This window comes from Streptomyces diastaticus subsp. diastaticus (genome assembly GCF_011170125.1).
Taxonomy (GTDB): domain Bacteria; phylum Actinomycetota; class Actinomycetes; order Streptomycetales; family Streptomycetaceae; genus Streptomyces; species Streptomyces diastaticus.
The window spans coordinates 467,501-582,843 of record NZ_BLLN01000002.1 but is presented as its reverse complement, the minus strand read 5'-3'; the positions used below and the strand labels follow the sequence as shown (position 1 = coordinate 582,843).

Below are 115,343 nucleotides of genomic sequence, written 5' to 3'. Positions count from 1 at the left end.
GCGTCCTCCGGAACTGGAACGCCTCCGACTACCGAGGGGTCGGGGTCTACTTCGGCGGCCGCGGCCGGGCCTGCCCCAACCAGCCGAACCTGACGCGGGAGTGGCTCACCGAGGCCGACGGTATGGGCTGGAGCGTCCTGCCGATCTACGTCGGCTCGCAGTCTCCTTGCGTCGGCGCGTCGAACAAGCAGCACGTGCGGATCACCGGCGACCCCGTCGAGCGGGGCACAGAGGAGGGCACGGACGCCGTGGCCCGCGCCGCCGCCCTCGGCATGAGCAAGGGCAGCGCGCTCTACCTCGACATGGAGGCGTACGACCACCGCAAGACGGGGTGCGCCGCGACCACCCTCGCCTTCGTCCGCGCGTGGAACCGGGCCGTCACCGACCGCGGCTATCTGCCGGGCTTCTACTCCAGCGCCTCCTCCGGCATCACCCATCTGGAGAGCGAGCGGCGGGCCGGTACGAGCGACCTGCCGGCGGCCATCTGGTTCGCGCGCTGGCAGCAGAAGCCCGACCTGTGGGGTGAGCCCGTCCTCGCCCGGGACGCCTGGGCGCCGGACGGCCGCGTGCACCAGTACACCGGGAACGTCAAGGAGACGCACGGCGGCAGTACCCTGACGATCGACCGCAACCAGGTCAGCGCCCCGGTGGCCCGTATCGGCTGAACGACGGGCGGGCGCGGGGCCGTCCGGTCTCCGGGGCGGCCCTGAACCGGCCCCCGGGCCGGCCTCCACCTCCAGGAGTGCCCGGCGGCCTCGTCCTACACCCACAGGGGGACGGGGCTTCGGGACCTGTGGGCGATCCGTGGGCAGGGCCCCGCTCCTAGCGTGGAGCCATGACAGTGACCCAGGTGTCCGTCCGCACCGGCACGTCGAGGGCAGGTGGTGCCCCCTCGGCGCGCTACCCGTCCTTCGCCTCCTACGTCGAGGCCCGCCAGCCCGTGCTGTTGCGGACCGCCCGCTCGCTGACGCCCAATCCGAACGACGCGGAGGACCTCCTCCAGACCGCGCTGGCCAAGACGTACGTGGCCTGGCCGCGCATCGAGGACCACCGGGCGCTCGACGGATACGTGCGCCGTGCTCTGGTCAACACGCGGACCTCCCAGTGGCGCAAGCGCAAGGTCGACGAGTTCGCCTGCGAGGAGCTGCCCGAGCCGGAGGTGCTCCCGGCGGTCGACCCGGCGGTGGCGCAGAGCCTGCGTGACGCCATGTGGCGGGCGATCATGAAACTTCCCAACCGCCAGCGCGCCATGGTCGTCCTGCGGTACTACGAGGACCTCAGCGAGGCGCAGACGGCCGCGATCCTGGGCGTCTCGGTGGGCACCGTGAAGAGCGCCGTCTCGCGCGCGCTCGGCAAGCTGCGCGCCGACCCGGAGCTGACGGCGGCCCGCTGACGCCCGTCGGCCAGGCGGTCCCCGGCGTCCCCGCCCGAGGGCTGGACCCGAACCCGGAACGGGGCGACACGTCGCCCTCGTCCTCACCTGCCCCTTTACCGCACCCTTCGCTCTGTTTCAAGACCTGCGGGCTAGTGACATACCGAGCGGTATGGGCTGAGAATCAGGCCAAACCTACTGCCGCGTAGCGCCCCCGGGAGGACGCCGTGCTGAGCACCATGCAGGACGTACCGCTGACCGTGACCAGGATTCTCATGCACGGCATGACGATCCACGGAACCTCGCTGGTCACGACATGGACGGGAGAGGCCGAGCCGCAGCGCCGCTCCTACCGTGAGATCGGCGAGCGGTCCGCTCAGCTCGCCCACGCTCTCAAGGACGAACTGGGTGTCCGCCCGGACGACCGTGTGGCGACCCTCATGTGGAACAACGCGGAACACGTGGAGGCGTACTTCGCCATCCCGTGCATGGGATCGATCCTGCACACCCTGAACCTGCGGCTGCCCGCCGAGCAGCTGGCCTGGATCGTCGGCCACGCGGCGGACAAGGTGGTCATCGTCAACGGCTCCCTGCTGCCGCTGCTCGCCCCGCTGCTGCCGCACCTGTCCTCGGTCGAGCACGTGGTCGTCTCCGGCCCCGGCGACCGCTCCCTCCTCGATGGGGCGACGCCCCGCGTCCACGAGTACGAGGAACTGCTCACCGGCCGTCCCACGCGGTACGACTGGCCGGAACTGGACGAACGCGCCGCCGCCGCGATGTGTTACACCTCCGGCACGACCGGTGACCCCAAGGGCGTCGTCTACTCGCACCGCTCCATCTACCTGCACTCCATGCAGGTCAACATGAGCCAGTCGATGGGCCTGACCGACGCCGACACCAGCCTCGTGGTCGTCCCGCAGTTCCACGTGAACGCCTGGGGGCTGCCGCACGCCACGCTGATGACCGGCGTCAACATGCTGATGCCCGACCGCTTCCTCCAGCCCGGCCCGCTCGCCGAGATGATCGAGGCCGAGCGGCCCACGCACGCCGCCGCCGTCCCCACCATCTGGCAGGGGCTCGCCGCCGAGCTGGCCGCCAAGCCCCGCGACGTCTCCTCGCTGACCCAGGTGACCATCGGCGGCTCGGCCTGCCCGCCCTCGCTGATGGCGGAGTTCGACCGGCTCGGCATGCGCGTCTGCCACGCCTGGGGCATGACGGAGACCTCGCCGCTCGGCACCATCGCCCGGCCGCCCGCGCACGCGGTCGGCACGGACGAGGAGATGGCCTACCGGCTCACGCAGGGCCGCTTCCCCTCGGGGGTCGAGGCCCGGCTGGCCGGGCCCGGCGGCGAGTACCTGCCCTGGGACGGCACCTCCGCCGGTGAGCTGGAGGTCCGCGGGCCCTGGATCGCCGGTGCCTACTACGGCGGCGCCGACGGCGAACCGGTCCGGCCCGACGACAAGTTCAGCGCGGACGGCTGGCTGAAGACCGGGGACGTCGGAGTCATCACCCCCGACGGTTTCCTCACCCTCACCGACCGTGCCAAGGACGTCATCAAGTCCGGCGGCGAGTGGATCTCCAGCGTCGAACTGGAGAACGCGCTGATGTCGCACCCGGACGTCGCCGAGGCCGCCGTGGTCGCCGTCCCGGACGACAAGTGGGCCGAGCGTCCGCTGGCCGCGGTCGTGCTCAAGGAGGGCGCCACCGCCGGCTTCGGCGCACTGCGGGAGTTCCTCGCCGGTTCCGTCGCCAAGTGGCAGCTCCCCGAGCGCTGGGCGCTCATCGAGTCGGTCCCGAAGACCAGCGTCGGCAAGTTCGACAAGAAGGTCCTGCGCCGCCAGTACGCCGAGGGCGGGCTGGACGTGACGACGCTGTAGCCGGGCCGGGCCGGGGCGGGCCGGGAGCCGGAGGCGGCCGGGACGGAGGAGGGGCGGTGCCCGCGTGGCACCGCCCCTTTCCGCTGTCCGTCCGTGCCCGTCGGTTCAGTTGGTGCCGATCTTCGCCAGCAGGTCCACGATCCGGGCCTGTACGTCCTCGCTGGTCGACCGCTCGGCCAGGAACAGGACGGTCTCCCCGGAGGCGAGCCTCGGCAGCTCCGCCGGGTCGATCCCGGCGGCCGTGTAGACGACCAGCGGCGTGTGGTTGAGCCGCCCGTTGGCCCGCAGCCAGTCCACGACCCCGGCCCGGCGGCGACGGACCTGCATCAGGTCCATGACCACGAGGTTGGGGTGCATCTGGGTGGCCAGGGTGACCGCGTCGGTGTCGGTGGTGGCCCGGGCGACCTGCATACCCCGGCGTTCCAGCGCCGCCGTCAGCGCCACCGCGATCTCCTCGCGCTCCTCGATGAGCAGGACGCGCGAGGGATGCTGCTCGCTGTCCCGCGCGGCGAGTGCCTTGAGAAGGACGGCGGGGTCGGCACCGTACGCCGCCTCGCGCGTCGCCTGTCCGAGGCCGGCGGTCACCAGGACCGGGACCTCGGCGGCGACCGCGGCCTGGCGCAGCGACTGGAGAGCGGTCCGGGTGATCGGGCCGGTCAGCGGGTCCACGAAGAGCGCGGCCGGGAAGGCGGCGATCTGCGCGTCGACCTCCTCCCGGGAGTGCACGATCACCGGGCGGTATCCGCGGTCGCTGAGCGCCTGCTGCGTGGAGACGTCGGGGGCCGGCCAGACCAGCAGACGCCGGGGGTTGTCGAGCGGCTCGGGCGGCAGCTCGGCGTCCTGCGGCTGGGGCTGCGGCTGGTTGGCCACCTCCACGGCCCCGTTGGGCCCGTCCAGGGGTTCCGGCCCCTCGGCGCCCTCGTCGGGCGCGCCGATCGCGTACGACCGGCCCTCGGCGGGGTAGCCGTCCGCCTCGGGCGCCGGTGCGGGCGCCGGTGCCGGTGCCGGTACGGGCGCACCGGGAGCGGGAGCGGGAGCGGCCTGCGGGACCGGTGCCTGAGGAGTGGCCTGCTGCGGCACGGGCGGCGTCGCGCCCTCCTCCGGAGCGGGGGGTGTGCCGAGCTTCCGGCGGCGGCCCGGCGCGGGTGCGGCCGGGGGCGGCGGGTTCTGCGGAGGCTGGGCCGGGTTGTTCAGCGGGCGGCGCTGCGGCTCGGCCGGACGGACGGGGGCCGCGAACGGCACCCCCTGGCCGAGGGTGCGCACACTGAACGCCCGGCTCTGCGCGGAGGCGGCCTGTTGCTCGGCGGACTCCGCAGGAAGCGGCTGTGCCAGACGCTGGGGCTGAGCCACCGGCGCCGCCGCGGATGTTTCACGTGAAACGGGTGTCTCCGGGCCCACCGACTCGGCAGGCGATGTTTCACGTGAAACAGGGCCAACCGAAGCCTCGGTGGGTGTTTCCCGTGAAACGGGCGTCTCGGTGCTCACCGGTTCGGCAGGTGATGTTTCACGTGAAACCGTCTCAGCTCCTGCCTGGAGACCGAGAACGGTGCCGGTCTGCGGTCCGGTGGTCGACTCCGGCACCTCGGCGGGTGGAGTCGCCTCAGGCAGGGGCAGGGAGCCCGTCGCCGTCGGGGGCACGGCCCAGCCGTCCGTGGCGGGCGGGGCCACCGGCGTGCCTCCGGCCGGAGTCGCCTCGGGCAGCGGAGCCGAGACGGACGGCAGCGGGTGCGGCTGCGGCGGGGTGTGGTCCAGCGCGGGGTGGCCGGCCTGCCCGTGGGCGGCCTCCGCCGGAGGGTGCTCCTCGCCCTGCGCCTGGCCGGGGCCGTCGGCGAGGGCCCGGCGGGCACGCCGGGGCGCGGGCGCCTGCTGACCCGGCAGCGCCTGCCCGGGCTGCGGCTGCTGAGGCGTGGGAACGCCGGGGTAGGCCGCACCGGGCGGAACCTGTACCGGCGGAACCGCGGGGTGCTGGACGGCACCCTCCTGCTGCGCCTCGGGCAGGCCGGGGGCGGCGGGCTGCTGGGCCGGAAGCCCGGCGGGCGGGGTGCCCTGGCCCAGGGGCTGGTTCGGTGTGCCCGGCGTCGGACTGGCCTGTGCCGCCCCGGGAACCGCGGGAGAGTCGGCCACAGGCGGGAGCGGCATCGAGGAGCCGGGAGCCGGGGCGGGGAGGGCACCGGGGGCCGGTGCCGTCTGCCCGGCCGCGGGTGCGGGCGGCGGGACCTGCGCGCCGGGCGCCGGAGGCCGGCCGACGGCGAACGGCGGCGTCAGTGGGGCCGCGGCCGGAGGCTGCGGAGCGGGCTGCCCGGGCTGGGCCGAGTCCGCCGGGAAGCCGGGCGGAACCGGAGCCCGCGGCGGGACGGCGTCCGGGAACCCCGGTACCGGAGGCATACCGTGCACGGCTGAACCGGGCGCGGTGCCGGCGGGGTGAGCCCGGGTCCCGGTGTCCGTGGCCGGGGCCTCGGCGGGGGAGGCGGCGGGCGCGGACACGGCGGGCGGAACCACGGGCGTCGGAGCCGGTGTCGCCGCACTCGGGGACGCCGCACTCGGGGAAGGAGTGGGGGCCGCCGGAGCGGGCGGCGGCACCGGGACACCCGGGGCGGCCGTGACCGGCGGGACGAGCTCCGTCGCCGGGGGACGGCCGGACGGCTGCGGGGGGACGGCGACACCGGTGGACGCGGCGGTCGGGCCGGCCGGCAGGGCCACCGGGGCGGACGGCGTCTGAGGGCCTGCCTGACCGGGGGAGACCACGGTGGGCCCTCCGGCGGCCGGCGCGACGGGGAACGCCTCGCCCGGGGCGCCCGTCGCGGCGGTGGGTGCGGTGGGTGCGGTGGGTGCGGTGGGTGCGGTGGGTGCGGTGGGTGCGCTCGGGGCGCCTGGGTGCGTGGCCTGAGCCGGAGCGACGGCGCCGGCCGGCGGTACGGGGACACCGGTCGCGGGCGGCTGGGCCCCGGCGGCGGGGGCCTGCGTACCGGCCGGCGGGAGGGCGGGGACGCCGGAGGCAGCCGGGGCCGGCCGCTGTGCGGTGGGTTCCCGCTGGTCGTCCGGAGCCTGTGCGGGGCGTGGCACGGCCGCGGTGAGTCCGGGGCGGACCCCGGGCGCGATGACGACGGCGCCCCCCGGCTCGGCGGCACCCGCGGGCGGCAGCGCCGGCTGGGCGGCACGGCGTCCGGACGCGGGCACCCCTTGCGGAGGCACGGTCCCGCCGAGCGCGTTGCCCGAGGCCGCCGTACCGGCGGCGTGCTCGGCGGCGGTGGTCACCGACCCCTCGGAGGTCGGGGCGGGCTCCTGGGGCGCGGCGGCCCGGCGGCGCCTGCGCCCGGTACCGCCTTCGGCGGCGCCGGTGGGCGCCGGCAGCGCGACCGCGCTGCCGGCCGCCGGGGTCTCGCCACCGTCCTGCCCGGCCTGGACGCCGTCCACCGGCGTCTCGTCGGCCGCCCGGCGCCCGCGGCGGCGGCCCGTGGGCGCGGCAGCCGGGGCCTGGCCGAGTTCGGCGGCCCCCTCGGCGGGGGTGCCGTCGGGGGAGGCGCCGAGGAAGGAGTCGACCGAGGAGCGCGGTGCGGCCCGTCGGCGGCGCCGCCCGTGCGGCCGGTCGGCCCCGGCCGACTCGGTGCCCGGACCGTCGCCGTCGGGTGCCTGAGCGGGCATGTCACCGGCGGGCAGGGCCTCCTGCTGCCGGGCCGGCACCGCCCCCGCTCCGTCGCCGAGGGGGATGTCGAGGACGTAGGCGCTGCCGCTCATGCCGGGCATGGCGTGGGTCTGCAGGACGCCGCCGTGGGCCCGGACGATGCCGCGCACGATCGGCTCGTGGACCGGGTCGCCACCCGCGAACGGGCCGCGCACCTCGATGCGTACCGCGTTGCCGCGCAGGGCCGCCGCGACGACCACCGTGGAGTCGATGTAGCCCCCGGCCATCGCCTGCGGGGTCTGCCGGGCGTTGCCGGTGGCGTCGATGCCGGCGACGTCGGCGATCAGGTGGGCCAGCGCGGTGGCGAAGCGGCGCGGGTCGATCTCCGCCTCGATGGACGGGGCGTGCACGGCGAACTGGGCCCGGCCGGGACCGATCAGCTCGACGGCGCCCTCGACACCGGCCGCGATGACCTCGTCCAGCAGCACCTTCTTGCGGTCCAGGCCGTCCTGCCCGGCGTCGAGGCGCTGGTAGCCGAGGACGTTGTCGACGAGGGTCGTCATCCGCGCGTACCCGGCGGAGAGGTGGTGCAGGATCTGGTTGGCCTCGGGCCAGAGCTGGCCGGCCGGGTCCGCGGCGAGCGAACCCAGCTCGCTGCGCAGGTGGTCCAGAGGGCCCCGCAGCGAGTCGGAGAGCACCGCGACCAGTTGCTCGTGGCGGGCGGAGAGCGCCTCGTAACGGTCCTTCTCCCGCTCGCCGAGTGCCGCGTACCGCTCCTTCTCACGCTCCGCCAGCGCCTCGTACCGCTCGGTGGATTCGCGTTCCAGCGCCTCGTACCGCCCGGCCGACTCGCGTTCCAGCGCCTCGTACCGCTCGCGGGAGCTCCGCTCCAGCTCCTCGTAGCGCTCGCGCGAGGAGCGCTCCAGCTCCTGGTACTTCTCGGTGGAGGAGCTCTCCAGCTCCTCGTAGCGCCGCTGTTCGCGCTCGGCCAGCTCCTGGTGACGCTTCTCGGCGGCCGCCCTCTCCTCGGCGTGCTCGGCGACCAGCGCCTCGTGCGCGCGGCGGTCGGTGAAGGTGACGACGGCGCCGACGAGCTGGTCCCCGTCGCGGACCGGGGCGGTGGTGAGGTCGACGGGCACCGGCGAGCCGTCCTTGGCCCACAGCACCTGCCCCCGCACCCGGTGCTTGCGCCCGGAGCGCAGCGTGTCGGCGAGCGGCGACTCGGCGTACGGGAACGGCTCACCGTCGGCCCGCGAGTGCAGGACCAGTGTGTGGAACTCCCGGCCACCCAGGTCCCCGGCGCGGAAGCCGAGGATCTGGGCCGCCGCCGGGTTGACCAGGACGACCCGGCCGTCGGTGTCGGTGCCGACGACGCCCTCGGCCGCCGCCCGCAGGATCATCTCGGTCTGCCGCTGCGAGCGCGCCAGTTCGGCCTCGGTGTCGACCGTCCCGGACAGGTCCCGGACCACGATCATCAGCAGTTCGTCGCCGGTGTACCGCTGGTCCCCGGGCCCCGCGCCCAGCTGCGAGGGAGCACCCCAGCCGGACTCCCGCCCCTCGGCGAGACTCGCGCTGGTCACCTCGACAGGGAACTCGGTGCCGTCCGTACGCCGGGCCCTCATCCGTGTCGGCCTGGTGCGGCCCTGCTCGTCGATGGTGTCCGGGCGGCGCATCGATCCGGGGATCAGCCGCGAGTCGAACTCCGGCAGCAGATCGAGCAGTCCGCGCCCGACCAACGCCGTGCCGGGTGCCTCGAGACGCTCCAGCGCGATGGTGTTGGCGTTGACGACCGTGCCGTTGCAGTTGACGAGCACCAGGGCGTCGGGGAGCGCGTCGAGTATTGCTGCGAGGCGAGCAGCGCCTCGTGATGGCCTGCTGCTCACGACGACGGTTCCTCCCTGATCACTGCGGTTTGCCGACCTCTCGGGTCATCCTGTCCCCGGGTCCGCAGCCTGTCACGGGAGGGAGTCTACGGGCAGACCGGTCCCCGGGTGCCGGATGAGTGGGAGGTCGCACGGAGGAGGTGTGTGCCTTGTGCGGCGGCCGCGTCATGATCCGGTCGAGGGCAGGACGGGGACGAGCCGGTCCCACTGCGAGATCCGGCAGCCGTCGGTACGCGTGAACGACGCGTCCACGGACCGCCCCCGCCACGTCCCCTCGATCCGCGCGGTCGCGTCACCGCCGTACTGCATGGTGCACATCGCGTCCCGCGGCACCGGCGCGAACGGGTCCTGGCCCTCCACCGCCAGCTCCGCCAGCCGCCCGCACGCCCCCCGTACGTCCGGGTGGTCACCGCCGGAGGGCCGGCACCGCAGCTCGTACGTCCCGTCCCCCGCGCCCGCCTCGCGCACGGTCACCGTCAGCCGGTCCTGCGCCCCGCCGAGCCCCGGCCCCGCGCCGAGCCCCGGCCCCGCGCCGAGCCCCGGCACCCCGATGGGCGGCGGCACGGGGCCGGCGGGTCCGGACTGCGCCTGCGCGGCGAGCGGTACGGCACCCAGCAGGGCGGCTGTGGCGGCGAGGGCGAGGGCGGTACGGCGCAGCAAGGCGGGCTCCAGATCGTCCGGTGCAGATCGCCGGGCATTCCGGCCCCCTGCCTAACGCCTCACCGCCGCCGACGTTCCGCCCCGGAACCACGCGAAGAACGCTTTGCCTAGCAGGCGTCGCGCCTAGTACCTTGGGTGGCGATTGGTGACGGGCCACCTGGCTGTGTCATCATCTGGACGCACCTTCGCCGCGCGAGGGTGTGCTGGAGGCGTCGCCTAGTCCGGTCTATGGCGCCGCACTGCTAATGCGGTTTGGGGTTTACCCCCCATCGAGGGTTCAAATCCCTCCGCCTCCGCCTCACCGAAGCCCCGATCGCCCAGCGGTCGGGGCTTCGTCGTGCCCCGATAGGGATCGTGCGGGTCTCAGGGCTTGCGCTCCGGCCGCGGGCGGAAGCGGAATCCCCGGCCGTCACCTCCCCCACGGGCCCCGTCGAGCCGCGTCCCGCACTCCGGCCACCCCGGCGCCCAGCCCTCGCCCGTCTGAACGTCTCCGCAGGTCAGCGTGGGTGGGCTAATCGGATTTCGCCTCACGCCGCAGGTCATGTAATGTTGTCCACGCAACGCCGACCGGGGCGAAAAAAACCCGGGAGGCACAAGCACTCGTAGCTTAACGGATAGAGCATCTGACTACGGATCAGAAGGTTGCAGGTTCGAATCCTGCCGAGTGCACAGCAGGCGAGAGGCCCCCAGGAGAGATCCTGGGGGCCTCTGGCGTTGTCGGTGGGGTGGTGGACCATGTCGGTATGGCTGTGACGATCCGAGTCGATGACCGGCAGGTGCGGTGTCGCGGGGCGGGTTTCGGGCCGGGGGACGCCGTGTCGTGGTGGCTGACGGAGGCCGAGGCTGGTGAGCATCCGGAAGTCGTCGGGGCGGTGCGGGCGGCGGAGGTCGAGATTCACGAGGAGCACCACGGTGGGGCCGGGGAGGGCGTGGTGACCTGGGTGAAGCGGTCGAAGGCCGGGGAGAGGGCCTGTCGGCACGAGGTTCTGGGGGTGGCGTGCGGTGGCGGGGACTGCCGGGTTCGTCCCGGTCGTTCGGGCCGACGGGCGGGGTGGGAAGCGGGCGGGAGCGGGGCCTCGGTGGTGTCTGGTTACGGCTGAGCCGGTGGTGGGGTGAGAGTGGGAGCCGTGTGGTGGTGCAAGGGGATGGCGTGGCGGGGTGAGTCGCCCGTGCTCGGGTGGTGGGCCGAGGGGCGTGGTGAGCGGGGGAGCGTTCTGCGGGTCGGGGAGGTGCTGGCCTTTCGGGTGACGGGCGGGCGGCGGTGTCTCGGCGTGTGGCGCGGCGGGCGGCGTACGGCCTGTCCGGACCAGGCGGAGATGGCGGCCGCAGGTACGCGCGCGCAGTGTGAGGGGTGCGCGCGGTTGGACCGGGCGCGGTCGGTGGCGGCGGACACGATGGCGGATGATCCGCGGCCGTACGCGGTGTATCTGGCGTGGTTCGGGCCGGGAACGGTGAAGGTCGGGATCACGCGCGAGGACCGGGGAGCCGCGCGGCTGCTGGAGCAGGGGGCGGTGGCGTTCGCCTGGCTGGGGCGGGGGCCGTTGATGGCGGCGCGGCGGGCGGAGCAGCTGCTGCGGGCGGCGTCGGGCGTGCCGGACCGGGTGTCGTACGCGCGGAAGCGGTCGGTACGCGGGGAGTTGCCGTCCGCCGAGGCGCGGGCGGGGGAACTGGCCGAGCTGCACGGGCGCGCCGTCGGGCTGGCCGGGTGGCCGGAGGCGCTGGAGCGCGCGGAGTTCGCCGTGGTGGACCACGGCGGGGTGTTCCGGCTGGCGGAGACGGAGTGGAGCGGGGCCGAGGTGGTGGCCGGAGGCTTGCGGGACGGGGCTGTCGTGGCGGGGCGGCTGGTGGGCGCGGCCGGGCCCGATCTGCATCTGGCGCGGGGCGGGGGGCGTGGCCCGGTGCTGGTCGTGGACACGCGGTTGATGGCCGGGTGGCGGCTGGCGGCGGCCGGGGCGGACGCGGCGACGTCGGGGGTGGAGGTACGGCCGCTGGGGCCTTCGCATCGGCAGGGCGGGTTGTTCTGACGGGCGGGTCACGTTCCGGTCGGGCGGAGTCAAGCGCGGTCGGGCGGTCGGGGCCGGCCGAGCCGGGGCCGGGGGGGTGCGTGGGCGGTCGTTCTGGAGGGCGGGCGTCCCCGGCCGCGCCGCGCCGGTGCCGGGATCAAGCCGGCGTCCGCCGGGCGACGGGCGTTCCGTGCCCCGAGCTGTGATCGGGATTCCGGGGCGTGCGCGCTGTCGGGCGCCCGCGCCCCCGCCTGCCCCGGCACCCGGCCGGGATTCTCAGCGGATTCATAGGTTCCGCTCAGTGGGTTCTCAGGGCGGGCGGCCACGCTCGGCGGCATGAGCCTGACGATGGGTGTGGAGCGGAGTGCCGCGGCGCGGCGGGAGGCGTCGTCGGTGGAGGCTGTCCGGGTGTTGCTGGTCGCCGGGGGCGGCGGGGCCGCGCTCGGGGCGGCGTTGCGGGCCGAGGGGTGGTGCGTGGTCCGGGCCGGGTCGGAGTTCGTGCCGGTGGCACGGGAGTTCCGGCCGGACGTGGTCGTGCTGGACGGAGTGCCGGCGGATGTGCGCGAACGGCTGGCGCGGCTCGCGGAGGTGCTGCCCGAGGTGCCGGTGCTCTTCGTGAGCGGGGACGGGGCGCGTGCGGTGGCCCGGGTACGGGCGCTGGTCGAGGCGGCCGGCGGCCGCACGCCGCGCCTGGTCGTGGGGGACCTGGTGATGGACGAGGACGCACGTGAGGTGACGCGTGCCGGAGTCGCGGTCCGGCTCACCACGACCGAGTTCGAGCTGCTCCGCTACTTCATGCGCAATCCGCGTCGTGTGCTGAGCAAGGCACAGATCCTGGAGCGGGTCTGGGGCGCGGGCACCGAGGCGCGCGGGAACCTGGTGGAGCTCTACGTGTCGTACCTGCGGCGGAAGCTCGACGTGGGCGGGGCGGGGGCCGGGCCGGTGATCCACACGAGGCGGGGCGCCGGGTACGTGCTGAGGGCGGCGGACGCGGGCTGAGCCGGGCCGCCGCCCTTCGGGGGCGTCGCGGAGTTCGCGGGGGTGGCCACGGCGGGCCGGTCCTGAGCCGGACACGGTGCCCGCGGACCTCAGAGCCTGGTGGGCACCGACGCTCGCCGCCTCAGCAGGCGGCCTGCGCCTCAGCAGGCGGCCTGCGCCTCAGCAGGCGGTCTACGCCTCAGGGGGCGGTCTACGCCTCGGGGGGCGGCCGCCGCTTCAGCAGACGGCCTGCGCCTCAGGGGGGCGCTCGTCGCCTCAGCCTGCGTCCGCCGCCTGCGCCCCGCTCCCCCGACACCCGGTCAGCGTCGGCCCAGTCGCAGCTCGGCGACGACCGGCAGGTGGTCCGAGGCGGAGCCGGTCGGGGCGGTGCGGGCGGAGCGGATCTCCACGCCGGCCGAGACGGCCACGTAGTCGATGCGGCTTTCCGGGGCGGTGGCCGGGAAGGTGGGCGCGCCCGGGTCGGCGTCGCGCAAGGTGGCCCAGAGCGGGGCGAGTTCGGGGGCGTCGGGCTGGGCGTTGAAGTCACCGAGGAGGAGGTGGGCGGGGCAGCGGCGGGGGCAGGGGCGGTTCATCACCTGGAGCATGTCGGCGACCTGGGCGGTGCGGACGGCGGGGTCGGGGCGGTAGTCGAGGTGGGTGGCGTAGACGTCGAGAGGGACGCCCCGGACGGCGACGGTGGCCTGGAGGAAGCCGGGGGCGGGCTCGGGCCGCGGGTTCTCGCCCTGGGTGGAGAGCCGGGTGATCTCGTGGTTGCGGACGCGGAGGACCGGGTGGCGGGAGAGGACGGCGACGCCGAACTCACGGCGCGGAGCCGTGGGACGGGAGGCGGCGGACTCCGGGGCGAGGCTGTAGATCGGCCCGAAAGCGACGTGCATTCCCAGCCGGTGGCCGAGTTCCCGGGCGAGATCGCGCCATTCGCTGCGCGCGCCCCAGTGCACGTCCACCTCCTGGAGGCCGATGACGTCGGCGTCGAGCGAGCGCAGGGCGCGCACCTGCCGGTCGAGGTCGAAGGCCTCGTCCGCGCCCGCCCCCGCGTGGACGTTGTAGGTGGCGACCCGGAGCGGGACGGAGCGCCCGGTGGCCGGATGGGCGGTGGCGGAGGCGGTCAGGACGAGCCCGATGGCCAGAAGCAGAGGTACGACATGGCGTCTCAAAGCCAGGTGGATCCGCATGATTGCCTCTTTCCCGGTGGATGGTGAGCCCGGGCACGCTACCGGCGGAGGCGGGGTTTTACACCGTAGAAGGCGAGCCTTACGGTGTATAAGTGCGTGCCGGCGGGACTGGGTCCCGTCGCGCGCTCACCGGACCGCAGTGAACGCGCCGCCCGCGCCCAGGACCCCGAGGAGCCCCCGGATGACGGCAGCCGCCGAGAGCCCGGCCCCCGCGCCAGCCCCGGACGCCGCGGACCCCGCGGCCCAGGGGCAGGGACACCCGCAGCGCTGGCTCATCCTCGGGGTGATCTGCCTGGCCGAACTGGTGGTGCTGCTCGACAACACCGTGCTGACCGTGGCCATCCCCTCGCTCACCCGCGAGCTGGCCGCCTCCACCGCCGACATCCAGTGGATGATCAACGCGTACGCGCTGGTGCAGTCCGGGCTGCTGCTCACGGCGGGCAACGCCGCCGACCGGTACGGGCGCCGCAAGATGCTGCTGACCGGGCTGGTGCTGTTCGGGATCGGGTCGGTGGTGGCCGGGCTCGCCACCACCTCGGCGCAGCTCATCGCGGCCCGCGCCGGAATGGGGGTGGGCGGCGCGCTGCTGCTGACCACCACGCTCGCGGTCGCCATGCAGATCTTCGCGCCGCGGGAGCAGGCGCGGGCCATCGGTATCTGGGCGGCGGTCAACGCGCTGGGCTTCGCGGCCGGTCCGCTGATCGGCGGGGTGCTGCTCAACCACTTCTGGTGGGGCTCGATCTTCCTCATCAACGTGCCGGTCGTGCTGATCGGCCTGGTCGCCGTGGTGGCACTGGTGCCGGAGTCGAAGAACCCGCGCGGCGACCGGCCGGACCTGCTCGGCGCGCTGCTCTCCACCGTCGGCATGACCTCGCTCGTCTACGCGATCATCTCCGGCCCCGGGCACGGTTGGAGCTCGCCGACCGTGGTGGCCGGTGCCGGACTCGGCCTCGCCGTGCTGACCGGGTTCGTCCTGTGGGAGCTGCGCATTCCGCATCCGATGCTCGACATGCAGTTCTTCCGCGACAAACGGTTCACCGGCGCGGTCGCGGGCGCGGTGCTCATCACCTTCGGCATGGGCGGCTCGCTCTTCCTCCTCACCCAGCACCTGCAGTTCGTCCTCGGCTACGGTCCGTTGGAGGCGGGCCTGCGGACCGCGCCGCTCGCCCTGACCGTGGTGGTGCTCAACTTCTCCGGCGTCTCGGCCCGGTGGACCCAACGGCTCGGCACCCCCGCCGCGGTCGGCGTCGGCATGTCGATGCTGGCCGTCGGCGTCACCGCGATCGCGCTGTTCGCCTCGGACGGGTACACCGGTGTGCTGGCCGGCCTGCTCTTCATCGGCGTGGGCTGCGCGATCGCCAACCCGGCGATGGCGCTGGCCGTCATGAGCGCGATCCCCAGGGAGAAGGCCGGGGTCGGTGCGGGGATCAACGGCACCCTCGCCGAGTTCGGCAACGGGCTCGGGGTCGCCGTCCTCGGCGCGGTGCTCAACTCCCGGTTCGCGGCGCTGCTCGGGGTCGGGGCGGCCGGGTCGTTCCCGGCCGCGATGGCGGCGGCCGGCTCCGAGGAGAGCCGGGAGCGGGTCACCGACGCGTTCGCGACCGGCCTGTCCACCAGCCAGTTCGTCGGCGCCGCCGCCGTCCTCACCGGCGGCCTGCTCGCCGCGTACCTGCTGAGCCGCGCGGAGCGCGCCGCCGCGCCGGATCCCGCCCCCGCCGAGGAGGGTGGCCCCCGTGCCGCGTGAGCCGCGCCGCCCCGCCGCCCCTCCCGAGGCCGCGCGGGAGGCGCCCCCCGGTGCCATCGGCGAACCCGCCGCGGGCCCCGGCGTACCCGCGCAACCGCTCCCGCCCCGGCCCAGCATCTGGCTGGCGGCCGCCGACACCGAGCGGTCGCGACCGGCCAGGCCCGCCACGCGGCACGGGCTCGACCGCGAGCGGATCACCGGGGCCGCGGTGCGGCTGCTGGACGCCGAGGGACTGGCCCGGTTCTCGATGCGGCGGCTGGCGGGCGAGATGGGCGTCACCGCGATGTCCCTGTACTGGTACGTCGACACCAAGGACGACCTGCTGGAACTCGCCCTCGACGCGGCCTTCGCCGAGCTGGCCGGGGCGGAAGGACAGGCCGGCTCCGGTGACTGGCCCACCGGGCTGCGGGAGCTGGCCGCGGGGTACCGCGCCCTGCTGGTCCGCCATCCCTGGGCGCCGGTGCTGGCGGGCACGTACCTCAACATCGGCCCGCACTCGATGGCCTTCTCCCGGCGCCTGCGGTCGGTCCTGGCGCGGACCGGGCTGGTGCCGGAGGACCGGGCGGGCGCGCTGGCGGCCGTCACGCAGTTCGTGCACGGCTTCGGCACCGTCGAGGGGCACTACGCCGAGCGGTCCCGGCAGGCGGGGATGACCGAGGACGCGTACTTCCGGCACGTCATGGGTGCCATCCGGGAACACCCGGAACTGGAGGGGGACTTCGCGGAGCCGGGGCGGCTGGAGGCGGAGCGCGGCGGGCGCACCGTGGAGGAGATGCGGGAGCGGGACTTCGCCGTCGCCCTCGACCTGCTCGTCGCCGGGATCGAGGCGATGGCCGCCCGGGCGGCCTGAGCGGCCCCGCCCGCCCGGTTCCGCGGCCCGCCGGGCCGGGACCCGCCGGTGGCGACCGGGCCCACCACTCGGGGGTCCGGATGAGCGACTCGCCCTGCTTCAGCGTGGCGGCGCGGGACTCGTCCCAGTCCGGGTGTTCCCCGGAGATGACGCGGAAGCACTCGACGAGCGGCTCGACGGAGGCGGGGGCGTCGATCACCTCGGCGGTGCCGTCGATCTGCACCCAGGGGCCGTTCCAGTCGTCGCTCAGCACGACGACGGCGACCTTCGGGTTCCGTGGGCGTTCCCGGGTCTTGGCGCGCGCGGGACAGGGGGAGACGACGATCCGGCCCTGCCCGTCGACGCCGCGGGTCAGCGGGGACGCCTGCGGAGAGCCGCCGGCGCGGGCCGTGAGCAGCAGGGCCCCGTGCCGGGGCCGGACGAGGTCCGGCAACTCGGCGCGGTCGCGCCGGGTTTCGGTGGCGAGGGAGGGAGACATTCCCGCACCCTGCGCGGGGTCCTGCCGCGAGCGGGTGCGACGCCCGGTGCGGCTCCCGGGCGGTCCCGACCGCCCGCCGGGCCGGGCCCTCCGGCCCGACCGGCGAGCGAGGCCATCCTTGACCGGCACGCGGCACGCGGCACGCGGCACGCGGCACGCAGCACCCGGCACCCCGGCACGTGGCACCCGGCACTCCGGCACCCGGTTGTCGGCCGGGCTCATGGCGTTCAGCCCGGCAGGGCGTTCCCCTGCACCGCCTGGATGTCCATCTCGACCCTGAGCTTCGTGCCGATCGCCGAGATCCCCGCCTGGATGACCTGGTTGTAGTGCATCGCGAAGTCGTCGCGGCGCAGTTCGGCCGTGGCGCTGAAGGCGGCGCGGGTGCCGCCCCAGGGGTCGGAGCCGGTGCCGAGGTAGCGCAGGTCGAGGTCGACGGGGCGGGAGACGCCGTGCATCCGCAGGTCGCCGTGGACGGTCCAGCGGTCCTCGCCCGCGAGGGAGATGCCGGAGCTGAGGTAGGTGAGCTGCGGGTAGTTGACCACGTCGAGGAAGTCGGGGGACTTCAGATGACCGTCGCGCATCTGGTTGCCGGTGTCGATCGAGGCGGCCTGGATGACGGCTTCCACACGGGACGTGGACCAGCCGTCGTCCCCGCCGATCTCGATGCGGGCGGTGAAGTCGGTGAACCGGCCTCGCACGCTGGAGATCCCCAGGTGCTGGGCGACCGCGCCGACCGTCGAGTGCGCCGGGTCGACCGTCCAGGTACCGGGCGCGGGCAGTTCCGTACCGCCCTGCCGGGTCAGCACCACCGTGCCCGCGTCGGCCCGGCCGCCCGCGCCGACCAGCGCGGTGGAGGCCGACGGGCCGTAGCCGACCGCCGTGACGATGACCGTGTACGGGCCGGGCGCCAGCTCGGCCGCCTCCTCGACCACGCCGTCGGCGTCGGCGTCGGCGCGGATGACCTGCCGGCCGGTCATGTCGGTGACGGTGACCACGGCGTGGGGCACTCCCCATCCGTCGCGGGTCCGAATCCGTGCGGTGAGTCCCATGCCGTCTCTCTCCTTGCGCAGTTCCGCTGTTCCGGTGCGGGGAGCCGGTCCGGGCGCCGCCCGTCCCGCCTCCCCCGGCCGCCGCGCTCGGCGACAGCCGTCCGATGCCTGTGTCCGCCCCCGGCCGCCCGGGCCCGTGCCCGGCGGTCGGAGGGCGGGAAGTCCCTGTGTGCGGACGGCCGAGCCGCCCGTGTCCCCGTCCGCGCCCCGCCCCGGCCCCCGGCCCCCGCGGCGCCATTCTCCCGCCGCCCGGGGCCCTCGCCGGCCGGAGCCCGCACGGGTGCCGCCCCGGCCCGCGCACGACTCCTCCGTACCGAAACGGTTCGCCCCGGACACCCCTTTCGCCCCGAGGCGACCCGTACGGGTGGACCCGCGCCGCGTCGCCGGGGCCGGCAGAGCGACGGGCCCCGGACGCGGTGGGCCGGCCGTCCCCTGCCGGTCCACCGCCTGTCCGGGGCCCTTCCACGGGGCCGCCGTCCGGCGCCTCCGCTGGGTGCGCCGGCCGGGCCCGTGGCCTGTGGCCGCGCCCGGCGCCGCTCGCGGGGGAGGGCGCCGGGCGCGGAGCGTCACTCGCCGGGGTGGGCGAGCTCGATGTCGTGCCCGTCGGTGCCGGGCCCGTTGAGGACGACCGCGGTGGCCACCGGCGGGTAGCCGGTCGCGATCACGGTGTACTCGCCGCCGTCCAGGTCGGCGAAGCCGTAGGCCCCGTCCTCGGCGGTGGTGCGGGTGGCGACCACGTTCCCCGCGGCGTCGACCAGGGTGACCCGCACCCCGGCCAGCGGGCCGTCCGCGGCCCGGACGACGCCCTGGACGCGGGCGCCGGTGTGCAGGGCGACCTCGACGTGGGTGACGCCGGTGGCGCCGATCTCGACCGGGAGCGCCGCCGGGCGGTGGCCCTCGGCGTTGACCGCGACCGTCACGGGACCGGGCACCAGCTCGGTGAAGGCGAAGGCGCCCGTCTCGTCACTGGCTCCGGTGGCCAGCACGTCGCCGCGCACGTCGGTGACGATGACCATCGCCCCGGCGACCGGGGCACCGGCCTCGGTACGCACCGCTCCGGTCAGGCCGCTCGTCCCGCTGAGCAGGATGTCGTAGCCGAGCGACTGCTCGCCGACGACCACGGTGGACGCCTGCGGCTGGAAGCCGTCGGCCGAGGCGATCAGCACGTAGCTGCCGGGCTCGGGCGCGTCCAGCGCGTAGGAGCCGTCGCCCTGGGCGACCGCGCGGCCGAGCTGGCGGCCGCCGAGCGAGATCAGCGTGACGGTGGCGTGCGCCACCGGCGTGTTCTCCGCGCCCCGGACCGAGCCGTGGACGGTGGTCCCCCCGCCGTTCGCGGCGGCCGGGACCGCGCCGAACTGCTGGGTGGCGGCGGTCGCCGCCGGGGTGGCGGCACCGACGGCGGCCGGGACGCGCGCCTCGGCGGCGGCCGGGACCGGAGCGGTCTTCTCGCTCTCCGCCTGGGCGAGCGCGCCCTGGGTCCGCAGCGGGACCTCCTTGATGAAGAGGGCGGCGATCAGGGCGAGGGCCGCGATCGGGGCGCCGATCAGGAAGACGTCCGCGACACCGTGGCCGTAGGCCGACTCGAAGACGGTCCGGATCGGGGCCGGCATGGCGTCCAGGTCGGGGAAGCCGCCGCTGGAGCCGCCGCCCTGCTGGGCCGCCGCGGCGGCCTTCGGGCCCAGTCCGGTGAGGCCGTCCTTGACGTAGTCGCTGATCCTGGTCGCCATGACCGCGCCGAGCGCCGAGACGCCGACCGCGCCGCCGAGGGAGCGGAAGAAGGTGACGACGGAGCTGGCGGAACCGAGGTCCGAGGGGGCCACCTGGTTCTGGGTGCAGAGCACGAGGTTCTGCATCATCATGCCGACGCCCAGACCCATCAGCGCCATGAAGAGCGCGATGTGCCAGTACGGGGTGTCGTAGCGGATCGAGCCCAGCAGGCCGAGGCCCGCGGTGAGCAGCACCGCGCCGGAGACCAGCCACGCCTTCCAGCGGCCGTTCTTGGTGATGATGATGCCGGAGGCGGTGGAGGAGACGAAGATGCCCGCGATCATCGGGATCGTCATGACGCCCGACATCGTCGGCGACTCGCCGCGCGCCAGCTGGAAGTACTGGCTGAAGAAGACGGTGCCGGAGAACATCGCGATACCGACGAAGAGCGAGGCCAGCGAGGCCAGGGTGATCGTGCGGTTGCGGAAGAGGCGCAGCGGCATGATCGGCTCGGCGGCCTTCGACTCCACCAGGACGAAGATCAGGGCCAGCACGACGGAGCCGCCGACCATGACACCGGTCTGCCACGACATCCAGTCGTACTTGTCCCCGGCGAAGGTCACCCAGATCAGCAGCAGGCAGACCGAGGCGACCACGAAGAACGCGCCCAGCCAGTCGACCTTCACCTCCCGCTTGACCACGGGCAGCTTCAGGGTCTTCTGGAGCACGACCAGGGCTATCAGGGCGAAGGGCACGCCCACGTAGAAGCACCAGCGCCAGCCGAGCCACGAGGTGTCGGTGATGACGCCGCCGAGCAGCGGGCCGCCGACGGTGGCCACGGCGAAGGTGGCGCCGAGGTAGCCGCTGTACCGGCCGCGCTCACGCGGCGCGATCATGGCGGCCATGATGATCTGGGCCAGCGCGGCCAGACCGCCCGCGCCGATGCCCTGCACGGCCCGGCAGGCGATGAGCATGGCCGGGTCCTGCGACAGCCCCGCGACGATCGAGCCGATCGCGAAGATGACCAGGGCTATCTGGACCAGGGCCTTCTTGTTGTAGAGGTCCGCGAGCTTGCCCCACAGCGGCGTGGAGGCCGTCATGGTCAGCAGCGAGGCGGTGACGACCCAGGTGTACGCGCTCTGCCCGCCGCCCAGGTCTCCGATGATCCTGGGCAGGGCGTTGGAGACGATCGTCGACGAGATGATCGCGGCGAACATGCCGAGCAGCAGCCCGGAGAGCGCCTCCATGATCTGCCGGTGCGACATGGGCGCCCCGGCCGACGCCGCGGCGGCGCCGCCGTGCTTGGCGGCATGGCTGCCCCGCACACCTTCCGGCGTGGTTGTTGCCATGAAAATCCTTCTCTTACATCGTGCGCGGATGTACGTCCCCCGTCCGGACGGACACGGACGGCGGGCCGGTCCCCACCGCCGTGGCGGCCGGACCGGCCCGACGCCCGCGCGTCCTAGAGCGAGGAGGTACGGGCGGTCGGCTGGTCGCTCGGCGCCGGCGCGGGATCGTCGGTGAGCCGGCTCGGGATCGAGCGGCAGTCGCCGAAGTCCTGGCGCAGGCGGCCGAGGAGCGAGATGAGCTGGTCGACTTCCTCGTCCGACCAGTTCTCCATGTAGTGGCCGAGCGCTCTGACGTAACGCTCGGACAGCTCGGTCAGCAGGAGCTTGCCCTCGGGCGTGAGACGGAGGATCCGGGACCGGCGGTCCGACGGGTCCGGGGACCGGTCGAGCCAGCCGCGGTCCGCGACGTGCGCCACATGGCGGCTGGTGACCGACATGTCGACGGCCAGCAGCTCGGCCATCCGGCTCATCCGCATCTCACCGTGCAGGTCGAGCAGATTGAGTACCGCGATGGAACCGGGCGGGCAGTCGTAGGGCAGAACGCGGGCGAGTCCTCGTTTCACCGCTCCGATGGCGCTGAGCTGACGGGCCAGTTGCTCGTACTGGGACTGAGCAGCCATCGGCCTCTCCTGTTTGTTGCTTAGGGCAACGATAGAACTGGATGGTTGCCGCAGGCAAACGAAACTGGGGCAATCGCGCTAAAGAGTCGGCAAAGCTCTGGGGGTGCGGGCGTAAAGCACGAAGGTGTTCGGTAAAGCCCCCGGCCGGCCGCCGCGCGCCCCTGCGCCGCCCCTCCCGCCCGTGGGCACGCGGGAAGCGCGGAGGTGGTCAACCCACCCCTCCGCGTGTGCGCCGCCGGCGGCGCGGACCCCGCGAGCGGGTGCGACGGACCGGGCGAACCGGCCCGCATCCCCCGAGGGTTGGGCGGGCGGGCCGCATTCGCTAGTGTCCTGGCCCATGGCACACAACCCCCAGTCGCCGCAGGGTCCCCAAGGTCACGACCCGGCCGGCAGTACGCAGATGTTCCGCGCTTTCGTCGACGAGCCCGGCCCCGCCGGACAGCAGACGCAGGCCGCCCAGTCCTCCGGCCCCCGGGTCGGCCTGATCGTCGGGGTGATCGCCGTGGTGGCGGTCCTCGCCGCCGTGGGCTGGCTCGCCTTCGCCTGATTCTCCGGTGCCCCGCTCACCACCGGGGCGCCGCACACCGCTCTGCCGGAGCCCGGCTCACCGCCGGGGCGTCACTCGTCGCTGTCGGGCAACCGACGTGCTCACCCGCCGCGCGCCCGCGCGCGCCGGGTGTCGACGGCGAGCCGCCCCTCGGCACGCGGAGCCGGCTCGTCCCGGCGGGCCGGTGACGGACGCGCGTCCCTCTTCGCGAGGGGCGCGCTTCTTCGTGTCCGGGCGGGGCCGTACACGCGGCGGCGGCCGGCCGCACGCCTGGACGGGCGTGCGGCCGGCCGCCGGGAGCGGGGCGCCCTGCACGGGGGGCGCCGGCGCGGTCAGTCCGCGATCAGGCCCTCGCGGAGCTGGGCCAGGGTGCGGGTGAGGAGGCGGGAGACGTGCATCTGGGAGATGCCGACCTCCTCGCCGATCTGCGACTGGGTCATGTTGGCGAAGAAGCGGAGCATGATGATCCGGCGCTCGCGCGGGGGGAGCTTGGCCAGCAGCGGCTTCAGCGACTCGCGGTACTCCACGCCCTCCAGCGCCGTGTCCTCGTAGCCGAGGCGGTCCGCGAGGGAGCCCTCGCCGCCGTCGTCCTCGGGGGCCGGGGAGTCGAGCGAGGAGGCGGTGTAGGCGTTGCCCACGGCCAGGCCGTCGACCACGTCCTCCTCCGAGACGCCGAGTGCCTGCGCCAGCTCGGGCACGGTCGGGGAGCGGTCGAGCTTCTGCGCCAGCTCGTCGCTGGTCTTGGTGAGCGCGAGCCGGAGCTCCTGGAGGCGGCGCGGTACCCGCACCGACCAGCTGGTGTCCCGGAAGAACCGCTTGATCTCGCCGATCACCGTCGGCATCGCGAAGGTCGGGAACTCCACCCCGCGCTCGCAGTCGAACCGGTCGATCGCCTTGATCAGGCCGATGGTGCCGACCTGGACGATGTCCTCCATCGGCTCGTTCCGGCTGCGGAAGCGGGCCGCCGCGTACCGGACGAGGGGGAGGTTCAGCTCGATGAGGGTGTCGCGGACGTACGCCCGCTCGGGGCTCTCCTTGCCGGAGCCCTCCGCCGACAGCTCGCGCAGGCGCAGGAAGAGGGAGCGGGAGAGGGTGCGGGTGTCGAGCGCCCCCGAGGGCTCGGGGAGGTCGGCCGCGGCCACCTCGCCTGCCTCCGGGAGCGGCGTGACGGTGTCCGCGGCGCCGGGGGGTCCGGCCGGGTGGGCGGCCCGCGGCGGGGCCGTGGGCCGGAGCGCGTCTTCCTGACGGGTCGTCTCCGGCGGCAGGACATGCGGGAATTCCGCACGGTCGAGCACACCGGGGGCACTCTTGCTGAGCGTGAGCACCTTCGAGCTGCCCTGTTCTGCGGACATGCCACCCCCTTGAGGTCGCGGACGGTCGCGGCGACGCCCTCGTCCGAGGAACGCAGCCTCCACCTGAATACCGGCGGTGAGCCTGCGGCAAACGCCGTTCCCGCAGAATGTCACATGTCGGCAACACGCTGTAGCGGTAAGTCGACAAAAAACGGGGGAGTTGGCCCCGGAAACAGGGGGTGTGAGGGGTTTTCGCGCAGTCGGGGCCGTGAATCGAGTCGACCCGTTCCGGTTAGGGCTCGATTCTGTTTGCGGATCTCAGCCGCGCGAAGCTCCGGGCCAGCAAACGGGAGACGTGCATCTGCGAGACACCGAGTTCGGCGCTGATCTGGGACTGTGTCAGGTTGCTGTAGTAGCGCAGCAGCAGGATGCGCTGCTCGCGTTCGGGCAGCTGGACCAGCAGGTGGCGGACGAGGTCGCGGTGTTCCACGCCGTCGAGCGCGGGGTCCTCGTAGCCGAGGCGGTCGAGCAGGCCGGGCAGCCCGTCGCCCTCCTGGGCCGCCTCCAGCGAGGTCGCGTGGTACGAGCGGCCCGCCTCGATGCAGGCGAGCACCTCGTCCTCGCTGATCCGCAGCCGCTCGGCGATCTCGGCGGTGGTCGGGGAGCGGCCGTGGGCCGTGGTGAGGTCCTCGGTGGCGCTGGTGACCTGTACCCACAACTCGTGCAGCCGGCGCGGTACGTGCACGGTGCGGACGTTGTCCCGGAAGTACCGCTTGATCTCGCCGACCACCGTCGGCATCGCGAAGGTCGGGAACTGCACGCCCCGGTCCGGGTCGAACCGGTCGATGGCGTTGATCAGGCCGATGGTGCCGACCTGGACCACGTCCTCCATCGGCTCGTTCCGGCTGCGGAAGCGGGCCGCGGCGTACCGGACCAGGGGCAGGTTGGCCTCGATGAGGGCGCTGCGGACCCTGCCGTGCTCGGCGGTGCCCGGCTCCAGCTCCTTGAGCTGCGAGAAGAGGAGCTGGGTCAGCGCGCGGGTGTCCGCGCCCCGTTTGCGGGCGGCCGGGTCGGAGGCCCGCCCCGGCCGGAACGGCGCGCTGCGCGGCGCCCGCCCCGGCCCCGGCCCGGAGCCGGGCACGGTTTCGGCACCCGGGGCGGCTCCGGCGCCGGGCACGGTGTTCGCGCCGCCGGGGCCGGGACCGTCCTGGGGCGGTGCGTGAGGCGCGGTTCTGGCCGGCACGGGCAACGCCACCCCTTGATCGTCAACTATCCGTCAAAAGCGGTCATAGCATCACAAGACGGACGCACTGTGTGCAAGCACCGTATAAAGCCGTGTTGAGGGGCAAGTTGGCACAACCGTGACAAACGTGCTGAGGCGTGCCGGGCGTGTGCGGAGTGTACGAGCCCGGGGTGCGCGCCGGGGCGCGCAGCGCGCGCGACGCGGCGTCCGGGGGGCAGGGGAGGCGTACAGCCTCCGGATGGCCGCCGCCACTCGGGGGTGATGCCGCGCGGGCGGCGTCCGGGAAGGGGCCGGATCAGGAATTTCCGCCGTTGGCGACCCAGGTCATGAAGTCGCCGACCGCCGACGCGGCGTTGGAGACACCCTCGAAACCGAGCTCGACGTATCCGCCCGCCGTCTCGGGGTCGGTGATGATCACGTACAGCACGAAGACCACCACCACGTACAGCGCGACCTTCTTGGCCTGCACCACCCCTGCCGCCTCCCCTGGCGTCCGGCTCCCGTTGCGGGGACGGCCCTGACGGCTGTCCCGGTTCCGCCACCCGACTGGTCGTCGGTGCGGCGGGTCGCGGAAGTTTAACGCGATGATCCGACCGGTGGCCGGTGAGTCGTCCGAGGTTCGTGGGACCAATGGCCCCCCGAGTGGGGTCGTTCGCCGCTGTCCGGCCGGCGGCGGGGGCGCGCAGCATGGGTGCGAGCCCGGCGGCCGGCAGGAGTCCGCCGGGCCGGGACGGGCCCGGACTGCGGGGTCCACGACGCGGGCACCGCCCGTACGCGTGGACAACCGGGCCCGTTCCCGCCGGAGGGGGCGGCCTCCTCCCCCGTCGCCGCTCCCTCCGACCCTCACTCGGCGGGGGCGGCGGCGACCGCTGCCCGGGAAGCAGAACGTCCCCCACCCGTTCTCACGGGTGGGGGACGTCGTCAGCGGTAGCGGTGGGATTTGAACCCACGGTGACTTGCGCCACACTCGCTTTCGAGGCGAGCTCCTTCGGCCGCTCGGACACGCTACCGAGAGAGAGCTTAGACCATCGGGGGCCGTGGGCCGAAATCCGTGCCCCGGACGCGGAGGGCGGAAGGTCAGCGGGCGCGGAAGAACTCGGTGAGGAGGGCGGCGCAGTCGGCGGCCAGGACGCCCTCGATCACCTCGGGGCGGTGGTTGAGGCGGCGGTCGCGGACCACGTCCCAGAGGGAGCCCGCGGCTCCGGCCTTCTCGTCCCGGGCGCCGTAGACGACGCGGTCCACGCGGGCGTGGACGGCGGCGCCCGCGCACATGGTGCACGGCTCCAGGGTGACGACCAGGGTGCAGTCGGTCAGCCGCCACTGGCCCGCGCGGGCGGCGGCCCGGCGCAGCGCGAGGATCTCGGCGTGCGCCGTCGGGTCCCCGCCCGCCTCGCGTTCGTTGTGGGCGGCGGCGAGCAGGTGGCCCGCCGGGTCGAGGACGACGGCGCCCACGGGGACGTCGCCGCCGCGTCCCGCCCGCTGGGCCTCGGCGAGTGCCTGCCGCATGGCGGGCTCCCAGGGGGTGCGGACGGGGTCGGGGGCGGGTCCGGCCGGACCGGCGGGCCCCGGGCGCGTGTTGTTCACACTCGGAACCTACCGGCCCGGCCGCGTACCCGCCCGGGGCAGGTCGGCCGCGGCGGGCCGGGGCGCTCAGCGGACCGCTTCCAGCACTTCGGCGGCGCCGAGCACGTCGGCGATCTCGTTCAGGGCGTCGCCGGGGCGCAGGGCGTGCAGCGCGCGTTCGCCGACGCCGAGGTCGGCGAGGAGCGCGCTGTCGCCGAGGGGCCCGGCGACGCCCTGGTCGGCGCCGGAGTCGTAGGTGTCGTCGTCCTGGTCCTCGCGGTAGGGCTCGCCCTCCTCCGTGCCGTCGAGGTCGAGGCCGGCGAGGACGTCGTCGTCCTCGGGGGTGCGGCCGAGCAGTTCGTCGGTGAGCAGCATCTCCCCGTACGAGCTGCGGGCGGCCGCGGCGGCGTCGGAGACGTAGATCCGCGGGTCGTCCTCACCGTCCACCCGGACGATGCCGAACCACGTGTCCTCCTGCTCGATGTAGGCCAAGACCGTGTCGTCGTCCGTCGTGGCCTCGCGGGCCAGATCGGTGAGGTCCGACAGGGTTTCCACGTCGTCGAGGTCTGTGTCGCTCGCTTCCCACCCGACTTCGGTGCGCGCGAGCAGTGCGGCGAAGTACACCGTGACTCTCCCACTGTCCTAGGTGTGCCGGTCGGCGGTTCCTCCGGCGGAGGCAGGCGGGGTGGCCCGCCCATCGAATCGTGGCAGAAAGGAACCGCTCAGGTGAGGTCTTCCGCGCGCCGCGTGCGCGTCGCGCCTCCGGCGGGGTGGATCGGGGGCGTCCGAGGGGCGCGCGGGGCCACCCGAGAGGGTGCGGCGCGGCGTGTGCCGGGCCGGTGGGGTGCTCGGGGCGGGCGGGGCGCGGGTGGCCGGTGCGGGCGCCGTCACCAGCGGAACGTACGCATCCGCATCTGCTGGCGCATCCGGGCGGCGCGGGCGCGGCGCGGCTGGACCCGGGCGCGCAGTTCCTTGGCCTCGGTCAGCTCGCGGAGGAACTGGGCCCGCCGCCGGCGCCGCTCGGCGTCGGTCTCGGCCTCGGACCCGCCGGAGGCCTCGGGCGCCCCGGGGGCGGCGTCCGCGTCCGGAGCGCCCGTGGCCCGTCCGCGGCGGCCCGTCGGGCCGGTCTCGGTCTCGCGGGCGGTGCCGGGGGCGTGCTCCCGGGCGCGTTCGAGGGCGCGCTCACGCAGCCGGGCGCGGGCGCGGCGCCGGGGCAGCCCCTCCTCCCGGGCGGCTCCCTCCTCCTCGACGCCGTCGGCGAAGTCGGCGGGTCCAGGGGTGGCGTCAGGCACACCGCCCCGGTCACGGGCGTTCCCGCTCTCCGTGCGACGACCGGCCGGTTCCGGCATCAGGCCACCATCCTCGGGCTGTTCACGCCTCCGCGCGGTCCGCGGAGCTTTCCTCCACTTTCCCCCGGCGTGCCGTGTCGATGCCATCGCGGGGAGGCCCGCTCCGACCTGCCCGTTACTGTGGACGGCATGCGGATACACGTCGTCGACCACCCTCTGGTGGCGCACAAGCTCACCACGCTGCGCGACAAGCGCACCGATTCCCCCACTTTCCGTCGTCTGGCGGATGAGCTGGTCACCCTGCTCGCGTACGAGGCGACGCGGGACGTGCGCACCGAGCAGGTGGACATCGACACCCCGGTCGCGCGGACGACCGGCGTGAAGCTCTCGCATCCGCGTCCGCTGGTGGTGCCGATCCTGCGGGCCGGGCTCGGCATGCTCGACGGCATGGTGCGGCTGCTGCCCACCGCCGAGGTCGGCTTCCTCGGCATGATCCGCGACGAGTCGACCCTCCAGGCGTCGACGTACGCCGCGCGGATGCCGGAGGACCTCACCGGCCGGCAGGTCTACGTCCTCGACCCGATGCTGGCCACCGGCGGCACCCTGGTCGCCGCCATCAAGGAGATGATCCGGCGCGGCGCCGACGACATCACCGCCGTGGTGCTGCTGGCCGCGCCCGAGGGCGTCGAGATCATGGAGCGCGAGCTGGAGGGGACCCCGGTCACCGTGGTCACCGCCTCCGTCGACGAGCGGCTCAACGAGGACGGCTACATCATCCCGGGCCTCGGCGACGCCGGGGACCGCATGTACGGCCAGGCCGACTGACGCATCCGCATACCGGTACGACCGCGCCCCCGGGTCCGTGAGGACGGTCCGGGGGTGCGGTCGTGTGCCGGAGGCGGCGGGTCAGCAGCGGCCGCCCGGCGAGGGTGACGGGGAGGGCTTCGGGGCGTTGAGGGCCTTGAGGGCGCCGGTGGCGGCGGCCTCGGGGGCCAGCTTCTCGAAGCCGTCGCCGATGATCAGGTCCACTTCGTTCGGCTTGCGGGGGCCCTTGGGGCCGGCCGGCTGGTCGCCGTCGGCCTCGGCGGCGTCCGCCTTCGCGGGCGTGCTCCCGGCCGGGGTCTCGACCTTGTGCCTCGCCCCGCCGACCTGGGTGGCGAGAACCGGGAAGGCGCCGTCGAGGGCGTCGGCCGCGCCGAGCAGCAGGGCGCTGCCCTTGACCTTCTTGTCGTACTCCTCGGTGGCGTTGCCGACCTCGCCGATGGCGAAGCCGCGCTTCTTGAGGGCGTCGGCGGTCTTCTTGGCGAGGCCGCCGCGCTCGGTGGCGTTGAGGACGTTGACCTTGATCTCGCCCGGGGCGGGGAGGGGCTCGACCGTGGCGGGGGACGCGCTGGGGGCGGGCCGGGGGCAGTCGGTGGCCCCCGCCGCCGTGGCGGTGGAGCCGCCGCCGGAGAAGACGTCGACGAGCTGGAACGTCCCCCAGCCGACGAGTCCGAGGGCCAGCACGCCGCCGGTGGCCGCCAGGACCAGCTTGCGGCGGCCGCCCGTACGGCGCATGCGGGGATACTTGTCCCCCGTGATGCGGTACTTGCCGCCCATGCCGGGGGGAGTGAGCATGCTCATGAGGCGCAGCGTAGTGCGGCCCTGGGGCAATGCCTACTAAAGGATCTACCGCTTGGTCCCGACCGGTGGGAAAAGGGCCCATTCGGTCGTGAGTGGATGCGGAACGGTCGCCTCCGTGGTCGGGCCGGAGGCGGGACGGCACTCCGCGCGACGCTCCGCCGGGAGCGGGCGCGGGGCGCCGGTCACGCCGGTCCGCTCAGTCCAGTTCGAGGACGCGGGCGTGGAGGACCTGGCGCTGCTGGAGCGCGGCGCGCACGGCGCGGTGCAGGCCGTCCTCCAGGTAGAGGTCGCCCCGCCACTTCACCACGTGGGCGAAGAGGTCGCCGTAGAAGGTCGAGTCCTCGGCGAGGAGGGTCTCCAGGTCGAGCTGGCCCTTGGTCGTCACGAGCTGATCGAGGCGGACCGGGCGCGGGGCCACGTCCGCCCACTGGCGGGTGGATTCCCGGCCGTGGTCGGGGTACGGCCGGCCGTTTCCGATGCGCTTGAAGATCACACGGAAAGCCTACCGGGCCGGGGTGGGGGCCCGCAGCCTCGCGGTGCGGGCCCCGTCGCAATTGGGCGTGACTGTCCTGATCGGTGCCCCCGTGCCGTCCCGGTGGGAGGCAGCGGCGGCGGCGGAGCTACTCCGTCAGGCCGTGGTGGTGGCCGTGCCCGCCGCCCTCGGCGCGGTGCCGCTCGGCCTGGGGAGCCGCCTTGGAGCCGGCCGGCCGGGAGAGGGACGAGAGATCGTGGGCGTAGGTGCCGACGGCGTGCGCGATGACGTCGATGTTGGTGTCGAACGCCTTCATCGAGATGTTCTTCAGGTCGTCGCAGGCAGAGTGGTAGCAGGGGTCGTACGCCTCGCCGGCCGTGCCGCCGTACCGCTTGGCCTGCTCCTCGGTCTTGAGGCCCTCGGCGCCGGTGAAGGTGCCGCCCGACGGGATGCCGGCCTCGACGAAGGGACCGTAGTCGGAGCGGCCGTCGAAGTCGGTGCCCTCGTGCGGCTCGCCCCGGCGGTCGAGGAAGGCGGTGATGTCCCGCTCGATCTGGGCGGAGCCCTCCGGGCCCGGTCCCTCGCCCTCCCCGTCGGAGTCGTCGCCGTCGAAGACGAACTGGGCGGCGTTGGGCGAGGCGATCATGTCGAAGTTGAGGTAGGCGGGGATCTGCCCGCGCTGCTTCTCGGAGAGTCCGGCGACGTAGTGCTCCGAGCCGAGCAGGCCGTTCTCCTCCGCCGACCACCAGGCGAACCGGACCTTGTTGCGCGGCTGTGGGGCCTTGTGGTGCTTGCCGGGACGGTCCTGGCCGATCTCGTCGGCGAGGTTGAGGGCGACCTCGACCAGCCCGGCCGAGCCGGAGCCGTTGTCGTTGATGCCGGCGCCCTCGGTGACCGAGTCGAGGTGGGCGCCGAGCATGACGGCCCGGTCGGCGGAGCCGCTCCGGGTCTCGGCGAGGAGGTTGTCGGTCTCGCGCTCCTCCTGGAGCTGGCGGATCTCCAGGGAGACCTTCACCTCGCCCTTGCCGGCCTCGGCGGCCAGCGCCCTGCCCTCGGCCTGGGTGACCCCGCCGGTCGGGATGCGGCCCGCCCCGGCCTCGCCGAGCGTGCCGGAGAGGGCGCCCTCGGTGTTGTTGTAGATGATCGCGCCGACCGCGCCCGCCTCGGCGGCGGCCGCCTGCTTCTCGGCGAAGGAGCAGCCGCCCCGCTCGATCAGCGCCACGGCGTCCCTGACCTCGGCGGCGTAGTCCGAGGCGGCGCAGCCGGGGGCGCCGCCGGCGTCGGCCGGGGTGTCGACCAGGGGCGCCTCCAGGCCGCCCTCGGGGGTGGAGGCGGTGTACGTCATCGCGTGCACGGCGACGTCCCGCTCGGTGGGCGAGACGACGGAGAGCTGCTGGGCGAGGGTCTCGGTGTAGGTGAAGGAGAAGGTCTGCCGGCTGACCTCGTAGCCGGCCTTGCGCATCAGCTTCTCGATGTACGCGGCGGACGCCTCGTGGCCGGGCGAGCCCGCCGCGCGGTGGCCGTCGTTGCGGTCGGCGATCGACTGGAGCTTGCGCAGGTGACGGTGGGCGTCGCGCGCGGAGGAGTCCTTGACCAGCTCACGGGCGAGCGCGGCGCCGTCCTCGGCCGGGGCCGAGGGCTTGTGGCCGTGGCCCGGCCCGTGGCCGTGGCCGTGGCCGGGTGCCGCGCCGAGCAGCAGCGGTGTGGCGAGCGCGGTGGCCGCGAGCGTGGCCATGGTTCTGCGAGACACTGCCTTCACAGGGTTCCCTCCCCAGTTTCCGGTGTGAACATCCCCGCCTGAGGCGGGAGTTGGCAGAGTTGAACGAGAAGCGAGCGGGTGTTCAACGCGGCTGGTGGGGAACCTAGCGATTCACGCCACCCGGCGGAAGGGGACCTCGTCGGGATGGGCGGGTTTCGCCGGGTCGGTCCGCCGGCCGCCGGACAGCGCGGGGCGGGCTCAGGACCCGTCGTCCCCGGCGGCCTTCGCCGCCCGCTTCATCTCCTGCTTGTGGGCCCGCACCCGGGCCAGCGACTCGGGCCCCGTGATGTCGGCGACCGAGCGGTAGGCGTGCTCCTCGCCGTAGACCCCGGCGGCCTCCCGCCAGCCGGGCGGGCGCACGTCCAGTTGCTTGCCGAGCAGGGCGAGGAAGATCTGCGCCTTCTGGGGGCCGAAGCCGGGCAGTGCCTTGAGCCGGCCGAGCAGTTCGCCGCCGTCGGCGACGTCGCGCCACAGCGCCTCGGCGTCGCCGTCGTAGTGGTCGACGAGGTACTGGCAGAGCTGCTGGACCCGGCGGGCCATCGACCCCGGATACCGGTGCACGGCCGGTTTGGCGGAGAGCAGCGCGGCGAACTCGTCCGGGTCGTGGGCGGCGATCTCGTGCGCGTCGAGATCGTCCGTACCCAGCCGCCGGGCGATGGTGTGCGGCCCGCTGAACGCCCATTCCATCGGCACCTGCTGGTCCAGCAGCATCCCGATCAGGTCCGCCAGCGGACTCCTGCTGAGCAGCGCGTCGGCCCCGGGCTCCTGCGCGAGCCGCAGTGTCTTCTCCATGCGGACCATGGTCACCCCGGCCGCGCGGACCCGCATGTGGTGGAGCCGCAGGTGGGGGCCGCGTTCAGGCGAGCCCGTGCTTGCGGGCCACCATCCGCAGCACGGCCGCGCGCGGCAGCAGCCGGCGCAGGACGAGGACGAGCGGGGCGTTGCTGCCGACGGCGTAGAGCGGGCGGGGGCGCTCGGCCTCGATCGCGCGCAGCACGGTCGCGGCCACCTTCCCGGCGGAGATCCCGGCGGCCTCGTTGGCGTCGAGGTGGCGCAGCATCGTCGCGTACTCGTCGCGGTACGGCGAGTGGTCGGCGAGGTACTCGGTGCGCCGTTCGCTGATCCCGGTGGCGATCGATCCGGGCTCCACGGTGCTCATGCCGATGCCGTACGGGGCGACCTCGCGCCGGGCGGCGTCGGCGAAGCCCTTCAGGGCCGCCTTGGAGGCGACGTAGGAGGAGCGGTAGGCCAGCGGGAAACTGGCCAGCATGGAGCCGACCATGACGATGCGGCCAGCGCGGCGCTCGCGCATGGCGGGCAGCAGGAGCTGGGTGAGGCGGACGGCGCCGAGGACGTTGACCCGGAAGAGGCGCTCCAGCGCCTCGGGCGGCAGTTCCTCCAGCGGGCCGCTCTGGCTCTCGCCGGCGTTGTTGACCAGCACGTCCACCGGCCCGGCGGCGGTGGCGCAGGCCAGGACGGAGGCGTCGTCGGCGAGGTCGAGCGCCAGGTAGGTGACGCCGGGGACCGGTTCCGTGATCCGTCCGGGGTCCCGGCTGGTGCCCAGTACCCGGTACCCGCGCTCCACCAGCAGGGCGGCGACCGCCGCCCCGATGCCCGAGGAGGCCCCTGTCACCAGTGCCGTACGCCGTCCCGCCGCCTGCTCCATCGCCCCGCCTCTTCCCGCTCGTCCGCCCGGCCGGGGGAAGGTACCGGACGGTAGGCGGGGCGACAAGGGAGTGAGAGGCGGCGAAGCGTGCGGTTGCGGGCCGCTGTGCGCCCAACCCACCGGATCTGCCGCGGTGTCGCGTCGATCGGCCGGCATCTGCGAATGGCGGGGGAGGGGCGCGGGCATCCCCCTCCACGAGACCTGCGAGACCTGCGAGACCTGCGAGACCGGCGAGGCGGAGGCGGGAGGCGCGCCGTGAGAGCAGCTTCGGGCGGGACGGGGGCCGGGTGGTGCGTCGAGCGGCCGGCCGGGCAGCGGGCGGAGGCGGTCTCGACTGCGCCACCAGCGGCTCGCGTCACCACCGCTACGGGGGCCGGGTGGTGCGTCGAGGCGGGCGGGGAGACGGGGGAGGCGCCCGGCTGACCGTGGCGGAGCCGGCGGGCGGCCGGCCGGGCAGCGGGCGGAGGCGGTCTTCGACTGCGCCACCAGTGGCCCGCGCCCCCACCGCTACGGGGCCCGTTCCTGGGCGAGGTGCTGCTGGGCACCTGCCCGGGCGCCGGCCCCGGCCGCCGCAGGCCGGGCACCTGCTGGTGGCCGCCGGGGCCGACGGGCACCGCGCCGTCCTCGCCCGGGCCGAGGCGGCCGAGGAGTTCAGGTACGCGCCCGTCCTGCCGGTGGTCCGGCTCGACGGCGCACCGCACCTGGCCGGCCCGGTCGACCGCGCGGTACGTCAGCGCGGTGACCGCGGCGCGGCTGGTGCGGCCCGGTGAGCGGGAGCCGGGGACGCTCCCGGCTCACCGGGCCGGCCCTCGTCTGAGGCGGGCCGAACGGGCCGCCGCCACGGTTCGCCGGCCGCCGAAACGACCCGGGCGTACCGTCGCCCCATGTCCCGACAGCCCCACCCCACCGGCCGGTTCCGCTGCCCGGCGCCCCCCATGTCCGGCGGACCCGGTCCGGTTCGGGCCGGCGAGGTGGCCCGGTGACGCTCTGGGAGGCGCTCGCCGTGCTCGTGGCCGGGTTCGCGGGCGGTGCGCTCAACACGGCGGTCGGCTCCGGCACCCTCGTCACCTTCCCCGTCCTGCTCGCCACCGGGCTGCCCCCGGTCACCGCCACCGTCTCCAACGCGCTCGGCCTCATCCCCGGCTCCGTCAGCGGCGCCTTCGCCTACCGCCGTGAACTGACCGGACAGCGCCCCCTGCTCGTCCCGCTCTGCGTCAGCGCCGCCCTCGGCGGACTCTGCGGGGCCGCCCTGCTGATGGTGCTGCCGCCCGGGGTCTTCGCCGCCGTGGTACCCGTCCTGGTGGGACTCGCCCTGCTGCTGATCGCGGCGCAGCCGCTGCTGACCCGTGCCCTGCGCGGCCGCCTCGTCCGCCCCGGCGGCGGCCTCCCGCTCCGCGCCGGCCTCGCGCTGGCCAGCGTCTACGGGGGCTACTTCTCCGCCGGGCAGGGCATCCTCTACGTCGCCCTGTCCGGCGCCCTGCTCGACGCGTCGCTCCAGCGCGTCAACGCGCTCAAGAACGTACTGGTCGCCCAGGTCAACGCGGTCGCCGCCGCCTTCTTCCTGGTCACCGCCGACATCGACTGGCGGGCCGCCCTGCTGATCGCGGCCGGGGCCACCGCCGGCGCCCCCCTCGGCGCCCGCGCGGCCCAGCGCCTGCGGCCGGTCGCCCTGCGTGTCCTCATCCTCACCGTCGGCACCGCCGGGCTGCTCCACATGACGCTGGGCTGACCGCCGGTGCCGACGCGTGCCCGAGGGTGCCCGATTCCGGAATTCGCCCTGGTCAGAGCCGCCACAGGGCCTCTTCGCGCAGTACGGTGGAAGGAGCGGCACGCCCTGTGCGGCGGCCGCGCGACACGCCCCCCGGGGCGCGCCGGCCCCGGCCTCGTGGAAGGTACGCACGCCATGGCACACGCGGACTTCGACATCGGCACCCAGCGGGACACCGGGGCCCACCCGGCCACCGGGGCGGGCCGGTTCGCCGCCGGGCCGACCCTGCGCGTGGAGGTCACCCCGCACCGGGAGGGCCTCTTCGACGGCGCCTGGTGGCCGCACTCGCACCGGGCCACCGTCGAGCTCCCCCGCCTCGTCAGCGGGCTGGCCGGACACTGGGGCCCGGTGACGCGGATCGGGGTGGACCTGGAGACGTGGGGGGCGCTGCCGACGCGGCTGATCGTGGACGAGCGGCTGGTACGGGTCGACGGCTACCCGGTGGCGGACGACACCGCCCTCGTCACCCGCGACGACCACGAGCTCTTCTCGCTCCTCGTCGTCCCGCCCGAGGCCCCCGCCGAGGCGGCCATCGCCGCGATGGCGCGGGCCCTGAGCCCCCACAACACGGCCACGGCGGAGACGATCCTGTACGAGACCGGCGTCCGCCCGCCCCGCCGCCGCGGCTGATGTCCCGGGCGGGGGCGTGTGCTCGGGCCCGGCCCCACGGGGCCCGCCGCTCATCCGCGACTTCCGCCCGGCCCCGGACCGCGCCGCCCCCCTCGTAGCAGGCGTCTGCCACCTCCAGGTCGAGGCGTCGGGCGCGTGGGAACCGACGGACACGGCGCCGTAGGACGGGCCGGCCCCGTCCCGGCTCAGGCGGGGACGGCGCGGCGGGCCGGACGGCCGTCGGGGGCCGGGAGACGGGCGACGACCTGGGCGTGGAAGTGGTCGACCGCCTCGTCGACGCTGCGGATGAAGCCGGACGCCGCGCCGCCGCGCGTGGTGCCCATGCCCTTGAAGAGGGAGAGGCGGAAGCCGAGCATCGGCTCGCCGTTGCGCGGCAGCAGGTCGGCCGGTTCGGGGCGCAGCCGCTCCAGGGTGGAGCGCGGCCCGGCGCCCTCCCCGACCAGGGTCTCCACATGCAGGTCCGCCGGGGCCTCGGTGAGCATCCGCAGCAGGCGCTTGGCGGAGGACAGCGGATAGCCGCCCTCCGGCACCGGCACCTCCACCGAGGTCCGCAGCTTGCCCGTCCGCAGGTCGGCGACGAGGGTGAGCAGTCCCGGGGAGCCGTCGACCCGCACCTCGGCGGTGAGCCGCCCCTCCTCGCAGAGCCGGTCGGCGAGCGCGGCCCGGCGCGCGGCCGGGTCGGTGCCGCGCCGCCCGCGCTGGACCGGCATCGCCTTGCGGCCCAGTTCCCCGCCGATCCGCAGGCAGACCTGGCGGACCAGCCGCTCCCAGCTCTCGATGACGTCGACGGCTCGCGCGTCCCCCGGGCAGAGGGTCTCGGCGTCGATGCCGTTGCGTACCTGTACCCACGAGGGGCCCATGTTCTGGAAGCCCTGGCAGCCGGAGTTGTCGTGCTGGAGGTAGTGCAGCAACTCCTGGAGCAGCCAGGCGTGCGCCGCGTTGCCGACGCCCTCGTGCCGGATCAGCAACTGCGCCTGGTGCGCCACCTCGGCCCAGGAGAGGTGCCAGAGCGTCACCTTGTGCTTGCGGCGGCGGTCCGTCTTCACCTCGACCAGCGGCCGGCCTTCGAGGGCCACGTCGTTGGAGAGGGTGATCACCGCCTCGTAACCGCGCCGGGCGGCGATGTCCATGTAGTTCTGCACCTGTTCGGCGCGGAGCGGGTTGCCGTTGGTCTTGGTCTCCACCAGCGCCGTCCACAGCTTCCCGGCCCGTTCGACGCGGATGACGCCGTCCGGGCGGCGCGGGGTCTCGCCGTGCGGCAGCGACACCTCGGTGAAGGTCTCCATCCGCCCGGCGGGCGCCCCGAACGCGGCGGTCAGCCGCCGCCCGAACTCCGGCACCTGCGCCATCGCCGACAGCAGCACCGAGGTGGCCCGCGTCTCGCGCTCCCGGTCGCTCTTGAGCGAGGAGGCCGGGAAGAGCCGGGCGGTGCGCCAGGCGTCGTTCTCCGCGAGGGTCCGCTGCCGGGCGGCGGGCAGGGTGACCTTCTTCTTGGCCGTACGAGGGCGGCGGCGGGTGGGTCCGGCCGCCGCGGGGGCCGCCGGTGCGGGCCGCTGGGCGGGGAGTTCGGCCGGCGGTGCGGCGGGCGCGGGCGGGGCGGGGGCCGGAGCCGGAGCCGGGTCTGGCCGCGGAGCCGGCGGGCTCTGCCGGACAGCCGTGCCGGACCCCTCCTGGCCGCCTTCGGGAGCGCCGCCGCCGTCCTCGCCCTCCCCCTCGTCGTCCACGTCGATGCCGAAGTCGGTGGCGAGCCCCGCCAGCCCGGAGGCGTAACCCTGGCCGATGGCACGGAACTTCCAGGCGCCCTCCCGGAGGTACAACTCTCCGAAGAGGAAGGCCCGTTCGTCGGTGGCGTCCTCGATGGCGTAGCCGAGGAGCAGCTCGCCGGAACGGTCGGCGAGGGTCAGCCGCAGCTCCTCCAGATCGCCGAAGCGCCCGCTGCCGTACTGGCTGGCGGCGATGACGATGCGCTCCACGCCGGGCGGGACCGCGCCGAGGTCGAGGCTGACGCGGTCCTCGCTGCCGTTGCCCGCCGGTGTCTTGCCGAGGAGCTGGACGCTGCCGTCGGGCGAGGCGGGGTGGTTGTAGAAGTAGAAGTCCCCGTCGTCGCGGACCTTGCCGTCCGGCCCCAGCAGGAGCACCGAGACATCGGCGTCGCCCTCTCCGGCCGCGCTGCTCCAGCTCAGGTGGACGACCACCGAGGCGGCGTCCTCACTCAGCGCGGCCAGTGCGACGTTGGCCCCCTTGGACATCTCGCGCACGCGGTCCCCCAGACACTCCGCCGCCACCGGGCATCCCCGGGCGGCCCCCACCCCGTCGATCGTGTGACCACCGCCACAGCGGCGGCCATGAGCTGCAAGGTACCCCGTGATGGAGGAGTTGGTCAGGAGGTGTGGAGAAAAGGTGGGGCGCTCCGCTACGCCCCGTGCGCCGCCCGGACCGCCGGAAGGCACGCCGTGACCCCGAGGGCGTACGCGGCGAGGCGGGCGGTCAGCTCGTCGGCCAGGCGGTCCAGGGCCTCGTGTTCGGCGATCTGCTCCGGGTCCCACGGGCCCGAGGTCTCCTCCAGCTCGTCCACCCGGCAGGCGGCGGCGAGCGCCTCGGCCACGTCGTGCGCGACGGTGAGCAGCCGCTCCCGGGCTGTCTCCGGCAGGCCCTCGGTCAGGCGTGCCACCTCCCCGGCGTCCGGCAGCAGCGGTACGCGGTGCGTCAGCCAGGCGTCCCCCCAGAGCCGGCGGCGCCGGTCCTCGGGCCAGCCCCCGTCGACCACCTTGACCTCGGTGACCGCGCCGGGGCGCGCCGCCGGCCCGTGGCGGGCGGCGAGCCGGGCGGCGGCGACCGGGACGCCGTCCGGGCCCCGCCCGCCGGGGCCGGCCGTCCCGAGCCGGGCGGAGAGCCCCACCGGGTGCCGGGCCGCCGCGCCGACGGCCGGCAGCGAGGCCAACTCCTCGTCGACCAGGAGGCATTCGGGCGCCGCCCCGATCAGCCGGACCCGTCGGGGGCGCTCCCCGGAGCGGGCGGCCCGCCAGGCCGTCACCGTCGCGTCCGCCCACCAGGCGACGTACTCGCAGGTGGCGGCCTCGTGTTCGCGGGCGGCGCGGTGGGCGAGGCGCTGGTCGAGGCCGAGCCGGACGGTGGCCGGGTCGTAGAGCGCGCCGAGGGCCAGGTCGCTGGTGGCGCCGATGAGCGCTTCGCGCCGCTCGTCGAGGGCGTCCGCCCGGCGGCGCCGTTCCTGGCACCCGGCCAGCAGCGCGCCGCCCGCCTCCGCCATGGCGGCGAGGACCTGGTCCGTCTCCGCGCCCGAGAGGTGCTCGGGTCCGGCGTCGGGGGCGCGGTGGGGCCTGCGGGGGCCCGGGGGCGTGGCGTCCATGCGTACTCCTTGCGCGAGTCGGGGCGGGGGAGCGGCCGTCAGCGGACGGTAGGGCCGGGGCGCCCCCGGGCGGGCCGGAAGAACGCGACCCCACCCGTCCGGGTGGCTTCCGGGGGCAATGCCGACGGACCGGCCCGGACGGGAGGTAGAGGGGCCGTGGTGTTTGGATGCTCCGGTGATCATCCACCTGTTCCTGTTCGCGACCGGCGGGCTGACGGTCTGGCTGCTGGGCCGGAGAGTGCGGCAGCGCGCGGCGCGTGCCGCGCGAGGCGCGGTGATCGAGGTCCCCTGCCTGCTGCGGCATCCCGCGCGCGCGGGCCGGTGGCTCCGCGGACGGCTCGTGACGGGCCCCGGCACGGCGGCCTGGGCGCCTCGCACCAGGGCAGGGGCCGGACTCGGCCTCCCGGCGGGGATCCGGCCCCTCGACGTGCGGTCCCCGTCGACGCGCGAGGCCATGCGGATCAACGCGGGCTGCCGGATCGTCGAGTGCGCCTCCGACGAAGGCACCGTGCTCCTCGCCGTGATGCCGCACGAGCTGGGCCACGTCCTCGCGGCCCTCGCACGGACGTGAGCCGCCTGGTCCAGCCGCCCGGTCCGGGGTGCCGCCCGGCGGGGTGCCGCCCGGTCGGGGGTGCCGTCCGGCCCGGTGAGCCGTCCGGTCCGGCGGGTGGTGCCTGTCCCGCGACGAGCGGGGCCAGGCCCTCGCGGCCCTCGCGCGGACGTGAACCGCCTGGTCCAGCCGACCGGCCCGGGGACCCGTCCGGTCGGGGGAGCCGTCCGGCCCGGGGAGCCGTCCGGTCCGGGGTGCCGTCCGGTCCGGGGTGCCGTCCGGTCCGGCGGGTGGTGCCTGTCCCGCGACGAGCTGGGCCAGGCCCTCGCGCGGGGCCGCTCCGCCCGGCGGCCGTCCGTGCCGCCGGGCCGTCACGCCGGGCGGCGTCCGTTTCGCGCCACCCGGGCCATAAGGCGCCCTTTCCCGTGGGTGCCCGTCGCCGCAGACTGACCGGCGGCCGGGCGCGCCGTGCGGCCGGGGAGGCGGGGGTACGGGTGCCGACGAAGCGCGGGGGACGGCGGCCGGGTCCGCGGAGGACGCCGGTCCGGCGGCGGACGGCCAGGCGCCGCACCACCCGCCGTCGCCGGCAGCGGGCCACCGCGCGCCTCGGCGCGGGCGCGGCCGCCCTGCTGCTCGCGGCCTCCTGGCCGACGGTGCGGCCCCATCTCCTCGCCGTGGCCGCGGCGGGCGTGGCCGGGGCCCTGCTGTGGTGGCTCCGGCGCACCGACCGCCTCCACCGAAGCGGCGAGCGGCGGAGGCGTGAGGCCGAGGCGGTCCGCGCCGGACAGCTCTCGCTCGCCGAGGTCGACGCCCTGAGCTGGCAGGAGTTCGAGCGGTACGTCGCCGGGCTCTGCCGCCGCGACGGCTGCCGCGACGTCGTCGTCACCGGCGGCTCGGGCGACCTGGGCGCCGACGTGACCGCGACCCTCCCCGACGGACGGCGCCTGGTGATCCAGTGCAAGCACTACGCCCCGCACCGGTACGTCCCCAGCGGCGACATGCAGAAGTTCCTCGGCACGGCCTGGCTCCACCACCGGGCCGACGTCGCCGTCTTCGCCGCCACCTGCCCGTTCGGCGAGGCGGCCCTCGCGCTCGCCGCCGAGCACCGCATCGTCGCCGTCCACCGCGACCTGCTCGGCCTGTGGAACACCGGCACCCCGCTGACCGCCCTGCTCGGCCTCGGCGGCGCGGGCCAGGGCGGCGCCGCCCACCGGCGCCGGTGGCGTGAGACGTACGGCCGCGGGTGAGGACACCGCCCCACCCGCCGCCGGCGCGCCTGTCCCCTCCTCTTCGGCCGCCGCCGCTGCCGGGGCGTCCAGGTGCCCCGGTGCGACTGGCACCGGGAGTACCCGACCATCGCCGGGTTCCCGCACGGTCTGCCCGACTCCGTCTGCGTCGAACCGCACTTCATCTGCTTGCCCACGCGTTCCCTCCTCCCTGTGCCGTACCGGGTCGGCGGTGCCCGTCCAGCCTGGTGCCCGGACCCCGGCCGGCGTGTCCGAACCCCCGGGCCCGGCCGCTTCCCGACGGCACCGGGCCGATACGCGACCTCGCCCGGTCCCGCCCCGCCCACGCACCCCGCCCGGCGCCGCGCGTCCCGCGGCGAACCGGAGTCTCCCGGTCCCCCCGCGCCCCCGCCCCCGGCGTGGCATCATCCGGGACATGAGCAGCAGCCGCGGCCCGGCGCCCCACCTGGGCGACCTCGCGCTCCTGCGCCGCGTCCGCGACCGGATCGACCGGGAGTACGCGCGGCCGCTGGACGTGGAGGCGCTGGCCAGGGGCGTGAACATGTCGGCCGGCCACCTCAGCCGCCAGTTCCGGCTGGCCTACGGCGAGCCGCCGTACACGTACCTCATGACCCGGCGCATCGAGCGGGCCATGGCCCTGCTGCGCCGCGGCGACCTCAGCGTCACCGAGGTCTGCTTCGCGGTCGGCTGCTCCTCGCTCGGCACCTTCAGCACCCGCTTCACCGAGCTGGTCGGCGTCCCGCCCAGCGTCTTCCGCGACCGGCAGGACCTGGCCGGGCAGAACATCGAGGGAATGCCCGCCTGCGTCGCGAAGCAGGTGACCAGGCCGGTCAGGAAGGGGAAGCGGGCCCGGACGGCCGGGCCGGGCCAGGAGGCGGGGAGCGGCGGCGCCGAACCGGTCAGGAATCGAGAAGCGCGCCCCGGACGGCCCGCCTAGCGTGAGGGACATGAGCGCCGAACCCGACACCCGCCTCACCGTCCACGCCGGCTTCCTCCCGCACGACGACCCGGACGCCGCCCTCGCCTTCTACCGCGACCTGCTCGGCTTCGAGGTCCGCGACGACGTCGGCTACGGCGGTATGCGCTGGATCACCGTCGGACCGCCCGGCGGTGCCGGCACCGCCCTCGTCCTGCTGCCGCCCGGCGCCGACCCGGGCGTCACCGAGGAGGAACGCCGCACCATCGAGGCGATGATGGCCAAGGGCACCTACGCGGGCGTCCTCCTCGCCACCCCCGATCTCACCGCCACCTTCGACCGGCTCGTCGCCGGCGACGCGGAGGTCGTCCAGGAGCCCACCGACCAGCCGTACGGCGTCCGCGACTGCGCCGTACGCGACCCCGCGGGCAACCTCGTCCGCATCCAGGAACGCCGCTGACCCACCAGGCCGCCCACGGCCGACCAGGTGCCGCGCCCCGTACACCGCCGGGCGCGGCACCTCGACCCCGCCCCCGCCCGGAGCCGGGCGACCCGCGGCGGTCCCGCACCGCGGGGACCGCGCGTGACCACAGGGAGAGACCAGACGATGAGCAGGGCCACGAGGCAGGACGCGCCGTCGGCCGCGCCGCACGCCGCCGACCACCACGACCTGATCCGCGTGCACGGCGCACGGGAGAACAACCTCAAGGACGTCACCATCGAGATCCCCAAGCGCCGCCTGACGGTGTTCACGGGCGTCTCCGGCTCCGGCAAGAGCTCCCTGGTCTTCGACACCATCGCCGCCGAGTCCCAGCGGCTGATCAACGAGACGTACAGCACCTTCGTCCAGGGCTTCATGCCGACGCCGGCCCGGCCCGAGGTCGACGTGCTGGAGGGGCTGACCACCGCGATCATCGTCGACCAGCAGCGGCTCGGCGCCGATCCGCGCTCCACCGTCGGCACCGCCACCGACGCCAACGCCATGCTGCGCATCCTCTTCAGCCGCCTCGGCGACCCGCACATCGGCTCGCCCAACGCGTACTCCTTCAACGTCCCCTCGGTCCGCGCCCACGGCGCCATCACCGTGGAGCGCGGCAACAGCAAGACCGTCCGGCAGAGCTTCACCCGCGCCGGCGGCATGTGCCCGCACTGCGAGGGCCGCGGCACCGTCTCCGACATCGACCTCGGCCAGCTCTACGACGACGCCAAGTCGATCTCCGAGGGTGCCTTCACCATCCCCGGCTGGAAGTCCGACAGCTGGTGGACGGTCCGCCTCTACGCCGACTCCGGCTTCCTCGACCCGGACAAGCCCATCCGCGACTTCTCCGAGCAGGAGATGCGGGACTTCCTGTACCGCGAGCCGACCAAGGTGAAGGTCGGGGGCACCAACCTCACCTACGAGGGCCTGGTCCCCAAGATCCAGAAGTCGTTCCTCGCCAAGGACCGGGAGGCGATGCAGCCGCACATCCGCGAATTCGTCGACCGGGCCGTCACCTTCACCGCCTGCCCCGAGTGCGCCGGCACCCGGCTCAGCGAGGCCGCCCGCTCCTCGCGGATCGACGGGGTCAACATCGCCGACGCATGCGCCATGCAGATCACCGATCTGGCCGCCTGGGTGAGCGGCCTGGACGAGCCCTCGGTGACGCCGCTGCTGGCCGCCCTGCGCCACACCCTCGACTCCTTCGTGGAGATCGGCCTCGGCTACCTCTCGCTCGACCGGCCCTCGGGCACCCTCTCGGGCGGTGAGGCGCAGCGCGTCAAGATGATCCGCCACCTCGGCTCCTCCCTCACCGACGTCACCTATGTCTTCGACGAGCCCACCATCGGCCTGCACCCGCACGACATCGAGCGCATGAACGGCCTGCTGCTGCGCCTGCGCGACAAGGGCAACACGGTGCTCGTCGTCGAGCACAAGCCGGAGACGATCGCCATCGCCGACCACGTGATCGACCTCGGCCCGGGCGCGGGCACGGACGGCGGCACCGTCTCCTTCGAGGGCACCGTGGCCGGACTGCGCGCCTCCGGCACCCTGACCGGCCGTCACCTCGACGACCGCGCCACCCTGAAGAAGGCGGTCCGCGAGCCCGCCGGCGCGCTGGAGATCCGCGGCGCCGACCGCCACAACCTCCGGGATGTCGACGTCGACATCCCGCTCGGCGTACTGACCGTGGTCACCGGCGTCGCCGGCTCCGGCAAGAGCAGCCTCATCCACGGCTCGATCCCCGGGAGCGGCGAGGTCGTCTCCGTGGACCAGAGCCCCATCCGGGGCTCCCGCCGATCCAACCCGGCGACCTACACCGGCCTGCTCGACCCCATCCGGAAGGCCTTCGCCAAGGCCAACGGCGTCAAGCCCGCCCTCTTCAGCGCCAACTCCGAGGGCGCCTGCCCCAACTGCAAGGGCGCCGGCGTCGTCTACACCGACCTCGGCATGATGGCCGGCGTCTCCACCACCTGCGAGGAGTGCGACGGCAAGCGGTTCGAGGCGTCCGTCCTGGAGCACCACCTCGGCGGCAAGGACATCAGCGAGGTCCTCGCCATGCCCGTCACCGAGGCCGAGGCGTTCTTCCGCGAGGGCGGGGCCCGCACCCCCGCCGCCCACCGCGTCCTCACCCGCCTCGCCGACGTCGGCCTCGGCTACCTCACCCTCGGCCAGCCGCTGACCACCCTCTCCGGCGGCGAGCGCCAGCGCCTCAAGCTCGCCACCCACATGGGCGACAAGGGCGGCACCTACGTCCTGGACGAGCCCACCACCGGCCTCCACCTCGCCGACGTCGACCAGCTCCTCGCCCTCCTCGACCGTCTGGTCGACTCCGGCAAGACCGTCATCGTCATCGAGCACCACCAGGCCGTCATGGCCCACGCCGACTGGATCATCGACCTGGGCCCCGGCGCCGGCCACGACGGCGGCCGCGTGGTCTTCCAGGGGACCCCGGGCGACCTGGTGGAACAGCGCGACACGCTCACGGGGCGGCACCTGGCGCAGTACGTGGGGCGGTGAGCCGGCACCACCCCACGTACGGCGGCGGTGACCGGCACCGCCGCGGGGTCACGCCGGCGGCGGGCCCGAGCCGGGTGTCCGGTGCCGACGGGGACACGTCGGAGCGGGCCGGGTCGCCGGCGTGACGTTCTCCCGCCCGCCCCGCCACTCCCCGGCCGTCGTGGGCGACGACTGCGCCGACGCGGCCGGTCGGCGCGAGGACACGCGCCCGGGCTACGGGTTCGGGGCCCGGCGCACGGCCGTGCCGGCTCCCGGCCGGCGAAGGCGTACGGAGCGCGGTGCCCCGGTCCCCCCAGACCCGCAGCCAGGTCGCGGCCGGCCGGGCCGGCCCGCCCACGGTCCGGGGGCCGCCCAGGGGCGGCACGTTCTCCGCGACCGGGCATCGCACGGGACTCCGCGCTCGCGGCGTGAGGCGCGGGCCCGGCCGGTTCCCGTCCTCGGAGACCCGGTCACGACCGCACGGCCCCGCCCTGACGAATCAACGAATTGCGAAATTAAGCAATTCGTTACATGCTGGAGGTGCTGTGCCGGCAGGCAGCCGCGCGGATTCGGCGCCGAGCCGGGCGCCGGGCTGCCAGGTGAGAAAGGGTCTTCGTGACGGGTTCTGAAGCTGCGGCACGCCGGGGTCCCGTCGCGGTGAGCGCACTGCCCGGCCGGGCATGGGGCCGCCTGCGCTCCCTGCTGCCCGCCCGCGCCGACTTCACCGCCATGACCCGCGCCCCGCGCCGCGACCTGCTGGCCGGCCTCACCGTGGCGATCGTGGCGCTGCCCCTCGCGCTCGGCTTCGGGGTCTCCTCCGGCCTGGGCGCCGAAGCCGGCCTGGCCACCGCCGTGGTCGCGGGCGCGCTCGCCGCGCTCTTCGGCGGCTCCAACCTCCAGGTGAGCGGACCGACCGGCGCGATGACGGTGGTGCTGGTGCCGATCGTCGCCCAGTACGGACCGGGCGGCGTACTGACCGTCGGCCTGCTGGCCGGCCTCCTGCTGCTCGCGCTGGCCCTGCTGCGGGCCGGCCGGTATATGCGGTACGTCCCGGCGCCGGTGGTCGAGGGCTTCACCCTGGGCATCGCCTGCGTCATCGGCCTGCAACAGGTCCCGAACGCCCTCGGAGCCGACGCGCCCGAGGGTGACACGGTCCTGGTGGCGGCCTGGGGGGCGGCCCGGCAGTTCGTGGCCGCCCCGGACTGGACGGCGGCCGCCCTGGCCCTCGCCGTGGCCGCCGTGATGCTGCTCGGAGCGCGGTGGCGGCCGGCCGTCCCGTTCTCCATCGTGGGGGTCGCCGCCGCGACGGCGGCCACCCAGCTCCTTGACCTGGACGCCACCCCGATCGGCGACCTGCCCGCCGGGCTCCCGGCTCCGTCCCTGGCCTTCCTCGACCTGTCCGCGCTGGGCTCGCTGCTGGCACCGGCCGTGGCGGTCGCCGCGCTCGCCGCGCTGGAGTCGCTGCTGTCGGCCACGGTCGCGGACAGCATGACCACCGGCCAACGGCACGACCCGGACCGGGAGCTCTTCGGGCAGGGCGTCGCCAACCTCGCCGCCCCGCTGTTCGGCGGAGTGCCCGCCACGGCGGCGATCGCCCGCACCGCCGTCAACGTCCGCAGCGGCGCCCGCTCCCGCCTGGCCGCCCTGACCCATGCCGCCGTCCTCGCGGTGATCGTGTTCGCCGCCGCCCCGCTGGTCTCCGCCATCCCGCTGGCGGCGCTCGCCGGGGTGCTGCTGGCCACCGCCATCCGCATGGTCGAGGCGGGGGCGCTGCGGGCGATGGTCCGGGCCACCCGCTCGGACGCGGTCGTCCTGGTGCTGACCGCCACCGCCACCCTCGTCCTGGACCTCGTCCTCGCGGTGGTCATCGGCCTGGCCGTCGCGGGCGCCCTGGCGCTGCGGGCCGTCGCCGGCCAGGCCCGCATGGACCGGACCGACCTGCCGGCCGGACTCCTCGACGCGTACGACGCGGAGGAACGCGCACCGCTGACCGAGCACGTCGCCGCCTACCGCATCGACGGGCCGGTCTTCTTCGCCGGCGCCCACCGCTTCCTCCACGACCTCTCCGCCGTGACCGGCGTCCACGTGGTGATCCTGCGGCTGTCGCGGGTCACGACGATGGACGCCACCGGAGCCCTGGCCCTCAAGGACGCCGTGGAGGAACTCCACCGGCGGGAGATCACCGTCCTGGCCGGCGGGATCCGCCCCGGCCAGCGACCGGCCCTGGCCTCGGTCGGCGCGCTGGACCTGCTGGCGGGGGAGTACGCGACGACGGCGGAGGCCGTCGCCGGGGCGCGCGCCCACCTGCGCCGGGCCGGTCTCCTCCCCGCCGCCCCGGCCACCGCGTCCCTGGGCGAGGAGGCTGCCCGGTGACCGCCGCCCGCCCGGACCTCCCGCTGCGGCACGTCCTGACCCTGCCCACGACCGGCTCCGCCGTGCGGATCGCACGGGAGACCGCCGAAGAGGTCCTCGCCGAGTGGGGCATCGGCCACCGCCACCAGGCCGTCGGCCCCGCCCTGCTGATCCTCTCCGAACTGGTCGCCAACAGCGTCCGGCACGCCGCCGCGCTCTCCCCGAACGTCACCGTGTTCTACGCGGCCGGCCCCGGCGCGTTCGCCTTCGCCGTCCACGACCGCCACCCCCACCGGCCCCCGCTCCCCGTACCGCCCGGCGGAACAACCGGCGGTGGACTGGAGACCGTCGCGGAACTCACCGCCGCTCTCGGCGGCACCGCCGTCGTCCGGTCCGACCCGGACGGCCACGGCAAAAGCATCCGGATCACCCTCCCCCTATGACCCGGCGACCGGCCCACGCCCCGGCGACCGGCCACGACCCGGCCACCGACCGAACGAGGAACACCGTGAACGAAGAGCCCGATCCCCTGGCGCCGTGCCCGCACTGCGCCGGCGCGTACACCTACGAGATGGGCGCGCTCCTGGTCTGCCCCGAGTGCGGCCACGAGTGGGCCCCCTCGTCGGTGGCGCCCGCGGACGAAGACGGCGACGGCCGGGTGGTCAAGGACGCGGTCGGCAACGTGCTCGCCGACGGGGACACGGTGACGGTGACCAGGACCCTGAAGGTCAAGGGCAGCCCGAGCGGCATCAAGGCCGGCACCAAGGTGCGCGGCATCCGCCTGGTGGACGGCGCCGACGGCCACGACATCGACTGCCGGATCGACGGCTTCGGCGCCATGCAGCTCAAATCGAGTGTGGTGAAGAAAGCCTGACCGCCCCTGACGGGCCCCTGCCCCCGACCGGGCTCCGACCGGTGTCCCGGCCCCCGACCCGCCCCTCCCCGCATTGCTAATCTGGCGCTCTCCGGGGGCGGGCCCCATGGCACGGCGAAGAGTTCCGAGGTGGATGCGATGCACGGCACTCGCACGAGAACGACGGCGGCCTGGCCCCGAGTGAGGACCGGCCGGTGAGCACGCCGCTGTACCAACTGAAGGCGGAGTTCTTCAAAACCCTCGGCCACCCGGTCCGCGTCCGCGTCCTGGAACTCCTCAGCGTCCGCGAACACGCCGTCTCCGAACTCCTCTCCGAGATCGGCATCGAACCGGCCCACCTCTCCCAGCAACTGGCCGTCCTGCGCCGCGCCAACCTCGTCGCCCCCCGCCGCGAGGGCTCCGCCGTCCACTACTCGCTGACCAACCCCGACGTGGCCGAACTCCTCCGCGTCGCCCGCACCATCCTCTCCGGCGTCCTGACGGACCAGGCGGAACTGCTGGCGGGGCTGCGGGCGTCGGAGCCCGACGTGGGGCCACAGCGGCGGGGGGCCGGGGAACGGTAGAGCCGGGAGGCCCGTCGTCCACCGGGCCACTCGCCCCCAAGGCCGACCGCGGGCCCCGTCCCGTCTGCTCGGATCCACGCCGCGTTCCAGCCCTTCGCCGTGCCGTCCGGTGGCCACCGGGCCGGCAGGGCACCTCGCGGCGGTACTCGTCGGCGCGCCACGAGCGCGAGCGAGTGCCGAGCGGCTCAGCGGTCGGTGCGCCGGCGCAGAGGCGCCGCCCGTCCCCCTCGCGCTTCCCGTCCTCGGCCGCGGACGCCCCGCCGATCCCGTCGGCGAGTTCGTGGGCGGAACGGACCCGCACGTCGGCGGTGAGGGCCGGTTCGCACGGTGTCTCGGCCGTCTCCCCTGTTCCGTCCTCGTCCCCCGGCGCCCTCACCGCCGACGCCGTGAGCCAGTCGGAGGCCAGGACCGCCCGGTGGAGCGCCGGCAAGTACGCAGAGGGAGTCGTGGACCGGGAACCGGCCGCCCCTGGCGGAACCGTCCGGCCCCCGCCGAGGCGGACAACGTCGAAGGGCCCCACCGCAAGCGGTGGGGCCCTTCGACGTATTGCCCGGTGAGAGCAATGGCGGAGGATACGAGATTCGAACTCGTGAGGGGTTGCCCCCAACACGCTTTCCAAGCGTGCGCCCTAGGCCTCTAGGCGAATCCTCCGCGTCAAACATTACATGACCGCGAGGAGTGGTTGCGAACTCGTATCCGCGGGCGCGATCGGGTACCTTGTGCGGAGCCCCTCACGTGGCGCTATCTGACTGAACTCCCCCAGGGCCGGAAGGCAGCAAGGGTAGGTCGGCTCTGGCGGGTGCGTGGGGGGCGCTTGCGTTTCGGGGTGTGTGGGTGGTCGCCAGTACGCTCGTAGGCGTGTCGTCTCTCGCGCTGTACCGCCGTTATCGCCCGGAGTCGTTCGCCGAGGTCATCGGGCAGGAACATGTCACCGACCCGCTGCAGCAGGCGCTGCGGAACAACCGGGTCAATCACGCGTACCTGTTCAGCGGACCGCGCGGCTGCGGCAAGACCACCAGTGCCCGGATCCTCGCGCGCTGCCTGAACTGTGAGCAGGGTCCCACCCCGGACCCCTGCGGGACCTGCCAGTCCTGCCGGGACCTGGCGCGGAACGGACCAGGCTCGATCGACGTGATCGAGATCGACGCCGCCTCGCACGGTGGCGTGGACGACGCGCGTGACCTGCGGGAGAAGGCGTTCTTCGGTCCTGCCTCCAGCCGGTACAAGATCTACATCATCGACGAGGCGCACATGGTGACCTCGGCGGGGTTCAACGCCCTGCTGAAGGTGGTCGAGGAGCCGCCGGAGCACCTCAAGTTCATCTTCGCGACGACCGAGCCCGAGAAGGTCATCGGGACGATCCGCTCGCGCACCCACCACTACCCGTTCCGGCTGGTGCCGCCGGGGACGCTCCGCGAGTACCTGGCGGAGGTCTGCGGCAAGGAGGACAGCCGGGTCGAGGACGGCGTGCTGCCGCTCGTGGTGCGGGCCGGCGCCGGGTCCGTGCGTGACTCGATGTCGGTGATGGACCAGCTCCTCGCCGGCGCCGGCGAGGACGGTGTGACGTACACCATGGCCACCGCGCTGCTCGGCTACACCGACGGGTCGCTGCTCGACTCCGTGGTGGACGCCTTCGCGGCCGGGGACGGCGCCGCCGCCTTCGAGGTGGTGGACCGCGTGGTCGAGGGCGGGAACGACCCGCGCCGCTTCGTCGCCGACCTGCTGGAGCGGCTGCGCGACCTGGTGATCCTCGCCGCTGTTCCGGACGCCGCAGAGAAGGGCCTCATCGACGCCCCCGCCGACGTGGTCGAGCGGATGCAGGCCCAGGCCTCGGTCTTCGGCGCCGCCGAACTGAGCCGCGCCGCCGACCTGGTCAACGAGGGTCTCACCGAGATGCGCGGCGCCACCTCGCCGCGTCTCCAACTGGAGCTGATCTGCGCGCGGGTCCTGCTCCCCGCCGCCTACGACGACGAGCGCTCCACCCTCGCCCGCCTGGAGCGGCTGGAGCGCAGCGGGCCCCCGGCCGTGGCCGCTCCCCTCGCTGCCGCGCCCCCCGCCCCGCAGGCGTACGCCCCCGCGCAGCCGCAGGCCCCGCAGACACCACCCGCCCCCGCGCCCCAGCCGAGCGCCCCGCCCGCCCCGGCGCCCGAGGCACCCCCCGCCGACGCGGCACCGGCCCGTCCGGGCGCGTGGCCCGGGTCGGCACCGCCCGGTTCCGGCGCGCCCGCGCCCGCCGCGCGCAGGCCCGGTGGCTGGCCCACGGCCGGTGCGGGCGGGCCCGGTCCGCGGCAGCCCGAGCCGCAGGGCCGCCCGCAGGGGCCGGCCCAGCCGCAGGCGGCTCCCGCCGCGCCCCCGCCGGGCGCGGTCGACGCCCGCGCCCTGTGGCCGAACGTCCTGGAGGCGGTCAAGAACCGCCGCCGCTTCACCTGGATCCTGCTCAGCCAGAACGCCCACGTGGCCGGGTTCGACGGCACCACGCTCCAGCTCGGCTTCCTCAACGCCGGCGCGCGGGACAACTTCGCGAGCAGCGGCAGCGAGGACGTCCTGAAACAGGCGCTCAGCGAGGAGTTCCAGGTCACCTGGAAGATCGAGACGGTCATCGACGCCTCGGGCGGCCAGAACCCGCCCGGCCCGTCCGGCGGAGGGGGCGGTGGCTGGGGCCAGGCACCGCCGCAGTCCCGGCCCTCGGCGCCCGCGCCGCCACCCGCGCCCGGTCCGCCGCAGCCGGGCCCGTCGGTCCCTCCGGTCCCGGCGCCCGAACCGCAGCGCCCGCCGGTGCCGCAGCGCGAGCAGCGGCCCCCGGCGCCCGAAGCGCCGAGACGCCCGACCTCCATCGAGGACGACATCCCGGAGGAGGACGACCCGGACCTCGACGAGTCCGCACTCTCCGGCCACGACCTGATCGTGCGCGAGCTGGGGGCCACGGTGGTGGATGAATATACGAACGAGTAGCGGGCTGTTTCTCGGCAGCCCGTACAGGGGCGGCCCCGGGGCCGGGCTAGGCTGAATCCCGTGAAGGTCCTCGTCATTGGCTCCGGCGCCCGCGAACACGCCCTGTGCCGCTCCCTGTCCCTCGACCCCGACGTCACCGCCCTGCACTGCGCGCCCGGCAACGCAGGCATCGCCGAGGTGGCCGAGCTGCACGCCGTCGACGCGCTCGACGGCGCCGCCGTCGCCCGCCTCGCCGGCGGCCTCGGCGCCGACCTGGTCGTGGTCGGCCCGGAGGCACCGCTCGTCGCGGGCGTCGCCGACGCGGTCCGGGTGGCCGGGATCGACTGCTTCGGCCCGTCCGCCGAGGCGGCCCGGCTGGAGGGGTCCAAGGCGTTCGCCAAGGACGTCATGGCCGGCGCCGGGGTGCCGACGGCCCGCAGCTACGTCTGCGCCACCCCGGCCGAGATCGACGCCGCCCTCGACGCCTTCGGCGCGCCCTACGTCGTCAAGGACGACGGGCTCGCGGCCGGCAAGGGCGTCGTCGTCACCGAGGACGTGGACGCGGCCCGCGAGCACGCGCTGAACTGCGTCACCGCCGGGGGCGGCCGGGTCGTCGTCGAGGAGTTCCTCGACGGTCCGGAGGTCTCGCTGTTCGCCGTCACCGACGGTCGCACCGTCGTCCCGCTCCAGCCCGCGCAGGACTTCAAGCGCGCACTCGACGGCGACCAGGGCCCCAACACCGGTGGCATGGGCGCCTACTCGCCCCTGCCGTGGGCCGACCCGAAGCTGGTCGACGAGGTGCTGGAGACGGTCCTCCAGCCGACCGTGGACGAGCTGCGCCGCCGCGGCACCCCCTTCTCCGGACTCCTCTACGCCGGGCTCGCGATCACCTCGCGCGGCATCCGCGTCATCGAGTTCAACGCCCGCTTCGGCGACCCCGAGACCCAGGTGGTCCTCGCCCGTCTGCGCACCCCGCTCGCCGGGGTGCTGCGCGCCGCCGCGAACGGCACCCTCGCCGGGCTGGAGCCGCTGAGCTGGAGCGAGGAGTCCGCGGTCACCGTGGTCGTCGCCTCGCACAACTACCCGGGCGCGCCGCGTACCGGCGACCCGGTCGAAGGGCTCGCGGAGGTCGCGGAACTGGACGCTCCCGCGGCGTACGTCCTGCACGCCGGGACGCGCCGGGAGGGGGGCGCGGTCCTCAGTGCGGGCGGCCGGGTCCTGTCGGTGACCGCCACCGGGGCCGACCTGACCGAGGCGCGCGACCGCGCGTACACGGCCGTGGCGCGCGTCCGGCTGGACGGCTCCCAGCACCGCTCCGACATCGCGGCCCGCGTCGCCGTGGAGCAGCGCGGCTGACGCACCCCGCGTACGCCCCGCGCTTCGCGTACGCCGCTGTTCGCCTCCCCCGTCCACCGGCCTTGGGCCGTGGGCGGGGGAGGCGGCGTTTCCGGGGCGTGCGGGGGCGCCGGTGGGGGGCGCGTGAGGATCGCAGAAGCGCGCGCTCCGCGTGCAAGCTCTGCCCAAAGGCATTCCATCGAGTGACCGATCCGCCATCCGGCTGACGCTCCGCCCACCCCCAACTAGGGTGCCGCGCAAGCGCTCTGCGGCCCGTGGACCGGGGTGTGCGGCACTTGGCCCACCGGCATTGCGATGTCGGTGCCGGGTGCCACAGTGGGGGAATGAGCAACGCCGTCGAAGCGCGTCGGCACCGGCTGGGACAGCGGGCGCCGGGCGGGCGATAAAGGGGTGTGACCGGTCGTGTCAGGTGTGAGTGCGCAGACGGACGCGGAGGCAGCGCGCGCCGGGGCCGTCGCCGTGCTGCGGACCCGCGGCCGGGCCGCGGCCCTCGCCCTGCTCCCGGCGGCCCTCGCCGTCGTCCTGCTCGCCGGCGGCCCGACCGGGGTCCTCACCGGGACGGGCTGGGACACGGCCCGCGCACTGGTCTGTGCCGTCGCCGTCCTCGTCCTCCTCGCCGCGGCGGCGGTGGCCCTCGCCGTGGCCCGGGCCCGGCCCGCGGTCAGCCCCACCGTCCCCGTCACCGAGAGTTCCGCGCCCGACCTGCACCGCCTGGTGCGCGATCTCGCCGACCGGCTGGAGGTCCCCGCGCCCTCGGCGATAGCGCTCACCCCCGACTGCGACAGCTGGCTCGAGGACCGCAGCCACCCCGCGCTCGGCGCCGAGGCGGTCCGCCCCGCACACGACCAGGCGCCGCCCGCGCCGGTGCTGGTGATCGGCTCGCCCTTCCTGTGGTGGATGCGCGTCGCCGAGTTGCGCGCCGTGCTGGCCCCGGTCGTCGCGGGCACGGGGCCGTCGGCGCAGCCCGACATCCTCGCCGCCCGCCGCTTCGTCCGCGGCCTCGATGCCGCCGCCGCCCTCGGCACCGAGCCGGACCGGGGCCCGCTGGCCCGGCTGGTGCTCGGCGGGACGGGCCGCGCCGCCCGGCTGCTGCTGCGCGCCTGCCGCGAGGAGGCCGCCGAGATGGAGCGGGCGGTCGCCGCCACCTCCTCCGAACGCGCCAAGACGGTCGACTACGGCCTGCGCATCGCCGCCCAGGAGCAGATCGGCCTCGCCTACGCGGGCTGGGACCGGCTGCTCAACAGGGTCGCGCTCCCCGCCTGGCGGACCGGGCGCTGGCCGTCCCGGCTGGACGCCGGAGTGGTCGCCGCCCTCACGGAGCTCTCCCGCCGCGACCGCCTCGCCGACGACTTCACCACCCGGCTCGGCGAACGCCCCGCCTGCGACCTGCTGGAGGAGCCGGGAACCGTCGACGAGGCGACCTCCCTCCTCGCCGCCCGCCTCTTCCACGGCGAGCCGGCGGGACGCGGACCGGAATGGCTCCCCGTCGACTGGGAGGAGTACGCCGACGAGGTCGTCGACCGCACCTGGCGCACCGAGGCGGCACGCCTCCACCGGATCCTGGACGAACTGGGCGTGCCCGACGGCGGCCGCCCGGACGGCGCCGAGCCCGGCGGAGCCACCCTCGACCGGGTGCTGGAACACCTCGCGGTCCCGGCCGGCACGGCTCCCGCCGGTCCGGGGCACCTCCCGGAGCTGACCGAGGAGGAGCTGGCGACCGCCTCCGACGACGAGCTGGCGCTGCGGACGGGCGTGGACATAGGGGGCGGAGCCCAGGCCGCCCGCTCCGCGAGACCCCGGCCGGCCGGGGTGCCCCAGCCCGGGGGCGAGGTGCGGCGGCAGGTGGCCGAGCGGGCCGAGCAGCTGGCCTCGGCGCTCGCGGCGGAGGTGGCCCGTGAGGAGGCCGGGGTTCCGGCGGTGGCACCGGCACCCGTGGGACAGGGGGCCGACGAGACCCTGTGGGCCGGGGGGCGGCTGCCGCTCTGTCCGCTCCAGCCGCCCCGTACGGGGCGGGAGTTGCTCGCCGAGCACGTGGTGGCCATGGTGTGCTGCTCCGCGATGGACACGGCCGGGGCCCAGCCCGGGCTGGACTGGCTCGACGGGCCGGTGCTGCTCGTGCGGGGCAGGCGCGTGGCGGACCTGGGAGGGCGTGTCGCCGGGCTGGTCGAGCACGGGGATGGCGCGGCCCTGCGCGCCTGGGTCCAGGGGAACGGGGTCCGCTCCGACAAGCCGGTCCGCCTCGTCTGACTCCGGGCCACCCGCCACGGCCGGGGCCCGCCCCGGCCGCGCTGTCGTTCGGCCGCCCGACCGTGCCGGTCCAGGACGGCCTCAGGCGTCGGTCGGGCTGGGGTGTGGCCGGGTTCTGCCGCGACCGCCGATGCCGCCCGTCTCCGTCGCTGAGGGCCTTGAGCGCCGGCCGGGCTGGGGTTTCGGCTGGGCCCGGTCGACATCCGGAGGCTCGGGGGCCCGGGCCCGACCGCAGCCCGGCCGGCGTTCGGGCCGTCCTGGGCCGGTGCGGACAAGGCGGGGCCCGGCCACACCCCAGGTCTGGCCGTAGGCGAACCCCTTGCCGAAGGCAGAGCCCAGTCAAGAGCGGGGCAGGGATTGTCCGAAACCCGGCCCTGCGTCACCCGACTGCCCGGCGGGGGCGCCAGGGCGCCGGGAGATCCCGGATCACCCCCGGCACCGCAGGCGGAACGTCCCTGCGGCACCACGCCCGCACCCGGGCAAGTAGCCCCATAGCCGGACCGAAACGACGCGACCAACGGGAGCGATGCGCTCCGTTCCCGTCAATTGGAGACGAACGGTGACGGAGCGCGTGCGTTATGTGATGTGCTGGGCGCGGTCGCCGGATGCGGAGTGGACGCGGCAGCGCGGACTCCGGTGAGCGAGGGAGGGGAGCCGCATGGGGTCGGGGCACATCCGCCGGTGGGAATCGGGTGCGTACGCGCACGCCGTGTCGGACCCTTTCGGCCAGGGTCCGGTCCCCTGGCTGCGTGGCAGTGAGAACTACTTCGACGACACCGGTCAGGTGGTCCCCTGGTACGTCGAGCACGCACCCGCGCCCGGCGCCTCCGGCCCCCGCATCCCGCCGCCGAGAGCGGGCGGCGGACCGCGTACGGCCGACGACGTGGACCAGCAGATCAAGGGGTACGCCTCGGCGGGAGCCGTCGCCCCGGGGGAGTCGATCGACTTCCACATCACGGTCAACCCGCCCCAGCAGTTCTTCGTGGACGTCTACCGCATCGGCCACTACGGCGGCGACGGCGCCTCCAAGATCACCACCAGCCCGCGCCTGTCGGGCATCGTGCAGCCGCCGCCGCTCACCGCCGACCGCACGGTCTCCTGCCACCACTGGTGGCTCTCCTGGCGGCTCCAGGTCCCCAGCCTGTGGAGCATCGGGGCGTACGTCGCCGTGCTGACCACGGCGGACGGCCGGTACCGCTCGCACGTGCCGTTCACCGTCCGCGACGGCCACCCCGCGGACCTGCTGCTGGTGCTGCCCGACGTGACCTGGCAGGCGTACAACCTCTACCCGGAGGACGGGCGGACGGGCGCCAGCCTGTACCACGCGTGGGACGAGTCGGGGAAGCTGCTCGGCGAGGAGGACGCCGCCGTCACCCTCTCCTTCGACCGGCCGTACGCGGGCGCCGGCCTGCCCCTGCACGTCGGCCACGCCTACGACTTCGTCCGCTGGGCCGAGCGGTACGGCTACGACCTCGCCTACGCCGACACCCGCGACCTGCACTCCGGCCGCATCGACCCGACCCGCTACCGGGGCCTGGTCTTCCCGGGCCACGACGAGTACTGGTCGGTGCCGATGCGCAACACCGTGGAGCTGGCCCGGGACCACGGCACCTCACTGGTCTTCCTCTCCGCCAACACCATGTACTGGAAGGTCGAGTTGTCGCCCTCGGCCTCCGGCGTCCCGGACCGGATGCTGACCTGCCGCAAGCGACGCGGCCCGGGCCGCCCCGCGCTCTGGCGCGAGGTGGAGCGCCCCGAGCAGCAACTCCTCGGCATCCAGTACGCGGGCCGGGTCCCCGAACCGCATCCGATGGTCGTCCGCAACGCCTCGCACTGGCTCTGGGAGGCGACCGGCGCCCACGAGGGCGACGAACTGCCCGGCCTGGTCGCGGGCGAGGCCGACCGGTACTTCCCGCGCACCCGGCTGCCGGAGCACGACAGCCGCATCCTGCTGGCCCACTCGCCCTACCGCGACCACGAGGGCGCCAAGCGCCACCAGGAGACCTCCCTCTACCGTGCCCCGAGCGGCGCCCTCGTCTTCGCCTCCGGCACCTTCGCCTGGTCCCCGGCGCTGGACCGCCCCGGCCACGTCGACGAACGGATCCAGCGCGCCACGGCCAACCTCCTCGACCGCATCTGCAAACGCGACTGACCCGCGTCCGCGCCCGCCCCGGGCCGCGCCGTTTCCCCGGCCGCCACCCTGACCGGGCCGGACCTCGGCCGATACGGAAGAATCGGGGGCATTGGCCAGAACCACGGGGAGGAACCGTGTCCGGATTCGTCGAAAAGCCCGAGCCCGTCGAAGTACCGGGCCTGGTGCATCTGCACACCGGCAAGGTGCGCGACCTCTACCAGAACACGGCCGGCGACCTCGTCATGGTCGCCAGCGACCGCATCTCGGCGTACGACTGGGTACTGCCGACCGAGATCCCCGACAAGGGGCGGGTCCTCACCCAGCTCTCCCTGTGGTGGTTCGAGCAGCTCGCCGACCTGGTTCCCCACCACGTCCTGTCCACCACTCTCCCCGAGGGCGCGCCCGCCGACTGGCAGGGGCGCACGCTGGTGTGCAAGTCGCTGGAGATGGCGCCCGTCGAGTGCGTCGCGCGCGGCTATCTGACCGGCTCCGGCCTGGTCGAGTACGAGGAGAGCCAGACCGTCTGCGGCCTCGCCCTCCCGCCCGGCCTCGTCGACGGCTCGGAGCTGCCCGGGGCGATCTTCACCCCCGCCACCAAGGCGGCCGTCGGAGACCACGACGAGAACGTCTCCTACGAGGAGGTCGCCCGGCTGGTCGGCCCCGAGACCGCCGCCGAGCTGCGCCAGACCACCCTCGCGGTGTACGGCCGGGCGCTGGAGGTGGCCCGCGAGCGGGGGCTGATCCTCGCCGACACCAAGTTCGAGTTCGGCCACGACGCCGAGGGCGCCCTGGTCCTCGCCGACGAGGTCCTCACCCCGGACTCCTCGCGGTACTGGCCCGCCGACCAGTGGGAGCCGGGCCGCCCCCAGCCCTCCTTCGACAAGCAGTTCGTCCGTGACTGGCTGACCTCCGCCGAGTCCGGCTGGGACCGCCGCTCGGAGCAGCCGCCGCCGGCCCTGCCCGAGGAGGTCGTGGACCGCACCCGCGCCAAGTACGTGGAGGCGTACGAGCGGCTGACCGGCGTCAGCTGGGGCTGACGGGACGAGGCCGGCCCGCCGCGCCCCGGCACCAGGGGCGCGGGCGGGCCGGCCCGCCGGGCACCGGCGCGCGAAACGAGGAAGCCCCGGTCCGATGGACCGGGGCTTCCTCCGTGGAGCGAACGACGAGGTTCGAACTCGCGACCTCAACCTTGGCAAGGTTGCGCTCTACCAACTGAGCTACGTTCGCCTGCTGCGCCGTGGCGCGAGCACCACTATACCCAACCGCGCTCGCGCGCGAGACGGACCGCCGCGTGCCGGTTCTCGGCACCGAGCTTGGTGACGGCCGAGGAGAGGTAGTTGCGGACGGTGCCGGGGGAGAGGGCGGCGCGCGCCGCGATCTCCGCCACGGGCGCCCCGTCCGCCGCCAGCTCCAGCACCTCGGCCTCGCGGGCGGTCAGCGGCGAGTCACCGGCCGCGATGGCGTCGGCGGCCAACTCCGGGTCGACGTAGCGGTTCCCGGCGTGGACCGAGCGGACCAGTTCGGCCAGCCGCTGTGCGCTCACCGTCTTCGGGACGAAGCCCCGCACCCCGGCGGCCAGCGCCTGCTTGAGGTTGCCGGGCCGGCCGTGGCCGGTGACGATCATGACACGGCAGCCGGGCAGCTCCTCCCGCAGCGACGTGGCCACCGCCACACCGTCCGCGCCGGGCATCTGAAGATCGAGGACGGCCACGTCGGGACGGTGGGCGCGGGCCATCGCCAGCGCCTCCGGACCGGTCGCCGCCTCGGCGACCACCACCAGGTCCTCCTCCAGCGCCAGCAGCGCGGCCAGCGCGCCCCGGATCAGGTGCTCGTCGTCGGCGAGCAGGACGCGGACGGGCGCCTCGCCGGGGGCGGCGGGCGCGGCGGCGGGCAACTCGGGGGTGTGGTCCGGCATGGCCTCTTCCTACTCCTGCTCCTGGCGGCCCGGCTCCGCGGGGCGCGGCACACCGGCCGGCCCCGGCGCGTCCTGGGCCGGTACGGGTACCCGCGCCACCACGCGGAACGCGCTGGCGCCGGCGGGCCCGGCCTCCAGCGTCCCCCGCTCGGCGGCGAGCCTCTCCCGCAGCCCGGCCAGGCCGTGGCCGCCGGTGGCGCCGTCGGGGGAGGCCGAGGGCGACGGTACGCCGTCGTTCTCGACGGTCAGTTCGGCGACGGCCGGCCGGTCCCCGGGACGGTTCTCCGGAGGGACGGTCAGCGCGATGCGGCAGTGCGCGGCGTTGCCGTGCCGCAGCACGTTGGTGACGGCCTCCCGGACCACCCAGGCCAGCGCCGCCTGGACCCGGCGGGGCAGCCCGGTCGGCGTACCGGTCACCGTGCAGGTGATCCCGGCGGCGCTCAGGACGCCCTGCGCGCCGAGGAGTTCGGTGAACAGATCGGCCTCCCGGTACCCCCGGACCACCTCGCGGACCTCGCGCTGCGACTCCTGGGCGATCCGCTGCACCTCCGCCATCTGCTCGACCGCCTCCGGCCGTTCACGCCGGGCGAGCTGGACCGCCAGCTCGCTCTTGAGCGCGATGACGGAGAGGTTGCGGCCCAGCACGTCGTGCAGGTCCCGCCCGAACCGCAGCCGCTCCTCGGCCACGGCCAGACGCGCCCGGGTGTGACGGGCCTCGTCGAGTTCGTAGACGGCGTGCAGGAGCCAGACGGAGAAGCGGGAGGCGAGGGTGAGGCCGCCGGAGCTGAACAGGGTGGAGAGGGCGAGGGCCGCCGCGGCGGGCGCGGGCAGCAGGAGCGAGCCCAGCGCCCAGCCGCCGAAGGTGGCCACCAGCACCGCCACCAGGCTCTGCCGGTTCCTCGGCAGCACCAGGACGCAGAGGCCGCAGCCGAAGGCGAGGAAGAGGACGAAGGTGCCCGCGCAAGCCGTGTAGTACGTGTCCGGAGGTTCGGACGGCAGCTTGACGAGGACGAGTGCGGAGAGGGCGGCGCCGACGAAGCTCCACGTCGCGTACGCGCCCAGCAGCCGCCGGGGCTGCGCCCGGCGCCCGGCGGCCCAGTCGAGCGCCTGCCCGGTCAGCCGGAACCCGGCGACGGTGTGCACCAGCACCGCCCCCGCCACCGGCAGCGCGGAGCGGGCCGGTACGGGGGCGAGAGAGAAGAGGGCCGTCAGCAACTGGATCACCGGGAAGAACTGGAAGGAGATCCGGGTGTACGCCTCGACCTTGGCGGCGGTGCCCTTCCGGCCCCACCACGACCGGGGCCGCCTGATCGCGGCCTGGGCGGTGGCGCCGTACGAGCCCTCGTCCTCGGTCCCGGCCATGGTGACGCGTCCCTCCGTGCCGGGCAGCGGTGCTGCCGGTCCCTGTCAGCGGCGGGGCTCCCAGCGGAACCACCGGCGTACAGCAAACAGGCTCAGCGCGATCCAGGCCAGCGACGTCACGGCGGCCGTGAGGACGTCGCCGCCCGACAGCTCGCCGGTCCAGCCGCCCCGGAGCAGTGTCATCGTGCCGGTCAGCGGCAGCCGCTCGCAGAAGGAGGCGAGGGAGTCGGGGAAGACCTCCAGCGGCACCACCATGCCGGAGCCGAGCATCAACACCAGCAGCACCGGCATCGCCATGACCTGAGCGGACTCGGCGGTACGGCTCACGGCGCTGGTCAGCGCGGCGAGCACCACCATCAGCACGAGACCGAGCAGGATGCCGAGGAGGGCCAGGTGCGGCGCCTCGGGCGCGCCGATGTCGAGCAGCACGGTGCAGGCGGCGACCAGTACGGCCGACTGGACCAGCCCGATGACGACCGAGGGCAGCGCGGTGCCGGCGAGGATCTCGTTGTCCCGCAGCTCACCGGTGCGCAGCCGCTTGAGGACCAGCTCCTCGCGGCGGGTCGCGTAGATGGCGACCAGCGAGCTGTACACGGCGAAGAGCAGGGAGAAGCCGATGGCCCCGGGCAGCAGCACCAGCCCGAGGGTGAGCCCGGCGTTCTTCAGCGTCTCCTCGTCCACGGTCTGGGCGACGCTGAGCGGCAGCGCGAACGGCACGACCAGCGCCGCGAACATCACGCCCTTGCTGCGGACCAGCAGCGCCAGCTCGGCGCGGGCCAGGGCGGCGAGCCGTCCCAGTGGACGCGTACGCTCCGGCTGCCCGGCGGGAGCGGGGGAGGTGGTGGCGGCGCTCATGCGGCCGTCTCCTTCCGGGTGTCGAGGGATACGGCGGGAGCCGTCGAGGGCTCGCCCCGGCCGTCGGCCTCGCGGGCGATGTCCAGGAACGCCTCCTCCAGAGAGGCGGCCCGGACGTCCAGCGAGCCGAGGGCGACGCCCGCGTCCCGCGCCCAGACCAGCAGGGCGGTGGCGGCCTGCTGGAGGTTCTGCGTCATCAGCCGCACGGTGCGGCCGTCGTGGGAGTGGCCCGTGACGCCGAGCTGGTCCAGCGGCGGCAGGTCGCCGGGGAACCAGCCGTCGGGCAGATCGAAGGTGATCCGCGACGGCTGCGCGCTCACCACCTCCTCGACGGTGCCCTCGCTGGCGATGCGGCCCTCGTGGAGGATGGCCAGCCGGTCGGCGAGCGCCTCGGCCTCCTCCAGGTAGTGCGTGGTCAGCAGCACCGTGGTGCCCTGCGCCCGCAGCTCGCGGACGAGTGCCCAGGTGTCCTGGCGCCCCTCGGCGTCCAGCCCGGTCGTCGGCTCGTCCAGGAACAGCACCTCGGGGCGACCGAGCAGCGCCAGCGCCAGGTCCAGGCGCCGCTTCTCACCGCCGGACAGCACCTTGACGCGTACGTCGGCCCGCTTGCCGAGGCCGACCATCTCCAGCGCCTCCCCGACCGGGCGGGCGCCGCTGGTGCAGCCGGCCCACATCCGCAGGGTCTCGCGGACGGTCAGTTCGGAGGGGAACCCGCCGTCCTGGAGCATGACGCCGATCCGCGGCCGCACCGCGTCACGCTCGGCGTACGGGTCGTGCCCCAGGACGCGCACCCGGCCCGCCGCGGGGCGGGCCAGCCCCTCGAGGATCTCCAGGGTCGAGGTCTTGCCCGCGCCGTTGGTGCCGAGCAGGGCGAACAGCTCCCCGCGGCCGACGCTGAGGGAGACGCCGCGTACCGCTTCGAAACCGCCCCCGTACACCCGCCGCAGATCGGTCACATCGATCACGTGGTCTTCGGTCTTCATGCCTCAACCCTCCCCGCCGCCCCGTGCCGACGGCAGTGCGCGCTGTCATCGGTCGCCATGACAAATGTCAGCCCGGCCCCGCGCCCGGTCGGCGTCGAGGCGACGCCACGCACAGCGAAAGGCCCCAGTCATCGACTGGGGCCTTTCAACGGAGCGGACGACCAGGTTCGAACTGGCGACCTCAACCTTGGCAAGGTTGCGCTCTACCAACTGAGCTACGTCCGCATCGCATCCGACCGGCTCTCACCGATCGGCGCTTCCCTCACTCTACCCGAACTTCCGAGTGGTCCGAGGACTCCCGGAGGATCAGGCGGTGCTGAAGAGCGGGTGACAGGAATTGCACACTGCGCCTCCCTCTTGGAAAGAGGGTGTTCTACTACTGAACTACACCCGCACTACCTGGGGGTTCCGGCCTTTCGGCCTCGCCCCTCGGCGTGCTCCAGACTTTAGCTGATCACCAGGGGTGTTGCGCAAGTCGGCTGCCCGCGCCCCCTCCTGGCCCGCGGCCCCCGGCCGCCCGGCCGGGCCGCGGCCGCCTCAGTTGGCCTGTTCGAACGCCTCGTAGACCCGCTTCGGGATGCGGCCGCGCGGCGGCACGTCCATCCGGTGCGAACGCGCCCAGGCGCGCACCGCGGCGGGGTCGGCGGCGACGGAGGTCCGCCGGTAGGTGCGGCCCGAGGCGGACCGCTTGCGGCCGGCCCTGAGGTACGGCTCCAGCGTTTCGCGGAGCTTTTCCGCATTGGCTCGGTTCAGGTCGATCTCGTACGACGTGCCGTCCAGCCCGAAGGCGACCGTTTCCGAGGCTTCACCGCCGTCGATGTCGTCGAAGAGGGTGACCACGACTCGCTGGGCCATGAATATCGGTCCCTTCATGGGCACCCCCACTCCGGTGCGCCGCGGCCTGAGGGGCGGGGCCCTGGTCGGGTGACCGGGCGCCGACCTGCCGGGACGCGGCCGGGACGTGCGGTGATGCCGGTGGTTCGGCTGTTTCCCTGGAATGCCGCATTATCGCGGCCATTCCTTTGTACAGCGGCGGACAATCTCTGGGGAAGACCTTCTCATTGTTCCCTCATGATGAAGCGGAATCCCCGCTGTGCGATTTTCCCTGAACTTTTCGCGAGCGCATCACTTCCGATACCTGAACGTGATGCCCGTCACTCTCGCTACGCGCGTAGAAATTTTGGCCGGGTACGCTGAACGGACCTGCTCAGCACCAGCACCACACACCGGGAGTGCCAGTGGCACGCGTCGTAGTCGACGTCATGCTCAAGCCGGAGATCCTCGACCCCCAGGGACAGGCGGTGCAGCGTGCACTGCCGCGTCTCGGGTTCCAGGGAATCTCCGACGTACGTCAGGGAAAGCGTTTCGAACTCGAAGTGGACGGGCCGGTGGACGACGCCGCTCTCGCCCGTATCAACGAACTGGCGGAGACCTTCCTCGCCAACACCGTGATCGAGAACTTCACCGTGAAGGTGGAGGAGGAGAAGTGACCGCGGGACCCACCCCGGCCGCCCGCTCGAACACCCGGGTCGGCGTCGTCACCTTCCCCGGCAGCCTCGACGACCGCGACACCCAGCGGGCGATCCGCCTCGCGGGCGCGGAGGCGGTGCCGCTCTGGCACAAGGACAAGGACCTCCGGCAGGTCGACGCCGTGGTGCTGCCCGGCGGCTTCTCCTACGGCGACTACCTGCGGGCCGGCGCCATCTCCCGCTTCTCGCCGCTGATGGAGAAGGTCATCGACGGCGCCCGCGAGGGCCTGCCGGTGCTCGGCATCTGCAACGGCTTCCAGGTCCTCACCGAGGCCCACCTGCTGCCCGGCGCCATGCTCGGCAACGACCACCTGCACTTCGTCTGCCGCGACCAGAAGCTGCGCGTGGAGAACACCGCCACCGCCTGGACCGGCGACTACGTCGCGGGGCAGGAGATCCACATCCCGCTGAAGAACATGGACGGGCGGTACGTCGCCGACTCCCGCACGCTCGACATGCTGGAGGCCGAGGGCCGGGTCGCCTTCCGCTACCTCGACGTCAACCCGAACGGCTCGCTCCGCGACATCGCCGGCATCACCAACGAGGCCGGGAACGTCGTCGGCCTCATGCCGCACCCGGAGCACGCCGTCGAGCCGCTGGTCGGCTCCGGCCGCACCGACGGCCTGCCCTTCTTCACCTCGATCATCAAGAAGCTGGTCAGCGCATGAGCCTGGACACGGTCAAGCACGCGACCGACACCCCGGACACCGAGCAGCCCTGGGCGGAGCTGGGCCTCAAGGAGGACGAGTACGCCCGGGTCCGCGAGATCCTCGGCCGCCGTCCCACCGGCGCCGAACTCGCCATGTACTCGGTGATGTGGTCCGAGCACTGCTCGTACAAGTCGTCCAAGGTGCACCTGCGCCAGTTCGGCGAGAAGGCCCCGCACTCCGACGCCATGCTCGTCGGCATCGGTGAGAACGCCGGTGTCGTCGACGTCGGTCAGGGCTACGCGGTCACCTTCAAGGTCGAGTCGCACAACCACCCCTCCTACGTCGAGCCCTACCAGGGCGCGGCCACCGGCGTCGGCGGCATCGTCCGCGACATCATCGCGATGGGCGCCCGCCCGGTCGCGGTGGTCGACCCGCTGCGCTTCGGCGCCGCCGACCACCCCGACACCCGGCGCGTGCTGCCCGGCGTCGTCGCCGGCATCGGCGGCTACGGCAACTGCCTGGGCCTGCCCAACATCGGCGGCGAGGTCGTCTTCGACGCCTGCTACCAGGGCAACCCGCTGGTCAACGCCGGCGCCATCGGCGTCATGCGGCACGAGGACATCCACCTCGCCAAGGCCTCCGGCACCGGCAACAAGGTCATCCTCTACGGCGCCCGTACCGGCGGCGACGGCATCGGCGGCGCCTCCATCCTGGCCTCCGAGACCTTCGACGACGCGAAGCCCAGCAAGCGCCCCGCCGTCCAGGTCGGCGACCCCTTCCAGGAGAAGCTCCTCATCGAGTGCACCCTGGAGGCGTTCGCCGAGAAGCTGGTCGTCGGCATCCAGGACCTCGGCGCGGCCGGGCTCTCCTGCGCCACCAGCGAGCTGGCCTCCAACGGCTCCGGCGGTATGCGGGTCACCCTGGACGACGTACCGCTGCGCGACTCCACGCTCTCGCCCGAGGAGATCCTCATGAGCGAGTCGCAGGAGCGCATGTGCGCCGTGGTCGAGCCGGAGAAGGTCGACCGCTTCCTCGCCATCTGCGAGAAGTGGGACGTCATCGCCACCGTCATCGGCGAGGTCACCGACGGCGACCGGCTGGAGATCTTCTGGCACGGCGAGAAGATCGTCGACGTCGACCCGCGCACCGTCGCCCACGACGGCCCGGTCTACGAGCGCCCCTTCGCCCGCCCCGAGTGGCAGGACGCCCTCCAGGCCGACGACGCGGCCAAGCTGCCCCGCCCGGCCACCGGCGACGAGCTGAAGGAGCAGGTCCTCGCCCTGCTCTCCTCGCCCAACCAGGCGTCCAAGTCCTGGATCACCTCGCAGTACGACCACTTCGTGCAGGGCAACACCGTCCTCGCCCAGCCCGAGGACGCCGGCATGATCCGGGTCGACGAGGAGTCCGGGCTCGGTGTCGCCATCGCCACCGACGGCAACGGCCGCTTCGCCAAGCTCGACCCGTACCACGGGGCGCAGCTGGCACTGGCCGAGGCGTACCGGAACGTCGCGACCACCGGCGCCAGGCCGCTCGCGGTCTCCGACTGCCTGAACTTCGGTTCTCCCGAGGACCCGGCGGTCATGTGGCAGTTCGCGGAGGCCGTCCGCGGCCTCGCCGACGGCTGCCAGGTCCTCGGCACCCCGGTCACCGGTGGCAACGTCTCGCTCTACAACCAGACCGGTGACGTGGCCATCCACCCGACCCCGGTCGTCGCGGTCCTCGGCGTCATCGACGACGTGGCCCGGCGCACCCCGGTCGCCTTCGCCGAGGAGGGCCAACTGCTCTACCTCCTCGGGGAGACCCGCGAGGAGTTCGGCGGCTCGGCCTGGTCCCAGGTCGTCCACGACCACCTCGGCGGGCTGCCGCCCCGGGTCGACCTGGAGCGGGAGCGGCTGCTGGCCGACATCCTCGTCTCGGCCTCCCGCGACGGCATGGTCGACGCGGCGCACGACCTCTCCGACGGCGGTCTGGTGCAGGCGGTCGCCGAGTCCTGCCTGCGCGGCGGGAAGGGTGCCCGGCTGGTGGTGCCGGACGGTCTGGACGCGTTCACCTTCCTGTTCAGCGAGTCGGCGGGGCGCGTGGTCGTCTCCGTGCCGCGCTCCGAGGAGCTGCGGTTCACCGACATGTGCGGGGCGCGCGGCCTGCCCGCCACCCGGATCGGCGTGGTCGACGGTGAGGTGCTGGAGGTGCAGGGCGAGTTCACCCTCTCCCTGCACGAGGTCCGTGAGGCGCACGAGGGCACCATCGAGGCGCTGATGGCGTGACGGCCCGACCGTCCTGACGGCGTGCCGGCCCGACCGCCTGACGGCCGCCCGGCCAAAGCGAGGTCCCGGTGCCGATCCCCGCGATCGGCGCCGGGACCTCGCCGCCTCACGACCCCTCACCTGCCGCCGACTCCCCGCCCGTGACGGGCTGCTGAGCCGCACGCGAGGTCATCGGTCCGCGGCCGGATCTTCACCCGGGGCCCACATCCGCCGTCGGTCGTCGTAGTCTCGGGCCCATGCCAGCAGCCTCCGCACGCCGCCCCCGTTCGTACGACCCGGTGAAGACGCGGGCCGCCGTGCTCGCGCAGGCCGCGCATGTCGCCGAGGCCGTGCGCGCGCTCCGCCCCGACCAGTTGAGCGCCCTCAGCGGGCTCGGCACCTGGACCGTCGCCGAACTCGTCGCCCACATGGCGACCGGCGTCGACGGGCTGCGCTCCGGCCTGGTCGACCCCGCGCCGGCCGCCGCCGAGGTCGCCCTGCTGGACTGGGCCGCGGGCACCGCCTCGCGCGCCGAGGGCAACGCCCGGGCGGCCCGCGCGGCCGCCGCCGAACAGGACCCGGTCGAGCGGTACACCCAGGCCACCGCGGACTTCGCCCGGCTGCTGGCCGACGTCCCGCTGGACCGGGTCGTCGCGGCCCGTGCGGGGGCGATGACCTTCACCGACTTCCTCGTCACCCGCGCGGTGGAACTGGTCGTGCACACCGACGACCTGCGCCGCGCCACCGGTGTCGACATCCCGCTGGACCGGCAGGCCCTCGCCGCCGTGGTGCGGGTGCTGGCGGACGCGCTGGCCGCCGGGGCACCCGGCGGCTCGGTGGAGGTCCGCGTCCCGCCGTACGCCGTCGTGCAGTGCGTCCCGGGGCCCCGGCACACCCGCGGCACCCCGCCCAACGTGGTCGAGACCGACCCGTTGACCTGGGTGCGGCTCGCCGCGGGACGGACCACCTGGACCGAAGCCGTGGACGGCGGGCACCTCACGGCGGGAGGGGAACGCGCCGACATCTCGGCGCTGCTGCCCGTGCTGTCCTGACCACCCGGTCGGCGGGGCGGGCCAGGGTGGGGAGCGATTCCTCACACCTGCCCATCCTGTCGGCATACCCGCAGGTCACGGAGGTGGGCCCGGGAAAAGGCGGGGGTCCGCATTCGGACCGGTGGTCGATCTCGCCTACACTCGGAGGCGTGCCACGTGGTGACGGTCGACTCAATCACGATCTGCTCCCCGGTGAGAAAGGCCCCCAGGACGCTTGCGGCGTCTTCGGTGTCTGGGCTCCGGGCGAAGAGGTCGCCAAGCTCTCCTACTTCGGGCTGTACGCCCTCCAACACCGGGGCCAGGAGTCCGCGGGAATCGCGGTCAGCAACGGTTCCCAGATCCTCGTCTTCAAAGACATGGGCCTCGTCTCCCAGGTCTTCGACGAGACCTCCCTCGGCTCCCTGACGGGCCACATCGCGGTGGGCCACGCCCGCTACTCCACCACCGGTGCCTCGGTGTGGGAGAACGCCCAGCCGACGTTCCGCGCCACCGCGCACGGCTCGGTCGCCCTCGGCCACAACGGCAACCTGGTCAACACGGTCGAGCTGGCCGAGATGGTCGCCGCTCTGCCGAAGGAGAACGGCCGGGCGACCCAGGTGGCCGCCACCAACGACACCGACCTGATCACGGCGCTCCTCGCCGGCCAGACGGACGAGGACGGCAAGCCGCTCACCCTGGAGGACGCGGCCGCCAAGATCCTCCCCGACGTCAAAGGCGCCTTCTCCCTCGTCTTCATGGACGAGCACACCCTCTACGCCGCCCGCGACCCGCAGGGCATCCGCCCGCTGGTCCTCGGCCGCCTGGAGCGTGGCTGGGTCGTCGCCAGCGAGAGCGCGGCCCTGGACATCTGCGGCGCCAGCTTCGTCCGCGAGATCGAGCCCGGCGAACTCGTCGCCATCGACGAGAACGGCCTGCGCAGCTCCCGCTTCGCCGAGGCCCGGCCCAAAGGCTGCGTCTTCGAGTACGTCTACCTGGCCCGCCCCGACACCGACATCGCCGGGCGGAACGTCTACCTCTCCCGCGTCGAGATGGGCCGCCGTCTCGCCGCCGAGGCCCCCGCCGAGGCCGACCTCGTCATAGCGACCCCGGAGTCCGGTACCCCGGCCGCCATCGGGTACGCCGAGGCCAGCGGCATCCCCTTCGGCGCCGGACTGGTGAAGAACGCCTACGTCGGCCGGACCTTCATCCAGCCCTCGCAGACCATCCGCCAGCTCGGCATCCGCCTGAAGCTCAACCCGCTCAAGGAAGTCATCAAGGGCAAGCGGCTGGTCGTCGTCGACGACTCGATCGTCCGCGGCAACACCCAGCGGGCCCTGGTCCGGATGCTCCGCGAGGCTGGCGCGGCCGAGGTGCACATCCGCATCTCCTCGCCGCCGGTCAAGTGGCCCTGCTTCTTCGGCATCGACTTCGCGACCCGCGCCGAGCTGATCGCCAACGGCATGACCGTCGAGGAGATCGGCACCTCCATGGGCGCCGACTCACTGGCGTACATCTCGATCGACTCGATGATCGAGGCCACCACCATCGACAAGCCGAACCTCTGCCGGGCCTGCTTCGACGGTGAATACCCGATGACGCTGCCCGACCCCGAGCTGCTCGGCAAGCAGCTCCTGGAGACCGAGCTGGCGGGCGGCGCCGATGCCGCCGACGCCCTCCGCCGCCCGTAGCAGGTAGCCCCGCCGCCCCTCCGCCGCGTGCCGTCACCGTCGACGGTGCGGGCGGGCCGCCGGGCCGGCCGACACGAAAGTCCCAGCCATGTCTGAATCCCCCTCCGGCGCCTCGTACGCCGCCTCCGGCGTCGACATCGAGGCGGGTGACCGCGCGGTCGAGCTGATGAAGGACTGGGTCCGCAGGACCCGGCGCCCCGAGGTCCTCGGCGGCCTCGGCGGTTTCGCGGGCCTCTTCGACGCCTCCGCCCTCAAGGGGTACGAGCGGCCGCTGCTCGCCTCCGCCACCGACGGCGTCGGCACCAAGGTCGACCTCGCCCGGCAGCTCGGTGTCTACGACACCATCGGCCACGACCTGGTCGCCATGGTCATGGACGACATCGTGGTCTGCGGCGCGGAGCCGCTCTTCATGACCGACTACATCTGCGTCGGCAAGGTCCACCCCGAGCGCGTCGCCGCCATCGTCAAGGGCATCGCCGAGGGCTGCGTCCTCGCCGGGTGCGCCCTGGTCGGCGGCGAGACCGCCGAGCACCCGGGGCTGCTCGGGCCGGACGACTTCGACGTGGCGGGCGCGGGAACGGGCGTCGTCGAGGCCGACCGGCTGCTCGGCCCGGACCGCATCCGCGAGGGCGACGCCGTGATCGCGATGGCCTCCTCCGGACTTCACTCCAACGGGTACTCACTCGTCCGGCACGTGGTCTTCGACCGGGCCGGCTGGAGCCTGGAGCGCGAGGTGCCGGAGTTCGGCCGCACCCTCGGCGAGGAACTGCTGGAGCCGACCAAGATCTACTCGCTCGACTGCCTGATGCTGACCCGCACCACCGCGGTGCACGCCTTCTCGCACATCACCGGCGGCGGCCTCGCCGCCAACCTGGCCCGGGTCGTCCCGGACGGGCTGCACGCCCGGATCGACCGGACCACCTGGACCCCGGCCCCCGTCTTCGACCTGATCGGCAAGGCCGGGCACGTGGAGCGGCTGGAGCTGGAGAAGACGCTGAACATGGGCGTCGGCATGATGGCCGTCGTCCCGGCCGGGTCGGTCGACGTGGCACTGACCACGCTGCGCGACCGCGGTGTCGACGCCTGGGTGGCAGGCGAGGTCACCCGGCGCGGCGACGAGCCGACCGCGGCGACCCTGACGGGTGACTACGCGGCCTGAGGCGGGTGGTGCCGTGCCGTGGCCGTCCGGTCACCGCACGGCACCCGCCCTCGGCGGTGACCAGGGATGACGATCATGACTTCGGAGTATGCGGCGGGAGCCCGGGCGACCGGCCCGGAAGCTGCCGACGGGACCGACGGCGGTGACGCGGGTCACGGCACCGGCGGTCCGCCCCGGGACCGGCGCCGGTGAAGCGGCGGTCCCCGGGTGGCCGCGCGGTACGTGGGTACGCGCACATCGGCGCGCGGCTCGCACCACGCGCCTGCTCACTCGGTCCGTTGTCGCGCAGGACAGCACAGAACCCGGTCCGGGACCTGGCTGGTCCCCGACCGGGTGCTCAGTGCGAAGTCAAGCGCCGCGGCGTTGCTTCGACGCGGGACCGGACTCGTCGTCCTCGTCCTCGTCGTCGTTGTACAAGTCCGCGTACTGTGCGTACGGGTCCTCCTCGTCGTCCTCGAACGGCTCGCCGTTCGGAGGTTGACTCGAAGTCGATGCGCCCAGCTCGCTGGCCAGACGCGACAGGTCAGTCCCGCCGCTGTTGTACTTCAGCTGGCGGGCGACCTTTGTCTGCTTGGCCTTGGCCCGGCCGCGCCCCATGGCTCGACCCCCTCGGTGACGGGGCTCGACGGCCCCAGAGTCTTGACACGCGTTCATGTTCCGAGACGGGCCCCCTGTCGGGAGTCCGTGCCCGTAGGGCTTCAACGGTACCTGCTTCCGCGTGCATCCGGTACGCCGCCCACCGGAAGGACCGGTGGTCAGCACCGGCGAGGAGCCGCTGTCCTCGCTGGTCAGATGCGAGTTTAACCCGCTCTGTGACGGCGACCCGCCGACGGGCGTGAGTCTTGTCTCCCCCCGGGCCGGAAGCGTCGATCGCCCTGACCGGTACCTGACCAACCACCGCGCGCCGGCCCGCCGGCCCCGGCGCGGGCCGACCGCGGGCCTGCCCAGAGCGTGATCGGACCGCCGCCGAAGTGTGATCGCCCTGCTGGCACAGGCTTTCGCCGGACCGCGCGGAGGCCCGGACGGCCGTCGCGCGCATCCCGTCCGCGGCGGCCGACTCCGGGCGTTTCGGGCGGTTACGTCCGGTAAGCGATCGGCCTCGCCTCGTGCTGGCGTGGGGGCGGAAAACCCCCGCCGTGAGCCTTCACGGCGGGGGAAAATTGGCTGGAAATGATCGCCTGTCCGGGGGGTGGGTCAGCCCCGGAGGCCGTCCGCCATGCGCTGCTCGGCGAGCCGGTCTGCGGCGGCGGCCGGGGGCACGCCGTCCGACTTCGCACGTGCGAAGATCTCGAGTGTCGTGTCGAAGATCTTCGCCGCCTTCTGCTTGCAGCGGTCGAAGTCGAAGCCGTGCAGCTCGTCGGCGACCTGGATGACCCCGCCGGCGTTGATCACGTAGTCCGGCGCGTAGAGGACGCCGCGGTCGGCGAGGTCCTTCTCGATGCCGGGGTGGGCGAGCTGGTTGTTGGCGGCGCCGCAGACCACCTTGGCGGTGAGCGCGGGGACCGTCTCGTCGTTCAGCGCGCCGCCGAGGGCGCAGGGCGCGTAGACGTCGAGCCCGGCCGTGCGGAGCAGCGCCCCGGTGTCGGGGGCGGCCGTCACCTCGGGGTGGCGCTCGGTGATCAGCCGGACCGCCTCCTCGCGGACGTCGGTGACGACGACCTCGGCGCCCTCCGCCAGGAGGTGGCCGACCAGGTGCCGTCCGACCTTGCCGATCCCGGCCACGCCCACCTTGCGCCCGCGAAGTGAGGGGTCGCCCCACTGGTGCTGGGCCGAGGCGCGCATGCCCTGGTAGACGCCGAAGGCGGTGAGGACCGAGGAGTCGCCGGCGCCGCCGTTCTCGGGGGAGCGCCCGGTGGTCCAGCGGTTCTCGCGGGCGACCACGTCCATGTCGGCGACGTAGGTGCCGACGTCGCAGGCGGTGACGTACCGGCCGCCGAGCGAGGCGACGGCGCGGCCGTAGGCCAGCAGCAGCTCCTCGGTCTTGTCGCGCTCCGGGTCCCCGATGATCACGGCCTTGCCGCCGCCGTGGCCGAGTCCGGCGAGGGCGTTCTTGTACGACATGCCGCGGGCGAGGTTGAGCGCGTCGGCGACCGCCTCGGCCTCGTCGGCGTAGGGATAGAAGCGGGTGCCGCCGAGGGCCGGGCCCAGGGCGGTGCTGTGGAGGGCGATGACGGCCTTGAGGCCGCTGCTTCGGTCCTGGACGAGCACGACCTGCTCGTGGCCGCCCTGCTCCGAGCGGAACAGGGTGCGCAGGACGCCGTCGGATACGTCGGTCACGGTGGTGACTCCCGGTGAGATGCGGCGGATGGGCGGAGTCCGTAAAGGTGGCGGACGCCGTGGCACGAGGGTAGAACGAGCCCGTGCCATGGTCGTCCCCCGAGCCCGATCTTCCCTCGCCCGGGTGGCCCGCGTGGCACGATGCCCGAGGTGTCCGAGCCGGTGTCGGGGGGAGGGAGCGGGGTGCCGCAGGTGTCCGCGGTCAGGTTTCCGTACGCGTCGTACCTGCGCGTCTACGAGCCGCTCGGCGCGTTCCCCCAGCCTGAGCGCGGCCGCTGGGAGCGGTACGCCCACGAGGGGGAGCCGCCCGGCTGCGAGGAGGAGCAGCGGGCCCGGCCGGCCGCCGTGCCGGCGTCGCTGCCCGCCCCCGGGCGGGAGAGCGAGGACGCCTTCGTGCTCTGGTCCGGCGACACCCCGCTGATCTGTCCGTGGACGATCCGGCTGCGGTGCTGGGAGGCGCTCGGCGAGAGCGCCGGACTCTTCCCGCCGGCGGTGCTGGACGCCGCGCTGCCCCCGGCGGTCCGCGAGGCGGCCGAGGCCGAGCACGCCCGCCACCTGGAGCGCCACCCGGACGCCCGGGCGTGGATCCGGCAGGCCGCCTGGTCGGTCCCGCTCAGCTGGTTCGTCCTGGTCGGCGACGAGGACCGGGAGTACGACCGGGGCGCGGACGGCGAGCCCCCGCTGCTGCGCTACCGCACCCCGATGGCCCAGGCACGCCGGCGGGTGGCCCGCGGGCTGCGCGCGCTGCGTGACAGCGTGGCCGCGGCCGATCCCGCCGAGCGGGGGGAGCGGCAGGCCGGGGGGCCGCTGGTGACGGGCCTGGTAGATGTAGGGCGGTGGCTGGAGGAGTTCCACCCGCGGGCGCTGGTCGAGCTGGACTACGGCGGGCTGGTGCACGTGCTGCCGCCGGAGATGCTCGACGCCGACCGTTCCGCGGCCGACGTCGCCTCGGGCATCCGCGCGCTGGCCGTCGGGGACGACGTGGTGGCGGGCGAGGCGTACGCGCGGCTCGTCGAGCGGTGGCGTGCGGTGCGCGAGCGGCAGTTCGCCAACTGAGTCGCCGGGCGGCTCGGCCGGGACCGTGGCCCTAGGACCTAGGTCCCGATCCGGGCGTATGCCTCAAACGTGAGGGAACCCACGGAGACGGGATCTTGCGTCCTTCCCCCGCCCTCGTGTCAAAATAGGACAAGGAGCCCGGTGTGGGCTCCATTCGCCCAACTAGGGGCGGATTGCTCACGCTTGTGTCCTATGGGTGTTGTGGTGGCTCCTGGGCACCCTTGTGACTGATCGTCACAGCGGTGTGACTGTCCGCTATGACACGGTCCATCGGCTTACCGCCGCTGATGGCCACCTGAGAGGGCAATTCCATCGGTTTGGCCGACGTGGCTGGACGGATGGTGTAGTTGTAGTGCCGAGGACAAGCCGTTCGTCCTATAACCGACTCGACCCGCGTCCGCCATTTCGGGCAACGTGGGTCAAGGTGCAGAATTTAGAGGAATGAACCGAGAAGGTTCGGTTCTCCCGAGGAGGCCGCTCATGACCGCTCGCACCCCTGATGCCGAGCCGCTGCTGACCCCCGCTGAGGTCGCCACGATGTTCCGTGTCGACCCCAAAACGGTCACGCGCTGGGCGAAGGCTGGCAAGCTCACGTCGATCCGCACGCTCGGCGGACACCGCCGTTACCGCGAGGCCGAGGTCCGCGCGCTGCTCGCGGGTATCCCGCAGCAGCGCAGCGAAGCCTGAACAACCGCCTGAAACAGGGCGTTTCCGGGTCCCCCAACCCGGTGTGCGCCCGTCACGGCCTCGCACAGCACCCCATAGCTCCACACGACGCGGCGGTCCGCCCCAACGGACCCCGTCGGCCCGTACCCCACGGGCGTGTCGTTCTGATCGCGCTGGACTCCGCCGGGTCCAGCGCGATCTTTTTGTCTCCCGGCGCCGTCCGGTGGGGTGCCGCCGGCGCTTCCGGATCGCCGCGGGCGCCGCTCGCCGTACCCGTGACACCTGCGCGGATCTGTCCCGTACGGGTCTCCACGGAGCCTCCGCGGGCGGGGTCGCCGCCGACGGGGCCCATGCCGGGGGCGGCCTCCGGGGGAACGCGCGGACGGCGTTCGAAGGCGGTGCAATTGCACATATTAAATTGATTGGTTGTAGGCGGCGGTTAAAGGGCACCCCTTCCGAAACTCTTTCGGTGACACCCGTCACACGCCGCCCGTCTTGTCCTGTGGGCGGCGGTTGCACTAATGAGGCCACTTCTCCCGAGTCCGCCGCTCGCCTCCACCCTGGCACCGACGGAGCCGGCGTGCGGGCGTCCTCGGGTATTCGGTGGCGGGATGTTGGTCACGTGTGCGGACGGCTGCCACCCGCCGGAGAGGCCCGGGGCGGCGGCGCGGACGGCCGTGGCGGCGGTCGGGCGGCCCATGGCCCTCAGGCGCCCGTGAGCGGCGCTGCGGCGGCCGTGCAGCTCGCGGGGCCCGAGAGCGCGAGCCGAGGCCCCGGCGGGCGGCAGAGCGGCTGTGGCGGACTCCGGCCGGGGCCCGTGCCGTACGGCGCGGCCAACACCCGGGTACGGCAACGAAGAAGGCCCCACATCCGAAGATGTGGGGCCTTCCGCCGGCGGTCCTGACGGGATTTGAACCCGCGGCCTCCACCTTGACAGGGTGGCGAGCACTCCAAACTGCTCCACAGGACCTTGCTGGTGAGCACCGCCCGTTTCCGCGCCGTGCTGCGAGACAGGACTCTACCCCAGTCCCCGCCCACCGCGCGAACTCGCTCTGTGCGACCGGGCGCTCACGCGCCGCGGGGCGTGAGCGCGGGCCCCGGAGCCTCACGGAGCCGCCGCGTCCACCGCCTTCACGATGCGTTTGTCGGAGACCGGGTACGCCGTACCGAGGGCGTGCGCGAAGTAGCTGACCCGGAGTTCCTCGATCATCCAGCGGATCTCCAGGACCTCCTTCGGCACGGGTCTGCCCCGCGGCAGCTGCTCCAGCAGCCACGCGTACTCGTCCTGCATCTCCTTGATCTTGGCCATCCGGGTCGTGTCCCGCTGCACGCCGGTCGGCATCTGAGCGAGTCGCCGGTCGGCGGCGACCAGGTAGCGCTTGAGGTCGGGGAGGCGCCCGAGCCCCGCCTCCGTGACGAAGCCGGGCCGGACCAGCGCCGAGACCTGCTCGCGCACGTCGGCCAGGTTGGCCAGCAGCGCCGGCGAACGGGTCGACTTCAACCGCCGCTCCACCGCCCCCCAGGCCGCCAGCACCTGCTGGACCTGCTGGATGGCCCGCAGCGTCGTGTCGACCAGATCCGCGCGCACCTTCTCGTACAGCTTCCGGTACGCCTCCTCGTCCCAGGCGGGGCCGCCGTGGTCGGCGATGAGGCGGTCGGCGGCGGCGGTGGCGCAGTCCTCGAAGAGGGCCTGGACGGAGCCGTGCGGGTTGGCCGAGAGGTTGAGCTTCTGCTGGTTGGTGAGCCGGTCGGCGGCGAACTTGGCCGGGTTGACCGGGATGTTGAGCAGGATCAGGCGCCGGGTGCCGCGCCGCATCGCCTGCCGCTGCTCGGCCTCGGAGTCGAAGAGGCGGACGGCGACCGAGGAACCCTCGTCCACCAGGGCCGGATACGCCTTGACCGGCTGGCCGGCCCGGCGGGTCTCGAAGACCTCGGGCAGGGCGCCGATCGTCCAGTCGGTGAGGCCGCTCCGCTCGATGGAGGGACCGCCGGAACGCTCGGCGGTGGCGGCCGCCGCCTTGGAGAGGGCCTGGCGGGCCTTGGGGCGCAACTTGAGCTGGAGCGCCTCCAGGTCCTTGTCCTCGGCGAGCGCGCGGCGTCGCTCGTCGACGATCCGGAAGGTGATCTTCAGATGGTCGGGGACCCGCGAGGTGTCGAAGTCGTCGCCGGTCACCGGGACGCCGACGATCCGCTGGAGCTCCCGGGCGAGCGTCACCGTCAACGGCTCCTGGAGCGGGGCGGCGCGCTCCAGGAACGCCTGCGCGTAGTTGGGCGCGGGCACGTAGTGGCGGCGGATCGGCTTGGGCAGCGAGCGGATCAGCTCGGTGACGACCTCCTCGCGCAGGCCCGGGATCTGCCAGTCGAACCCCTCGTCGGTGACCTGGTTGAGCACCTGGAGCGGGATGTGCACGGTGACACCGTCCGCGTCCGCGCCCGGCTCGAACTGGTACGTCACCCGGAACTTCAGACCGCCCTGCCGCCAGGAATCCGGGTAGTCGGCCTTGGTGACCGCCCGCGCCGCCTCCGTCAGCAGCATCGAGCGCTCGAAATCGAGGAGTTCGGGCTCCTCCTTCTGCTTCCGCTTCCACCAGGAGTCGAAGTGCGCGCCGGAGACGACGTCGGCCGGCACCCGCTGGTCGTAGAAGTCGAAGAGGGTCTCGTCGTCGACCACGATGTCGCGGCGCCGGGCCCGGTGCTCCAGCTCCTCGACCTCCGTGAGCAGCTTCCGGTTGGCGGCGAAGAACTGGTGGTGGGTGCGCCAGTCACCCTCGACCAGCGCGTTGCGAATGAAAAGGTCCCGGGAGACCTCCGGGTCGATCCGGCCGTAGTGGACCTTCCGGTGCGCCACGATCGGCACGCCGTACAGCGTCACCTTCTCGTAGGCGACCACGGCGGCCTGATCCTTCTCCCAGTGCGGTTCGCTGTACGTCCGCTTCACCAGGTGCTCGGCGAGCGGCTCGACCCACTCCGGTTCGATCCTCGCGTTGACCCGCGCCCACAGCCGGGAGGTCTCCACCAGCTCGGCCGACATCAGGAACCGCGGCGGCTTCCTGAACAGCGCCGAACCGGGGAACACCGCGAACTTCGCGCCACGGGCCCCCAGGTACTCGTTCCGGCCACCGCGCGCGCCGTCGCGCCCCTGCTTGGCGGCGGAGGCGGCGGGGGCGGTCTCCTTCACGTCCTTCATGCCGATGTGCGACAGCAGCCCCGCCAGCAGCGAGATGTGGATCGGCTGGTCGGCCGCGTCGTCCTCGCTGAGCTCCAGTCCCATCTGCCTGGCGACGGTGCGCAGCTGCGTGTAGATGTCCTGCCACTCGCGAATGCGCAGGTAGTTGAGGTACTCCGCCTTGCACATCCGGCGGAACGCCGAGGACGACCGCTCCTTCTGCTGCGCCCGCAGGTACCGCCAGAGGTTGAGGTAGCTGAGGAAGTCGCTGGTCTCGTCCTTGAAACGGGCGTGCTGCTGGTCGGCCTGCGCCTGCTTCTCGGAGGGCCGCTCGCGCGGGTCCTGGATCGACAGGGCCGCCGCGATCACCATGACCTCGCGGACGCAGCCGTTCCGGTCGGCCTCCAGCACCATCCGGGCCAGCCGCGGGTCGACCGGTAGCTGCGCCAGCCGTCGGCCGCGCTCGGTCAGCCGCTTGCGCGGGTCCTTCTCGGCCGGGTCCAGCGCGCCGAGCTCCTGGAGCAGCTGCACGCCGTCGCGGATGTTGCGGTGGTCCGGGGGGTCGATGAACGGGAACCTCTCGATGTCGCCGAGCCCGGCCGCGGTCATCTGGAGGATGACCGAGGCGAGGTTGGTCCGCAGGATCTCCGCGTCGGTGAACTCCGGCCGCGCGAGGAAGTCCTCCTCGGAGTAGAGCCGGACGCAGATGCCGTCCGAGGTACGCCCGCAGCGGCCCTTGCGCTGGTTGGCGCTGGCCTGCGAGACCGGCTCGATCGGCAGCCGCTGCACCTTGGTGCGGTGGCTGTACCGCGAGACGCGGGCGGTGCCCGGGTCGATGACGTACTTGATGCCGGGAACCGTCAATGAGGTCTCGGCCACGTTGGTCGCCAGCACCACGCGGCTGCGGACGCCCGGGCCCGGGCGCTGGAAGACGCGGTGCTGCTCCTGGTGCGAGAGGCGGGCGTAGAGCGGCAGGATCTCGGTGCCGCGCAGGTTCCGCTTGGCCAGCGCGTCGGCGGTGTCGCGGATCTCCCGCTCACCGGAGAGGAAGACCAGCACGTCGCCGGGGCCCTCGGCCTGGAGTTCGTCTACCGCCTCGCAGATCGCGGTGACCTGGTCCCGGTCTGCGTCCTCGCCGCCCTCCTCCAGCAGCGGCCGGTACCGCACCTCCACCGGGTACGTCCGACCGCTGACCTCGATGACCGGCGCGGCCGCGTCGTCACCGGCCGGCTCGCCGCCGACGGTCGCCATCCGCGGCCCGAAATGGCGCGCGAACCGGTCGGTCTCGATCGTCGCGGAGGTGATGACGACCTTCAGGTCGGGTCGGCGTGGCAGCAGCTGCGCCAGGTAGCCGAGGAGGAAGTCGATGTTGAGGCTCCGCTCGTGGGCCTCGTCGATGATGATCGTGTCGTAGGCGCGCAGCTCGCGGTCGGTCTGGATCTCCGCGAGGAGGATGCCGTCGGTCATCAGCTTGATGAAGGTGGCGTCCTGGCGGACCTGGTCGGTGAAACGCACCTTCCAGCCGACCGCCTCGCCGAGCGGCGTGTCCAGCTCGTCGGCGATCCGCTCGGCCACCGTGCGCGCCGCGATCCGGCGCGGCTGGGTGTGGCCGATCATGCCGCGCACACCCCGGCCCAGCTCCAGGCAGATCTTGGGGATCTGCGTGGTCTTGCCGGAGCCGGTCTCACCGGCGACGACGACCACCTGGTTCTCCCGGATCGCCTCGGCGATCAGGTCCTTCTTCTGGCTGACGGGCAGCTGCTCGGGGTAGGTGATCTCCGGCACGCGGGCCCGGCGCTCGGCCATCCTGGCCGCGCCCTTCTCCGCCTCCGCCCTGATCTCCTCCAGGACGGCAGCCCTGGACTCCGGCTTGCGTATACGGCGTGTGCCCTCCAGGCGGCGCCCGAGCCGGTGCGCGTCGCGCAGGGACAGCTCGGCCAGCAGGGGGTGGAGGTCGGAGATCGTAGACATACGACCCCCAGGATCTCACCCTGGCGCGGAAAGTGGCGACCCAGTTTCCCGGGCCGGACACGAAGAAGCCCCCCGTCCGAGGACGAGGGGCTTCTCTCCTGTGGCTGGGGCCGGGATCGAACCGGCGACCTATCGCTTTTCAGGCGATCGCTCGTACCAACTGAGCTACCCAGCCACGCACTTCACCGAAGTGAACTGCAAGCGGTCCTGACGGGATTTGAACCCGCGGCCTCCACCTTGACAGGGTGGCGAGCACTCCAAACTGCTCCACAGGACCAGATGCGTGTGGGACGGGTCCCACACAGGTGATGCGTGCCCCCAACGGGATTCGAACCCGTGCTACCGCCTTGAAAGGGCGGCGTCCTGGGCCACTAGACGATGAGGGCTAAGAGGCCCGCCTGGGCGCTGAGTCAGCGCGTCGGGGACGTGAGAAGCATATGGGATGGCAAGCCGGTTCGCCAAAACGCTTTTGCCCGCGTCCCCCGGCGCCGCCCGACGGCTACCGGTTCGGGCGGGGCGTGGAAGGCTCCGGGGACGGACTCTTCGACCCGTCGGGCGAGGGCTTCGCGCCCGGCTGGTTCTCCTCCGGGAGGTGTCGGCTGACCTCCGCGGTGCTCAGGCCGAGCCCGCCCAGGCTTATCTCGTCCCAGGCCTGGAGCCGCTTGGTCTCGCGGTCGAGATAGAGCACCGAGGCCATCACCGGGTCCGGGGTGTCCTGCTCGATGGCGCGCAGACCGCTGCCGCCGGTGGAGCCCTCGACCCGCAGCCGGGTGCCGCCGGGCAGGAGCTGCGTCTTGCGGTTGTGCAGGTGCCCGGCGAGGACCAGCGGCACCTCCCCGTCGGTCTCCTTGGCCGCGACGGGGTTGTGCGCGACGGCGATGTCCACCGGGGTCTTCGCCGCCGCCTGCCGGCGCAGCTCGGCGGCGAGCCTCATGCCCGCCGCCACCTCGCCCGGGTCACCGGCCGCCTCCTGGCTGCGGTCCGGGGTGTACGCGGGGTCGCCGATGCCCGCGATCCGCAGCCCGCCGACGTCGACCGCCTTGCCGTGGTCGAGCACCCGGACGTTGTCGAACCTGCCGAGGTAGCGCTGCGTCCCGGCCGAGTCGTGGTTGCCGCGCACCCAGACGTACGGCGCGTCGAGTCGGCCGACCGGGTCGAGGAAGGCGTTCTCGGCGGCCGAACCGTGGTCCATGGTGTCGCCGGAGTCGATGATCACGTCGATCTCGTACTGCTCGACCAGCGACTCGATGATGTGCCAGGCGGCCGGGTTGAGGTGGATGTCGGAGACGTGCAGGACGCGCAGGGTGCCGGGGTCGGGCTGGTAGGCGGGGAGGGTGGAGGTGGCGTCGTAGAGCTTGGTCATGTTGGTGACCAGGCGGGCCAGCTCCTTCTGGTAGACGTCGAACTCGCTGACGATCGACCGGGCGTTGCCGACCACCGAGGGAGCGCTGGTGAGCAGCCCGGAGAACTTCGGCTCCAGCACCGACTTCGGGTTCCAGGTGGCGTACGCGGCGACGCCGCAGGAGGCCAGCAGGGCCAGCGAGAGGCCGCCGGCGGCCAGGGCGCGGCGGGGGCGGCGGTAGACGATCAGGCCGAGGGCGGTGGCGCCGGCCACCACGGCGGTCACCGAGCGGACCGCGAGGTCCAGGGTGCCGTCCTGGACGTCGGAGGCGACCTCGTCCCCGAGGTTCGCGAAGAGGTCCGGGTTCTGCACCAGGGCGGCCGAGCGGACCGGGTCGAGGCGGTCCACGTCGACGTCGAGGCGGAGCGGGGCCACGTGCGAGTCGAGTTCGAGGGCGCCGAGCGGCGAGACGTTGATCTTGGTGCCGCCGTCCAGCGAGGGGCGCAGCGTGAGCCGGATGTCCATGGGGCCGACGGGGGCGCGCACGCCGCCGACCGCGAGGAGCCCGAGCCAGGCCCCGAGCAGGACCACGGCGGTGAGCGTGGCCCAGCGGCGGACCGGGCCGGGTTTCGGCCGGACGGTCGGAAGGGTCGCGGTGCCGGTGGGGATCTCGGGGGCGGGGCGTCCGCGGTGGGCGCGGGTCCGCCGGGGGTGTTCCTCCGTCGCGTCGGCCATGCCCGGCGCCTGCCCATGGGGGAGCCGCGGCATACCTCAGGCCGGGGCCGGGCGGGGGGAGCGTGGGGGCGCGGTGTGGCGGGCCGGGGGCGGTCAGCCCCAGCCGAGTTCGTGGAGGCGGTCGTCGTCGATGCCGAAGTGGTGGGCGATCTCGTGGACGACGGTGACGGCGACCTCGTCCACGACCATCTCGGGCGAGTCGCAGTAACGCAGCGTGGGGCCCATGTAGATGGAGATGCGGTCGGGCAGCACGCCCGCGTACCACTCACCGCGCTCGGTGAGCGGCGTTCCCTCGTAGAGGCCGAGGAGTTCGGGGTCGGACGGGTCGGGTTCGTCCTCCACGAACACGGCGACGTTGTCCATCACGCGGGTCAGCTCGGGCGGAATCTGGTCGAGGGCCTGGCTCACCAGTTCCTCGAAGGCATCGCGAGTCATTTCCAGCACGCCGCCATTGTCCGTCACCGGGACCGTCCGCGTGTCCTGCGCGGCGCGAAGGGAGTTGGGCAGGGGAGTTCCGCTCCGAACGCCGGGAGGCCCTGAAGTGCACCAGTTGTCCCGTCCCGTCCGTCTGCTCGCCGTGGTGGCCGCCGTCGCCTCGGCGGCCGGATGCGTGAGCGTCGGCGAGGAGGCCGACGACGCCGCTCCCGTCTCCTCCACGGCCTCCCCGGAGGGCGGCAAGGCCGCACCCGACGGCGGTACGGAGCGCGGTACCGGCGGCAGCGGCTTCCACGACGGCCACGGCGCCGGGCGCAAGGACGGGCGGAGCGAGGCCGGAGCCGGACGGGACGGGGCCAGGGACGCGGACGGCGACCGGGCCCGCGGCGGGAAGGCGGGCGAGCCCACCGACGACCCGTCCGGGCCCACGCCCTCGCCCCGGCCGCCCGGCAAGGGTGATCCCGGCCACGGCGGGCCGGGCGGTGGCTCCGCGCCGACCCCGCCGAAGGGCGCCGACCCCGAGACGGACCCGACCACACCGCCGCCCGAGGAACCGGGCCCGGGGCCCGAACCGGGGCCGACGACGCCGCCGGAGGAGGAGCCCGGGGAGCCCGGCGGGGGCTCGCCGCCGCAGGTGCCCGAGGACGAGGGCCGGGGCGGCCCCGCCGGGACGCCGTCCCTGTACCGGCAGGCGTCGGAGGGCCCGCTCGGGGCGGACGACCCGATGCCGGGGGAGGGCGGTGCGGGTGCGCGACCGGGGGAGGGCGGCGGTACGGAGTGAGCGGGCCGGCCGGGAGCGGGCAAGGCCGGCCCCGGGGCGGTCGGGGCGCGTGGCGGAGGGGGCGAAGCGCCGTCCCCGCCGGAAGCCGGCCGGGCAGCCCGGGACGGCCGGCGCGCGGAAGGGTTCCCCGGTGTGACCAGGAGGGGCGGGGAGCCGGTTGCGGGGCCGGGGAGAGGGTGACGCACGGCTCCGGGCAGCGAGTTTGCCACGACGGGGGAGGGGTGCGTATGGTGGTAGATCGTTTGATCCCATTTGCCCGGCGCACTGTCTCTCCCCGCTTTCATCCGAAGGGGAGGGGCCGACCAGCGCCGCGTGGCGCGTTCTCTTTTCCTAGCCGTGGCCGGACCGCACTGAGGCGGTCGATTGCGACTTCATCAAGTTGCGACTTCACGGAGTAATGGGCGCGTGCCGAGACTCCGGAAGGTTTCGCATTTCGCATGTCCGTTTCCAGCACTGACCACACCGTCCTGCCCGAGCAGTCCCAGCTGCGGCACGACGACATCCCGGCCGCCGAGGCCATCACCCCCGAGGCCGTGACGGCCGAGCTCCCCGCCGCCGGGCTGCCCGTGCCCGACGAGGCCGCGCGGGCCGACGCCGCCGTGGACACCGAGCTCGACGCCGGGACCACCGACGAGGCCGACGAGTCCGACTCCGAGGACGACGGCGTGACCTTCGCCGCCCTCGGCCTGCCCGAGGGCGTCGTCCGCAAGCTCGCCCAGAACGGCGTGACCAAGCCCTTCCCGATCCAGGCCGCGACCATCCCGGACGCGCTGGCGGGCAAGGACATCCTCGGCCGCGGCCGCACCGGCTCCGGCAAGACCCTCTCCTTCGGTCTGCCGCTCCTCGCCTCCCTGGCGGGCGGCCACACCGAGAAGAAGAAGCCGCGCGGAGTCATCCTGACCCCGACGCGCGAGCTGGCCATGCAGGTCGCCGACGCGCTCCAGCCGTACGGCGACGTGCTCGGCCTGCGTATGAAGGTCGTCTGCGGCGGCACCTCGATGGGCAACCAGATCTACGCCCTCGAGCGCGGCGTCGACATCCTCGTCGCCACCCCGGGCCGTCTGCGCGACATCATCAACCGCGGCGCCTGCTCGCTCGAGAACATCGAGATCGCCATCCTCGACGAGGCCGATCAGATGTCGGACCTGGGCTTCATGCCCGAGGTCACCGAGCTGCTCGACCAGGTCCCCGAGGGCGGCCAGCGCATGCTCTTCTCGGCCACGATGGAGAACGAGATCTCCAGCCTGGTCAAGCGCTACCTGAAGAACCCGGTGAGCCACGAGGTCGACGCCGCCCAGGGCGCCGTCACCACCATGAGCCACCACATCCTCATCGTGAAGCCGCGCGACAAGGCCCCCGTCACGGGCGCCATCGCCGCGCGCAAGGGCCGCACGATCATCTTCGTCCGCACCCAGCTCGGCGCCGACCGCGTCGCCGAGCAGCTCCGCGAGTCCGGCGTCAAGGCCGACGCGCTGCACGGCGGCATGACCCAGGGCGCCCGTACGCGGACGCTGGCCGACTTCAAGGACGGCCACGTCAACGTCCTCGTCGCCACCGACGTCGCCGCCCGCGGCATCCACGTCGACGGCATCGACCTGGTCCTCAACGTCGACCCGGCCGGCGACCACAAGGACTACCTGCACCGCTCGGGCCGCACCGCCCGCGCCGGCCGCTCCGGCACCGTCGTGTCGCTGTCGCTGCCGCACCAGCGCCGCCAGATCTTCCGCCTCATGGAGGACGCCGGCGTCGACGCCACCCGCCACATCGTCGGCGGCAGCGGCGTCTTCGACCCGGAGGTCGCCGAGATCACCGGGGCCCGCTCGCTCACCGAGGTTCAGGCCGACTCGGCGGACAACGCCGCCAAGCAGGCCGAGCGCGAGGTCGGCGACCTCACCCGCCAGCTGGAGCGCGCCACCCGCCGCGCCGCCGAACTCCGCGAGGAGGCCGAGCGGCTGACCGCCCGCGCCGCCCGCGAGCGCGGCGACGACCCGGAGGCCGCCGTGGCCGAGGTGACCGAGGCCGCCAAGGCCGAGGTCGCGGCCGAGGCCGAGGCGGCAGTCGCCGCCGAGGAGCGCGAGCGCAGCAACTTCCGCCGTGACGACCGTGGTGGTGACCGCCGTGAGGGCGGTTTCCGCCGGGACGACCGCGGTGACCGTGGTGGCGACCGCGGCGGCTTCCGCCGGGACGACCGCGGTGGTGACCGTGGCTCCTTCCGCCGTGACGACCGTGGTGGTGACCGCCGTGAGGGCGGTTTCCGCCGGGACGACCGCGGAGACCGCGGTGGTGACCGTCGCGAGGGCGGTTTCCGCCGGGACGACCGCGGTGGTTTCCGTGGTGGTGACCGTCGTGAAGGCGGTTTCCGCCGTGACGACCGGGGCGACCGTGGCGGCTTCCGTCGGGACGACCGCGGAGACCGCGGCTTCCGCGGCGGCGACCGGGACGACCGCGGTGGTTTCCGTGGCGGCGACCGTCGCGAGGGCGGCTTCCGCCGCGACGACCGCCCGTCCGGTCACCGGGGCAGCGACCGTCCGTTCAACCGTGACCGCCGCGACGACCGCCCGTCGGGCGGCCACCGCACCGGCGGTGACCGCCCCTACGGCCGCCGTGACGACCACCGAGGCGGCCCGTCCTCCTCGTCCTCGTCCTCCTTCGGCCGCCGCGACGACAAGCCCCGCTGGAAGCGCAACGGCTGACCTGAACAGGGCTGACCCGCGGCCGGCCCGCCGGGGCCGGTGAGTCTGTTCCCGCCTGAAGCCCGTCCTCTCCTGTTGGAGGGGACGGGCTTTCTGGTGGGCGGGGGCGGGGCCGGGGCCGGGCGGGCGGTGGGGTGGGGAGCTGTTCTGGTGCGGGGAGGTGAGGGGCGGGGGTGCTTGCCGCTCGCTGTCGTGGGCGCAGCCGCCGGGGCGGGTTCTGTGCGGCCGTGGGCGCGCCGTGCCGGTGCCGGGGCGGGTTGTGTGCCGTCGTGGGCGCCGTGCCGGGGTGGGTTGCGTGTCGTTGTGGGCGCCGTGCCGGGGTGGGTTGCGTGTCGTTGTGGGCGCCGTGCCGGGGTGGGTTGCGTGTCGTTGTGGGCGCCGTGCCGGGGTGGCTTGCTTTCGCGGGGTCCTGCGTCGGGGCCTCGGGCCTGACACAGGCTCGCTCGACCGAGTCAGGCCGACCATCCCCCATGGCAGCAGGCCGACACCACTGGGCTCGTGGGCGTCAAGGCCGCGTGCGGTTGTCCTACGTCTCGGTGAAGCACCTTCTGGTTCGACCGGGCAGAGCCGCAACAGGGCAACGAGTTGAGGAGAGAGGCGGTCGTTGGTGGTTCGGGCGGCGTCATTTGCTCGGAACCGGGGGGTTCCCCCCACCCCCACCCCTCCCCTTCCCCCGTCCCCTCCCTCTTTCGCCCATGCGCCCCCAGCCTCCTTCCTTCGCCTACGACGGCTTGTCCCGGCGGGCGTCCATCACGAAACGGCCCGGCCGGCGGACACCCACGTAAGAGCCCGTCTGCCCTCCAGCCCGCCCGCGCCCAAGCTCCCGCCGATGCCCGATGCCCGATGCCCGATGCCCGATGCCCGATGCCCTAGGTGTATTGACCCGCAGCGTTGTTAACGCGGCTGATCGGAGGTTGGCCTCCGAGTGCGGTGTGGCAGCGATGGTGGTTGTAGGTGTGGAGGAAGTCTGCCAGGGCCGTTGTCCGCTCGTGGTTCGAGGTGTAGGGCCGCACGTAGGCCCACTCGTCCAGGAGCGTCCGGTTGAAGCGTTCGACCTTGCCGTTGGTCTGCGGCCGGTAGGGGCGGATCTTCTTGTGGGCGATACCGGCTGCGGTGAGGCTCTGGGTGAACAGCTTCGACTTGTAGCAGGCGCCGTTGTCGGTCAGGACGCGCTCGACCGTCACGCCATGAGCGGCGAAGAAGGCGTTCGCCCGCTGCCAGAAGGCGATCGCCGTGTCCTTGCGCTCGTCGGGCAGGACCTCGCTGTAGGCCAGACGGGAGTGGTCGTCGACGGCGGAGTGGATGTAGCTGTAGCCGATCACCGGCTTGCAGCTCCTGCGCTCGCTGGTGGTGGCCTGGCGGTTGAGGTCGCCGGCTGTTCTGCCGACGGTGCGCCAGCCGCCGCCGTCGGGGATGTTGCCGAGCTTCTTGATGTCGACGTGGACCAGTTCGCCGGGCCGGTCGCGTTCGTAGCGGCGGATCACCCGTCCGGTGGGGCGGTCGAGCCAGGCCAGCCGGTTGATGCCGTGACGCGTCAGGATCCGGTGGACCGTCGAGGCCGGCAGGCCCAGGATGGGTGCGATGCGGGCGGGCCCGAGTTTGCGGTCGGTCCGCAGGCGGCAGGCCCGGGCCTCGATCATGGCGGGCGTGCGGTGCGGGGTTGTGTGCGGCCTGCTCGGACGGTCGTGGAGACCGGCTTCGCCTTCGGCCCGCCAGCGGCGAACCCACTTGTGGGCGGTGGGGCGGGATATACCCATCTCAGCAGCGACGTGCGCGACAGGCCGACCGGACTGGACGCGTTCGACCAGGATCCGCCTGCCATGAACCGTCAGCCGGGCGTTACGGTGAGACACGAAGACCTCCGTGTGCGGTGCAGCTTAGACACCTCCACCACACCGGAGGTCTTCGTCATGATCAAGACCTGACCCGCGTTAACAACGCTCGTGATCAATACACCTAGGCCCGATGCCCGATGCCCTAGGCCCGGTGCCCGATGCCCGTCCGACCTGATCTCGCTGCGGCAGTGGCCAACCCCGGCACAGGCTCTTCTCGCCCCTCGGCGGCGTGTCAGGACGGCCGGAGATGGCCAGGACTGCCGGAGGCCCGTCAGGCCCGGCTGGAGCCCGTCAGGACGGTCCGCCCGTCCACCGCGACCGGATCGCCACCAGCACTGGCACGTTCCTCACCGCTACCCCTCCGGGCGCCGGACACTGTCAGCAGGCCGCGCCCCTTGCCCCGCCGTGAACACCGGCGGATCGGAACCCACCTCCTCTTCTCATAGAACCTCTCCTGGTACAGCGACGTGGTTGAGTGGGACGCCTGCTCGCTACAGATGACCGATGACCGAGGGCCAAGCACACCCAGCACCGGAATTGGCACATGCTCCTTTCGTCGTGGGGGAAGAGCGCGGCGGACAATGCCCATGAGGTACTTTCCTGGGCGGATATGGGCGTCCGCTGCCCCGTTCTCCAGGCCCTGCCGTGGCGCTGGCCATGCAGATCCGACGGGCCCGGCAGCCGATACCCCATCGGCTCACGGTCAATGGCGGGCTATGCTCGGGTCTGCAGATCGGCACGGGCCGTTAGCTCAATTGGCAGAGCAGTGGACTTTTAATCCATTGGTTGTGGGTTCGAGTCCCACACGGCCTACCGCTGGACACGCCTCCTTCCGGACCTTCGGGAGGGGGCGTTTCCGCTCGGCGGGTCACGCCTCGTGTGTCCGTCGGTTGCCCGCCCGGGCGGAGCGCGGTCGTCGCGCAGCCGGGCCGGTGACCGCCGATGGGCGGTGTGGCTCGGATTGATCGCGCCCCCGAGGAGGCACAGGTGGCCGGTTTCGTGGTTGTGGAGGTGTGGACCGGATGAATCACGCGCAGATGGTGGCGCTCGGGCGGATGCTCCGGGTGCTCGGCGAGTCGGGCGACGAGTTGCGGGGCGATACGCCCGAAGAGGCGCTGCACGAGATCCGGGCCGACCTCAAACGGGCCTTGGACCTGTTGGAGGAGTCCACCGGCCCAGCTCCCACCACGCGCTGCTCCCAGCATCCGCACGGCCCGGTGGACGCGGCCGCTCCGGACGGCTGCCTTCTCTGCGAGACGCGGCGCCGCTCCAACCACCGCTCCGCCTACCGCGACCGTTGGGGCGGTGCCGGCGCCCCGGCCGACGAGGGCGGCGAGCGCCCCCTGCCGGTGCCCTCGCGGTACGGCATCGCCGCCGACACTCCGGAGCCGATGGTCAGGTGGCGTCCCGAGGCGTGGTCGGGGCAGGCATGGCAACTCTGCGGCACTCCCCGCCGGGACCAGCGCGAGGCCGAACTCTTCCTCGCCGCCTGTCGCCGCAAGGCCGACCGGGCCGCGGCCTACCGGTTGGTGCGGGAGAGCACCTCCTTCGAGGTCGTACGGATATGGGGCGAGCCGATCGTCGTCCGGCCCGAGACGGGCGGCGGGTTCTAGGGGGTTTCCAGGGGGTGCACATCCCGCCCCCCCCTCGCCCACGACGCCCGGCACGGTCCTGAGAATCCGGCCCGAGGCCCTGGCGCCCTGGAGGCGGTCGACTTCTGCTCCGGCCGCCCCGGCGTGATCACCAGCGGCACGTGAGCACGCTCCACCACGCTTCGCCTCCCGTCGACCGGGTCGGATTCTCGTGGGTGTGCGCATTTCCGGGCCCGCGTGGTCACCCTGCGTCATCGCGTGCGGTCCGTGGACGGTCCGGCCCTCAGTGTTCCCGGCGTCGACCGCCCCGTAGGCGTCGCGGTCGGGGACGTCTCGGCGCTGACCGGCCGGTCGGTCACCGCGCCGGAGGGGAGGAGAGCGGCGACGCCGTTCCAGTCGAGGGCCCGTATGAGGGGCCACTCTGCGGTGAACAGGGCGGTCGGAGGGTCAGGGGCCTGAGCCGAGGGCCCGGAGCCGCCGGAAGCGGACGCGGACGCGAGCGAGGGCGAGGAAGACGAAGGCGAGCGGGGAGAAGGGCACGGGGACGGGGAGTAGGGCGTCGGCAGGGCTGATCCGGCGGCCCGGAAGGTGTTGTCAGGCATGTCGTTGAGCTTGCCATCCGTCACTGACAGTGACAATTCTCCGGAAGGGTGAACGTCGGTGGCACGGAGCTGACCGGGCCGGCCCGGGCTGAGCCGGCCCGGGCTGAGCCGGCCCGGGCTGAGCCGAGCCGGCCCGGGCTCCATGAGCCGGGTCGGCGCGGTCGGCGGCCAAGCGTGGTCCTGGTTCAGGCGGGCGTGGCTCCGGGGGCTTGTGGAGCGTCCGGCGTGGCGGCGGCGGAACCCCCGTCGCCCCCTTCCCCAGATGATCCGCCCGACTTCCGGGGGCGTTCGATCCGGCAGACCAGGGCGTCGTTGTCGACGTCGGCCACGATGAGGTCGCCCGGTTCGGCCTCGCCGAGGAGCATCAGCTCCGCGAGGCGGTTGTCCAGCTCGGTCTGGATGGTCCGGCGCAGCGGACGGGCGCCGAACTCCGGCTGGTGGCCATGGGCGACCAGCAGCTTCTTGGCAGCGTCGGTCACCTCCAGGGTCATGTCCTGCGCGCGGACCCGGCGGGCGCTGCGGTCCAGCATGAGGTCCACGATCTGCGACAGGTCCTTCTCGGCCAGCCCCTGGAAGATGATCGTCGCGTCGACCCGGTTGAGGAACTCCGGCTGGAACCGGGTCTTCAGGTCGTCCATCAGCTCGTCCTTGATCTCGGACACGTCACCCTGGTGAGCCAGGATGCGCTGGGCGCCGATGTTGCTGGTCATGATGACGACGGTGTTGCGGAAGTCGACCGTCCGCCCCTGGGCGTCCGTCAGCCTGCCGTCGTCGAGGACCTGGAGCAGCGCGTTGAAGACGTCGGGGTGCGCCTTCTCGATCTCGTCGAAGAGCAGCACGCTGTAGGGCTGTCGGCGCACCTTCTCGGTCAGCTGGCCGGCTTCCTCGTGGCCGACGTATCCGGGCGGGGCACCGACCAGCCGGGAGACGGTGTGCCGCTCCTGGAACTCGCTCATGTCGAAGCGGACCATGCGGTTCTCGTCGCCGAAGAGGAGTTCGGCGAGCGCCTTGGCCAGCTCGGTCTTGCCGACGCCGGTGGGGCCGAGAAAGAGGAAGGAGCCGGTGGGGCGGCCGGGGTCGCCCATCCCGGCGCGGCTGCGGCGGACCGCCTGGGAGACCGCGGTCACCGCCTCGTCCTGGCCGACGACCCGCGAGTGCAGCGCGTCCTCCAGCTTGAGCAGCTTCTCCTTCTCGCTGGCGGTGAGCTGGGCGACCGGGATACCGGTGCGGCGGGCGAGGACGTCGGCGATGTCGTCGACGGTCACCTCGACCACGCCTTCCCGGCGCTCCTCGATCCCGGCCAGCTCCTCCTCGATCCGGGCGATACGTTCCTTCAGCTCACCCGCGCGCTCGAACTGCTCGGCGTCGACCGCCTCGTCCTTCTCCCGGGTGAGCTTCGCCAGCTCGTCCTCGCGCTCGATCTCCTCGCCGGAACGCCCGAGGGACTTCAGCCGCACCCGTGCGCCGGCCTGGTCCATCAGGTCGATCGCCTTGTCGGGGAGGAACCGGTCGGTCAGGTACCGGTCGGAGAGTTCCGCCGCCGCGCCGAGGGCCTCGTCGCTGAAGCGCACGCCGTGGTGCGCCTCGTACCCGTCGCGCAGACCTTCCAGGATCTCCACGGTCTCCGGGACGCTCGGCTCCTCGATCAGCACGGGCTGGAAGCGCCGCTCCAGCGCCGCGTCCTTCTCGATGTGCTTGCGGTACTCGTCGATGGTGGTGGCGCCGACGACGTGCAGCTCCCCGCGCGAGAGGGCGGGCTTGAGCATGTTGCCGGCGTCCATCGCGCCCTCCCCGGTGGCGCCCGCCCCCACGACGGTGTGCAGCTCGTCGATGAAGAGGACGGTCGACTCCGAGGCGGCCTTGACCTCGTCGATGACGTTCTTCAGGCGTTCCTCGAACTGCCCGCGGTACTGCGCCCCGGCGACCAGTCCCGACAGGTCCAGGCTGATCACGCGCTTGTCGTGGAGCGTGCGGGGGACGTCGCCCGCGATGATCCGCTGGGCCAGGCCCTCCACGATCGCGGTCTTGCCCACGCCGGGTTCACCGATGAGGACCGGGTTGTTCTTCGAGCGGCGGGAGAGGATCTCGATGGTCTGCTCGATCTCGTCGGCGCGGCCGACCACCGGGTCGAGCTTGCCCGCCTTGGCCTCGGCCGTCAGGTCACGGCCGTACTCGTCGAGCGTCGGGGTCTCGCTGTCCGGCTTGGCCGCGGCCGGTGTGCCCTCGGAGCGCGCCGTGGCGTCCGCGCGCCGGGAGAGCGCGCCGAGGTCGCCGCCCTGCGTCTGGAGGAAACGGCCGGCGCCGGAGTTCGGGTCGTCCAGGAGTGCGCCGAGGATGTGTTCCGGCCCGATGTAGGAGACGTCGGCCGCCTGCGAGCGGGCGTGCGCCGCGATCAGCACGCGTTTGGCCGCGGGCGTGAGGCCCGGTTCGGCCGAAGGGGTGCGGCTCTCGCCGGGCAGTACCTGTTCGATGGCGGCAGCGAGCTTGGCGGGCTCGACCCCGGCCCTGGCCAGCAGCGACCGGGACGGCTCGACCTGGGCGCAGGCCCACAGCAGGTGTTCCGTGTCCAGGTCCTCGGAGCCGTCCTCCTCGGCCTTGGTGGTGGCGCGGCCGAGCAGGTCGCGGGCCGATTCCGTGAGCAGCCGGCCGATGGGGACCCGCTGGACTGCGGGCGGCGAGGCTCCCGGCGTCATCCCGAAGAAGCGATTCAGCAGGTCGGAGAAGGGGTCCGGGCCGGGGCCCCCGAAGGACCCGAAGGACGACAGCGACATGGTGGCGCCTCCGTGGAGGTTTTCTGGCTGGGGGTTTGTCTGTCGATCGGCGACTTTTCCCACTAGAACAAAGGGTGGCGGGATGCGCCCGTTGGGCAGGAAGGCCACAGGGCCGTAACCGGTGGAGCGGGCGCCGGGGGACTGCTTCTACATGCGTGTAGAGATGAGGTAGATTCGACGGCGTCGGCGCCGCCACCCACGGCGCCCGGCGCAGGCGTGGCGGCTGCGAGTCGTACGACGGCACGCGGCCGGTCCCCCAGCCCGGTCGCCGCACCCCGCCCGCCCGCACCCGGGGTCGTACGACCTCGCGGGCGCGGGCACCGGCATCAGCACGCAGGACGAACCGCAGAAGGAGAAGACCGTGGGCGTTTCCCTGGCCAAGGGCGGCAATGTCTCTCTCAGCAAGGAAGCCCCCGGGCTGACCGCGGTCCTTGTCGGGCTCGGCTGGGACGTCCGTACGACGACCGGCACCGACTACGACCTCGACGCCAGCGCCCTGCTCTGCGACGAGTCCGGCAAGGTCGTCTCCGACCGGCACTTCGTCTTCTACAACAACCTGACGAGCCCCGACGGCTCCGTCGAGCACACCGGCGACAACCTCACCGGCGAGGGCGACGGTGACGACGAGGCGGTCAAGGTCAACCTCGCGGCGGTTCCGCCGCAGGTCACGCGCATCGTCTTCCCCGTCTCCATCCACGACGCGGAGTCCCGCGGCCAGAGCTTCGGCCAGGTCCGGAACGCCTTCATCCGCGTGGTGAACCAGTCCGGCGGCGCCGAGATCGCGCGGTACGACCTGACCGAGGACGCCTCCACCGAGACCGCCATGGTCTTCGGCGAGCTCTACCGGCACGGCGCCGAGTGGAAGTTCCGCGCGGTCGGCCAGGGATACGCCTCGGGCCTGGCCGGGATCGCCCAGGACTTCGGCGTCAACGTCTGACCCGCCCCCCGAACACCCGTCGCCCGACCGGCAACCCAATCCCCCGGGCGGGCGACGGGCTTTTCCCGACCCCTTCCCCGTGCCCCTGGTGGGCGTGGCGAAGGGGCGATCTCGTCTCCGGGGGTGGGGCGTGCTGCGTTCACGGACCCGTGCCCGCCGTACCGCGCCTCCGGCGCGCCCCGCGCGTATGCCTCCGGGGCCGCGACGGGCACGGACCGCCTGACTCCGCGTAGGGCGTGACTGGTCCGTCGCGACGCGGGCACACGCGCGGCGAGGGGCCGACGCGCTCACCGCCGGTCCGCCGCAGGCACGGCACGACGGAAACGAGAGGCGTGTCCCATGGAGATGTCCGGGATCATCAGCGCGATCGTCATCGGCATCGTCATCGGTGTCCTGGGACGCCTGGTCGTCCCCGGCCGCCAGCGCATCGGCCTGCTGCTGACCATCGTCGTCGGCATCGTGGCGGCGCTCGTCGGCACCTTCATCGCCGCTCAGCTCGGCCTCGCCGAGACCAAGGGCGTCGACTGGGCCGAATGGGGCATCCAGATCGTCCTGGCCGCGCTCGGCGTGGTCGCCCTGGACCGGACCATGGGCGGACGCCGTCGGTGACCTGTGCGGGGGCGCCTCGCGCCACCCGCTCCGCCCCGCCGGAGCGGGTGGCGCGAGGCGCCCCCTGGATGGCGTATAGTTGATCTCACCGACGCGGGGTGGAGCAGCTCGGTAGCTCGCTGGGCTCATAACCCAGAGGTCGCAGGTTCAAATCCTGTCCCCGCTACTGAAGGCGAAGGCCCGGATTCCTTTCGAGGAATCCGGGCCTTCGTCGTGTGCGCACCCCTGAGCCGCCCCGTTCGGCGGCCCTCCGGTCGCCGCCGGGCCAGGGCGACGGAAGCATGGGGGAAGCGCTGACGCGGAAGCGGGCGCGTCCGGGCCGGGCCGACCGGGGGCCGGCCGATGGATCAGGAGACGGGCTGGTGGGGAAACGCGGCGACGCGGAGCGGGAGACGGGCCGACCGGCTGCCGAGGAGCCTTCCGCGGAAGGGGCGTCGGCGAGGCGCGGCGGTAACGGACGCACTCCCCTCGGCAACTACAAGAGCGACCGGCGTACGGCGAGCAGATCCCGGGCACTGGTACAGCTGCTGCCCGCGGTGCTGATCGTGGCCGGGGTCATCTTCGACGAGGCGGCGCCACCCCGTTTCAACGCCAGTCCGCTCTACGCCGCCGCGCCCCTGATCGCCGCCCCGTTCTTCTCCCTCCTCGGCACGGTGGCCACCGGGGCCGTCGCGCTGGCCGCGGTGAGCCTCCTCCAATGGCAGGCCGGGACGCTGGGTGAGGTCGACTCGACCACCGAGCTGCTGACCATCCTGACCTGCGGCCTCCTCGCCGTGCTCAGCAACCGGGTGGTGAGCCGCAGCGGCGAGGAACTCGCCACCGCCCGCAACATCGCCGAGGCCGCCCAGCGTGCCGTGCTGCCCATCCCGGCCGAGCGCATCGGCGGCTTCGACGTGGCCGCCCGCTACGAGGCCGCCCAGGCCGACGCGCTCATCGGCGGCGACCTGTACGCCGTGCAGGAGACCCCGCACGGGGTGCGGCTGCTGGTCGGCGACGTACGCGGCAAGGGGCTCGGCGCGGTGGAGGCGGTCGCCGTGGTGATCGGTGCGTTCCGGGAGGCGGCCGAGCAGGAGTCGAGCCTGGAGATGGTCGCCCAGCGCCTCGAACGCGCCCTCGCCCGCGAAGGCGTACGGCGGGAGGGGCTCGACCAGTTCGAAGGGTTCACCACCGCGTTGCTGGCTGAGATCCCGCCTGGGCAGTCCGTCGTCCGCACGGTCAACCGGGGGCACCCCGAGCCGCTGCTGCTCGACAGGGACGGACGGGTGCGCGTGCTGGTGCCGGCCCAGCCCGCGCTTCCGCTCGGCATGGGGGACCTCGGGGCGTGGCCGGACCGGTCGGACACCGCGCCGTTCCCGTCCGGCGCCATCCTGCTGCTGTTCACCGACGGGCTGACGGAGGCGCGCGACCGCCGCGGGGTCTTCTACGACCCGGCGGCACGGCTGACGGGCCGTCGCTTCGGTGCCCCCGACCACTTGCTGGAGACACTTTCCGAGGAGGTCCGCGTGCACACCGGCGGCGGACCGCAGGACGACATGGCGTTGCTGGCGTTGCGCCGCCCCTGAGGCACCGTGGACCGGTGGACGCCACCGAAGGCGCGTCACTGTTGGTGAGCGGGCGAGCGCTCATCGCATAACAACTGACACACCGTCAGGCGGCGTCGTGGTGGTTCTGTGCAGGCGACTCGCCCGAGTCCGCCCCTCGGTGCCCCGGTACGTCCGGCGTCCTGACGCCAACGATCACCTGGAACGGCTTGGAATCCGGCACGGGTGTCTATTAACGTTCGATAACGCAGCGCGGTTGTCCCGGCCGTCACCCGAGACGGCTCCGCGCGCACGCGCCGAATCCCGTAGGGAACCGGGGAACCAATCCTTGGGGTGAATCGGACGCCTTTCGAGGCGCCCGTAGGAGACCTTCCTGCTCCGAACCCGTCAGCTAACCCGGTAGGCGAGAAGGAAGGAAAGGAGAGCGCCCGCGTGGCGTCGAACCGTCCTGCCCCTGAGGCCCTGTTCGTGCCGAACGACGAGGACCGCACCGCCGGCCCCGCGGCCTACGGACCCGCCGGGGGGCCGTGGGAGGAATGGAATCCCACCGAGGAGTCCATCCGTCCCGTCCGCGGCCGGCACCGTGTCGCGAAGCAGCGCGGCGGTGGCCTGGCCCGCTCCTCCACCGTCCTCGGCGTCGGCGTCATCGCCGCGGTGGGCGCCGGCGGTATCGCCACCGCCAAGGAGAAGCCCCCGGTCTCCATCTCCCTGCCCGACCTCTCCACCGTCAAGGCGTCGCTCCCTGACGCCGGTTCGCTGCCGGGCGTCGGCTCCCTGCTGGGGTCGGACGAGTCCGACACACAGGTCACCGCCAGTCCGCTCACCGGCGCCGGGGTCACCGTCGCCGACGCCGAGCAGGGCACCACCGACGCGGGCGAGGCACTGCGGGCCCGCATCATGCAGCAGGCCGAGCACCAGCAGGACCAGGCCGACCAGAGCGTCGCCCGCGCCGCCGAGCAGGCCGCGGCCGAGCAGGCCGCCGCCGAGGCCGCGAAGGTCCAGGAGGCCGCGGAGAAGAAGCTGGCCGAGGAGGAACGGAAGAAGGCCGAGGAGAAGCGGAAGAAGGCGGAGGCCGAGCGCCTCGCCAAGCTCGCCGCCAGTTTCTCGCTCCCCACCACCTCCTACACCCTGACCTCGACCTACGGTCAGGCGGGCGCCATGTGGTCCTCCGGCTACCACACCGGTCTCGACTTCGCGGCTCCCACCGGGACGCCGCTGAAGGCGATCCACTCCGGCACCATCAAGGAAGCGGGCTGGGCCGGCTCGTACGGCTACCGGACCATCCTGGAGCTGGAGGACGGCACCGAACTCTGGTACTCCCACCAGTCGTCGATGTCGGTCAGCGTGGGGCAGAAGGTCACCACCGGCGATGTCATCGGCCGCGTCGGCGCGACCGGCAACGTCACCGGCCCCCATCTGCACCTGGAGATCCACCCGGGTGGCGGCGACGGCGTCGACCCGCTCAGCTGGCTGCGGAGCAAGGGCCTCAACATCTGACGACAGGCCGCCGAGGGGCCGCCCCGGGACGATCCGTACGTCCGGGGCCGGCCCGTCCGGACTGCCTGCCATGGCCGGTCGCGGCTGGGCGTCAAGTGTGTCGGCACCCGCCGCCGGTGTGCGCCTCGGCTGTTCGCCGGTCGCCCTTCCTCCACCCCCTGCTCTCCCGCGCTGCCGCGGCTGCGTCGGCGCGGATCACCGGCCGTGCCGGGGCTGTTGACGCCCCGCACGGGCGGGCTGAACTCCGGCGGTCCTGACGGCTACCCCCCGACGTCAGGGCCGCCGGACCTGTGCGCCTCCTCCGCACGCGGCATCCAGCGCCGTCTCGCCCGGCGCGACCCGACCGGGGGGAATGGGCGCCCGGCCTCGTTTGTTGATCCATCCATGACCTCTCTCCGGCCTCTCGGCAGCTCTGATCTCGACGTCTTCCCGCTGGCCCTCGGAGGCAACGTCTTCGGCTGGACCGCGGACGAGGCGCAGTCCTTCGCCGTCCTCGACGCCTACACCGCTGCGGGCGGCAACTTCCTCGACAGCGCGGACAGTTACTCCTCCTGGGTGCCGGGGAACGAGGGCGGCGAGTCCGAGACCCTGATCGGCAAGTGGCTGGCGTCGCGCGGCAACCGCGACGAGATCGTCGTGGCCACCAAGGTGGGCGGCCATCCGCAGTTCAAGGGGCTCTCCGCCGGCAACGTGAAGGCGGCGGCCGAGGAGTCGCTGCGGCGGCTCGGCACCGACCGGATCGACCTGTACTACACCCACTTCGACGACCCCGCCGTGCCGGTCGAGGAGATCGTGACCGCCCTCGACGACCTGGTGAAGGCGGGCAAGGTACGAGCCGTCGCCGCCTCCAACATCAGCCCAGAACGCCTCCAGGAGTCCCTCGACTTCTCCGACCGGGAGGGCCTGACCCGGTACGCCGCGCTCCAGCCGCACTACAACCTCGTCTCCCGGGACACCTACGAGGGCCCGCTCCAGGAAGTCGCCTCGCGCGCGGGCCTGGCGGCGGTGCCGTACTACGCCCTCGCCAGCGGGTTCCTGACGGGCAAGTACCGGCCGGGCACCTCCGTGGCGAGCCCCCGGGCGGAGGGCGCCGAGAAGCATCTGTCGACCGGGCGCGGCCAGAAGGTCCTCGCCGCCCTCGACACCGTCGCCGAGGCTCACGGCGCCGAGGTGGCGTCGGTCGCCCTCGCCTGGCTCGCCGCCCGCCCGACCGTGGCCGCCCCGATCGCCAGCGCCCGCACGGTCGAACAGCTCCCCGCGCTGCTGGCCGTCGCCGACCTCACGCTGACCGAGGACGAACTGAGGCTGCTCACGGTCGCGTCGGCCTGAACCGGGCGGACCTGAACCGCCCGGATCCGGCCGGGCCGGGGCGCAACGGGTCAGCGGTGCTTCGGGGGTATGTGCGGCGGCGGGGCGTACGGCCACGAGTGCGGCGCCGAGGGGGCCGGGTGTCCGGGGCCGCCGAAGTGGGCCGGATACCCCGCCGGTGCGGCACCCGGCCACGGCGCGGCTGGCCCCGGCCACGGCGCGCCCCACGGCGCCCCGCCGTACCCCGGGGGCCCGTACGGTGCGCCCCAGCCCCAGCCCCAGCCGCCGTGCCGGTGCGGCAGCCACATCGCGGGCGGCGCAGGCGCCAGCAGGCGGGCGGCGTGCGACTGGGCCGGGCGCACGGCCCCGCGGCGCTCCCAGAGTGAGTCGAGCAGGGCGCGCTCGCGCTCGACGAAGTCGGCCTCGGCCTGGCCCCGTTCACCGCGGCGGCGCAGCAGGGCCAGGGAGGTCGCGTCGCGTTGGTAGGCGGCCAGGGCCCGCACCGCTCCGCGCCCGCCGGAGCGCCGGGCGTGGTCGCGGGCCAGATGCCTGGCGTTCATCGTGGCGAGGGCGACCGGTTCCGTCGGGGCGAGCCAGCCCGCGGCCACGTACGCCGGGAGGTGGGCGCGGACGGCGCGCAGGACGTCGGCGCGGGCCCACACCAGGAGCCAGACGGAGAGGCCGAAGACCGGAACCATCACCAGGGCGTAGACGGTGATGAAGCCGAAGGGGCCCATCAGGGTGGCCGAGCCGTTCCACAGGCCGTGCATGCCGATGGAGAGGAGCAGGCCGGCCAGCGGCAGGAGGACCCGGCGCAGCCGACGGCGGCCACCGGAGCGGGCCGCCAGTCCGAAGCCGATCCCGGTGAGGAGAGTGAAGAGCGGGTGGGCGAAGGGCGACAGCACGATGCGGACGAAGAAGGTGGCGGCGGTCACCGAGGCCATGCCGGTGTCGCCGCTCAACTGGTCGCGGCCGAAGGCGTTCCCGAGGTAGAGGATGTTCTCGGTGAAGGCGAAGCCGGCGCCGGTGAGGCAGGCCGTCACCGCGCCGTCCAGCAGGCCGCGGAAGTGCTGCCTGCGGAAGAGGAAGAGCAGGAGCACCGAGAGCGCCTTCGCGGACTCCTCGACGACGGGAGCGACGTAGGTGGCGCCGACGGCGTCGCGCCTCAGCGGCTCGTCGCCGCCCGTGAAGGGCTCCAGGGTGGAGCCGACGAGCCACTCGGTGGCCAGGGTGTTGGCGACGATGGCGATCAGCGCGGCCGCGCACGCGCCCCAGGCGAAGCAGAAGACCAAGTTCCGCCAGGGGCCCGGCTCGACCGCCTCCACCCAGCGGAACACGGCGAGGAGCAGCGGCACCGGCAGCAGGGCCAGACCGAGTCCCACGAGAAAGCCGTGCGTCCCGGTCTGCTCGCGGACCAGGGCGAGGATGATGCCGCCGGAGACCGTGAGCAGGCCGATCAGCACCCCCACGCGGACGGCGTGCCGCTGCCACCAGCGCATGAGGGGGAGCGGGGCCGGATACGGGGGCATCGGCGGAGGAGGCGGCAGCGCCTCGCCGGGACCGGCGCCCTCGGCACCGGCCCCGTGCTGCTGCTCGGGCTGCGAGGCCGAGTACGACGGGCTGTGGATCACGAGAACGACCCTAACCAGTTCCCGGAGGGCTGATTAGTCCCGACGAGTGAAAAGACCGCCACAGACCGTTGGGGAGATTTCTCGCCCAGTGACCCGGTGGCGTCCATTCCGGTTCACCGCGTCACCCGCCGGTGGCCGCCCGGCGGACTCAGCCGGCGGCCGGCGCCGCCCTGCGGAACAGCAGGTCGTGCACGACGTGCCCCTTGTCTAGCCCCTGCCCCTCGAACCGGGTACGCGGCCGGAACGCGGGACGCGGCGCGTACCCGTGCCGCACCACGCCGTCCGTGCCCTCCACGGCGGGGCCGGGCAGCGTCACCGTGTTCTCGTAGGCGGGGTGTGCGCTGAGGACGTCGTGCATCTGCTCGGCGTACGGCTCCCAGTCGGTCGCGCAGTGCAGGAGGGCGCCGGGCGCGAGCCGGGGCGCCGCCAGGCTCAGGAACTCGGGCTGGACGAGGCGTCGCTTGTGGTGGCGGGTCTTCGGCCACGGGTCGGGGAAGTAGACGCGCAGGCCGGCCAGTGCCTCGCGGGCGAGCATCTCGCGGAGCAGGATGACGGCGTCCCCGTTGGCCACCCGGACGTTGTCCAGGCCCAGCTGGTCGGCGAGGTTGAGGAGGTTGCCCTGGCCGGGGGTGTGGACGTCGACGGCGAGGATGCCGGTGTCGGGGTCGTCGGCGGCCATCCGCGCGGTCGCCTCGCCCATGCCGAAGCCGATCTCCAGCACCACCGGCCGTCCGCCGAACATCTCGTCGAGGTCGAGCACGCGCTGCCCGTCCACGTCGATGCCCCAGACCGGCCAGAGCCGCCGCAGCGCCTCGCCCTGACCGGTGGTGACCCGGCTGCGGCGCGGCTGGAAGCTGCGGATGCGCCGCTCGAAGTGCGAGCCGGCCGGGTCGGCCGCCGGGCCCGCGCCGTCGGCGAACATCCTGGTGCGCTCCGGCTTCGCCGCCGAGGTGCGGGCGCTGCGGGGCGCCGCCGCCACCGGCGGGGTGGCCGGGGCGTCGGTCGCGGGGGCGGGGGGCTGGGGCGCGTTCTGGCTGCTCACGGGAGTGGGTACCGCATTTCGGCGTACGGGGACGGGGGCGTCCGCCGGGCACGGCTGGGGCGCGGCCCGGCGCGGGGGCGGGACACGAGAGGCTCCGCGTGCCGAGCCCCCGGAGGAGCGGGTCACGGGGCGGTGCCGCCGCCACGCCCTCCAGTCTACGGAGCCCGGCGCGAAGCGGCGGCGGCCGCGAGGAGCGTTCCGCTCAGCCCCGCCCGAGCACCTCCAGGGCCCGCCGGGCCACCTCGCGTCCGATCGGCAGGGAGGCGGTGGCGGCCGGGGAGGGCGCGTTGAGGACGTGGACGGTGCCGGGGCCCTGACGGATGAGGAAGTCGTCGACGAGCGTGCCGTCGCGCAGCACCGCCTGGGCGCGGACGCCGGCCGGGGCGCGCACCAGGTCGCTCTCACGGACGGCGGGCAGCAGTCTGCGCACCGCCCGGGTGAACGCCTCCTTCGACAGGGAGCGGCCCACCTCACCGAGGCCGTGTCCCGCGTGCCGGCGGGCGAGGTGCCAGAAGCCCGGCCAGGTAAGGGTCTCCGCCAGATCGGTGGGGCGCACCACCGGCCAGGAGTAGCCCTCGCGGGCCGCGGCCAGGACGGCGTTCGGGCCGGCGTGCACACCGCCGTCCACGCCACGGGTCAGGTGGACGCCCAGGAAGGGGAAGGCCGGGTCGGGGACCGGGTAGACCAGGCCGCGGACCAGCTCGGGCCGGGCCAGGTCGTAGAACTCGCCGCGGAAGGGGACGATCCGCATCTTCGGGTCGTCGCCCGCCAGCCGGGCCACGCGGTCGCAGTGCAGGCCCGCGCAGTTCACCAGCACGCGGCCGCGTACCACCGTGCCGTCCTTGGTGCGCACGGCCACGCCCCGGCCGAGGCGGCGGGATATGAGGTCGGCCTCCGCGCCGTACCGGATGTCGGCCCCGGAGGACCCGGCGAGTGCCCGGGCGACCGCGCCGTAGTCGCAGACGCCGGTCGTGCCGACGTGGATGGCGGCGAGGCCACGCACCTCCGGCTCGTACTCGGAGATCTGGGAGGGGCCCAGTTCGCGGACCGGGATGCCGTTCTCCCGGCCGCGTTGGACCAGGGCGTGCAGGCGGGGCAGCTCCTCGCGGCCGGTGGCGACGATCAGCTTGCCGGTGACCTCGTGGGGGATGCCGTGCTCCGCGCAGAACCGGACCATCTCGGCGGCGCCCCGCGTCGCGTACCGCGCCTTGAGGGAGCCGGGGCGGTAGTAGACACCGCTGTGGATGACGCCGCTGTTGCGCCCCGTCTGGTGGCGGGCCGGGCCCTGTTCCTTCTCCAGCACCGTCACGCGGATGCCGGGCTGTCGACGGCGGAGCGCGTACGCCGTCGACAGCCCGACGATCCCGCCGCCGATCACCACCACGTCGGTCTCGTCCCGCACGCGCACCACCTCCCTGCCCCGATAGTGGCTTGCGCCGGCGACGGCGGCCTCAAACCCGCCACCCGGTGATCACGGGTGGTGCGGGCGCGCCCGGGCAGTGGCGTCCGTCACACCGTGCGCCGGGCGCCGCCGGCCCGCGTACCCGGGAACCGGCGGCGGGCACGCGGCGGCCGTGCGCCCTACGCCGGGGAGGTCAGCAGCGGGCGGGCGCGCTCGCGCAGCTCCACCACGCGTGGCTCGTCGCCGTACGGCTCCAGGCGGTGCAGCAGGTCGCGTACGTACTCCGTGGTGCGGGCGGAGGAGATCCGGCCGGCCACCTCCAGTGCGCGGACGCCCTGCTCGCAGGCGGCGTCGAGGTTGCCCGACTCCAGCTCGGCGACAGCGGAAACGATCAGCCGCAGGCCGTGCGAGCGGACGAACTCGTCGGTCGGCTGGGAGAGGGCCTGCTCGGTGAAGCGTCTGACCTGGCGCGGAGCCTTCAGGTCGCGGTAGCACTCGGCGGCGTCGGCCGCGAAACGGTCGTAGGTGTAGAAGCCGAGCCACTGCGGGTCCGCGTCACCCTCCCTGGCCCGCTCCAGCCACCCCTCCGCCGCGCGCAGGGCGGCGCCCGCGGCCTGGGCGTCGCCCGCGCGGGCGTGCGCCCTCGCCTCGACGAGCCGGAAGAAGCTCATGGTGCGCGCCGTGGCCAGCCCTCTGTTGCGCTCCACCGCGGCCTGCGCGAGGTCCACCCCCTCGTCGCCGAAGCCCCGATACGTCGACTGGAGCGACATCGTGGCCAGCACGTATCCCCCGAGCGGCACGTCGGCCGCCGCCCGGGCCAGCCGCAGCGCCTGGATGTAGTACCGCTGAGCCGCCTCCTGCTGCCCGGTGTCGAAGGCCATCCACCCCGCCAGCCGGGTCAGTTCGGCGCTGGCGCCGAAGAGGGCGCGGCCGACCTCGTCGGAGTACGAGCCGAGCAGCAGCGGTGCCGCCTCGACCCTGAGGCACTCCGGAACCATCGACGAACGCCAGTCGCCGCCGCCGTACTTGGAGTCCCAGCGGCGCGCGTCCTCCGCGGCCTCCTTGAGTTTGCGGACGTCGGCGTGGCCGACCCTCTGCCGGGGGGAGCCGCCCTCCGAGGGGGCGGCCTCCCGCGCGACCGAGGAGTCGGCCGGGGTTATCAGCCAACGTGACGCGGGGGTCGCGTAGGCGCTCACGGCGAAGGAACCGGCCAAGGACTGCCAGATACCGCCGCCGGCCCGCCGGCCCGCGAGATCCAGCCGGTACAGCTCGGTGGCCGACTTCACCGCCGCCCCGACGTCGCGCGGGAAGGCGAGCCCCACCTCCGGTGCCGGGTCGGCGTCGGCCAGCCCGATCTCGTGCAGCGGCACCGGGCGGCCGAGTTTCTGCCCGATGGCCGCCGCGATCAGATGGGGCGCGGCGCCCTGCGGCACCATCCCCTTGGACACCCAACGGGCGACCGAGGTCTTGTCGTAGCGGAGCGTCAGCCCCCGCTGCGCGCCGAGGTCGTTGACCCGGCGTGCCAACCCGGCGTTGCTCATTCCCGCGAGGGCGAGAACGGTGCCGAGTTTCTCGTTCGGCCCGCGTTGCTCCCTGGACATGCGCCACCCCTCGACACAGACGGCTGCCGGGGCGCGGCATAGGCGTCCGGCATTCGTAAACCCAGCGTAGTTCGCCGCATCCCAAGCGTTAAGGGGCATAGTTCCGGTTGGCGGGATTGTGGCCGGTGCTCGGCGGGCGCACGGAGGGAGTGTGCTCCGGGCGTGTGGCCGTGCGCCCGGCCGTGCGCCTTACTCCGGCCACCCGGCGGGCGTTTCCATGAGCGGTGCGTGGGTCGGCCCGCTGACACCGCGTTCAGTGGGCTGGGGGACACCGTCGCCTTCATCCCCGCGGGCGACGGCCCGGTCCGGGAGGCTCTCGGCGCCTCCCGGACCGCACGACACGCCGTAGGGCGCGGCCGGTCTCGTAGACCGGTTCGAAATGGCTGGAACTCGACGGTTCCGCCGCAGCGGCCAGGTCCGGGACCCGGCAGCGGCCCAACTGGCTCTTGCCAGGGGCGCATTCGGCATGGCGGGAGCGCCGACGCAGGCGCTCCCGCGCGCCTCCTTCGTGGCAGCATGGTGCCCATACCGTGGGCGTTTCCCCACGGCACCCTGTTCTGTCCACAGCCTGTGGAGGCCGTATGCGGTGGTTGGTGGGGTGGAGCAGCGCCTCCACCGGACTCCGTCCGCGCCAGGCCGCGCCCGGCCCGCCACCCCACGCGCCCCACGGCAGCACCCCGGACGGCACCGGCCTCGGCTACGGCACGTACGCCCCCGGACCCGGCGCCGGCCCCTTCGGCGCGGGCGCCGAGTCGGTCGGCATCGACGACGAGGACGGTGGCCTGCTGACGCCGGTCGGCGCTCGGCTGCTCTGGGGCGGGCCCGACCCGCTGTGGGCCGTCGGCGACTGGCGGCCCGACGAGATCCGGGTCGTCGGCGCCGACGCCGACACCCGCATCGCCGTCCTCGGCACCTGCGCCGCCACCGACGAACAACTCCGGGTGGGCCTGTTCGCCGCCCGCGGCGGCGCCCTGCGCCACCTCACCGCCTGGCCCGGCAGCTACACCGCCGTCGTCCAGGCCGCCCGGCGCACCACCGTCCTCGGCGACCTCGCCGGCGCACGCCCCGTCTTCCACACCCCCTGGGCGCACGGCACCGCGTACGCCACCGCCGCCCTGCCGCTCGCCGACCTCATCGGCGCCCCGCTCGACATCGGCCACCTCGCCGCGCTCCTCGCACTGCCCGACGTCCCCGAGGCCGTCCACGACACGACCCCCTTCCTCGGCGTCCACCGCATCCCGCCGGGCCACGCCCTCATCCTGCGCAACGGCGCACGCGAGATCGCCGGGTACGAACCGGTCGCCTCCCTCGCCGTCGCCGCGCCCGCCACCGACGCCCGGAGCGCCGTCGACGGGGTCCGCGACGCGCTGGTGGAGGCCGTACGGGCCCGCCTCGACGCCCCCCGGCACGTTCCCGCCTTCGACGCCGACCCCGGCCCGGTGCCCGGCATGGGCCCGCACGAGCGCCGCGCCGCCCGCGGCCTGCCCGCCCCCGGCATGGGCGCCGACCTTTCCGGAGGCCCCGCCTCCGCCACTCTGGCGTTGCTCGCGGCGGGGCTGCCCGGCCTGCCCGGCACCGTCCTCGGCCACGGGTCGGGCGCCGGTGAGCGGTTGCGCGCCCTCACCTTCAACGACCTCTCCGCGGCCGGTTCCGGAGCCGGGACCGAGCGGGCGGCGGAGCTGGCGGCCGACCCCCGCCTGCACCACGTCGTCGTCACCGGCGCCGAGGACGCGCTGCCCTTCGCCGAGCTGGACGGCCCGCTCACCGACGAGCCGGGCCCGACCCTCGCGGTCGCCGCCCGCCACCGGCTGCGCCTCCAGTCCGGCAGCGCCGACCATCTCACCGGCCACGGCGCCCGCCAGGTCCTCGACGCCCACCCGGCGCGCCTCGCCGACCTGCTCATGGACCGCCGCAGACGCAACCTGGTCCGCCCCGTGGCCGCCCTGACCCGTGCCGACGGCTCCGCCACCGTCCCCGCCCGCGTCTACGCCGCCGCCCGCCGCCTCGCCAGAACGCCCTACCGGGCCGGCATCGAGTCCGCCGCCGACCGCCTGCTGCACCGCACCTTCGACGAGAGCCCCGGCGCCGTCGGCGCCTCCCTCGCCGCCCTCACCTGGGCGAGACCCGGGCCCGCCGCCCGCTGGCTCACCGGCGAGGCCCTCGCCGAGGTGTCGTTCCGCCTCGCCGACGCCGCCGCCCGCCCAGGCCCCGGGCCCGGCCAGCGCCCCGGAGAGTTCCGCGCCCGCGCCGCACTGGCCCGCCACGCCGCCGACCTCCGCGTCCTCGAACAGGCCGCCGAGGTCCGCTTCCAGCGCCTGCACACCCCCTACCTCGACAACCAGGTCGTCCGGGCCTGCCGTGCGCTCCCTGAATCGCTCCGGGTACGTCCCGGCGCGCGCGCCGAGGTGCTGCGGACGGTGCTCGAAGGCGCCGGGGTCACCGAACTCCCGACGGGCTGGGGCGCCCCCGAGCCGGGTGCCGCCGCCACCGCGGCCAGGACCGGGCTGCGGGTGGCCATGGCCGAACTGGTCGCCCTGTTCGACACCCCCTTCCTCGCGCAGACGGGGCTGGTCGAGGCGCGGGTCGTGCGGCGCGCGCTGCGCGGCGCCGCCGACGGGGACCCGCTGCCCGTCGACGGGCTCACCCAACTGGTCTCCGTGGAGCTGTGGCTGCGGCGCCTCGCCACCCGCCGGGGCTCGTGCTGGACCGGCACCTCGCCGCGGCGTCAGCGGGCCGTGCCCGAGGGAATCGCTCCGGCGCAGCGCGGCGCGCTCGGCGCCGCCGGTCGCGGCTGACCGGCGCTCATCCGGCTCCTTCCGCGCCCTGTGCGCCCTGCGCCTCCTGCGCGCCGTGCCCTCGTGCGCCCTGCCCGGACTCGGCTGACGCCCCCTCGCAGGTGAACCGGGACTCCGCCCAGTCCGCGAGAGTCAGGCTGTCCACGCCGGACCTCGGCTCCGCGACCAGTGTCACGGTCTTCCGCCCGTCCAGCCCGACCCGTACCGGAACGGCCGGTTCCCCGCCCGTCAGCCAGGGCGAGTTCCACAGCGTGACCCCGTCCGCCCGCACCGAGAACCGGGCCTCGCCCAGTCCCATCGCGAGGTCGTCGATCCCCACCAGCGCCTGGTACGCGGTGCAGGGCCGGTTCAGGTCGACGGTCACCGACGAGGAACCGTGCACCGTGACCCCGTCCCGGTACGTCGTCCCACCGACCGACAGCCCCTGCCGCTGCCACACCCAGCTGCTCTCGCCGGGCCGCATACGTGGCCGTGTGGCGTCCCCGAGGGGGGCGTACGCCAGCTCACTCCAGCGGTACGCCTCCAGGGGAGGCGGGGAAGGCGGCGCCGGGGCCGGGGGGTCGGGTGTCGGGGACGGTGGGACGGGCTCGGGCGTGGGGGAGGGAGGCGGGGCCGGGGTGGGCGTCGGCGTGGGCTCCGCAGTCGGACGCGGTGTCGGCTCGGGGGTGGGCTCCGCTGCCGGGGGCGGGGCCGGAGCGGGAGGTTCCGGCGCCGGGGAGGGCGGCGGCTGGGGGACGGCCGGCTGGGCGACCGGGGGCTTCTGGCGGGGTGGGGCGGCCGGATCGCTGTCACCGATCAGGACGAGGGCCAGCGCGACGCCGGCCGTGACGGCGAGCGCCGTACCGATGCCGATCTTGACGGGCGTGCCGGCCCCTTCCGCGGCCGCGCCGCCCGCCGCGCCGCCGGAGGCCGCCGCGGAACCGGCTCCCGCGGCGCCCGCCGCACCGCCGCCGATCAGCGCCATCACCTTGGCGTAACCCGCCGCGCCGAACCAGCCGATGACCGCCACCGGGACGACCGCCGGGATGCCACCGGCGACTTCCTTGATCTGGAGCGCCGCCAACTGGCACTGCGAGCACTCCTTGAGGTGCTTGCGCAAGCCCTGCTCGGCCCGCGCACGCAGCCCGCCCCGGGCGTACGCCCCGAGCCGGTCCGCGTACCGGGCGCACTCCTCGTCCCGGGTGAGCGCCGTGCTGACGTGCGCCTGGAGGTACGCCTGCTTCAGTCCCTCGCGCGCCCGGGAGGCGAGCACCCGGGTGCCGTTGGCGTCGAGCCCGAACAGGGTCGCCACCTCGCTCGGCGACTCGTCCTCCACCTCGGTGTGCCACAGCACCGCCTGCCACCGCTCGGGCAGCGTCCGGAACGCGCGCATCGCCATCGACTGCTCGGCCTCGTGCATCGCCAGCACGTCCGCGCCGAGGTCGAGGGTGTCCTCGTCGGACACCTCGGCCGTACGCGCCGCCTGGGCGGCGAAGACGGCGAAGTCCTCGACGAGTTGCTCGCGACGGGCGGTGCGCGTCCAGCCGGCCGCGACCCGGCGCACCGTGGTGAGGAGGTAGGCGCGGACCGCGTGGGTGGGCCCCGCGCCGCGATGCACCGCCTGGAGGGTGCGGGCGAACACCTCGGCGGTCAGATCCTCCGCCGTGTGCGCGTCCCGGCAGCAGGTCCGCGCGTACCGGCGCACCGCCTCGGCGTGGCGCCGGTACAGCTCCTCGTACGCCCCGTCGTCGCCGCCGCGCATCCGGTGCACCAGGGCCGCGTCGGGCGCCGGTCCGTCCGGGAGCGGCGCGGGCGACTCCGCCTCGGCGAGCTCCCGTCGCCGCTGCTCGGGTACGCCCGTGAGGCCGTCCGGGGCGGGAGGGACGAGTGGCGGCCGGGCCCGGGCGCCGGCCGGTGCGCGCGCCCCGCCTTGCTCGCCGCCGCCCTGCGCGGGCACCTGGCCCTGTTCGCACCCCTCCGACGTACCGCCGCTCGTCCGATTCGGACCGTCATCCCTCATGGCGGAAGCCCCCGCTGGCCGACCCGTAAACGCTTGCGGGCGAAAGCCTGGCACAGGCCGCTCCCCCCGATGCTTCACACGCATCCGGATCACCCGTCCGAGGGGTTTTCCCGCTGACTCCGTTCACATCGGTGGTTCTGGGGGAGATCATGCGCCGCGCAACCGGAGCCGCCGGTCTCCGGAGGATCTCCGGGACGCGTCGTCGTGGCCCGGGAGCGGGGCGACCGCGAGGAGACGCCCGGGCGCGAACCCGCGTAGGCGTTCGCTGCCGTTCCCGGGCCGGGCAGCCGAGCACAGATAGATGTGTGGGGGTGCGTGCGCCCGGTCCTGCCGCCTACGCCTGGGGACTCCGGGGTCCTGTTGTGTTCTCACGCCCGGCCGGACGAGGCCGCGCGGTGGTCAGGTCGTGGGAGTGGCCCGCGGCACGAGCCGGAGCGCAGCCGGTGGTGGCGCCCTGCCCTTGGACGTGCCCTCCCGCCGGACGGCGTCGGCGGGAGCGGGCCGGGCGTGGACCGCCGACGCGGGCCGTTCGGCGAGGCCGCCGTCCAGCAGGACGAGGCCAGGCTTCGCGAGGCGTCGGCAGGCCGGACCACGCCTTGGCGCGCAAGGCGTGGGCCGTGCTGGTGCGGTTGTGCGCGGTGGAACCCGTCGCCTCCGGACCCGGTCCCGCTTCTCCTCAGGTGACGGGCGCGCCGGCACACCAGTGCCACCTTCGCGCGCCGGTACGGGCGGAGCCGGCGCCGCTGGTCGCCCTCACGGGTGGACGGTGAGCGGGGCGCCCACTCCACGAGCGCGCGCGGGGCGAGTGCGGCAGGGTGGGTGACGGACGAGGCCCTCGCGCAGTGTGGTGGAGACATCAAAGCTCTCGGCCGGCAGCCGGGGGCCTCGCCTGCCGCGCCCTCGCGGTCCGTCCTCGCTGTCCGGCTCCGGGTCGCAGTGGCCACCCCGGCCGTCTCCGGCAATTCCCCCTCAAGCGCCTCAGCGGCTGCCGCGGCCGGACCCGGCCGGCCTCACGAAGCCCGCCCGGCGGCCCGGCGACGGTGCGATCGGCGTCGGGCGACCCGCAGGGGGGGCACAACGGCGCCTCAGCCGAAGACCCTCCTGGTCCGCGGCGCGAGCCGGGCCGCTCCCGGCCGGCGGCTCCGTCCGCAACTCCGCCGAGCGGGCGGTGCCCCGCGAGTCACCGGCGAGGGCGGCAAGGGCGGGGCGCAGCGCCTCCGGCCCGCCGGGCTCCACGCGCCCCCCGGGCCGGGGAGCACGCCGTAGCCGGCCGGACGTTGCCCGCACTGGCCGGACTCCTCCGGCGCCCGCACGAGCCGGGCCGAGCCCCCGTCTACGCCTTGCACGGGCCCCGGCCCCTCTGGCCCACGGCCCCGCAGAAGCCCGGCGCAGCGGGAACCGCCCCACACAGCGACGGCCTCCGCCGTGACGGCAGCGGCGACCACCGGGTGACAACCGTGGTGACTGGGGAACCTGACCCGTGACCGGCCTCAGGCAGGCCGCGAACGCAGCCCCTCGAGCAGGATCTCCAGCAGGCGTTCCGACGCGGCCGTCTGCTGAGCGGTGTCCGGCAGCGCGGGCGCGGCCGTGGCGATCACCAGCAGGACGTCGGCGACGGTCACGTCGGCCCGCAGCTCACCGGCCTCGCGGGCCCGGTCCACCAGACGGCCGACGACCTCGAGCAGCGCGCCGGTCCCCGCCGACTCCTGCTCGGCCTCGGGCGTCTCCCGGGGCTCGACCAACCGCAGTTCGCCACCCGGGGCGGGCTCGGCCTGCCGCTGCTGCGGCACCCGGGCCGGTTCCTGCCCGGTCAGCGCGGACCCGACCTCGACGCGGAGCATCCGCGGCGGCAGCAGCCGGCCCGCGCCGGACTCGACGGAGGTGCGCAGGAACCGGGAGAGCGCCGACCACGGCTCGTCCTCCTGGCCGAGCGCCGCCCGGGCCTGGTCGGTCAGGCGGGCCGTCTCCTCCTCCGCGATCCGCCGGACCAGCACGTCTTTGCTGGGGAAGCGGCGGTAGACCGTGCCGACCCCGACGCGGGCACGGCGCGCGACGTCCTCCATCGGCGCGCCGTAACCGAGTTCACCGAAGACCTCGCGGGCGGCGCGGAGCACGTGCTCGAGATTGCGCTGCGCGTCCACCCGCAAGGGCGCCGAGCGGCCTGCCGCGCCGGACGGCGCGGTTCTGGGCGCCGTCGACGTCGTCGCCGGCCACTGAGAGTCCTGAATATGCATGCGTTCCCCCGGTCATGGCGTCTCCCCCCGGAGACTCCCCGCCATATGTGAGTCGCGACGTCTGAGGAGCGGCCAGCCTGCGAGCACCCCCCAGCACTCCGACGGGTCACGAACATAGTTGAGCCGGAGTCAATTCAGAAGAGGCCCGTTCCGGGCGTGGCGCGCACGGATCGAAGTACGCACCGGTTCACCCCGCAATGCACCCCCTGTGACCGATGGTTACCACCTGCCTGACCTGCGTGACTTCGGATCCGGCCAACCTCTGGGCCTCCTCGGCCGTTCCTGCCGTCCGGTCATACGAATCGTCGGGCCTGTGGACAAAGTCCGTCCGCCGGTGCGTCATGGGAAGGTGAAGGCCTCGAAATCACGGGACACGACCTCCGGCAGCGGACCGGCACGCATCCTCATCGTGGGCGGCGGCTGCGTCGGCATGTACACCGCCCTGCGGCTGCGCGCGAGGAGCAGACCCCGGGAGACGGAGGTCGTCCTCGTCACCCCCGAGCCGTACATGACCTATCAGCCGTTCCTGCCCGAGGCGGCGGCCGGCTCCATCTCGCCGCGACACGTGGTGGTTCCCCTCCGCCGCGTCCTGCGCGGCTGCCGCCTGCTGGTCGGCGAGGCCCTGGCGGTCGACCACGCCGCGCGCACCGCCCTCGTCCGCACCAAGGCCACCGACGACGAGGGCACCGGTCCGCTCGCAGTGGCCTACGACGAACTGGTCATGGCCCCCGGCTCCGTCTCGCGGACCCTGCCCGTCCCCGGCCTCGCCCACCACGGCATCGGCTTCAAGACCGTCGAGGAGGCGATCGGCCTGCGCAACCACGTCCTGGAGCAGATGGACATCGCCTCCTCCACCCGCGATCCCGCCCTCCGCGACGCGGCCCTGACCTTCGTCTTCGTCGGCGGCGGCTACGCGGGCGTGGAGGCGCTCGGCGAGCTGGAGGACATGGCCCGGTACGCCACCCGGCACTACCACAACATCCGGCCCGAGGACATGAAATGGGTCCTGGTCGAGGCCGCCGACCGGATACTGCCCGAAGTCGGCCCGGACATGGGCCGGTACACCGTGCGCGAGCTGCGCCGCCGCAAGGTCGACGTCCGGCTCGGGACGCGTCTGGAGAGCTGCGAGCGCCGGGTGGCGGTACTCAGTGACGGATCCCGGCACCCCACCCGCACCCTGGTGTGGACCGCCGGCGTCAAACCCCACCCGCTCCTCGCGGCGACGGACCTGCCGCGCGACGGGCGGGGCCGACTGCGCTGCACTCCCGAACTCTCCGTCGTGGGCGCACCGCACGCCTGGGCGGCCGGTGACGCGGCGGCCGTACCCGACCTCGCCGTGGGCCCCGTCGTCCAGGAGCCGGCCGCCGGAGCGGGCGCCCCGGCCGAAGAGGACCGCGGCTCCGACCCCGATCCTTCCGCGCGCTCCTCCGCACCACCCGGAGCGCGTGAGTGCGCCCCCAATGCCCAGCACGCCGTCCGCCAGGCGAAGGTGCTCGCCGACAACCTGCTGGCCTCGTTGCGTGGCACCGCACCGCGGCCGTACCGGCACGGCCACGCCGGATCGGTCGCCTCCCTCGGGCTGCACAAAGGGGTCGCGTACATCCACGGGCGCAAGCTGAAGGGCTACCCTGCCTGGCTCATGCACCGCGCTTACCACCTCGGGCGGCTGCCGACCTTCAACCGGAAGGCCCGTGTCCTGGCCGAATGGACCCTCTCGGGCCTCTTCAAACGCGACATCGTCTCCCTCGGCTCGCTGGAGCACCCCCGAGCGGAGTTCGAACTCGCGGCCGGGAGCAAACGCCCGAACGAGTCCTTCTGACGACCAAACGGAACCCCCTTCGAACAACAGGCGTCTGACGGAATCGACCGGGTCCGCCCGGCCGGCCGTGTGACGATGGTCGGGCTCCGGACCGCCGGGCGTCGCCCGGCCGCCACCCACCGGCCGCGGACGGGCGACGCCCCACCGGAAGCGACACAACAGGCATGACCCAGCGCCCCGCCCCACCGGGAAGCACCCGTTCCGGCTCCCACCCGGACCGGACCCTCACCCGCCCCACCCCGCACACGACAACACGAGGCGAGAATCGGTGAACTTCACACGATGGAGCCCCCGGTTCCCCGGCACCCAACGCCGCACCACCCGCCGCGCCGACACGGGCGCCGTCCCGGCCGCCCGCGCGGGCACCGCCCCCACCGGCCCCGCCCTACGCCTCGAAGACCTGCCCGTGCGCGCCGTCCTGGACCGCGTCCCGGCCCTGGTCGCGGTCCTCCAGGGGCCCGCACACCACATCGCGTACGTCAACGACGCCTACACAGAGGCGTTCGGCGCCCGCCCGGTCGGCGGCCCCGCCGACGAGACCATGCCCGAACTCGAGGAGCTGGGCCTCCTCCCCCTCCTCGACCAGGTCCTGCGCAGCGGGCGACCGCGCACGGTGAAATCACGCCGACTTCCCGGGGGCCGCTCGTACACCTTCACCTGCACCCCGGTCGCGGTCCCCGTCACCGGCGACGGCGGCGCGCGCCCGGAGGACGGCACCACCCAGAGCGCCGAATCCGGGGTCCTGGTCTTCGCCGCCGACGTTACCGACCAGGCCGACGCCGCCGAACGGCTGCGCGCCAGCGAGCGCCGCCAGCGCGAGACCGCCGTCACCCTCCAGCGCTCCCTGCTCCCGCAGGAACTCGAACAACCCGACGACCTGCGCATCGCCGCCACCTATCAGCCCGGCGGCGCCGACGCGGCGGTCGGCGGCGACTGGTACGACGTGATCACCCTCGGCGGCGGCCGTACCGCCCTGGTCATCGGCGACGTCATGGGCCGGGGGGTCCGCGCCGCCGCCGTCATGGGCCAGCTGCGCACCGCCGTGCGCGCCTACGCCCGGCTCGACCTGCCCCCGCACGAGGTGCTCCAGCTCCTCGACGGACTCGCCACCGAGATCGACCCCAGCCAGATCGCCACCTGCGTCTACGCCGTTCACGACCCCAACGAGGGCCGCCTCGTCTACGCCTCCGCCGGCCACCTGCCGATCCTCGTCCGCGACGAGCACGGCACCATCCACCGTGCGCCGGAACCCACCGGTCCGCCGCTCGGCACCGGCGGCTGGCTGCACACCTCCGACACCATTCCGCTCGCCCCCGGCTCCACCGCCGTCCTCTACACCGACGGCCTGGTCGAACGCCGCGACGCCGACATCGACGAGGGTCTCCACCTCCTCGAAGCCGCCCTTGCCGGAGCCACCGGCAGCCCCAAGGTCGTCTGCGACCGCCTGATGCGCGCCCTCGGCGTCACCGAGACCCACGACGACGACGTCGCCGTCCTCGTCCTCCAGCACCCCGCCCGCACCGGCGGCGACGCCGAACTCTTCCGGAACGCCGCACTCGACCTGCTCGGCGGCGTCGAGGCCGCACCCCGCGCCCGTGCCTTCGCCTCCGGGGTCCTGACCAGCTGGCGCTTCCCGTCCGACCTGCACGACCTCGGCGTGCTGGCCGCCAGCGAACTGGTGGCCAACTCCCTCCAGCACGGCACACCGCCGATGCGCCTGCGCCTGCGCCGGACCGACCGCCGCCTGATCATCGAGGTCACCGACGGCGACGACCACCTCCCGCGCCGCCGTCGCGCCGAGGCGGGCGACGAGGCCGGACGCGGCATCGCGATCATCGCCACCATCGCCTCCAGCTGGGGCAGCAGACGCACACCCGGCGGCGGCAAGTCCGTCTGGTGCGAATTCGCCCTCCCCGCGGCCTGACACGCGGAAGCGCGCCCGCCCCGGCACCGGGACGGACGCGCGCCGTGCGGCTCCGGGGCCTACGCCCGCGCCGGCTCCTCGACCGCGCCCATGACCGGTACGGCCTCGGTGGCCACCGGTGCGGCCTCCTCCTCGGGCAGGCGCACCGCGACCACCCGGGACCCCACCGGTTCCGGCTTGTCCTGCTGCGGCAGCAGCACGCGCCCCAGCCGCAGCGCCAGCACCGATATCAGCAGCGAGAACAGCACGAACGTCACGATGTACGGCCCGTGCAGCGTCGCCCCCATCGGCCCGCCCACCGCGGGACCGACGGCCAGCGCCAACTGCTTCACCAGCGCGAAGGCCGAGTTGTACTGCCCCACCATCCGTGTCGGGGCCAGGTCCGCCACCAGCGGCGCCACCGTCGGCGCCAGCATCGCCTCGCCGAGCCCGAAGAGCGCGTACGTGGAGATGAAGGCAGCCGTCGCCATGGCTTCGCTGCCGTGACCGAGACCGGCGTAACCGGCGGCCAGCCACGCCACCGTCCAGATCAGCCCGACCAGGGCCACGACCCGGCTGCGCCGGCGCTGCTCCACCAGCTTCAAGACCGCGAACTGCGCGATCACGATCATCGCGGTGTTGGCCGCCAGGGCCACGCCCAGCGTCGACGGGGATATCCCGGCCGCCTCCACGCCGTAGGCGGAGAGCCCCGACTCGAACTGGCCGTAGCAGGCGAAGAACAGCACGAAGCCGAGCACGCACAGCTGCACCATGGCGCGATGGCGCAGCAGCGCCCGCATCCCCCCGCCGCCGGTGGCCCCCTCCGCGTCAGGAGCCTGGTCCGTCACGACGGAGCTGTGCGGCAGCCGCACGGTGAGGGCGACTCCGGCCAGTACCAGGAACATCACCGCTTCGATCGAGAAGAGCAGCAGGAACG

Annotated in this window: 84 protein-coding genes, 13 tRNA genes, 1 other RNA gene, 1 pseudogene and 1 riboswitch (2 of these 100 running past the window's edge); of the genes and pseudogenes, 51 read left to right on the top strand and 48 right to left on the bottom strand. The window is 74.0% G+C overall.

The window, feature by feature from the left end:
* From Sdia_RS04470 to Sdia_RS04460, 3 genes are all read left to right on the top strand, one after another.
* Positions 1–665, top strand: the 3' portion of a protein-coding gene (locus Sdia_RS04470; protein ID WP_229830680.1) for a DUF1906 domain-containing protein. The gene continues 424 nt to the left of window position 1, outside the view; only the last 665 of its 1,089 coding nucleotides appear in the window; its start codon lies off the left edge, out of view; it ends in the stop codon at positions 663–665.
* 170 nt (positions 666–835) lie between these two features.
* Complete coding sequence (locus Sdia_RS04465) at positions 836–1,393, top strand: SigE family RNA polymerase sigma factor (RefSeq protein ID WP_115067629.1); 558 nt, start codon at positions 836–838, stop codon at positions 1,391–1,393.
* Between the two features lie 206 nt (positions 1,394–1,599).
* On the top strand, positions 1,600–3,249 hold the full coding sequence (locus Sdia_RS04460; RefSeq protein ID WP_189500045.1) for a long-chain fatty acid--CoA ligase: 1,650 nt from the start codon (positions 1,600–1,602) through the stop codon (positions 3,247–3,249).
* 105 nt (positions 3,250–3,354) lie between these two features.
* Here Sdia_RS04460 and Sdia_RS04455 read toward each other — a convergent pair whose 3' ends face one another.
* Both Sdia_RS04455 and Sdia_RS04450 read right to left on the bottom strand, forming a co-directional pair.
* The gene (locus Sdia_RS04455) at positions 3,355–8,754 is read right to left on the bottom strand and encodes a PAS domain-containing protein (RefSeq protein WP_189500044.1); all 5,400 of its coding nucleotides are present in this window, start codon (positions 8,752–8,754) and stop codon (positions 3,355–3,357) included.
* Between the two features lie 165 nt (positions 8,755–8,919).
* Positions 8,920–9,414, bottom strand: a complete 495-nt coding sequence (locus Sdia_RS04450; protein WP_100457511.1) for an SSI family serine proteinase inhibitor — start codon at positions 9,412–9,414, stop codon at positions 8,920–8,922.
* A gap of 205 nt (positions 9,415–9,619) precedes the next feature.
* Here Sdia_RS04450 and Sdia_RS04445 point away from each other — a divergent pair.
* The 5 genes from Sdia_RS04445 (at position 9,620) to Sdia_RS04430 (ending at position 12,416) form a co-directional block, all read left to right on the top strand.
* A tRNA-Ser gene (locus Sdia_RS04445) sits at positions 9,620–9,710 on the top strand.
* Positions 9,711–10,010: 300 nt separating this feature from the next.
* Positions 10,011–10,083, top strand: a tRNA-Arg gene (locus Sdia_RS04440).
* A 74-nt stretch (positions 10,084–10,157) separates the two neighbouring features.
* On the top strand, positions 10,158–10,514 hold the full coding sequence (locus Sdia_RS30680) for a DUF6578 domain-containing protein (protein WP_366484477.1): 357 nt from the start codon (positions 10,158–10,160) through the stop codon (positions 10,512–10,514).
* A 45-nt stretch (positions 10,515–10,559) separates the two neighbouring features.
* Entirely contained in the window at positions 10,560–11,438 is an 879-nt protein-coding gene (locus Sdia_RS04435; protein WP_181843926.1) for a DUF2797 domain-containing protein, read from the top strand.
* 315 nt (positions 11,439–11,753) lie between these two features.
* The gene (locus Sdia_RS04430) at positions 11,754–12,416 is read left to right on the top strand and encodes a winged helix-turn-helix transcriptional regulator (RefSeq protein ID WP_100457513.1); all 663 of its coding nucleotides are present in this window, start codon (positions 11,754–11,756) and stop codon (positions 12,414–12,416) included.
* A gap of 299 nt (positions 12,417–12,715) precedes the next feature.
* On the opposite strand, the gene Sdia_RS04425 is transcribed toward Sdia_RS04430, so the two are convergent.
* Entirely contained in the window at positions 12,716–13,588 is an 873-nt protein-coding gene (locus Sdia_RS04425; RefSeq protein WP_189500043.1) for an endonuclease/exonuclease/phosphatase family protein, read from the bottom strand.
* Between the two features lie 181 nt (positions 13,589–13,769).
* On the opposite strand from Sdia_RS04425, the gene Sdia_RS04420 reads away from it, so the two are divergent.
* Both Sdia_RS04420 and Sdia_RS04415 read left to right on the top strand, forming a co-directional pair.
* Positions 13,770–15,332, top strand: coding sequence for an MFS transporter (locus Sdia_RS04420; RefSeq protein WP_100457515.1), 1,563 nt, complete (start codon positions 13,770–13,772; stop codon positions 15,330–15,332).
* A gap of 55 nt (positions 15,333–15,387) precedes the next feature.
* Positions 15,388–16,182 (top strand): TetR/AcrR family transcriptional regulator, encoded by a 795-nt coding sequence (locus Sdia_RS04415; protein ID WP_100457588.1) that lies wholly within the window; start codon positions 15,388–15,390, stop codon positions 16,180–16,182.
* 41 nt (positions 16,183–16,223) lie between these two features.
* Here the strand turns inward: Sdia_RS04415 and Sdia_RS04410 are convergent.
* The 4 genes and pseudogenes from Sdia_RS04410 to Sdia_RS04395 all read right to left on the bottom strand — a co-directional run.
* Positions 16,224–16,660, bottom strand: a pseudogene (locus Sdia_RS04410) (TIGR03618 family F420-dependent PPOX class oxidoreductase); the annotation flags it as partial.
* 227 nt (positions 16,661–16,887) lie between these two features.
* Positions 16,888–17,709, bottom strand: coding sequence for a YceI family protein (locus Sdia_RS04405; protein ID WP_100457517.1), 822 nt, complete (start codon positions 17,707–17,709; stop codon positions 16,888–16,890).
* A gap of 566 nt (positions 17,710–18,275) precedes the next feature.
* Positions 18,276–20,681 (bottom strand): MFS transporter, encoded by a 2,406-nt coding sequence (locus Sdia_RS04400; protein WP_463403620.1) that lies wholly within the window; start codon positions 20,679–20,681, stop codon positions 18,276–18,278.
* Between the two features lie 197 nt (positions 20,682–20,878).
* Positions 20,879–21,385 (bottom strand): MarR family winged helix-turn-helix transcriptional regulator, encoded by a 507-nt coding sequence (locus Sdia_RS04395; protein ID WP_115067632.1) that lies wholly within the window; start codon positions 21,383–21,385, stop codon positions 20,879–20,881.
* A 337-nt stretch (positions 21,386–21,722) separates the two neighbouring features.
* Here Sdia_RS04395 and Sdia_RS04390 point away from each other — a divergent pair, with 337 nt between their 5' ends.
* Positions 21,723–21,932 carry a hypothetical protein gene (locus Sdia_RS04390; RefSeq protein WP_115067633.1) on the top strand — a complete coding sequence of 70 codons (210 nt, stop codon included), beginning with the start codon at positions 21,723–21,725 and terminating at the stop codon, positions 21,930–21,932.
* Between the two features lie 332 nt (positions 21,933–22,264).
* On the opposite strand, the gene Sdia_RS04385 is transcribed toward Sdia_RS04390, so the two are convergent.
* The 7 genes from Sdia_RS04385 to Sdia_RS04355 form a co-directional block, all read right to left on the bottom strand.
* Complete coding sequence (locus Sdia_RS04385) at positions 22,265–23,284, bottom strand: SigB/SigF/SigG family RNA polymerase sigma factor (RefSeq protein WP_124287463.1); 1,020 nt, start codon at positions 23,282–23,284, stop codon at positions 22,265–22,267.
* Positions 23,285–23,516: 232 nt separating this feature from the next.
* Positions 23,517–24,401, bottom strand: a complete 885-nt coding sequence (locus Sdia_RS04380; protein WP_100457522.1) for an RNA polymerase sigma factor SigF — start codon at positions 24,399–24,401, stop codon at positions 23,517–23,519.
* A gap of 361 nt (positions 24,402–24,762) precedes the next feature.
* Positions 24,763–24,939, bottom strand: coding sequence for a hypothetical protein (locus Sdia_RS04375; protein ID WP_164494957.1), 177 nt, complete (start codon positions 24,937–24,939; stop codon positions 24,763–24,765).
* Positions 24,940–25,392: 453 nt separating this feature from the next.
* Positions 25,393–25,477 (bottom strand) — tRNA-Ser (locus Sdia_RS04370).
* 67 nt (positions 25,478–25,544) lie between these two features.
* Positions 25,545–26,051 (bottom strand): tRNA adenosine(34) deaminase TadA, encoded by a 507-nt coding sequence (tadA, locus tag Sdia_RS04365; RefSeq protein ID WP_100457523.1) that lies wholly within the window; start codon positions 26,049–26,051, stop codon positions 25,545–25,547.
* Positions 26,052–26,117: 66 nt separating this feature from the next.
* Positions 26,118–26,654, bottom strand: a complete 537-nt coding sequence (locus tag Sdia_RS04360; protein ID WP_185393232.1) for a tRNA adenosine deaminase-associated protein — start codon at positions 26,652–26,654, stop codon at positions 26,118–26,120.
* A 263-nt stretch (positions 26,655–26,917) separates the two neighbouring features.
* Positions 26,918–27,322: a hypothetical protein gene (locus Sdia_RS04355; RefSeq protein ID WP_229830677.1), complete on the bottom strand. Its 405-nt coding sequence runs from the start codon at positions 27,320–27,322 to the stop codon at positions 26,918–26,920.
* A 186-nt stretch (positions 27,323–27,508) separates the two neighbouring features.
* Here Sdia_RS04355 and upp point away from each other — a divergent pair, with 186 nt between their 5' ends.
* Complete coding sequence (gene upp, locus Sdia_RS04350) at positions 27,509–28,144, top strand: uracil phosphoribosyltransferase (RefSeq protein WP_100457589.1); 636 nt, start codon at positions 27,509–27,511, stop codon at positions 28,142–28,144.
* Positions 28,145–28,225: 81 nt separating this feature from the next.
* Here the strand turns inward: upp and Sdia_RS04345 are convergent, their stop codons facing one another.
* The 5 genes from Sdia_RS04345 to Sdia_RS04325 all read right to left on the bottom strand — a co-directional run bounded on the left by Sdia_RS04345 (position 28,226) and on the right by Sdia_RS04325 (position 32,839).
* Positions 28,226–28,942 (bottom strand): LytR C-terminal domain-containing protein, encoded by a 717-nt coding sequence (locus tag Sdia_RS04345; RefSeq protein ID WP_164494958.1) that lies wholly within the window; start codon positions 28,940–28,942, stop codon positions 28,226–28,228.
* Positions 28,943–29,138: 196 nt separating this feature from the next.
* Positions 29,139–29,435 carry a type II toxin-antitoxin system VapB family antitoxin gene (locus tag Sdia_RS04340; protein WP_003949502.1) on the bottom strand — a complete coding sequence of 99 codons (297 nt, stop codon included), beginning with the start codon at positions 29,433–29,435 and terminating at the stop codon, positions 29,139–29,141.
* A 127-nt stretch (positions 29,436–29,562) separates the two neighbouring features.
* Entirely contained in the window at positions 29,563–31,149 is a 1,587-nt protein-coding gene (locus Sdia_RS04335; protein WP_100457527.1) for a M28 family metallopeptidase, read from the bottom strand.
* A 222-nt stretch (positions 31,150–31,371) separates the two neighbouring features.
* Positions 31,372–31,965 carry an HhH-GPD-type base excision DNA repair protein gene (locus Sdia_RS04330; RefSeq protein WP_100457590.1) on the bottom strand — a complete coding sequence of 198 codons (594 nt, stop codon included), beginning with the start codon at positions 31,963–31,965 and terminating at the stop codon, positions 31,372–31,374.
* A 64-nt stretch (positions 31,966–32,029) separates the two neighbouring features.
* Entirely contained in the window at positions 32,030–32,839 is an 810-nt protein-coding gene (locus tag Sdia_RS04325; RefSeq protein ID WP_100457528.1) for an SDR family oxidoreductase, read from the bottom strand.
* Between the two features lie 590 nt (positions 32,840–33,429).
* Here Sdia_RS04325 and Sdia_RS29910 point away from each other — a divergent pair.
* The 3 genes from Sdia_RS29910 (at position 33,430) to Sdia_RS04310 (ending at position 35,237) form a co-directional block, all read left to right on the top strand.
* Complete coding sequence (locus Sdia_RS29910) at positions 33,430–33,609, top strand: hypothetical protein (protein WP_229830675.1); 180 nt, start codon at positions 33,430–33,432, stop codon at positions 33,607–33,609.
* A 209-nt stretch (positions 33,610–33,818) separates the two neighbouring features.
* The gene (locus Sdia_RS04315) at positions 33,819–34,568 is read left to right on the top strand and encodes a sulfite exporter TauE/SafE family protein (protein WP_189500042.1); all 750 of its coding nucleotides are present in this window, start codon (positions 33,819–33,821) and stop codon (positions 34,566–34,568) included.
* A 174-nt stretch (positions 34,569–34,742) separates the two neighbouring features.
* Positions 34,743–35,237, top strand: a complete 495-nt coding sequence (locus tag Sdia_RS04310) for a DUF5994 family protein (RefSeq protein WP_189500041.1) — start codon at positions 34,743–34,745, stop codon at positions 35,235–35,237.
* Between the two features lie 185 nt (positions 35,238–35,422).
* On the opposite strand, the gene Sdia_RS04305 is transcribed toward Sdia_RS04310, so the two are convergent.
* Positions 35,423–37,486, bottom strand: a complete 2,064-nt coding sequence (locus Sdia_RS04305; protein ID WP_185393764.1) for a TerD family protein — start codon at positions 37,484–37,486, stop codon at positions 35,423–35,425.
* 164 nt (positions 37,487–37,650) lie between these two features.
* Entirely contained in the window at positions 37,651–38,604 is a 954-nt protein-coding gene (locus Sdia_RS04300; protein ID WP_100457532.1) for a hypothetical protein, read from the bottom strand.
* A gap of 175 nt (positions 38,605–38,779) precedes the next feature.
* Here Sdia_RS04300 and Sdia_RS04295 point away from each other — a divergent pair, with 175 nt between their 5' ends.
* From Sdia_RS04295 to Sdia_RS04255, 9 genes are all read left to right on the top strand, one after another.
* Positions 38,780–39,175 (top strand): hypothetical protein, encoded by a 396-nt coding sequence (locus Sdia_RS04295; RefSeq protein WP_229830667.1) that lies wholly within the window; start codon positions 38,780–38,782, stop codon positions 39,173–39,175.
* A 404-nt stretch (positions 39,176–39,579) separates the two neighbouring features.
* On the top strand, positions 39,580–40,401 hold the full coding sequence (locus tag Sdia_RS04290; RefSeq protein WP_443098643.1) for a restriction endonuclease: 822 nt from the start codon (positions 39,580–39,582) through the stop codon (positions 40,399–40,401).
* Positions 40,402–40,816: 415 nt separating this feature from the next.
* Complete coding sequence (locus tag Sdia_RS04285; protein ID WP_100457534.1) at positions 40,817–41,338, top strand: helix-turn-helix transcriptional regulator; 522 nt, start codon at positions 40,817–40,819, stop codon at positions 41,336–41,338.
* Between the two features lie 10 nt (positions 41,339–41,348).
* The gene (locus Sdia_RS04280; RefSeq protein ID WP_100457592.1) at positions 41,349–41,777 is read left to right on the top strand and encodes a VOC family protein; all 429 of its coding nucleotides are present in this window, start codon (positions 41,349–41,351) and stop codon (positions 41,775–41,777) included.
* Between the two features lie 147 nt (positions 41,778–41,924).
* Positions 41,925–44,315 carry an excinuclease ABC subunit UvrA gene (locus Sdia_RS04275; RefSeq protein ID WP_100457535.1) on the top strand — a complete coding sequence of 797 codons (2,391 nt, stop codon included), beginning with the start codon at positions 41,925–41,927 and terminating at the stop codon, positions 44,313–44,315.
* A 708-nt stretch (positions 44,316–45,023) separates the two neighbouring features.
* Positions 45,024–46,667, top strand: coding sequence for a SulP family inorganic anion transporter (locus tag Sdia_RS04270; protein WP_242537740.1), 1,644 nt, complete (start codon positions 45,024–45,026; stop codon positions 46,665–46,667).
* Entirely contained in the window at positions 46,664–47,089 is a 426-nt protein-coding gene (locus tag Sdia_RS04265) for an ATP-binding protein (protein WP_115067640.1), read from the top strand. The genes Sdia_RS04270 and Sdia_RS04265 overlap by 4 nt, the downstream gene beginning before the upstream one ends.
* Positions 47,086–47,520 carry a zinc ribbon domain-containing protein YjdM gene (locus Sdia_RS04260; RefSeq protein WP_189500040.1) on the top strand — a complete coding sequence of 145 codons (435 nt, stop codon included), beginning with the start codon at positions 47,086–47,088 and terminating at the stop codon, positions 47,518–47,520. Before Sdia_RS04265 ends, Sdia_RS04260 begins: the two co-directional genes overlap by 4 nt.
* Positions 47,521–47,714: 194 nt before the next feature.
* Entirely contained in the window at positions 47,715–48,083 is a 369-nt protein-coding gene (locus tag Sdia_RS04255; RefSeq protein WP_100457538.1) for an ArsR/SmtB family transcription factor, read from the top strand.
* Positions 48,084–48,646: 563 nt separating this feature from the next.
* On the opposite strand, the gene Sdia_RS04250 is transcribed toward Sdia_RS04255, so the two are convergent.
* A tRNA-Ser gene (locus Sdia_RS04250) sits at positions 48,647–48,734 on the bottom strand.
* A 71-nt stretch (positions 48,735–48,805) separates the two neighbouring features.
* Here Sdia_RS04250 and ffs point away from each other — a divergent pair.
* The 6 genes from ffs (at position 48,806) to Sdia_RS04220 (ending at position 57,788) form a co-directional block, all read left to right on the top strand.
* An RNA gene (ffs, locus tag Sdia_RS04245) (signal recognition particle sRNA small type) lies at positions 48,806–48,904 on the top strand.
* 37 nt (positions 48,905–48,941) lie between these two features.
* Positions 48,942–51,035, top strand: coding sequence for a DNA polymerase III subunit gamma and tau (locus Sdia_RS04240; protein ID WP_100457594.1), 2,094 nt, complete (start codon positions 48,942–48,944; stop codon positions 51,033–51,035).
* 60 nt (positions 51,036–51,095) lie between these two features.
* Positions 51,096–52,370, top strand: coding sequence for a phosphoribosylamine--glycine ligase (purD, locus tag Sdia_RS04235; RefSeq protein ID WP_189500039.1), 1,275 nt, complete (start codon positions 51,096–51,098; stop codon positions 52,368–52,370).
* A gap of 402 nt (positions 52,371–52,772) precedes the next feature.
* Positions 52,773–54,617, top strand: a complete 1,845-nt coding sequence (locus Sdia_RS04230) for a hypothetical protein (protein ID WP_185393239.1) — start codon at positions 52,773–52,775, stop codon at positions 54,615–54,617.
* Between the two features lie 658 nt (positions 54,618–55,275).
* Positions 55,276–56,769: a N,N-dimethylformamidase beta subunit family domain-containing protein gene (locus Sdia_RS04225; RefSeq protein WP_189500038.1), complete on the top strand. Its 1,494-nt coding sequence runs from the start codon at positions 55,276–55,278 to the stop codon at positions 56,767–56,769.
* A gap of 116 nt (positions 56,770–56,885) precedes the next feature.
* A complete protein-coding gene (locus tag Sdia_RS04220) occupies positions 56,886–57,788 on the top strand; it encodes a phosphoribosylaminoimidazolesuccinocarboxamide synthase (RefSeq protein WP_100457542.1) in 903 nt (300 codons plus the stop codon).
* 114 nt (positions 57,789–57,902) lie between these two features.
* Here the strand turns inward: Sdia_RS04220 and Sdia_RS04215 are convergent.
* The 8 genes from Sdia_RS04215 to Sdia_RS04180 form a co-directional block, all read right to left on the bottom strand.
* Positions 57,903–57,978: transfer RNA gene (locus Sdia_RS04215), tRNA-Gly, on the bottom strand.
* A gap of 25 nt (positions 57,979–58,003) precedes the next feature.
* Positions 58,004–58,666 carry a response regulator transcription factor gene (locus Sdia_RS04210; protein WP_100457543.1) on the bottom strand — a complete coding sequence of 221 codons (663 nt, stop codon included), beginning with the start codon at positions 58,664–58,666 and terminating at the stop codon, positions 58,004–58,006.
* Positions 58,667–58,675: 9 nt separating this feature from the next.
* The gene (locus Sdia_RS04205) at positions 58,676–60,028 is read right to left on the bottom strand and encodes a sensor histidine kinase (RefSeq protein ID WP_100457544.1); all 1,353 of its coding nucleotides are present in this window, start codon (positions 60,026–60,028) and stop codon (positions 58,676–58,678) included.
* 45 nt (positions 60,029–60,073) lie between these two features.
* Positions 60,074–60,883 carry an ABC transporter permease gene (locus tag Sdia_RS04200; protein WP_100457545.1) on the bottom strand — a complete coding sequence of 270 codons (810 nt, stop codon included), beginning with the start codon at positions 60,881–60,883 and terminating at the stop codon, positions 60,074–60,076.
* Entirely contained in the window at positions 60,880–61,866 is a 987-nt protein-coding gene (locus Sdia_RS04195) for an ABC transporter ATP-binding protein (RefSeq protein WP_100457546.1), read from the bottom strand. Before Sdia_RS04195 ends, Sdia_RS04200 begins: the two co-directional genes overlap by 4 nt.
* 152 nt (positions 61,867–62,018) lie before the next feature.
* Positions 62,019–62,091: transfer RNA gene (locus Sdia_RS04190), tRNA-Gly, on the bottom strand.
* Positions 62,092–62,188: 97 nt separating this feature from the next.
* Positions 62,189–62,260, bottom strand: a tRNA-Gly gene (locus tag Sdia_RS04185).
* Positions 62,261–62,403: 143 nt separating this feature from the next.
* Complete coding sequence (locus tag Sdia_RS04180) at positions 62,404–62,721, bottom strand: histone-like nucleoid-structuring protein Lsr2 (RefSeq protein WP_100457547.1); 318 nt, start codon at positions 62,719–62,721, stop codon at positions 62,404–62,406.
* Between the two features lie 383 nt (positions 62,722–63,104).
* On the opposite strand from Sdia_RS04180, the gene purS reads away from it, so the two are divergent.
* From purS to purM, 6 genes are all read left to right on the top strand, one after another.
* The gene (gene purS, locus Sdia_RS04175; protein WP_100457548.1) at positions 63,105–63,356 is read left to right on the top strand and encodes a phosphoribosylformylglycinamidine synthase subunit PurS; all 252 of its coding nucleotides are present in this window, start codon (positions 63,105–63,107) and stop codon (positions 63,354–63,356) included.
* Positions 63,353–64,063, top strand: coding sequence for a phosphoribosylformylglycinamidine synthase subunit PurQ (gene purQ / locus Sdia_RS04170; RefSeq protein ID WP_100457549.1), 711 nt, complete (start codon positions 63,353–63,355; stop codon positions 64,061–64,063). Before purS ends, purQ begins: the two co-directional genes overlap by 4 nt.
* Complete coding sequence (gene purL, locus Sdia_RS04165; RefSeq protein WP_189500037.1) at positions 64,060–66,309, top strand: phosphoribosylformylglycinamidine synthase subunit PurL; 2,250 nt, start codon at positions 64,060–64,062, stop codon at positions 66,307–66,309. The genes purQ and purL overlap by 4 nt, the downstream gene beginning before the upstream one ends.
* A gap of 236 nt (positions 66,310–66,545) precedes the next feature.
* Positions 66,546–67,340, top strand: a complete 795-nt coding sequence (locus tag Sdia_RS04160; protein WP_100457551.1) for a maleylpyruvate isomerase family mycothiol-dependent enzyme — start codon at positions 66,546–66,548, stop codon at positions 67,338–67,340.
* 149 nt (positions 67,341–67,489) lie between these two features.
* Positions 67,490–69,007: an amidophosphoribosyltransferase gene (gene purF, locus Sdia_RS04155; protein WP_115067643.1), complete on the top strand. Its 1,518-nt coding sequence runs from the start codon at positions 67,490–67,492 to the stop codon at positions 69,005–69,007.
* Between the two features lie 88 nt (positions 69,008–69,095).
* Entirely contained in the window at positions 69,096–70,166 is a 1,071-nt protein-coding gene (gene purM, locus Sdia_RS04150; RefSeq protein ID WP_115067644.1) for a phosphoribosylformylglycinamidine cyclo-ligase, read from the top strand.
* 348 nt (positions 70,167–70,514) lie between these two features.
* Here purM and Sdia_RS04145 read toward each other — a convergent pair whose 3' ends face one another.
* Positions 70,515–70,763 carry a DUF3073 domain-containing protein gene (locus tag Sdia_RS04145; RefSeq protein ID WP_100457554.1) on the bottom strand — a complete coding sequence of 83 codons (249 nt, stop codon included), beginning with the start codon at positions 70,761–70,763 and terminating at the stop codon, positions 70,515–70,517.
* Positions 70,764–71,360: 597 nt separating this feature from the next.
* Positions 71,361–72,443 (bottom strand): Leu/Phe/Val dehydrogenase, encoded by a 1,083-nt coding sequence (locus Sdia_RS04140; protein ID WP_100457555.1) that lies wholly within the window; start codon positions 72,441–72,443, stop codon positions 71,361–71,363.
* Between the two features lie 183 nt (positions 72,444–72,626).
* Here Sdia_RS04140 and Sdia_RS04135 point away from each other — a divergent pair, with 183 nt between their 5' ends.
* Both Sdia_RS04135 and bldC read left to right on the top strand, forming a co-directional pair.
* Positions 72,627–73,499: a DUF8083 family protein gene (locus Sdia_RS04135; RefSeq protein WP_189500036.1), complete on the top strand. Its 873-nt coding sequence runs from the start codon at positions 72,627–72,629 to the stop codon at positions 73,497–73,499.
* 480 nt (positions 73,500–73,979) lie between these two features.
* On the top strand, positions 73,980–74,186 hold the full coding sequence (gene bldC / locus Sdia_RS04130; RefSeq protein ID WP_003949541.1) for a developmental transcriptional regulator BldC: 207 nt from the start codon (positions 73,980–73,982) through the stop codon (positions 74,184–74,186).
* 874 nt (positions 74,187–75,060) lie between these two features.
* On the opposite strand, the gene Sdia_RS04125 is transcribed toward bldC, so the two are convergent.
* The 7 genes from Sdia_RS04125 to Sdia_RS04095 all read right to left on the bottom strand — a co-directional run bounded on the left by Sdia_RS04125 (position 75,061) and on the right by Sdia_RS04095 (position 81,823).
* Positions 75,061–75,135, bottom strand: a tRNA-Asp gene (locus Sdia_RS04125).
* A gap of 135 nt (positions 75,136–75,270) precedes the next feature.
* Entirely contained in the window at positions 75,271–79,302 is a 4,032-nt protein-coding gene (hrpA, locus tag Sdia_RS04120) for an ATP-dependent RNA helicase HrpA (RefSeq protein WP_100457557.1), read from the bottom strand.
* A 101-nt stretch (positions 79,303–79,403) separates the two neighbouring features.
* Positions 79,404–79,477, bottom strand: a tRNA-Phe gene (locus Sdia_RS04115).
* Positions 79,478–79,504: 27 nt separating this feature from the next.
* Positions 79,505–79,579, bottom strand: a tRNA-Asp gene (locus Sdia_RS04110).
* A gap of 36 nt (positions 79,580–79,615) precedes the next feature.
* A tRNA-Glu gene (locus Sdia_RS04105) sits at positions 79,616–79,688 on the bottom strand.
* Positions 79,689–79,801: 113 nt separating this feature from the next.
* Complete coding sequence (locus tag Sdia_RS04100) at positions 79,802–81,379, bottom strand: metallophosphoesterase family protein (protein WP_100457558.1); 1,578 nt, start codon at positions 81,377–81,379, stop codon at positions 79,802–79,804.
* A gap of 93 nt (positions 81,380–81,472) precedes the next feature.
* Positions 81,473–81,823, bottom strand: coding sequence for a metallopeptidase family protein (locus Sdia_RS04095; RefSeq protein WP_023418183.1), 351 nt, complete (start codon positions 81,821–81,823; stop codon positions 81,473–81,475).
* 97 nt (positions 81,824–81,920) lie between these two features.
* On the opposite strand from Sdia_RS04095, the gene Sdia_RS04090 reads away from it, so the two are divergent.
* The gene (locus Sdia_RS04090; protein WP_229830660.1) at positions 81,921–82,595 is read left to right on the top strand and encodes a hypothetical protein; all 675 of its coding nucleotides are present in this window, start codon (positions 81,921–81,923) and stop codon (positions 82,593–82,595) included.
* Positions 82,596–83,032: 437 nt separating this feature from the next.
* Positions 83,033–85,288, top strand: coding sequence for a DEAD/DEAH box helicase (locus Sdia_RS04085; RefSeq protein WP_100457559.1), 2,256 nt, complete (start codon positions 83,033–83,035; stop codon positions 85,286–85,288).
* Positions 85,289–86,157: 869 nt separating this feature from the next.
* On the opposite strand, the gene Sdia_RS04080 is transcribed toward Sdia_RS04085, so the two are convergent.
* Positions 86,158–87,141 (bottom strand): IS481 family transposase, encoded by a 984-nt coding sequence (locus Sdia_RS04080; protein ID WP_185393339.1) that lies wholly within the window; start codon positions 87,139–87,141, stop codon positions 86,158–86,160.
* 722 nt (positions 87,142–87,863) lie between these two features.
* Here Sdia_RS04080 and Sdia_RS04075 point away from each other — a divergent pair.
* Both Sdia_RS04075 and Sdia_RS04070 read left to right on the top strand, forming a co-directional pair.
* Positions 87,864–87,936: transfer RNA gene (locus Sdia_RS04075), tRNA-Lys, on the top strand.
* 209 nt (positions 87,937–88,145) lie between these two features.
* On the top strand, positions 88,146–88,736 hold the full coding sequence (locus tag Sdia_RS04070; protein WP_100457595.1) for a hypothetical protein: 591 nt from the start codon (positions 88,146–88,148) through the stop codon (positions 88,734–88,736).
* Positions 88,737–89,502: 766 nt separating this feature from the next.
* Here Sdia_RS04070 and Sdia_RS04065 read toward each other — a convergent pair.
* A complete protein-coding gene (locus Sdia_RS04065) occupies positions 89,503–92,088 on the bottom strand; it encodes an ATP-dependent Clp protease ATP-binding subunit (RefSeq protein WP_229831685.1) in 2,586 nt (861 codons plus the stop codon).
* 361 nt (positions 92,089–92,449) lie between these two features.
* On the opposite strand from Sdia_RS04065, the gene Sdia_RS04060 reads away from it, so the two are divergent.
* From Sdia_RS04060 to Sdia_RS04035, 6 genes are all read left to right on the top strand, one after another.
* Positions 92,450–93,025 (top strand): TerD family protein, encoded by a 576-nt coding sequence (locus Sdia_RS04060; protein ID WP_100457560.1) that lies wholly within the window; start codon positions 92,450–92,452, stop codon positions 93,023–93,025.
* Positions 93,026–93,364: 339 nt separating this feature from the next.
* A complete protein-coding gene (locus tag Sdia_RS04055; RefSeq protein WP_100457561.1) occupies positions 93,365–93,634 on the top strand; it encodes a GlsB/YeaQ/YmgE family stress response membrane protein in 270 nt (89 codons plus the stop codon).
* Between the two features lie 92 nt (positions 93,635–93,726).
* Positions 93,727–93,800, top strand: a tRNA-Met gene (locus tag Sdia_RS04050).
* A 196-nt stretch (positions 93,801–93,996) separates the two neighbouring features.
* Positions 93,997–95,196, top strand: coding sequence for a PP2C family protein-serine/threonine phosphatase (locus Sdia_RS04045; RefSeq protein WP_100457562.1), 1,200 nt, complete (start codon positions 93,997–93,999; stop codon positions 95,194–95,196).
* Positions 95,197–95,459: 263 nt separating this feature from the next.
* Positions 95,460–95,596: riboswitch (cyclic di-AMP (ydaO/yuaA leader) on the top strand.
* 11 nt (positions 95,597–95,607) lie between these two features.
* Positions 95,608–96,672: a M23 family metallopeptidase gene (locus tag Sdia_RS04040; protein ID WP_115067649.1), complete on the top strand. Its 1,065-nt coding sequence runs from the start codon at positions 95,608–95,610 to the stop codon at positions 96,670–96,672.
* Positions 96,673–97,056: 384 nt separating this feature from the next.
* Positions 97,057–98,001 carry an aldo/keto reductase gene (locus tag Sdia_RS04035; protein WP_124287470.1) on the top strand — a complete coding sequence of 315 codons (945 nt, stop codon included), beginning with the start codon at positions 97,057–97,059 and terminating at the stop codon, positions 97,999–98,001.
* A 50-nt stretch (positions 98,002–98,051) separates the two neighbouring features.
* Here Sdia_RS04035 and Sdia_RS04030 read toward each other — a convergent pair whose 3' ends face one another.
* The 4 genes from Sdia_RS04030 to Sdia_RS04015 all read right to left on the bottom strand — a co-directional run bounded on the left by Sdia_RS04030 (position 98,052) and on the right by Sdia_RS04015 (position 103,656).
* The gene (locus Sdia_RS04030) at positions 98,052–99,611 is read right to left on the bottom strand and encodes a PrsW family intramembrane metalloprotease (RefSeq protein WP_189501112.1); all 1,560 of its coding nucleotides are present in this window, start codon (positions 99,609–99,611) and stop codon (positions 98,052–98,054) included.
* A 148-nt stretch (positions 99,612–99,759) separates the two neighbouring features.
* Positions 99,760–100,653, bottom strand: coding sequence for a tRNA (guanosine(46)-N7)-methyltransferase TrmB (gene trmB, locus Sdia_RS04025; RefSeq protein WP_115067651.1), 894 nt, complete (start codon positions 100,651–100,653; stop codon positions 99,760–99,762).
* A gap of 202 nt (positions 100,654–100,855) precedes the next feature.
* Positions 100,856–102,055, bottom strand: coding sequence for an L-2-hydroxyglutarate dehydrogenase (lhgD, locus tag Sdia_RS04020; RefSeq protein ID WP_189501114.1), 1,200 nt, complete (start codon positions 102,053–102,055; stop codon positions 100,856–100,858).
* Positions 102,056–102,234: 179 nt separating this feature from the next.
* Positions 102,235–103,656, bottom strand: a complete 1,422-nt coding sequence (locus Sdia_RS04015; protein WP_100457568.1) for an NsdA family TPR-like regulatory protein — start codon at positions 103,654–103,656, stop codon at positions 102,235–102,237.
* A 581-nt stretch (positions 103,657–104,237) separates the two neighbouring features.
* Between Sdia_RS04015 and Sdia_RS04010 the strand changes: the two genes are divergently transcribed.
* Complete coding sequence (locus tag Sdia_RS04010) at positions 104,238–106,451, top strand: asparagine synthase-related protein (RefSeq protein ID WP_189501116.1); 2,214 nt, start codon at positions 104,238–104,240, stop codon at positions 106,449–106,451.
* 7 nt (positions 106,452–106,458) lie between these two features.
* Here Sdia_RS04010 and Sdia_RS04005 read toward each other — a convergent pair whose 3' ends face one another.
* Complete coding sequence (locus Sdia_RS04005) at positions 106,459–108,450, bottom strand: sigma-70 family RNA polymerase sigma factor (RefSeq protein ID WP_189501118.1); 1,992 nt, start codon at positions 108,448–108,450, stop codon at positions 106,459–106,461.
* A gap of 1,490 nt (positions 108,451–109,940) precedes the next feature.
* Positions 109,941–110,684, bottom strand: a complete 744-nt coding sequence (locus Sdia_RS04000; protein WP_181843927.1) for a TetR/AcrR family transcriptional regulator — start codon at positions 110,682–110,684, stop codon at positions 109,941–109,943.
* A gap of 349 nt (positions 110,685–111,033) precedes the next feature.
* Here Sdia_RS04000 and Sdia_RS03995 point away from each other — a divergent pair, with 349 nt between their 5' ends.
* Together Sdia_RS03995 and Sdia_RS03990 are read left to right on the top strand one after the other, a co-directional pair.
* The gene (locus Sdia_RS03995) at positions 111,034–112,503 is read left to right on the top strand and encodes an NAD(P)/FAD-dependent oxidoreductase (protein ID WP_189501120.1); all 1,470 of its coding nucleotides are present in this window, start codon (positions 111,034–111,036) and stop codon (positions 112,501–112,503) included.
* A gap of 268 nt (positions 112,504–112,771) precedes the next feature.
* The gene (locus Sdia_RS03990) at positions 112,772–114,427 is read left to right on the top strand and encodes an ATP-binding SpoIIE family protein phosphatase (RefSeq protein WP_189501123.1); all 1,656 of its coding nucleotides are present in this window, start codon (positions 112,772–112,774) and stop codon (positions 114,425–114,427) included.
* Between the two features lie 59 nt (positions 114,428–114,486).
* On the opposite strand, the gene Sdia_RS03985 is transcribed toward Sdia_RS03990, so the two are convergent.
* A protein-coding gene (locus Sdia_RS03985) for an MFS transporter (RefSeq protein WP_189501125.1) crosses the window boundary here: on the bottom strand, positions 114,487–115,343 show its 3' portion. The gene runs 475 nt beyond the window's last position; only the last 857 of its 1,332 coding nucleotides appear in the window; the start codon falls outside the window, past its right edge; its stop codon occupies positions 114,487–114,489.

What these genes read in the sequence shown, in the direction of transcription:
- Sdia_RS04425 (WP_189500043.1), bottom strand. Translation starts at nt 13,588, where the DNA reads ATGCGGATCCACCTGGCTTTGAGACGCCATGTCGTACCTCTGCTTCTG.
- hrpA (WP_100457557.1), bottom strand. Translation starts at nt 79,302, where the DNA reads ATGTCTACGATCTCCGACCTCCACCCCCTGCTGGCCGAGCTGTCCCTG.
- Sdia_RS04085 (WP_100457559.1), top strand. Translation starts at nt 83,033, where the DNA reads ATGTCCGTTTCCAGCACTGACCACACCGTCCTGCCCGAGCAGTCCCAG.
- Sdia_RS04405 (WP_100457517.1), bottom strand. Translation starts at nt 17,709, where the DNA reads ATGGGACTCACCGCACGGATTCGGACCCGCGACGGATGGGGAGTGCCC.
- Sdia_RS04000 (WP_181843927.1), bottom strand. Translation starts at nt 110,684, where the DNA reads ATGCATATTCAGGACTCTCAGTGGCCGGCGACGACGTCGACGGCGCCC.
- Sdia_RS04210 (WP_100457543.1), bottom strand. Translation starts at nt 58,666, where the DNA reads ATGCCGGACCACACCCCCGAGTTGCCCGCCGCCGCGCCCGCCGCCCCC.
- Sdia_RS04275 (WP_100457535.1), top strand. Translation starts at nt 41,925, where the DNA reads ATGAGCAGGGCCACGAGGCAGGACGCGCCGTCGGCCGCGCCGCACGCC.
- Sdia_RS04300 (WP_100457532.1), bottom strand. Translation starts at nt 38,604, where the DNA reads ATGGACGCCACGCCCCCGGGCCCCCGCAGGCCCCACCGCGCCCCCGAC.
- Sdia_RS04400 (WP_463403620.1), bottom strand. Translation starts at nt 20,681, where the DNA reads ATGTCGCACCGGCAGATCATGGAGGCGCTCTCCGGGCTGCTGCTCGGC.
- Sdia_RS04420 (WP_100457515.1), top strand. Translation starts at nt 13,770, where the DNA reads ATGACGGCAGCCGCCGAGAGCCCGGCCCCCGCGCCAGCCCCGGACGCC.
- Sdia_RS04200 (WP_100457545.1), bottom strand. Translation starts at nt 60,883, where the DNA reads ATGAGCGCCGCCACCACCTCCCCCGCTCCCGCCGGGCAGCCGGAGCGT.
- Sdia_RS04435 (WP_181843926.1), top strand. Translation starts at nt 10,560, where the DNA reads ATGGCGTGGCGGGGTGAGTCGCCCGTGCTCGGGTGGTGGGCCGAGGGG.
- Sdia_RS04430 (WP_100457513.1), top strand. Translation starts at nt 11,754, where the DNA reads ATGAGCCTGACGATGGGTGTGGAGCGGAGTGCCGCGGCGCGGCGGGAG.
- Sdia_RS04005 (WP_189501118.1), bottom strand. Translation starts at nt 108,450, where the DNA reads ATGAGGGATGACGGTCCGAATCGGACGAGCGGCGGTACGTCGGAGGGG.
- Sdia_RS04305 (WP_185393764.1), bottom strand. Translation starts at nt 37,486, where the DNA reads ATGTCCAAGGGGGCCAACGTCGCACTGGCCGCGCTGAGTGAGGACGCC.
- Sdia_RS04335 (WP_100457527.1), bottom strand. Translation starts at nt 31,149, where the DNA reads ATGGCCACGCTCGCGGCCACCGCGCTCGCCACACCGCTGCTGCTCGGC.
- Sdia_RS04055 (WP_100457561.1), top strand. Translation starts at nt 93,365, where the DNA reads ATGGAGATGTCCGGGATCATCAGCGCGATCGTCATCGGCATCGTCATC.
- purL (WP_189500037.1), top strand. Translation starts at nt 64,060, where the DNA reads ATGAGCCTGGACACGGTCAAGCACGCGACCGACACCCCGGACACCGAG.
- Sdia_RS04270 (WP_242537740.1), top strand. Translation starts at nt 45,024, where the DNA reads ATGACCCGCGCCCCGCGCCGCGACCTGCTGGCCGGCCTCACCGTGGCG.
- Sdia_RS04010 (WP_189501116.1), top strand. Translation starts at nt 104,238, where the DNA reads ATGCGGTGGTTGGTGGGGTGGAGCAGCGCCTCCACCGGACTCCGTCCG.
- Sdia_RS04345 (WP_164494958.1), bottom strand. Translation starts at nt 28,942, where the DNA reads ATGAGCATGCTCACTCCCCCCGGCATGGGCGGCAAGTACCGCATCACG.
- Sdia_RS04180 (WP_100457547.1), bottom strand. Translation starts at nt 62,721, where the DNA reads ATGGCCCAGCGAGTCGTGGTCACCCTCTTCGACGACATCGACGGCGGT.
- Sdia_RS30680 (WP_366484477.1), top strand. Translation starts at nt 10,158, where the DNA reads ATGGCTGTGACGATCCGAGTCGATGACCGGCAGGTGCGGTGTCGCGGG.
- Sdia_RS04465 (WP_115067629.1), top strand. Translation starts at nt 836, where the DNA reads ATGACAGTGACCCAGGTGTCCGTCCGCACCGGCACGTCGAGGGCAGGT.
- Sdia_RS04330 (WP_100457590.1), bottom strand. Translation starts at nt 31,965, where the DNA reads ATGGAGAAGACACTGCGGCTCGCGCAGGAGCCCGGGGCCGACGCGCTG.
- Sdia_RS04260 (WP_189500040.1), top strand. Translation starts at nt 47,086, where the DNA reads ATGACCCGGCGACCGGCCCACGCCCCGGCGACCGGCCACGACCCGGCC.
- Sdia_RS04280 (WP_100457592.1), top strand. Translation starts at nt 41,349, where the DNA reads ATGAGCGCCGAACCCGACACCCGCCTCACCGTCCACGCCGGCTTCCTC.
- Sdia_RS04160 (WP_100457551.1), top strand. Translation starts at nt 66,546, where the DNA reads ATGCCAGCAGCCTCCGCACGCCGCCCCCGTTCGTACGACCCGGTGAAG.
- upp (WP_100457589.1), top strand. Translation starts at nt 27,509, where the DNA reads ATGCGGATACACGTCGTCGACCACCCTCTGGTGGCGCACAAGCTCACC.
- bldC (WP_003949541.1), top strand. Translation starts at nt 73,980, where the DNA reads ATGACCGCTCGCACCCCTGATGCCGAGCCGCTGCTGACCCCCGCTGAG.
- Sdia_RS04205 (WP_100457544.1), bottom strand. Translation starts at nt 60,028, where the DNA reads ATGGCCGGGACCGAGGACGAGGGCTCGTACGGCGCCACCGCCCAGGCC.
- Sdia_RS04285 (WP_100457534.1), top strand. Translation starts at nt 40,817, where the DNA reads ATGAGCAGCAGCCGCGGCCCGGCGCCCCACCTGGGCGACCTCGCGCTC.
- purM (WP_115067644.1), top strand. Translation starts at nt 69,096, where the DNA reads ATGTCTGAATCCCCCTCCGGCGCCTCGTACGCCGCCTCCGGCGTCGAC.
- Sdia_RS04385 (WP_124287463.1), bottom strand. Translation starts at nt 23,284, where the DNA reads ATGTCCGCAGAACAGGGCAGCTCGAAGGTGCTCACGCTCAGCAAGAGT.
- Sdia_RS04310 (WP_189500041.1), top strand. Translation starts at nt 34,743, where the DNA reads ATGGCACACGCGGACTTCGACATCGGCACCCAGCGGGACACCGGGGCC.
- Sdia_RS04035 (WP_124287470.1), top strand. Translation starts at nt 97,057, where the DNA reads ATGACCTCTCTCCGGCCTCTCGGCAGCTCTGATCTCGACGTCTTCCCG.
- Sdia_RS04070 (WP_100457595.1), top strand. Translation starts at nt 88,146, where the DNA reads ATGAATCACGCGCAGATGGTGGCGCTCGGGCGGATGCTCCGGGTGCTC.
- Sdia_RS04395 (WP_115067632.1), bottom strand. Translation starts at nt 21,385, where the DNA reads ATGGCTGCTCAGTCCCAGTACGAGCAACTGGCCCGTCAGCTCAGCGCC.
- Sdia_RS04195 (WP_100457546.1), bottom strand. Translation starts at nt 61,866, where the DNA reads ATGAAGACCGAAGACCACGTGATCGATGTGACCGATCTGCGGCGGGTG.
- Sdia_RS04225 (WP_189500038.1), top strand. Translation starts at nt 55,276, where the DNA reads ATGGGGTCGGGGCACATCCGCCGGTGGGAATCGGGTGCGTACGCGCAC.
- Sdia_RS04390 (WP_115067633.1), top strand. Translation starts at nt 21,723, where the DNA reads ATGGCACACAACCCCCAGTCGCCGCAGGGTCCCCAAGGTCACGACCCG.
- Sdia_RS04145 (WP_100457554.1), bottom strand. Translation starts at nt 70,763, where the DNA reads ATGGGGCGCGGCCGGGCCAAGGCCAAGCAGACAAAGGTCGCCCGCCAG.
- Sdia_RS04325 (WP_100457528.1), bottom strand. Translation starts at nt 32,839, where the DNA reads ATGGAGCAGGCGGCGGGACGGCGTACGGCACTGGTGACAGGGGCCTCC.
- Sdia_RS04100 (WP_100457558.1), bottom strand. Translation starts at nt 81,379, where the DNA reads ATGGCCGACGCGACGGAGGAACACCCCCGGCGGACCCGCGCCCACCGC.
- Sdia_RS04065 (WP_229831685.1), bottom strand. Translation starts at nt 92,088, where the DNA reads ATGTCGCTGTCGTCCTTCGGGTCCTTCGGGGGCCCCGGCCCGGACCCC.
- Sdia_RS04015 (WP_100457568.1), bottom strand. Translation starts at nt 103,656, where the DNA reads ATGTCCAGGGAGCAACGCGGGCCGAACGAGAAACTCGGCACCGTTCTC.